Consider the following 89,796-nt stretch of genomic DNA (forward strand, 5'->3'; position numbering starts at 1 on the left):
GTGGGGTGCCGGTTGTTCGGCGGGGCCGTGGGGGTGGCCGGGGCGCTGCCCGCCCCCGGTGTGCAGGGGTGTACTCCCTGGTGGGACCGGGGTGGCCTGCGGGTGCGTCCGGAGCCGGGGCCGGTCCGTATCGGCTCCGGGCGGCCCTGTCGGGAGTGGGTTCGGTCCGGGGTGCGCGGCAGGCGGAGGAGGACATCCCGGGGACGGGTCCGGGGCTGCCTCTCCCGGGGGCGGGTTCGGCCCGGGGCTGTGGGGGGTGTGGTCGGAGGAGCACCCCGGGAGTGGGCCTGGTCTGGAGCGCAGGCACGGCGGTGGTGCACCCGGCGACGGCGGGGAGGGGACGGGGAGGGGCGGCCGTTCCGGACACTCAAGCGTTATTTGCGGCCAATGAGTGGGTGACAGAACGTGACACGATCACGGCCGTAAATAATGCCGTCCGGAATGGTCGCCCCGGACCGGCCCCGACCCCCGCACCCACCCAACCCGCACCCGCACCCGCACCCGCACCCCGGGCACGGGCACGAGCACGGGCACAGCCCGTAGTACCTGAGGTGGACGTGCCGGGATGCGACCGGGGGCGGACGCCCCGGAGCGCCGGACTGCCTAGGCTCGGGGCCGTGACCGAGACGACGACGAAGGCATCCACCCCCGCCGACGGGCGGTGCACCGAGCTGCGGATGGCCCGCGACACCCTGCGCGGACTGCGCGAGAACCTGCTGACCGGTGCCTTCGCGTTCCGTCCGCTGCCGCCGCTGCCCACCGACCACCGGCTGCTGCGCCGGCTGCCGGACCGGGTGCGCGAGCCCGCCCGCCGGCTGCCGCACCTGGCCGTCCTGGGGCTGGCACTGTTCCTGATGTCGGTCGAGCTGGACAGCAGGTTCTACAGCGACGGGGCCGCCCTCCGGGCACTGCTCCTCGGCGTACCGCTGATCATGGTGCTCTTCCGGCCCATCGGTGCCTTCTGGCTGTCGATCGGCGGGGTGTTCGTCTCCGCGATCGTCGCCGGGCGGGACTGGGGCAACTGGCCCTGGACGGAAGCGGCCATTTTCTCGCACCTGACGATCATGCTGATCGTCGCCTACCGGTCCCGGCCCCGTACGGCGTTCGACATGTGGCTGGTGACCGCCCTGCCCGGCGGGTTCTTCCTGCTGGTCGCCCCCGGTTACGCCACCACCAACGTTCCTCTCATGCTGATCCTCTCCGGGCTCGCCCTCACCCTCCTGCTGGGAGTGCGCAGTTGGCAGGATTCACGCCGCCAGGTCGTCGAGCAGGGCGCGGTGGTGGCCGAGGAGCGCTCCCGGCGGACCCTGCTGGAGGAGCGCACCACGATCGCCCGCGAGCTGCACGACGTGGTCGCCCACCACATGTCGGTGGTCGCCATCCAGGCCGAGGCCGCCCCCTACCGGGTGGCGGACCCGCCCGAGGAGCTGGTGGCGGCGCTGGCCACCATCCGGGAGAACGCGGTGACGGCGCTGACCGAGCTGCGCCGGGTCCTGGGTGTCGTACGCGCCGACCTGCCCGACGGGCTGCGTCTGGATCCGGAGGCCCCGCAGCCCACCCTCGCCGATCTGGAGGAGCTGCTGGAGAACGTGCGGCGCGCCGGGCTGGCGGTGGAGTCGGTGCGGACCGGGAGCGTACGGCCGCTGCCGCAGGGCGTGGAGCTGTCGGCGTACCGCATCGTGCAGGAGGCGCTGAGCAACGTCCTGCGGCACGCGCCCGGCGCGCACACCCGGGTGGAGCTGGCCTATGTGCCCGTCGGGCTGGGGCTGCGGGTCGTCAACGGTCCGCCGGGGGAGCCGGTGAAGGAGTCGCCGGGCAGCGGGCACGGCCTGGTGGGGATGCGGGAGCGGGCGGCGGTGCTCGGCGGGGAGCTGGACGCCGAGCCGACCGGGGACGGCGGCTTCGCGGTGGAGGTCTTCCTGCCGGTGGAGCCGGGCCCGGTGCCGGACGGTGGTCCCGCGTGATCCGGGTGGTGATCACCGACGACCAGGTGATGGTCCGGGAGGGCTTCTCCGTCCTGCTGAACGCCCAGCCGGACATGGAGGTCGTCGGGGAGGCGGTCGACGGCCGCGAGGCCGTGGAGCAGGTCGCCGCGCTCGCCCCGGACGTGGTGCTCATGGACATCCGGATGCCCCGGCTCAACGGTCTGGAGGCCACCCGGGAGATCTGCGCCTCGGGGGCCGCGGCGAAGGTGCTGATCCTGACCACCTACGACCTGGACGAGTACGTCTACCAGGCGCTGCGCGCCGGGGCGAGCGGCTTCCTGCTCAAGGACGCCTCCGCCCGTCAGCTCGCCGACGGGGTGCGGACGGTGGCGGGCGGCGAGGCGCTGCTCGCGCCCGCGGTCACCCGGCGGCTGATCGCGGAGTTCTCCCGGCTCGCCGGCCGGACCGGGCCGCGTGCTCCGCTCCGGGAGCGGATCGGGGACCTGACCGAGCGCGAGACCCAGGTGCTCGCGCTCGTCGCGCAGGGCCTGTCCAACGGCGAGATAGCCGCCGAGCTCGTCGTCGCCGAGTCCACGGTGAAGACCCATGTCAGCCGGGTGCTGGTCAAACTGGGGCTGCGCGACCGTACCCAGGCGGCGGTCTTCGCGTACGAGTCGGGACTGGTCACACCGGGCGGCTGAGGCTGCCCCGGCGGTCCGGGTGGGAGGGCCCGGGCGGTCACGGATCGGTTGCGCCGTCGGCGGCACGCGGCGCGCACTCTATCCTCGACCCACAGGTGAGTTGGGGAGGAGCGGCGCGCGATGGAGCCATTGGGGGAGGGGGACCCGCGCTGGGTGGGCGGCTACCGGCTGCTGGGCGGACTGGGTGCCGGCGGGATGGGCCGGGTCTACCTGGCCCGTTCCGAGCGCGGCCGTACGGTCGCGGTGAAGGTCGTCCGTGCGGAGCTGGCCCGTGAGCGGTCCTTCCGGGAGCGCTTCGCCAAGGAGGTCACCGCCGCGCGGCGGGTCGGCGGCCAGTGGACGGCTCCGGTGCTGGACGCCGACACCGAGGCCGACACGCCCTGGGTGGCCACCGGCTACATAGCCGGGCCGTCCCTGCAGTCGGTGGTGGAGGAGGACCACGGCCCGCTGCCGGAGCACTCGGTGTACGCGCTGGCCGCCGGGCTGGTCGGGGCGCTGCGCGCGATCCACGGCGCCGGGCTCGTGCACCGGGATCTGAAGCCGTCCAACGTGCTGGTCACGATCGACGGGCCGAAGGTGATCGACTTCGGTATCGCCCGCGCCCTGGACTCCGTCACCGAGAGCGGGCTGACCCAGACCGGCGCGGTCATCGGCTCGCCGGGCTTCATGTCGCCCGAGCAGGTGCGCGGTGAGCGCGTCACTCCGGCCAGCGACATCTTCTGCCTGGGCTCGGTGCTCGCCTTCGCCGCCACCGGCCGGATGCCGTTCGGCGGCGACGACAGCGGTCTCCACGCCCTGCTGTTCCGGATCGCCTCGGAGCCGCCGGACCTGACGGGGCTGTCCGGTTCGCTGCGCGAACTGGTGGCGGCCTGTCTGGCGAAGGAGCCCGCCGACCGGCCCTCGCTGGACGACCTGGCCGCCCGGGTCGGGCCGCACGCGCCGGCGGGCGGCACCTGGCTGCCGGGCGAGGTGCTGGCCCAGCTCGGCCGCCATGCCGTCCGGCTCCTGGACAGCGAGGACCCGGACGCCGCCGCGGGCGCCCCCTTCGCCGGAACGGCCGGTGCCGCAGTACCGCCGAGGCCCGGTACTCCGCCGCCGCCCGTGTCCCCGGTGGCGGTCGCCCCGGGCTTCCCGGCACCCGGCGCGGTGACCGCCGTACCGGGTCCCTCCCCGTACCCCCCGGCGCCGCCGCCCACCGGCCCGATCGGGCCGTACGTGCCCCAGCAGCCGTGGCACTCCACGCCGCCGCAGGGCGCCGGGCCCTACCCGGGGCCTCCCGGCGTCCTGCAGCCGCTGCGCGGGCTGTCCCTGGCGCTGTGCGCGACCCTGAGCGCGGTGCTGCTGTACACGCTGGTGGAGTTCGTGCTGAACATCCGCCTCTACAACGCGCTGGACGCGCCCGAGGAGACACCGCTGGGCGACCTCCGCATCGACCAGGAGTCGCTGCGGACGACCACCGACGCGATGGCGGGGCTGGGCCTGCTGTTCGGCCTGCCCGTGGTCGTGCTGTGGGTGCTGTGGTTCTGGCGGGCCCGGGCGAACGCCGAGGTGTTCGCGCCCGGGCGGATCCGGCACAGCCAGGGGTGGGCGATCGGCTCCTGGTTCACCCCGGCGATCTGCCTCTTCATGCCCAAGCAGATCGTCAACGACGTCTGGGACCACAGTGATCCGGCCGCGGACCGGGGCAACTGGTACGGCCCCCGCCGCCGCGGCACCCGCGGGCTGCTCAACAGCTGGTGGACGCTGTGGCTGTGCATGCTGCTCGGCGGGATCCTGGAGTGGGAGTCCTGGTACGAGTCCGGGACCGTCGGCGACGCGCAGGGCGCCGCCGCCTACTCGATCGTGCTGGACCTGGTGGAGCTTCCGGCGACGCTGCTGGCGATCCTGGTGGTGCTGCGCCTGACCGGGATGCAGGAGAGCCGGGGCATCGGCCGGCGGTGACGCCGCCGGACCGGCGGGAGTGCGGGCGGCGGGAGTGCGAGCGGCCGGTGCGGCCGGCCGGTGGTGCGGCGGCGCAGCACCACCAGCAGGCCGGCCACCCCCGCGAGCGCGGCACCGCCGAAGGCCGCCGCCCGGGGGGAGAGCGGCTCGGACCCGGTGGTGCCGGTGTGGACGACGCCGGTGTGGACGAAGGAGCCGGACAGCAGCTCCCCGGTGCCGCACAGCACGATCACGGGATAGCTGCCGCCGACGGCCAGCCCCGGCCGTACGGCGGCGGTGGCGTGTCTCTCCCGGGCCGGGCCGCGGACGGGGCGCTCCAGGGCGACGGTCCGCTCGAAGGCGGGTGAGGAGACGGTGCCGCCCGGGCCGCCCGCCTCGCACACGGCGCGTACGCCGACGGCGGTGCCCGCACCGCCGTGGTGCGGGCTGAGGACGAGTTCCCGGCCGGTGCCGGGAGCGCCGTCGCCGGTGTCCGCGGCGGCCGGTGCCGCGGCGGCGGTCAGGGCGGCGGTCAGGGCGGCGAGCAGGGCGGTTTTCAGGGTGGTGGCGAGGCAGTGGGCGGCGGTGAGCCGCCGGGGGGACGGGGACTGCATGGCGACCTCCTGCGACGTTCCGACACGGTGCCGCCGGTGCCCGGGCCGGACCTCCGGTCGGCGCCGGCCGGCACCGGTGGGCGCCGGTCCGTGTCGGTCCGTGTCGGTCCGTGTCGTCTGTGGCATCGCCCCCATGCGAGCAGCGTCCCCGGCCCCCCGCATCCCCGGCGGGCGACGGGGGTGACACGGCTGCGCCGTACGGCGGAGCGTGACCACTCGGTCGCGTTCCGCCGTACGGCGCGTTGCTGATGCCGGTCTGCCGCCGGTCCGCCGTCAGCCGATGTCGCGGCGCCGGAAGGCGGCGATCCCGGCCACCAGCGGCACGGCCGCGAGCAGCAGCAGCCACAGGTACGGTGCCGCGGTCACCTCCGCGCCCGGCAGCTTGGGCAGATGGGTGAACGGGCTGATGTTCATGACCGACTGCGGCAGATCCAGCGACGGGCCGATCCAGCCGACCACCAGCACCACGACGACCAGGCCCCAGGCCGCCATGCTCAGCGCGGGCAGGGCGCCGAAGAGCAGGACCGCCGCCCCGGCGAGCAGCCACACCGCGGGCGTCTGCGCCAGGGAGGCACCGGTCACCCGCCACACCTGGCCCGTGTCGCCGGCGGCCAGCCCGTAGCCCAGGCCGGTGGTCAGGCCGCTGACCAGCAGCAGGACGACCGACCCGGCGTAGGCGATGACCAGATGGCTGCTCACCCAGCGCAGCCGGGGCAGCACCGAGGCGAGGAGCGGCTCGGCGCGCTCGGAGGTCTCCTCGCCGCGCATCCGCAGCACCGCGCTCACCGCGTAGACCGCCGCGAGCATGCCGAACAGGCCGATCATGGCGGCGAGGAAGGCATCGGTGATGCCCTGGGCGCCGCCCATCCGCTCGATGATCTCGCGGCTCTGCTCGTTGTCGCCGATCAGCTCGTCCGCGCCGTCCGCCATGGCTCCGAAGGCGAAGCCGCCCAGCGCGAAGCCGGTGCCCCAGCCCAGCAGCGAGCCGCGCTGGAGCCGCCAGGCCAGTCCGTACACCCCGCCGATCCGGCCCTCGGCGGGGCCGGGCCGGGTGGCCAGGAAGCTGGCGCCGACGTCGCGCCGCCCGGCCAGCTCGTACGCCGCGGCGGACACCACCGCGATCAGGGCCACCATCAGCAGCAGCACCCAGAACCGCTCGTCGGCGTACGGCCGCACGTTCCGCGTCCAGCCCAGCGGGGAGAGCCAGGCCAGCGGGGAGGAGCCGTCCGCCGTACCGGAGTCGCCGGCGGCGCGCAGCATGAACGCGGCGCCGAGCACGGCACCGGTCAGTCCCTTGGCGAGCCGGGCGCTCTCGGTGAGCTGGGCGGCCAGGGCGGCGAAGGCGGCGAAGACCATGCCGGTGCCGCCGACGGTGAGTCCCGTCGCCACCGAGCCGGCGGTGGGCAGGCCGATGCTCATCAGACCGAGGGCGATGAGGACGGCGGCCGCGGCGTTGGCGACGGCGGCGGCCAGCAGCGCGGCGGTCAGCGGGGCGCGGTGGCCGACCACGGCGGCGGAGATCAGCTCCTGGCGGCCGGTCTCCTCCTCCTCGCGGGTGTGCCGCACCACGATCACCATGCTCACGATGGCGATGAGCACGGTTCCGGTGGTGAGCAGCTCCCACACCGAGACCGCGCCGAGGGTGGGTTCGAAGACCGGGCCGTAGATCGCGCGCATCGAGGCGTTGGCGTTCGTCGAACGGGCCATGTCGGCCCGGTCGGCCGCGGTCGGGTAGAACTGCTCGACGGCCGCGGCGCTCTGCACGGCCAGCACGGCCAGCAGGATCACCCACACCGGGATCAGCAGCCGGTCGCGGCGCAGGGCGAGCCGCAGCAGCGTCCCGGTGCCGGCCAGGTCGTGACGGGAGCCGCCGCGGCGGTGTTCGGGGGCCGGCGCCGGGCGGGTGGGGGGAGAGGTCACGGCGGTCACGGTGCCACTGCCTTCCCGGCCTGCTCGGCCCGCTCGGCCTGTTCGGTTCCGCCGGTGCCGTCCGCCGGGAGCTCCTCCTGGTAGTGCCGCAGGAACAGCTCCTCCAGGGTGGGCGGGGTGCTGGTCAGACTGCGGACGCCGGCCTCGCTGAGCCGCCGCAGCACGGCGTCCAGCTTGTCGGTGTCCACCTGGAGCCGCACCCGCCTGTCCTGTACGGCCAGGTCGTGGACCCCGGGCAGTTCGGAGAGCCCGTTCGGTGCGCTCGCCAGCTCGGCGCTCACGGAGGTGCGGGTCAGGTGCCGCAGTTCGGTGAGGGAGCCGCTCTCCACGGTGACGCCCTTGCGGATGATGCTCACCCGGTCGCAGAGCGCCTCGACCTCGCTGAGGATGTGGCTGGAGAGCAGCACCGTCCGGCCGCGGTCGCGCTCCTCGGCGACGCAGTCCCGGAAGACGCCCTCCATCAGCGGGTCGAGGCCGGAGGTGGGCTCGTCCAGGATCAGCAGTTCGGCGTCGGAGGCGAGGGCGGCGACCAGGGCGACCTTCTGCCGGTTGCCCTTGGAGTACGTCCGGCCCTTCTTGGTCGGATCCAGTTCGAAGCGTTCCAGCAACTCGGCCCGGCGTTTGCGGTCGAGGCCGCCGCGCAACCGCCCGTAGAGGTCGATGACCTCTCCACCGGAGAGATTGCGCCACAGGTTGACGTCACCGGGCACGTACGCCAGCCGCCGGTGCAGCTCGACGGCGTCGTCCCAGGGATCGCCGTCCAGCAGGCGGGCGGTGCCGCTGTCGGGGCGCAGCAGCCCCAGCAGCACACGGATGGTGGTGGACTTCCCGGAGCCGTTGGGGCCGAGGAAACCGTGCACCTCCCCGGTCTCCACCTGCAGGTCGAGCCCGTCGAGCGCGCGGGTCCGGCCGAAGGTCTTGACGAGGCCGGACACCGAGATTGCCGTGGTTGCCGTGGTCATGGTTCTGAAACTACGCTGAATTCACAATCTTGTGAAGTTGCAAAACGGCCATGATGGTTCCACCTGCCGTGAACTGGAAGGATGGCCGCGTGGTGAACGAACATTCGGGTGAGCCGGGCGGGGCGGACGCGCCCGGGGGCCCGGCGGAAGAGGCCCGGGCCGCCGAGGTCGCCGACTTCGTCGAGCGCTTCGCCGCGGAGCTGACCCAGGCCGGTCTGCAGCGCATGGCCTCGCGGGTCTTCGCCTGCCTGCTGGCCGACCAGGCGGGCGCGCTCAGCTCCGCCGAGCTCTCCGAGCGGCTGAGGATCAGCCCGGCCGCCGTCTCGGGCGCCGTCCGCTACCTCTCCCAGGTGCATCTGGTCACCCGTGAGCGGGAGCCCGGGTCGCGCCGCGAGCGCTACCGGGTGCACGTGGACATCTGGTACCAGGCGATGGCCGACCGCGGCCCGCTGCTGGACCGCTGGACGGCCACCCTGGAGCGGGGCGTCAAGGCGCTCGGGCCCGACACCCCGGCGGGGCGCCGGATCGCCGAGTCGGCGGAGTTCTTCGCGTTCATGCGGCGCGAGCTGCCCCTGATGATGGAGCGCTGGTACGCCCACCGCGACGCGGACCGGGCCGGTTAGGGCCCGGTGCGGACCGCCTCAGGACGGGGACGGGGCGGCCCGCGGGACCGGGACCGTCAGCCGCAGCGCCGAGGGGTGCGCCGTCCAGGTGCGGGTGTGGACCGGGCCGGAGACCACCGTGTCGGCGCGGTAGCGGAAGTGCGGCCCGGACACCGTGACCGTCCGCGCCCGCACCCGCACCGGGCCGGGCACCGAGCGCTGCCGTACCACCACGTTCGCGAGACCGCCGTCCGGCGCCAGCCGGACGTCCTCCACCGGGCGGTCCAGATCGGTCAGCAGCACCCCGTCCGCCTCCACGCGCAGCCGTGGTGTCTCCGGCCCGGGCGCGGGCCGGGCCAGGGTGCGGACCAGGGTGCGGCAGCGGCCCAGCATCCCGCCGTCCCCGTCCCCGCTCCCGTCCGCCGGCCGCTGCCGCACCGGCGGGATGCGCAGCCCGCCCAGCACCACCCCGCCGCTGTCGTCTATCAGCAGGTCGAACCGCTGCTCGGCGCCCTCCAGGACGGCCCGCGCCGCCCGCACCGCGTCCAGCGGCACCCCCAGCGAACCGGCCAGCGAGACCGACCCCGGCCGCCCGACCGGCACCACCGCCAGCGCGCAGTCCGGCAGTCCGCGCTCCAGGTGCAGCAGCCGCACCGTGCGCAGCAGGGCCCGGTCGTCGCCGACCACCACCGGGCGCCGCCGTCCCCGGTGGGCCAGCGCCCGGGCGATCTCCTCGGGTCCGTCCGGCAGGCACACCTTCACCCGGGAGGCACCCGCGCACAGTACGTCCCGGGCGATCCGTACGGACTCCCCGTCCGTACGTCTGGCGAGCGGGTCGACGAGCACGAGCAGTGGATGCGGAACCGGCACCTCGGTCCTTTCGGGTCGTACGCGGCGTGGTCGGCGGCGGCGTGGTCGGCGGTGTGTCGGAAGCGGGGACGGTACTGGACGGTGCCGGGGCGGGGGAGCGGTGTGGACCGCGACCGGAACGCCGCGTTCGCCTCCCGTCGGAGGAGTCCGGTAATCTCTCGGTGCAAGAGCCCCTGCCGCTGTTGTGCCAGGGGCTTCGTCGATTCGGGGCACCGGTCCGACGGCTCTTGGCCGGCGGGTGGCCGGCACGCACGTTGGACATGCCCCGACGGGAAGGGGTGTACGCCTGTGCCCGCACTTGTGCTGCTCGGGGCTCAGTGGGGTGACGAGGGCAAGGGGAAGGCCACTGACCTGCTCGGTGGCTCGGTGGACTACGTGGTGCGCTACCAGGGCGGCAACAACGCCGGCCACACGGTCGTCGTCGGCGACCAGAAGTACGCGCTGCACCTGCTGCCCTCCGGCATCCTCTCCCCCGACTGCGTCCCGGTGATCGGAAACGGCGTCGTGGTGGACCCGGCGGTCCTGCTGTCGGAGCTGCGCGGTCTGGAGGAGCGCGGCGTCGACACCTCGAAGCTGCTGCTCAGCGGTAACGCGCACCTGATCACGCCGTACCACACCACGATGGACAAGGTCTCCGAGCGCTTCCTGGGCAAGCGGAAGATCGGTACCACCGGCCGCGGCATCGGCCCGACGTACGCCGACAAGATCAACCGGGTGGGCATCCGCGTCCAGGACCTGTTCGACGAGTCGATCCTGGCGCAGAAGGTCGAGGCGGCCCTCGACCAGAAGAACCAGGTCCTCGCCAAGCTCTACAACCGCCGCGCCATCGCCGCCGAGCAGGTCGTCGAGGAACTGCTGGGCTACGCGGACAGGCTGCGCGGCTACGTCTGCGACACCACGCTGGTGCTCAACGACGCCCTGGACGAGGGCAAGGTCGTCCTCTTCGAGGGCGGCCAGGGCACCCTGCTCGACGTGGACCACGGCACCTATCCGTTCGTGACCTCCTCCAACCCGACCGCGGGCGGCGCCTGCACCGGTTCGGGCGTGGGGCCGACGCGGATCGGCCGGGTCATCGGCATCCTCAAGGCGTACACCACCCGGGTCGGGGCCGGTCCCTTCCCGACGGAGCTGTTCGACGAGGACGGGGAGAAGCTGCGCGCCATCGGCGGCGAGCGGGGCGTCACCACCGGCCGCGACCGGCGCTGCGGCTGGTTCGACGCGGTGATCGCCCGGTACGCCACCCGGGTCAACGGGCTCACCGACTTCTTCCTCACCAAGCTGGACGTGCTCACCGGCTGGGAGCGGATCCCGGTCTGCGTCGCGTACGAGATCGACGGCCGGCGGGTGGACGAGCTGCCCTACAGCCAGACCGACTTCCACCACGCCAAGCCGGTCTACGAGATGCTGCCGGGCTGGTCGGAGGACCTCTCCATGGCCAAGACCTTCGAGGACCTGCCGAAGAACGCGCGGGACTACGTGAAGGCGCTGGAGGAGATGTCGGGGGCGCCGGTCTCCGCCATCGGCGTCGGGCCGGGGCGGGACGAGACGATCCAGCTCAACTCGTTCCTCTGAGCGGTCCCGGGGACAGCCGGTCCTGCCGGTGACCCGTGCCGCCGGGCCGTGCCGCCGGACATCCGGCGGCACGGCTCACGGCTCCGGGAGGTCCAGGGCGTCCAGTGCCTTCGACAGCCGCTCCAGTGTCCCGCGCACCTCGGCGAGATCCGCCTCGCCGCCCAGCGCCCCCGCCAGCCGGGCCGCGAACTCGGCATGGCCGGGGGTGATCCGCGCGATCGCCGCGCGGCCCTCCCCGGTGGGGGCGAGCAGCTTGGCGCGGCGGTGCGCGGGATTGGGCTCGTACACCGCCAGGCCGCGCTCGACCAGCAGGTCGGCGACGCGCTGCACACTCTGCCGGGTGATGCCCATGGTCCGGGCTATCCCGGCCACCGGCAGCGGTTCGCGCAGCACCGCGCCGAGCACCTGCCACCAGGCGGCGGTCAGCCCGGCGGGCCGGGCCAGCCGCTCGGCGGCGGCCAGGAACTGGCCGTTCAGCCGGAAGACGGCCAGCGCCGTGTCCGACAGCAGCTCGGAGGCGCTCACGCCGCCCCGCCCCCCGGGTGCGCGCCGTGTGCTCCGCGCACCGCTGCCGCGCCGCCGTCCTCCCCGGAGCCGCCGGTCCCTCCGGCGCCTCCGTCACCTCCGGCACCGCCGTTCTCGTAAGCCGTCAGCGTCTCGTACGCCGCCGCGTCCGAGTGCCGGAACAGCCGGAACCAGGCGTCGGTCACCTCGGCCGGGTGGGCGGCCAGCCGGGTGAGGATCTCGCGGGCGAACGCGACCGGCTCGGTGGGCCCGGCGGTGATCAGGTCGCCGTCGGTGCACGCGTCGGCCTCCCGGTAGCGTCCGCCGCCCCGGTAGCCGGTGGCGGCCAGCACCTCGGCCGCCGCGCCCGTGTGGTCCCGGTCGTCGAGCAGGCCCTCCTTCGCCAGCCCGGTCACGGCCCCGCAGATCGCCGCGACCGGTACCCCCGCGTCGAGGAAGCGGCGGGCCGCGCCGGCGAAGGGCGGCAGTACCTGCTCCCAGGCGTCCGCGCCCGGCAGGATCAGCAGCGCGCTGTCGCCGGGGCGCAGATCGGCGATCGACAGGTGGGGCGTCACCCGCATCCCGCCCATGCTGATCACCGGCTCGCCGCTCTCGCCCACGTACACCACGTGGTGTCCGGCGCCCGCCAGCGCGGTGGTCGCGTAGGCGGGCTCCCAGTCGGCGAACGTGTCGTAGACGGCGACGTGTACGGTCCTGCGCTCCACGGCGCTCCTCCTCACCGGGCCGGACCATCCGGCCGATCAGGACAGCATCCTGTCATTTCGACAATATGCTGTCAATGCTTGGGCGTTAGGCTGCTCCCCGGAGAAACCCGAGGTGCGCGAGGGGTGCGGATGTGTGTGACGTGCGGGTGAGCGAAGGCCGTACCGTCGGCGGCACCGGTGGCGACGGCGGCACGGCCACCCGGCGGTCCCCGGCCGCGGGGAGGCGGTCGTGATCCAGCGCAGCACACTGCGCGCGCAGATCGCGGACGCGCTGCGCGACGAGGTGCTCGCCGGGCGGCTCCCGGCGGGCGAGGGCTTCACCGTCAAGGAGATCGCCGAGCAGTACGGGGTCTCCGCCACGCCTGTGCGCGAGGCGCTCGTCGACCTGGCCGCGCAGGGCCTGCTGGACGTGGAGCAGCACCGCGGCTTCCGCGTCCACGTCTTCACCCCCGACGACTACCGGGCCATGGTGGAGGCGCGCGGCCTGGTCATCGAGGGCGTCTTCCGCCGTTCCGCCGCCCTCGCCGGGCCCGCTCCCGGCGGCGAGCGGCTGACCTCGGTGCGCCGCCGCGCCGAGGCCGCCGAACGGGCCGCGCTCGCCGGCGACCTGGACGTACTGATCGGCTACGACCTGCGCTTCTGGCGGGAGCTGGGCGATCTGGTCGGCAACTCCTACATCTCCGACTTCCTCGACCGGCTGCGGGTGCAGTGCTGGGTCTTCGCGGTCCCGCACCTGCGCGAACAGCCCGGACTGCGCGGCTCGCTGTGGGCGGACTACCGCGAGCTGGTCGACGCGGTGGAGCGGCGGGACGGCGCGGCGGCCGAGTGCATGGTCACCGCGTCCAACGAGCACTCCCTCGCGCTCGTCGAAAAGCTCGGCTGACGCACTACGCTGTTCCGGGCTGTTCCGGCCGCCGTCCTGCGTCCGCCGTGTCCCCGTGTCCCCGCATTGGAGCCCCGTTGGCCTGTGACCTCTGGCTGGTGCCGCTCGTCGACGTGCTGTGCCACAGCCCCGAAAACCCCTTCGCCGAGGAGCTCGCGGCGTACGACAAGGCGCTGTCCGCCGCCGGTCTGCCCCCGGTCCCCGTCTACGGCTACATGCCCGGGCTCTCCGGTGACGTGGCCCCCGTCGCGGGCTTCGACTACGACGCGCTGCACTTCCTGCGCCGCGCCCACCTGCTCCAGCTCTGCGGTCTGGAGGTCACCCCGGTCGACGAGCTCGGCGGCGACTACGAGCAGCTGCTGGAGATGTTCGCGCCGACGGCCCAGCAGTCGCACCTGGTCTGGCACTACGACCACACCGGCGCGTACGTCCCGGTCGACTTCGACCACCCGCTGGCCGACGAGGAGCTCCTGGCGGGCGGCGGCCCGCTGGGCTCCAGCCACGGACTGCTGCGCGAACTGACGGCGGTGGCGCCGTACCTGGGCATCGACCCGGCCAACCCGCCGCCGCCCCCGCCCCCGCCGGCCCGCCCGACGGAGCTGGAGGAGGCCGCGGCTCCGGTCGCGCACGACGGCGGGCCCTTCGCCCGCGAGCGGCACGTCTGGCTGGGTCTGCACGCCGCGGCCACCCGGAGCCTCGCCCAGGGCGCCATGATCCTCTTCGGCTAGCGCCCCCGCGCCGTCCCGGCCGCCGCCCCCGCCCCGGCCGCCGCCCCCGCGCCCGCCGCACACGCGGCGGACGGGGCCGGGCGGCTGGGCAGGCCCTCCCGGTAGGCCCGGGCCACGGCGACCAGTTCGTCGAGCTTGTCGCGGGTGCGCAGCAGCTCGTCGATGTGCCCGGAGAGCCGGTCGCGCTCCCGCGCCATCCGCTCCAGCGCGGCGTCGGAGTTCTCCGCGCTGGGCGCGTAGGCGCAGGGCAGCAGTTCGGCGATGGTGCGGCTGGACAGCCCCGCGGCGTACAGCCGCTGGACGAACGCGACCCGCTCGACGTCGCCGTCCGTGTAGTGCCGCTGCCCGCCGGCGCTGCGGACGCTGGTGAGCAGTCCCTGCTCCTCGTAGTAGCGCAGGGACCGGACGCTGACCCCGGTCCGTGCCGCGAGTTCCCCGATGCGCATGCCGTCCTCCTGGCTGTGATCCGCGTCACGGCGGCTTGCCTCTGACATCAGTGTGAGGTTCTAGCGTAGCCGTCGTGCCCGAGATCCGGGCGCCGCGGAGTATCGAGGAGTCCTGACATGCCGTCACTTTTCAGCAGCTACCGGCTCGGTGAACTGACGCTTCCCAACCGGGTGGTGATGGCCCCGATGACCCGGGCCCGGGCCGCCGCCCGCGGGCTGGCGACCCCGTCGATGGCGGCCTACTACGCCCAGCGGGCCACGGCGGGGCTGATCGTGACCGAGGGCGTGCAGCCGAGCGCGATCGGGCAGTCCAACCCCGGTACACCGGGGCTGCACACCGACGAGCAGGTCGCCGCCTGGCGTCCGGTGACCGCCGCCGTGCACGCCAGCGGCGGCCGGATCTTCGCCCAGCTCATGCACGGCGGCCGGGTCTCGCACCCGGACACCATCGGCACGCTGCCGGTCGGCCCCTCGGCCGTCCCCGCCGCCGGCGAGGTGTTCACCCCCACCGGGCGGCAGCCCGCGCCGGTGCCCCGCGCCCTGGAGACCGCCGAGGTGCCCGGGCACGCCCTCTCCTACGCCCGGGCCGCCCGCCGCGCCGTCGACGCCGGCTTCGACGGCGTGGAACTGCACGGCGCCAACGGCTATCTGATCTCGCAGTTCCTCTCCTCGAACGCCAACCTGCGCACGGACCGCTACGGGGGTTCGGTGGCCAACCGGATCCGGTTCGCCGTCGAGGCGACCGCCGCGACCGTCGAGGCCGTCGGCGGGGACCGGACCGGCATCCGGCTCTCCCCGGGCGGAACGTTCTGGGGTGTGGAGGAGACCGGCGTCACCGAGCTCTACACCGCGCTGCTGACCGAACTGGCCCCGTTCCGGTTGGCCTACGTCCACCTGGAGGCCACCGTCGGCGACGAGGTGCTGACCGCCCTGCGCCGGGTCTGGCCGGGCACCCTCGTCATGAACCCGGTGCTCCCGCTGGGACCGAAGCAGACCGGGCGGGACGACGCCGACCGCTGGCTGGGGCTGGGCGCCGACCTCATCAGCTTCGGCCGCGCCTTCATCGCCAACCCCGACCTGGTCGAGCGGCTGCGCACCGGGCTCCCGATCGCGCCCGCCGACGAGGCCACGTACTACCAGGGCGGCGACGCGGGCTACCTGACCTACCCGGCGTACCAGTACGCGGCGGCCTGACGCCGGCCCGCCCCCGCGGCTCAGCGCGGCCCCTCCGGGGGCCGCTGCCGCGGCATGTTGGGGCGCGCGCCCGGTGGCAGGGGAAAGCGGGAGGACTGCGCCGCGACCGCCAGATCGGCCCGGGCGCGCCAGGCGGCCGGGGTCAGCGACTGGGTGTGCAGCGGCGCCGGGCCGGAGCGGAACTCCACCATCCAGGAGGCGGTCTCGCCCCGCACCAGTTCGGTGATGTCCTCCGTGAACCGCCGCAGCACCCCCAGACAGCGCTCCGCCGCCTCGCTCGCGGTGCCCTCGGTGGGGCCCAGCACCTCCCGCACGCACTCCGAGGCCCAGTCGTACTGCAGCATCTCCAGTCGCCGCTGCACGGCCTGCGCGGTGGCCATGTCCCGCATCCAGCCCGACGTCAGGCCGGACCAGCGGTCGCAGCCCGCGCACACCGCGGCGGCCAGCAGCGCCAGGAACGACCACAGCGCCGCGCCGTCCGGCGCGCCGGCCAGGTCCAGCAGCGGCAGGGCGCCGGCCACCGCCGCCGAGAGCGCGGTGCCCGCCCGCAGCAGCCGGGCGCCCCGGCGCTTGCGCGCCCGGTCGGCCAGATACCACTCGGCGACCTGCAGGGCGCCCTCCTCCGCCCATCGGTACAGCTCGTCCAGGCGCTCGGCCGGCTCGGCCCAGTCCCCCAGGGGGAAAGGCCGCCCGAGCAGGTCCCGGCGCAGATCCCTGCGCCCGCCCCGCCCCGTGCCGTCGGCCGCCTCGGGCCACATGTCCTCCGGCTGACTCACCTGCCACTCCCAACAAAGTCCTCGTTCGGACCACTCGCGTAACCGCCAGGGCCCCCCTTCCTACCGCCAAAAGTGGGAGGCACCGACTCCTTCGCGGTATTTCCGCCCATATGTGGCCCGCGAGTGGGTATAAAGGGCCCTCGTCTGTCCTCCAAAAGAGTGATGGGCCTTGACTTGTCGATTTCTTGGCGTTTTGGCGTCTTGGTGCCTTGTCGACTTCCGTGGGCTTCCTGCGGGCTTCTCACGGGCTTCTCACGGGCTCCCCACGGGCTTCTCGCGGGCTCCGGCGGCGGCGTGCCGGGCCGCGCGGCGGACCTCCGGCAGGTGACGCGGGCGGGGGCGGACGAGGCGGGTGGATAGGCTGCAGGCGTGAAGGTCCTCGTCATCGGCGGCGGCGCCCGCGAACACGCCCTGTGCCGCTCCCTGTCCCTCGATCCCGACGTCACCTCGCTGCACTGCGCGCCCGGCAACGCCGGAATCGCCGAGGTGGCCACCCTCCACGCCGTCGACGCCCTCGACGGCGCGGCCGTGGCCGAACTGGCGGCCGGGCTGCGGGCCGACCTCGTCGTGGTGGGGCCGGAGGCCCCGCTGGTGGCCGGGGTCGCCGACGCCGTGCGCGAGCGCGGCATCGCGGTCTTCGGCCCCTCGGCCGAGGCCGCCCGGCTGGAGGGCTCCAAGGCGTTCGCCAAGGAGGTCATGGCCGCCGCCGGAGTGCCCACGGCACGGTCGTACGTGTGCACCACCGGTGAGGAGGCCGACGCGGCCCTCGACGCCTTCGGCCCGCCGTACGTCGTCAAGGACGACGGCCTGGCCGCCGGCAAGGGCGTCGTCGTCACCGCCGACCTGGAGGCGGCCCGCGCCCATGCCCGGGGCTGCGACCGCGTGGTGATCGAGGAGTTCCTGGACGGCCCGGAGGTCTCCCTGTTCGCCGTCACCGACGGCGAGTGCGTCGTACCGCTGCGGCCCGCCCAGGACTTCAAGCGCGCCCATGACGGCGACGCGGGCCCCAACACCGGCGGCATGGGCGCCTACTCGCCGCTGCCCTGGGCCGACCCCAAGCTGGTGGACGAGGTGCTGGCCACCGTCCTGCAGCCCACCGTGGACGAGCTGCGCCGCCGCGGCACTCCGTTCTCCGGGCTGCTCTACGCCGGGCTCGCGCTCACCTCGCGCGGGGTGCGGGTGGTGGAGTTCAACGCCCGCTTCGGCGACCCGGAGACCCAGGTCGTCCTGGCCCGGCTGAAGACCCCGCTGTCCGGGCTGCTGTACGCGGCGGCCACCGGGCGGCTGGCCGAGTTCCCGCCGCTGCGCTGGCGCGACGCGGCGGCCGTCACCGTCGTCGTCGCCGCCGAGGGCTACCCCGCGGCGCCCCGCGCGGGCGATGTGATCGAGGGGCTGGACGAGGTCGCCGGGCGGGACGCGCCCCGGGCGTACGTCCTGCACGCCGGCACCCGGCGGGACGAGTCGGGCCGGGTGGTCAGCGCGGGCGGCCGGGTGCTCTCCGTCACCGCCACCGGCGCCGGCCTGGCCGAGGCCCGGGAGAACGCCTACCGCGCCCTCTCCCGCATCCGGCTGGCCGGCTCGCACCACCGCACGGACATCGCCGCCGAAGCCGCCGAAGCCGCCGAAGCGGCTGAATCCGCCGAACCCGCCGGACCGGTGGGAGGGGGCGCGTAACCGGGCACCCCCGGCGCGGCCAGTCGCGCACCCAGCTTTGCCCAAAGCCATTCCATCGAGTGACCACCTCCTCGTCCGGCTGAGTCCGCCGCGGGTCCCGGCTAGGGTTCCCGCGGGTGACTCCGGCAAGTGGCCCACCGCACATTGCGATGTCGCCCGCCGGTGCCACAGTGGGGGAGTGACAGGCGCGGGGAAACGGCAAGGGGGTGAGCGGATTCGTGGCACTACCTGAGACGGGCGCACGCTCGGCGCGCGACCACGCGCTGGCGGTTCTGCGGGTGCGCGGCGCCGCGTTGGGCGCCGCGCTGCTGCCCACCGCCGTGGCCGCCGTGCTGCTGGCCGGCGGGGCGACCGGCCGGCTCGGCGGGGCGGGCTGGGACGCGGCCCGCTGGGCGGCCGTCGCCGTCGCCCTGCCGGTCCTCGCCGCGGCGGCCGGAGTGGCCGCGGTGGTCGCGCGGGCGCGCCCGGCGGTCAGCCCCACGGTGCAGATCGAGGAGGCGGCCGCCCCCGACCTGTACCGGCTGATACGCGAGCTCGCCGACCGGCTGGACGTGCCCGCGCCCTCGGCCATAGCCCTGACGCCGGACTGCGACAGCTGGCTGGAGGACCGGGCGCACATCACCCGGGGCCGCGGCCTCGAACGGTTCCGGGCCGGGCCGTTCCGCCCCGGCGGCGCCCGTGCCGCGGCGCCGGTGCTCGTCATCGGCTCCCCCTTCCTGTGGTGGATGCGGGTCGCCGAGCTGCGGGCACTGCTCGCCCCGGTGGTCGCCGGGACGGGGCCGTCCGCGCATCCGGACATCGCCGCCGCGCGGCGCTTCGTCCGCGGGCTGGACGCCGCCGCCGCGGTCGCCGCGGCGGTCCGCGGCCCGCTCCCGAAGCGGCTCGGGTACGGCTTCGCCGGCCGGATCGCCCGGCTGCTGCTGCGGGCCGGGGCCGTCCACGCCGCGGAGATGGAGCGCATGGTCGCGGCGGCGGCCGCCGTACGCGCCCAGACCGTGGACTACGGCCTGCGGGTCGTCGCCCAGGAGCAGGTGGGGCTGGCGTACGCGGGCTGGGACCGGCTGCTGACCCGGGTCGCGCTGCCCGCCTGGCGCACCGGACGCTGGCCGGTGCGGCTGGACGCCGGGGTGGTCGCCGCGCTCACCGAGCTGTCCCGGCGCGACCGGCTGGCCGAGGGCTTCACCAGCCGGCTGGGCGAGCGCCCCGCCTGCGACCTGCTGGAGGAGCCCGGCGCCGTGGACCGGGCGGTCTCGCTGCTGGCCGCCCGGCTGTTCCACGACGGGCCGACCGAGCCCGGCCCCGACTGGGTGCCGGTGGACTGGCAGCAGTATCCGGAGGAGGTCGTGGACCGCATCTGGCGCACCGGGGCGGCCCGGCTCTTCACGGTGCTGCGGGCCACCGGGAACCCGACACTGGACGAGCTGCTCGACCGGCTGGCCGCCACCGCCGCGGACGGTGGCGGTGCCGAGGAGTTCGTGTCCCGGATAGGGGCGGTGCTCGCCCGGGAGGAGGCCGCCGGTGCCGGTGCCGCCGGGGCCGCAGGTGCCGCCGCCCGTACGGCCGGCGGAGTGGCCGTGCTGCCCGCGCCGTCCGCGCCTGCCCCGTCACCCGCGCCGTCCGCGCCGTTCCCGCCGCTGCCCGGCGGGGGCTTCCCGCCGCAGCCGCCGCGCGCCGGCCGCGAACTGCTGGCCGAGCACATCGCGGCCGCCGTCTGCTGCGCGGCCGTGGACACGGCCGGCGCGGTTCCCGGCCTGGACTGGCTGGACGGCCCCGCCCTGTTCGTGGCCGGCGAACGCCGTTCCGACCTGACCCGGCCCGTCCGCGCGCTGGCCGAGGACGGGGATCCGGAGCCGCTGCGGAACTGGCTGGCGGCCGTGGGCGTGCGGCACGACAAACCCATACGGCTGGTCTAGCGGCTCGGCTCCGCTTTCCGGCCCGGTGGCTGCTCCTTGCCGCGCCCCCGTCACACGGCCGGGTCCGCCGGGGTGCCGGTGATCCGGGTGACGAGGAAGTCGATTCGTTCCTCCTGGCCGTCCGGGGGGATGCGGCCGCTGCCGGACAGGACGGCCATGCCGTGCAGTGCGCTCCAGGTGACCTCGGCGAACAGTTCGCGTCGCTCGTCGTCCGGGCGGAAGCAGTCGACGAACTCGCCGAAAGCGGCCCGTAGCGGGGGCGGTGTCTCGGCGCTCGCGAACTTCACGTCGGTGGGCAGGACGAACATGGCCTGGTACAGGGCGGGCCGCTCGGTCGCGAACTCCAGATAGGCGCGGCAGACGGCGCGCAGGGACTGTCCCGGCCCGGGGGCGGCCTGTCGCGCGCGGCGCAGGTGGGCGGCGAGTTCACCGAAGCCGTCGAGGGCGACGGCGCTCACGATGGCGTCCTTGCCGCTGAAGTGGCTGTACAGCACCGGCTGGCTGTACTCGACGCGTTCGGCCAGCCGTCGCGTCGTCACCGCCTCCCATCCTTCGGCCTCCGCGAGTTCGCGCGCGGCTGTGACGATCAGCTGATGACGGTGGGCGCGTTCGCGTTCGCGGCGCCCGTCGATGGCGGACATGACGACATCCTAGCAACGCTAGACATCCTGCCGGGACTAGGTCTATCGTCGCTATCACTGCTAGCGCCGCTAGAAAACGCCGCGGGCGCTGCCACCGAGAGGGGAAGCAACCCATGCTCACCAACATCGCCACCGTGCTCGCCGGACTGATCGGCGCGGGCATCGTCTTCATCGGCGCGCGCGCCTTCTGGGCACCGCAGGCCGCGGCCGGCTTCGGCATCCCCGGCACGCCGACCGAGGACCGGAACTTCCGGGCCTGGCTGTCCGTCAAGGCCGTGCGCGACATCGCCTCCGGGGTCTTCGTCTTCGTCCTGCTGGTCGGGGCGACACCCCACCTGCTGGGCTGGTTCATGCTGGCCGCCACCGCCATACCCGTCGGTGACGCGCTGATCGTGCTGCGCAGCAACGGGCCCAGGGCGGCCGCCTACGGCATCCACGGGGCCACCGCCGCGGTGATGCTGGTGACCAGCGCGCTCCTGCTCCTCGCGTGACCGCCCCGCGCGCCGCCCGGGTCGCGGTCGGCGGATCTGCCGGCTGGGCGCCGGACCCCGCCCTCGCGCGGCGGGCGACCGAGAGGGCCGAACTCGTCGGCACCTGTCACCCGGTCGGCGGTGTGAGGTGGCCGCCGTTGACGGGATTTCCCCCGCCGCCCTCCGGGCCCGCCGTGTCGCACCCCTTCGTTTCGTGTCGCCCGCTCCGCCCGCCGCTTTCTCTTCTGTCTGACTCCGTCCATTCTGTGGCCGTTCCGTGCTCTTTCTCCTCCGGAGAATGCCGGTCTTGTTCTGTATGTGAGTCTTCGGCCGCCGCTGGGCGGGGACGACACTCCCGAACGCCCTCCCGGATGGGCGGGGCGCGATTCCGGCCGTCCGACGACGAGGGGTGACCGACTGTTCGCGTTATGTGATGTGCTGGTGCCTGACATCGCGGAAGCGAGGCCGGAAAACAGTCGGGACGACAGGGAGGGGCGAACAGGTGAGCACGGAGCAGACCCGCCGGCGCTGGGAGTCGGGGGCTCTCGCCCACGCGGTCACCGATCCGTTCGGCCAGGGGCCGCTGCCCTGGCTCCGGTGCGGCGAGCACTACTTCGACGACACCGGGAACGTCGTCCCCTGGTACCTCGACCACAGCACCCTGGACGGCGGCACCGGCACCGGCACCGGCACCGGGAACGGCACCGGGAACGGCACCGGGAACGGTGGCGGCAACGGCGGCGCGGCGGTCCCTTCCCGGAGCTCCCGGAGTTCCCGGAGCGGCCCGCGTACCGCCGACGACGTGCACTGCCAGATCAAGGGCTTCACCTCCGAGAGCGCCGTCTCCCCGGGCGGGTCCATCGACTTCCGCATCACGGTCAACCCGCCCCAGCCGTTCGGCGTGGACGTCTACCGCATCGGCCACTACGGCGGCGAGGGCGCCACCAAGATCACCACCAGCCCCCGGCTGTCCGGCATCGTCCAGCCCGAGCCGCTGACCGCCGACCGCACCGTCTCCTGCCACCACTGGTGGCTCTCCTGGCGGCTCCAGGTCCCCGAGTACTGGAGCACCGGCGCCTACGTGGCCGTGCTGACCACCGCCGACGGCCACCGCTCGCACATCCCGTTCACCGTCCGCGACGAGCGGCCCGGCGATCTGCTGCTGGTCGTCCCGGACGTCACCTGGCAGGCGTACAACCTCTTCCCGGAGGACGGCCGCACCGGCGCCAGCCTGTACCACGCCTGGGACGAGGACGGCCGCCTGCTGGGCGAGGCGGACGCGGCCGTCACCGTCTCCTTCGACCGGCCGTACGCGGGCGCGGGCCTGCCCCTGCACGTGGGGCACGCCTACGACTTCATCCGCTGGGCGGAGCGCCACGGCTACGACCTCGCCTACGCCGACACCCGGGACCTGCACGCCGGGCGCGTCGACCCCGCCCGCTACCGGGGGCTGGTCTTCGCGGGCCACGACGAGTACTGGTCGGTGCCGATGCGCCGCGCGGTGGAGAAGGCCCGCGACAGCGGCACCTCGCTGGTCTTCCTCTCCGCCAACACCATGTACTGGCAGGTGGAGCTGCGGACCTCCGCCTCCGGCGTCCCCGACCGGCTGCTGACCTGCCGCAAGGAGCGCGGCCCCGGCCGCTCCCGGCGCTGGCGCGAGCAGGGCGAGGCCGAGCAGCAGGTGCTGGGCATCCAGTACGCCGGCCAGGTGCCCCGGCCGTATCCGCTGGTCGTGCGGAACGCCCACCACTGGCTGTGGGAGGCCACCGGGGCGGCCGAGGGCGACGAGCTGCCCGGACTGGTGGCGGGCGAGGCCGACCGCTACTTCCCGCGCACCGCCCTGCCCCTGCACACCGACCGGGTCCTGCTGGCCCACTCGCCCTACCAGGACGCCGCGGGCGCCCGGCGCCACCAGGAGACCTCCCTGTACAGGGCGCCCAGCGGCGCCCTGGTCTTCGCCTCCGGCACCTTCGCCTGGTCACCGGCCCTGGACCGTCCCGGCCACGTCGACACCCGCGTCCAGCGCGCGACGGCCAACCTCCTGGACCGCATCTGCGGACACGGCTGACGGCCGGCGGAGCGGCCCCGGAGGCCCTCCGGGGCCGCTCCGCCGGCCGTCAGCCGGTCATCTCCCCGGTGGGACGGGGCCGTTCGGGTAGGCCCGTCCCACCCGTCCGTCCGACCCCGACCGGTGCCGTGCCCTCGCATACGGGACAATCGGCATCACGTACCAAGCCACAGGAGGAGCCGTGACCGGATTCGTCGACAAGCCCGAGCCCGTACAGGTGCCGGGCCTGACGCACGTGCACACGGGCAAGGTGCGGGACCTGTACCGGAACGGGGACGGCGACCTGGTGATGGTCGCCAGCGACCGGGTGTCCGCGTACGACTGGGTGCTGCCCACCGGGATCCCCGACAAGGGACGTGTCCTCACCCGGCTGTCCCTGTGGTGGTTCGACCAGCTCGCCGACCTGGTGCCGAACCACGTGGTCTCCACCGAGCTGCCGCCCGGCGCCCCGGCCGACTGGGCGGGCCGCACGGTGGTCTGCCGCTCCCTGCGGATGGTCCCGGTCGAGTGCGTGGCCCGCGGCTACCTCACCGGCTCGGGCCTGGCCGAGTACGAGGAGACCCGCACGGTCTGCGGGCTGGCCCTGCCCGAGGGGCTGGTGGACGGCTCCGAGCTGCCCGCCCCGATCTTCACCCCGGCCACCAAGGCGGAGGTCGGTGAGCACGACGAGAACGTCCCCTACGAGGAGGTCGCCCGCCGGGTGGGTGCCGAGACGGCCGCCGCGCTGCGCCAGCTGACCCTGGCGGTCTACTCCCGCGGCCGGGACATCGCCCGGGAGCGCGGGATCATCCTGGCCGACACCAAGTTCGAGTTCGGGTACGGGTCCGCCGTGGACGGGGCGGCGGGGGAGGAACTGCTGGTGCTCGCCGACGAGGTGCTCACCCCCGACTCCTCCCGCTTCTGGCCCGCCGACCAGTGGGAGCCGGGCCGCTCCCAGCCCTCGTTCGACAAGCAGATCGTCCGCGACTGGCTGACCTCCCCGGCCGCCGGCTGGGACCGGCACGGCGAGCAGCCGCCGCCGGAACTGCCCGCCGAGGTGGTGGAGCGCACCCGCGCCCGGTACGTCGAGGCGTACGAGCTGCTGACCGGTACCCGCTGGGACTGACGTCCCGCGCCCGCGCGGCACGAAGGCCCCGGTCCGGTGGACCGGGGCCTTCCAGTGAGCGGACGACGAGGCTCGAACTCGCGACCTCAACCTTGGCAAGGTTGCGCTCTACCAACTGAGCTACGTCCGCACGCGCCGTGCGCGTCCCGCCCGACCGGGCGTTCTCCGTACGGCGCGCCTCCACTATAGCCAACCCGCTCGCGGGCCCGCGCCCACCGGTTCACCGCCGGCGGCCGGGTGACGGCCCGGGACCGTCACGTCACGTCACGTCACACCCACCCGGACGCGGACGCGGAAGCGGACACGGACGCGGCCGCTCCGCCCGCGCCGTCGGGCCGTCCGGTGAATCCGGCGGAGAATTCGTCGGATTCACGCGGCGTCCGGACGGAAATCCCGGAAGGAGATATTCCGATAACGCCGGGTGTGATGTGCCTCACGGACGGTGGCGGGTTGTCCGCGGATATCCGCCTTCCCATACTGATCGCGGTGAGGAAACCGGTGGCGGGAACGGCCCTCCGCCGGTTCCGGGCAGAACGGGGGAACCGGTGCCGGCGTGTCCGCCGGTGGCCGGACGTCCCCCTCTTCCGTTCCCGGGGTGCCCGGCGCTCTGTGCGCGCCGGCCGCCCCGGCCGTCCGTGAAGGAGGAATCCGTGCTGCTGGAGAAGGTCAACCGCGATCCCCGGATGAACGGCCACGACGCCGGAGGCGCACCGGAGCGTCCGGCGGTCCCGGTCATGACCGCCGCCACCGTCACCACCGCCCAGTCGGGGATCATCAATGTGCCGCTCGCGAACGGAGCGGTGGTGCAGATATCCCACATCTCGGCCGTCGTGAAATAGGCCGTGGAGCGGGCCGGGCGGGGTCAGAGCCAGCCGCGCTCGCGGGCGACGCGCACGGCCGCGTGGCGGTTCTCGGCCGCCAGTTTCGCGGCGGCCGAGGAGAGGTAGTTGCGGACCGTCCCCGGCGCCAGCGCGGCCCGTTCGGCGATCTCCGCGATCGGCGCCCCGTCCGCCGCCAGTTCCAGCAGTTCGGCCTCGCGGGCGGTCAGCGGGGAGTCCCCGGAGCTGATCGCGTCGGCCGCCAGCTCCGGGTCGACGTAGCGGTTCCCGGCGTGCACCGTGCGGATGATCTCGGCCAGCCGTCGCGCCGAGACCGTCTTGGGCACGAAACCGCGCACCCCCGCCGCCAGGGCCCGTTTCAGATGCCCCGGACGGCCGTGCCCGGTCACGATCATGGTGCGGCAGCCGGGGAGTTCCGTGCCCAGCGCCGCGGCCACCGCCACACCGTCCCTGCCCGGCATCTGGAGGTCCAGCACCGCCACATCGGGACGGTGCGCCCGGGCCATCGCCAGCGCCTCGGGTCCGGACGCGGCCTCGGCGACCACCAGCAGGTCGTCCTCCAGCGCCAGCAGCGCGGCCAGCGCGCCCCGGATCAGGTGCTCGTCGTCGGCCAGCAGCACCCGTACCGGGTGTCCGCCGCCGGTGTCACCGGTGCCGGTGTACCGGCCGTGCTCCGTCACCGTGTGCCGTCCTCTCCCCGGTCCTCTGCCGTGTCCTCTCCCGCGTTCTCTCCCGCTTCCTCGCCGTCCGTCCCGCCGGCCGCCGTCCGTCCGGCCGGCGGCCGGACCGGTACCCGGGCCGTCAGCAGGAAGGTGCCGCCGCCGTGCCGCTCGCCGGTCAGTGTGCCGCCGAGCGCGGCCAGCCGCTCGCGCAGCCCGGCCAGCCCCGAGCCGCCCTCCGAGCCGCCCTCCGCGGCGGCCGGGGACGGTCCGGCCCCGTCGTTCTCCACGGCCAGCTCGACCGGACCGTCCCCGGGGCCGGTCCGCAGCCGGATCACACACCACCGGGCGTCGGCGTGCCGCAGCACGTTGGTGGTGCCCTCGCGGACCACCCAGCCCAGCGCCGACTGCAACGCCTCCGGCAGCTCCCCGCTGCCGCTGTCCTCGATCCGGCAGTCGATCCCGGCGGCCCGCAGCACTCCCCGCGCGCCCACCAGCTCAGTGTGCAGATCGGCCTCCCGGTAGCCGCGCACCACCTCCCGCATCTCCCGCTGGGACTCCCGGGCGATGCGCTGCACCTCGGTCATCTGGTCCACGGCGGAGGCCGCGCCGCGCCGCGCGAGCTGGACGGCCAGCTCGCTCTTGAGCGCGATCACCGACAGGTTGCGGCCCAGCACGTCGTGCAGGTCCCGGCCGAACCGCAGCCGCTCCTCGGCCACCGCCAGCCGGGCCTGGGTCTCCCGGGCGGCCTCCAGTTCGCTGACGACCCGCATCGTCCAGGCCGAGCAGCGGTAGGAGACGCCGAAGAGCACCGATCCGAGGACTCCGCCGACGACCGTCGCCACCAGCCCTCGCGTGGGCGCCCCCAGCGCCCACGCGGCCGTCACCGAGGCAGCCAGCAGCACCGCCACCAGCCCGGCGCTCCGCCCGGGTGACAGCACCAGCGGCAGCGGTCCGGCCAGGAACATCAGCAGCCAGACGACGGCCGGCAACGCGTCGGGCGTCGACAGCTCGCCCGCACCGGTCAGGGCGAACACGGCGGCGATCCCGGCGGCGGTGAGGGCGACGTACGCCACCGTCGGCCGCACCGGCCGCTCCGCCGTGCCCAGGTAGTACCGGAGCCCGGTCCGGGACAACAGCAGCTGGCAGCCGATGTGCGCGGCGAACAGCACTCCGAGCACGGCCATGGCCCAGGCGGCGGGCCCCGCCGTCCGGGCCACGGTCCAGCCGAGCAGTGTCACGCCCTCGAAGAAGGCGAAGCTGTAGAGCGTGTACCGGGTGTACTGCTGGAAGCGCACCGGGCCGCTGGACCGACGTACCCGTCGCACCCAGCCCAGCGCGCCGCTCCCGGCCTCGACCGTCACCGTCGTCCCCGCTTCCCGCCTGCTCCCGCCCGCTTCCCCGCTCAGCGCCGCGGCTCCCAGCGGAACCACCGCCGCACGGCGTACCCGGACGCCACCGACCAGGCCGTGGCGACCGCCACCGCACGCAGTATCCCGTCCGCCTCCCCGCCGCCGAACCAGCCGTACCGCACCAGTTCGACCACCGGTGTCATGGGCAGCAGCCGCAGCACGTCGGCCACCCCGTCCGGAGTGAGCTCCAGCGGGATGAACATCCCGGAGCCGAGGAACGCGAGCAGCAACAGCGGCAGCGCGGTGATCTGCGCGCTCTCCGCGGTCCGGGTGACGACGGCCGTCACGGCGGCCAGCAGCACCAGCAGGACGACGCCCAGCAGCACGCCCAGCACCAGCAGGTCCGGGCGTTCGGGCGGGGTCATCTCCAGCAGGGCCGCCCCAGCCGCGACCAGCAGCGCGCACTGCGCCAGCGCCACGGCGGCCGCCGGCATCGCGGTCCCGGCCAGGATCTCCCAGTCCCGCGGCTCACCGGTCCGCAGCCGCTTGAGCACCAGTTCCTCACGGCGGGAGGCATAGGTGGAGACCAGGTTGGAGTAGACGACGAGGACCAGCACCATGAGGACGCCGCCCGTCATCACCACGCCGGTCGCGTCCAGTCCGGTGCCCTCCAGTGAGATCTGCTCGACCGAGGAGCGCATGAACAGCACCATGGCGGGCGGCATCAGCAGGGCGGTGAACAGCGCGGTGCGGTTGCGGACGAGCAGGGTCAGCTCGGCGCGGGCGAGCGAGCGCATCCGCCGTGCCGCGGCCGCGGCCCCGGTGCCCGCGGCGCGCCCCGTGCTCCCGGTGTCCGTGGCGGGTGTGGTGTCCGTCGTGCTCATCGTGTCCCCGTTCCCGTTCCCGTTCCTGTCTCCGCCAGCCGCGCGGTGGCGGCACCCGCGCCGTCCCCGTCGTCCCCGCCGTTCGCGTCGTTCGCGTCGTTCCCCGTGTCCCGGAAGTCCCCGGCACCGCCGTGGGCGATCTCCAGGAAGGCCTCCTCCAGGGAGGCCGAGCGGGCGTCCAGCCCCGCCAGCTCCACCCCTTCCTGCCGGGCCCACAGCAGCAGTTCGGTCAGCGACTCCTGAAGCCGCTCGGTGCGTACCTCCACCCGGCCGTCCTCCCCGGCGGCGGCCCGCAGCGACAGCGGCAGCCGTGCCACCGGCACCCCCGCGGGCAGTGTGAAGCGGATCCGGGAGGGGCGGGTGGCGGTGACCTCGTCCGGGGTGCCGGAGACGACGATCCGCCCGGCCCGCATGATCGCCAGCCGGTCGGCGAGCTCCTCGGCCTCCTCCAGGTAGTGCGTGGTCAGCAGCACCGTGGTGCCCGCCGCGCGCAGTTCCCGCACCAGCCGCCAGGTCTCCCGGCGCCCCTCGGCGTCCAGCCCGGTCGTCGGCTCGTCCAGGAAGAGCACCTCGGGCCGGCCGAGCAGCGCCATCGCCAGGTCCAGCCGCCGCCGCTCGCCGCCGGAGAGCTGCTTGACGCGTACCTCGCGGCGCTCCCCGAGCCCCACCGCGGCCAGGACCTCCCCGATGGGGCGCGCCCGGGTGGTGCAGCCGGCCCACATCCGGGCGGTCTCGGCGACGGTCAGGTCGGACGGGAAGCCGCCCTCCTGGAGCATCACACCGATCCGGGGCCGCACCCGGGCGCGCTCGCGGTACGGGTCGTGGCCGAGGACGCGCACCTGTCCGCCGCTGGGCGCGGCCAGCCCCTCCAGCAGCTCGACGGTGGAGGTCTTGCCCGCCCCGTTCGTCCCCAGCAGCGCGAACAGCTCGCCGCGCGCCACGGAGAACGAGATGCCCCGTACGGCCTCGAAGTCGTCCCCCTTCGGCGAGCTGTAGCGCCGCCGCAGCCCGCTCACCTCGATGACCTGTTCCCTGGTGTTCATGCCCTCAGCATCCTGCGGGAACGGGTGCCCGGGCAGTGCGGGCTGTCATGAGCGCGGGTGACAAATGTCATCGGCGCCGGCCGGCCGGTGTCACCGGCCACGACGAGAGCCTGCGAACACGGCGAACACGGCGAACACGGCGAACGCTGTGAACACGGCGAAAGGCCCCGGTCCGAAGACCGGGGCCTTTTCACTGAGCGGACGACGAGGCTCGAACTCGCGACCTCAACCTTGGCAAGGTTGCGCTCTACCAACTGAGCTACGTCCGCATGCCACCACCCGGCTCTCACCGGGAGGCGCGCCATCACTCTACCCGATCCCGGGGGACCGGTGGAGAGAATGGAGCGGGTGACAGGAATTGCACACTGCGTCTCCCTCTTGGAAAGAGGGCGCTCTACTACTGAGCTACACCCGCGTGACCATCCGGGCTTCCGGCCGTTTCCGGCCGCCCCGGCGGTGTGTCCCTGACTCTAGCCGATCACCCGGGGTGTCTGGCAAGTCGGTCCGCCGAGCCGCTCGGGGGCCGCTCAGTGGGCCTCGTCGAAGGCGTCGTAGACCTTCTTGGGGATGCGGCCGCGCGGCGGCACCTCGAAGCCGTTGGACCGGGCCCAGGCCCGTACCGCGGCCGGATCCGGGGCGACGGAGGTGTGGTGGTACGTCCCGCCCGACCTCGACCGCTTGCGGCCGGCCCGCACGTAGGGCGCGAGGCTCATGCGCAGTTTCTTCGCGTTCTCGCGGTTGAGATCGATCTCGTAGGACTTGCCGTCGAGGCCGAAGGTGACCGTTTCCGACGCCTCCCCGCCCTCGATGTCGTCGGAGAGTGTGACCACTACGCGCTGCGCCACGGATATCGGTCCTTTCGAGTGGATCACTGCCGAGAACGCTGTGAAACCACCGGTTGACATGCGGTGATGTCGGCGTTCCGGCCGGTCGGGATCAATGCCTTTTCCCTTTGTACAGCGGCAGGCATTGATTCGCGGAGGGATGAATTCCCGTCCGCGTGTCAGGTCGTCGGGAGGACTTTACTTTTTCGGCGCCCATTCGTGTACCACTTCCCGGTGTTTTCTCGGGGGCCGATACCTGACCGTGACCCGGGGTACGGTTATCTACGCGAGTAGAGTTTTCCGCCGGGTACGCTGAAGCGGCAGCCTCCAGCACCAACACCCACCCAGGAGTACCTGTGGCTCGCGTCGTAGTCGACGTCATGCTCAAGCCGGAGATCCTCGACCCCCAGGGCCAGGCGGTTCAGCGTGCGCTGCCGCGACTGGGCTACGAGGGCATCGCGGACGTCCGCCAGGGCAAGCGCTTCGAGCTCGAACTGGAAGGGCCCGTCGACGACGCCGCCCTCGCCCGGATCCACCAGCTCGCCGAGAAGTTTCTCGCCAACACCGTGATCGAGGACTTCACGGTCCGCGTCGAGGAGACCGAAGAGGTGACCCCCGTATGACGACCCGGGTAGGAGTCGTCACCTTCCCCGGCTCCCTCGACGACGTCGACGCCCGGCGCGCCGTCCGCCTCGCCGGCGCCGAGCCGGTCGCCCTGTGGCACCGCGACAAGAACCTGCACCAGGTGGACGCCGTGGTCCTCCCCGGCGGCTTCTCCTACGGCGACTACCTGCGCTGCGGCGCCATCGCCCGGTTCTCGCCCGTCATGGAGACGATCGTCGACCAGGCCCGCGCGGGCCTGCCGGTGCTGGGCATCTGCAACGGCTTCCAGGTGCTGTGCGAGTCGCACCTGCTGCCCGGCGCGCTGACCCGCAACGACCACCTCCACTTCGTCTGCCGCGACCAGAAGCTCCGCGTGGAGAACGCGGACACCGCCTGGACGTCCGACTACACCGCCGGCCAGGAGATCACCGTCCCCCTCAAGAACGGCGAGGGCGGCTACGTCGCCGACGAGCGCACCCTCGACGAGCTGGAGGCGACCGGCCGGGTCGTCTTCCGCTACGTGGACGTCAACCCCAACGGATCCCGCCGCGACATCGCGGGCATCACCAACGAGGCCGGCAACGTCGTCGGCCTCATGCCGCACCCCGAGCACGCCGTCGAGACCCTGACCGGGCCGACCACCGACGGCCTGGGGTTCTTCACGTCGGTACTGAAGAAGCTGGTCACCACCTGAGATGACTCTCGACACCGTCAAGCACGCGAGCTCCACCCCCGACGTCGAGCAGCCCTGGGCCGAACTCGGCCTCAAGCGCGAGGAGTACGACCGGGTCCGCGAGATCCTCGGCCGCCGCCCGACCGGCGCCGAGCTGGCCATGTACTCCGTGATGTGGTCCGAGCACTGCTCCTACAAGTCCAGCAAGGTGCACCTGAAGCAGTTCAGCGAGAAGGCGCCGGAGTCCGACGCGCTGCTGGTGGGCATCGGCGAGCAGGCGGGCGTCGTGGACGTCGGCGAGGGCTACGCCGTCACCTTCAAGGTCGAGTCCCACAACCACCCGTCCTACGTCGAGCCCTACCAGGGCGCGGCCACCGGCATCGGCGGCATCGTCCGCGACATCATCGCCATGGGCGCCCGCCCGGTCGCCGTGATGGACCCGCTGCGCTTCGGCGCCCCGGACCACCCCGACACCCGGCGCGTCCTGCCCGGCGTCGTCGCCGGCATCGGCGGCTACGGCAACTGCCTGGGCCTGCCCAACATCGGCGGCGAGGTCGTCTTCGACTCCTGCTACCAGGGCAACCCGCTGGTCAACGCGCTGTGCGTGGGCGTGATGCGGCACGAGGACATCCACCTGGCCAAGGCGTCCGGCGCGGGCAACAAGGTCGTCCTGTACGGCGCCCGCACCGGCGGCGACGGCATCGGCGGCGCCTCCATCCTGGCCTCGGAGTCCTTCGACTCCGACAAGCCCAGCAAGCGCCCGGCCGTCCAGGTCGGCGACCCCTTCCAGGAGAAGCTGCTCATCGAGTGCACCCTGGAGGTCTTCCGGGAGAACCTGGTCGTCGGCATCCAGGACCTCGGCGCCGCGGGCCTGTCCTGCGCCACCTCCGAGCTGGCCTCCAACGGCTCCGGCGGCATGCGCGTCGAACTGGACACCGTGCCGCTGCGCGACTCCACGCTCTCGCCCGAGGAGATCCTCATGAGCGAGTCGCAGGAGCGCATGTGCGCGGTGGTCGAGCCCGGCAAGGTGGACCGCTTCCTGGCCATCTGCGAGAAGTGGGACGTCATCGCCACCGTCATCGGCGAGGTCACCGACGGCGAGCGGCTGGAGATCTTCTGGCACGGCGAGCAGATCGTGGACGTGCCGCCGCGCACCGTCGCCCACGAGGGCCCGGTCTACGAGCGGCCCTACGCCCGCCCGCAGTGGCAGGACGCCCTCCAGGCCGACGACGCGAACGCCCTGCCCCGGCCGAAGGACGACGCGGAGCTGCGCGAGCAGGTCGTCAGGCTGGTCGGCTCCCCGAACCAGGCGTCCAAGAAGTGGATCACCGAGCAGTACGACCGCTACGTGCTCGGCAACACCGTCCTGGCCCAGCCCGAGGACAGCGGCATGATCCGCATCAGCGAGGAGACCGGCCTGGGCGTGGCCATCGCCACCGACGGCAACGGCCGCTACGCCAAGCTCGACCCGTACGCGGGCGCGCAGCTCGCGCTGGCCGAGTCGTACCGCAACGTCGCCGCCACCGGCGCGAAGCCGCTGGCGGTCACCGACTGCCTGAACTTCGGCTCCCCGGAGGACCCGGCCGCGATGTGGCAGTTCGCCGAGGCCTGCCGCGGTCTGGCCGACGGCTGCCGCACCCTGGGCACCCCGGTGACCGGCGGCAACGTCTCCCTCTACAACCAGACCGGCGACGTGGCCATCCACCCCACCCCGGTGGTGGGCGTGCTCGGCGTGATCGACGACGTCGCGCGCCGCACCCCGATGGCGTTCGCGGAGGAGGGCCAGCTTCTCTACCTCCTCGGGGAGACCCGCGAGGAGCTGGGCGGCTCGGCCTGGTCCCAGGTCGTCCACGACCACCTGGGCGGACTGCCGCCGCAGGTGGACCTGGAACGGGAGCGGCTGCTGGCCGAGATCCTGATCGCCGCCTCCCGGGACGGCATGATCGACGCCGCGCACGACCTGAGCGACGGCGGGCTCGTCCAGGCGGTGACCGAGTCCTGCCTCAAGGGCGGGAAGGGCGCCCGGTTGATCGTCCCCGACGGGCTGGAGCCGTTCGTGTTCCTGTTCTCGGAGTCGGCCGGCCGCGCGGTGGTGGCGGTGCCGCGCAGCGAGGAGCTGCGCTTCACCGACATGTGCGGCGCCCGCGGGCTGCCCGCCACCCGCATCGGTGTGGTGGACGGTGACGCCGTCGAGGTGCAGGGCCGGTTCACGATCCCGCTGGCCGAGCTGCGCGAGGTCCACGAGGCCACCATCCCGGCCCTGCTCGCCTGACGGCCCGCGCGTAGTACCCGGCCCGGGTGCCCGGGACGCGCCCCGCCCCCCGCACCGGGGGCGGGGCGCGTCGCACGTTCACGCGCCGGTGTGGCCGATGTGCTCGATATGCAGGGACTGTGTGCGCGTGTCGATGCGGTAGAGAACGCGCCAGGGCCCGTGGCGCAGCCGACGGTGATCGGTTCCCCAGGGGCGGGACTCCTCGGGCCGGGGGTTCTCGGTGAGCCGATCGGTGGCCTGGAGGAGGGTGTCGACACCGCGGGCGTCGTTCTTGAGATGACCCGCGGCCGCGTTGAGGGCGGCAGGCTCCCACAGAACCCGCCAGGTCACTCCCCTCTCCCGGCGGCATCGAGAAGGGCACGGCGTGCCTCGTCGTGCGGGATGGGTGTTTCGGCGCGGCCGAGCGCGCGATCCCGCTCAAGGCGGGCCAGCGCGAGGGCGTCCTCCAGATCCTCGAGTTCGGCGGGGGAGATGAGGACCGCTGTGGGGACACCGCGGTCGGTCAGGGTGATGTGCTCGTGCTGGGCGGCCCGGCGGGCGAGATCGCCGAGTTTGCCCCGTGCCTCCGCGATGGGATACGTAGCAGACATGCATCTAGTGTACAGATGCACCACACTTCTGCGGTGCTCCCGGCGCCCCGTCGGCGGAGCGGAATCTGTCCAGGTCGCCGGGTGCGCGAAGCGCACCGGCCGCACCGACTGAGTCCGCCGCGTGGTGGCGGGTGGCCGGCCTCTGGTCCAATATCCATCCTCTGACTAGAGTCAGAGGATGGACTCGGAGCAGATCGAGCAGGTGCGGCGCTTCAACCGCACCGTCACCGAACGCGTGGGCGTCCTCCACGACCGCTATCTCGGCCGCGACCGGCCCGTCGGCGAGGCCCGGCTGCTGTGGGAGATCGGCGAGCGCGGCGGCGCGCAGGACGTACGGCGGCTGCGCGAGCGCCTCGGCCTGGACTCCGGCTACGTCAGCCGCCTGCTGCGCGCACTGCAGGCCGACGGCCTGGTGACGGTGGAGCCGCACCCCGGCGACCGGCGGGTGCGCACCATCCGCCTCACCGGCGCGGGCCGCGCCGAGCGCGCCGAACTCGACGCCCGCAGCGCCGAACTGGCCGGTTCCCTGCTGGCGCCGCTCAACGACGGCCAGCGCGCCCGGCTGACCGCCGCCATGGCCGAGGCCGAACGGCTGCTGACCGCCGCCACGGTCACCCTGGAGGTCACCGACCCGGACCACCCCGACGCCCGGCACTGCCTGCGCTCCTTCTTCGCCGAACTCCAGGAGCGCCTGGACACCGGCTTCGACCCCGCCCGGAGCCTGCTGCCCGACGCGGGCGAACTCCGCCCGCCGCGCGGGGTGTTCCTCGTCGCCCGGCTGCACGGCGAGCCCGTCGGCTGCGCCGGCCTGAAGCTGCCGTCCGGCGCCCCGGCCGAGGTCAAGCGCATGTGGGTGGCCCCTCGTGCCCGGGGCCTGGGCCTGGCCCGCCGCTTCCTGTCCGAACTGGAGGCGCGGGCCGCGCACCACGGCCACGAGGTACTGCGGCTGGACACCAACAAGGTGCTCACCGCCGCGATCGGCCTGTACCGCTCCCACGGCTTCGAGGAGGTCCCCGCCTTCAACGACGAGCCGTACGCCCACCACTGGTTCGAGAAGCGGATCGCCGCGGGACCGTCGTCCGGTCCGCGGGAGTGAACGGGCGCGGTGTCACGGGGCGCTGGTAGGTTCACCGCCGGACGGGTGCCGAGGCCGTACGGCACAGCAGCACAGCAGTACAACGGGACGGGGGAGACGGGGAGATGGACCGCGGGCGGTGGCGGACGGCGTACGTCCGGCTGATGTGCGGCACGGCCGTTCTCGCGATCGGGCTGAGCGGCTGGACGCTGTGGGAGGTGTGGGACCGCCGGCACACCGTGGACGAGGCGTGCGCGGGACTGGTCCCGGCGGGCGAGGTGCTGGCCCTGTCCGGGAGCGGCGGCGAGATCACCGCCGCCGAGGAGATCGAGCCGGACAAGCCCTTCGCCCAGGCCTGCGTGCTGCGCAGTGCGGAGGCCGCCGAGGCGCTGGGTGGTTCGGGCACCCGGCAGTTCTTCATCGCGCGGCTCGCCACCGAGCCCACCGGGTGGACCTCCGAACCGGTGGACGACAGCTTCCAGGACCCGCTCGACCCCTCCAACCCGTGGATCCGCGTCCCGCTCGTGCACCAGCCGGTCGGTGGCGGCATCACGGGCGAGGTCACCGAGAACGGGGTCGCCGTCCGGCTGCCCTGCCCCGGGGTCGAGCACCAAGGCGAGGAGATCACCGCGATACGGGCCGCCGCCACCCTGGACCTGGTGGCGTACCGGGAGTTCGGGCAGGACGGCCAGCTCCGTCAGGCCGACCGCGACCGGCTGGCGGACATCGCGGTCGCCGCCGCCGACAACCTCGCCGCCGAGCTCGGCTGCCCCGACCGCCTCCCCGAGCCGCCGGACGGCATACCGGCGCTGAACACCGAACCGGTCGACCCGGACGAGGCGGCGGGCACCTGCGCCTGGTACGGCGCGGCAGGCCTGCACACCGGTCCGGCCAACTCCTCGGGCTGGCTGCCGGACCAGGTGCTGGAGAGCCGCGCCGGCGAGCTGGTGTGGCAGGAGCGCTGCCTGCTGACCGTCAGCGGCGAGGCCCGGGGCGCGACGCACCTGCGGCACCGGGACGACCCCGCCTACCGGCGGTACCGCGAGGCCGACGAGGGGCGAGGGCTCTGGTGGCTCAGCGCCGAGAGCTTCTTCGGTGACGCCGCCGAGCAGGTCGCCACCGACCCCGTCCACGAGGAGCGGACGGTCGAGCACGGCACGGGCGGCTACGACAGGCAGGGGAACGCCTGGTGGGCCACCTCCGTCTGCGACGGGGAGCCCGCCGTCCACGTCCTCACCGCCGGTTACCCGTACGTCCACGGCGCGGGCCGCCATCTGGAACCGGTCCTCCGCGCCTACGTCGAGGACGTCGCGGAGCGGCGCGGCTGCACGGACGCCGTCCTGCCCACGGCGGACGACTTCGCGCGGGCGGACTGACCCGGGCGGCCGGGCCGGTCCGGACGCCCGCCGGGGCCGGGGTGCGGGGACGGCCGCGACCGGCGGGCCCCGCTCAGCGCAGTTGGTCCGCCACCGCGTTCCAGACCTCCCCGGCGCCGCCGATGAACCCTCCCCAGTAGGGGTCCTCCGCCTTGATGGGCGGAATGTGGGTGACCTTCTCGTTCCTCTTGTCGGACAGGAAGGGGAACAGGCTGCGCAGCGGGTTGCTCCCTCTCCGTTCTTTCCCGGAACCGTAGGAGACCAGGTACTTCAGCTCGGCCGCCGTGGCGTAGTCCCTCGCCCAGGCGATGCCGTCGTCGCGGCCCTCCTCGCGCAGCTCACGGTCGCTCCTGAGCCGCTCGCGGTCCCTGTCGCCGATCGTGCCGCGCAGGCGTTCGACCACGGCGGTGAGGTCGCTCATGACGTTCTGCCTCGCCCGGTCCCGCTCCACCGCGTTGCGCAGCGCCTCCTGGCAGATCGCCGAGATGGGCAGCTCGCGGGCGCGGACCTGTTCGGCGAGGGCGTCGGGAACGGAGATGTTCATACGCATGCCGTACTCCTCCGGTGTCGGGCCACGCTCACACACGCCACATTACACACCCGTTGTGTAAGCGAGCAACGGGCCCGGCCGCGAAGGCACTTGCCGGCCCCGGTCGGAAGCCGCCTCTCCGGCTCGCGGCGCCCGCCCTCCCCCTCCGTGTGCCCTCACCGTTCCGCGTCCCGCCGGCGAAGGCCGTCGAGGACGACGCTCATCAGCGGCCGTGCCGTCGACTTCCATTCGTCCCGGTCCAGTCGGCCGAGGTAGGCGACGAGCTGGAGGACCCCGCGGGCGTCCACGTCCGTGCGGAGGGCGCCGGCCGCCTTCCCGGCGTCCAGCAGGCGGCCGAGGGCGTCCTCGACGGGGTTGCGGCTGTGGGCGACGAGGTCCTGCCATGCCGCCGGCTCGAGTGCCGCCAGGACGCCGTGCTTGATCTCGGCGTAGTCGACCAGCCGGTCGAGCCAGCGGCGCAGGGCCTCCACCGGCTCGTGTGCCGTCAGCAGGGCGGGGGCGGCGGTCACGAGTTCCTCGACGTCGCGCCGGTAGACCTCGGCGAGGAGCGCCTCGCGGCTGGGGAAGTGCCGGTAGAGCGTTCCCTGGCCCACGCCGGCGCGCCTGGCGATCTCGTTGAGGTGGACGTGGTCGGACTCGGCGAGGGCCGCGCGGGCGGCCTCCACGATGCGGGTCCGGTTCCGTGCCGCGTCCGGGCGGCGTGGCGGCGTGCTCATGGACATCTCCCGGTGTTCCGCCTCTGACAAGTGGACACGTGTCCGGTAGGGTGGGTCAGGCACCGGACACGTGTCCACTTTACTTGGAGGCAGCAGTGCTCTCTCTTCAGGGCAAGGTCGTCGCCGTCACCGGGGCGAGCGGCGGCATCGGCGAGGCCACGGCCCGGCTGCTCGCCCGGCGCGGCGCCGCGGTCGTCCTCGCGGCCCGCCGCGGCGCGCGTGTCGAGGCCATAGCGCGGGACATCCGGGCGGAGGGCGGCCGGGCCGCCGCCCGCGTCACCGACGTCACCAGGGCCGAGGACCTCGAGCGCCTGGTCGCCACCGCCACCGACCGGTACGGCCGTATCGACGTGCTGGTGAACAACGCCGGCATCGCCCCGATCAGCCCGCTGGCCGACCTCGACACCGAAGGGTGGTCGGCCATGATCGACGTCAACCTCCGCGGCATGCTCAACGGCGTCGCCGCCGTGCTGCCCGTCTTCCGCGAGCAGGGCTCGGGCCACCTGGTCAGCATCGTCTCCGTGGCCGGCCTGTCCGCGGTGTCCCCCACCATGGCCGTCTACGCCGCGACCAAGAACGCGGTGCGCACCGTCCACGAGGGACTGCGCGCGGAGTCCACCGACGGGGTGGTGCGCACGACGGCCGTCTCACCGGGATACATCCGCACCGACCTCGCGGACTCCATGGCGGACCCGCACCTCCGCGAGCGGACGCGCGGGTTCATGGACGCGGTGGGCATCCCCCCGGCGGCGGTCGCCCGAGCGGTGGCCTTCGCCGTCGAGCAGCCCGGCGACGTCGAGATCGGCGAGATCAACGTCCGCCCCACCGCCCAGGCGTGACGCCCGCCGGCCGGGCACCCCCTCACCGCCGCCAGAACAGGTGGTGCGTCACACCGCTCGGGCTGGGCACGGCCTCGTGGTGGAACCGGTCGAGCAGTTGGTCGGGAGACTCCCAGAGCCGCACCCCGGACCCGAGCCGCACCGGCGAGACCACCACGTGCAGGGTGTCGACGAGGCCGGCGTCCAGGAACTGCCGGATGGTGGTGACCCCGCCGCCGAGCCGGACGTCCCTGCCCCGCGCCGCCTCCCGCGCCTGCTCCAGGACCGCGGCCGGATCGCCGCCGGTGAAGTGGAACGTGGTGTCGGAGAGCGTGAACGAGGGGCGCTCGTGGTGGGTCATGACGAACACCGGGGTGTGGAACGGGGGCTCCTCCCCCCACCAGCCGCGCCAGTCGTGGTCCTGCCAGGGCCCGCGCTGGGGCCCGAACTTGTTGCGGCCCATGATCTCGGCGCCGATGTTGTGGGCGAAGTCCCGCGTGAAGTAGTCGTCGAGACCGCGGCTGCCCCCGGGATCGGTGCGGTTGGGCCAGCTCGCCGTGGCACCGGCCCAGGCGAACATCTCCCCGGGGTCGGCGTGGCCGAACGGCCGCTCAAGGCTCTGGCCCTCACCGGCACCGAAACCGTCCTGCGAGACGACGAAGTTCTGCACTCGCAGCAGCTGACTCATGGATTCCCTCCTGGTGGTCGACAACAGTGGGACCGCCCGGGGCGGAAGAACTCATCGCCGCGGCCGTGACCGGCCCGTCCCGCCCGGCCGCGGGGCATCGCGTACTTCTTCCGCGCGGTCGCGGGCTGCGAGGATGGGGAACCCGCGTATGGGACGGAGGCGCGGATGAGCGTGCGGATCAGGCCCGCGCGGGCAGCGGAGGCGGCGGCCCTCACCGGCCTGGCGCTGCGGTCCAAGGCGCACTGGGGCTATGACGCGGACTTCCTGGCGGCGTGCCGGGACGAGCTCACCGTCGCCGCGGACGAGGTCGTACGACGGCGGGCCACGGTGGCCGACCGGGACGGCCGAGTCCTGGGCTTCACCACCCTCGAGGGCGAACCGCCGGTCGGCGTGCTGGGCATGATGTTCGTCGAGCCCCAGGTCATCGGTCAGGGGATCGGCCGCCTGCTGTTCCGGCACACCGTCACCGCCGCACGGGAACTGGGTTTCGCCCGGCTCACGATCGACGCGGACCCGCACGCCGAGCCCTTCTACCGCGCGATGGGCGCGGTGCGCGCGGGAGACGTCCCCTCGGGCTCCGTCGCCGGCCGGCTGCTGCCGCGACTGGTCCTCACCGTCCGGCGCTGACCCCGGCGCGGCCCGACGGCGTCATCGCCGGGAAGCCCCGGCGCGGCGGGCGACGGCACCGCGTGGCTGCACGACGGCGCCTCCTCCCGGGCCGTCCTCGCCACCGGCGACGACCTCTCGGGGCCCGAACGCCCGTCCGCGCCCCGAGGTCATGGCGGAACAGACGTGTGCCGGTAGCGGCCCGTATCGCGCCACGGCGGGCCGCTTTCCGGTCACCGCACAGGGTTCTCGCACCGGACGGGAGGCGGGACAGCACGATGGCACCGTCGGTCCGTCGACAGTGAGGAGACGCTCATGGGGGAGCACCGCAAGCCGGAACCGGACCCCGGCGAGGGCACACCGCCGCCCGGGAACGCCGACGGGCAGGTGCCCGTGCCGCCGCCGGGCGACGGCAAGCACAAGAAGGACTGAGCCCGGTGAGCGAGCCGGACGGGCCGGACGAGCCGGACGGACTCGACCGGCTGCGGGAGCGGTTGGCCGCCGAGCTGGCGGCGCGCGGGGAGTGGCCGGAGCGCTCGCCGTGGATCCGCCGGGCGGTGGAGGCCCTGCCCCGGCACCTGTTCGCCCCGGACCGGTTGTGGCGCTGGGACGGTTCCGCCTACGTACCGCTGGACCGCTCCGCCGACCCCGGCGGGTGGGCGGCCGAGGTGTACGCCGGGCCGTACGACCCGGCCGTCACCCAGGTCACCGGCGGCCGGGCGACTTCCAGCCTGTCCTGCCAGGCCGTGGTGGTGGACATGCTCGACTCGCTGAAGGTGGAGCCGGGCCACCGGGTGCTGGAGCTGGGCACCGGCACCGGCTGGAACGCCGCGCTGCTGGCCCACCGCACCGGACCGGGCGGCCGGGTGACGAGCGTCGAGGTGGACGCGGAGCCGGCCGCGCAGGCGTGTGCCCGGTTGAAGGAGACCGGCACGACCGGCGCCGAGGTGGCGGTGCACGTCGGCGACGGCGCGGCGGGATGGCCCGGGGGAGCGCCGTGGGACCGGGTGATCGCCACCTACGCCGTGGACGAGATCCCCTGGACGTGGGTCGCCCAGACCCGCCCGGGCGGCCGGATCGTCGCGCCTTGGGGACGGCTCGGGCACGTGGCCCTCACCGTGGCGGCCGACGGGCGCTCGGCGTCCGGTTGGCTGCAGGGCCTGGCGGCGTTCATGCCCGCCCGCGGCACCGACGACGGCCGCACCTGGCGGCAGATCCGCGCCGACGGCGCCCCCGGGCGGACCGGCCCGTTCCCCCGCGACGTGCGCGAACTGCGCAACGGCCATCTGCTGTTCGCGGCCCGGGTGCTCCTGCCGGACGTACGGGTCCTCCCCGGCGCGGCGGGCGACGGCACCGCGTGGCTGCACGACGGCGCCTCCTCCTGGGCCGTCCTCGCCACCGGCGACGACGGCACGGCGACCGCCCACCAGGGCGGCCCGCGCCGCCTGGCCGACGAGCTGGCGGGCGCCTGGCGGTGGTGGCTGGCCGCGGACCGCCCCGAGGTCTACGACTTCGGCATGACCGTGGAGCCGCACCACCAGCACGTCTGGTGCCGGGACCCGCACACCGGCCGCGTCCCGGTGGAGGGAGGCCGACCCGGTTACGCGGTCAGGCGCGGTAGAAGTCGGCCAGTGCGGTGAACGCGGCCTTGGGCTCCCAGCGCATGCCGGAACAGGTCCCGCCGCGGCGGCCGTCGCGGACCCGGACGATGCCGGGGCTGGCGAGGTCGAGGTCGTCGCGGGGGTCGCCGTCGGGGCGGTGGGGGAAGTTGTCGAGTGCGAAGAGGAACACGAAGGCGCCGTCGACGCCGCAGGCGTCGAAGATCTCCAGCAGCTCGCGGAGGTAGGCGGCCTGGCCGGCCTCGTCGCGGACGAACTCGCCGTTCAGCCGGATCGGTGCACCGGTCCCCCTGTCGTACTCGGCGATCTCCATGAAGCGCGCGCCCAGCTCGCCGGCGCCGCGGTAGGCGGCTGTGCCGAACTCGGTGACGGCGACCGGCTTCCCCTGCGCGACGAGCTCGCGCACCCCGTCGGCGAACCGGTCGGCCACCCCGGCCGACCGGTACAGGTCCACGCCGACGAGGTCGAAGGGTGTCCAGTCGACGCGTTCGAGCGGTATGGCGGCGTAGGTGATCCTTCCGCCGAAGCGCTCGCGGACGAGGCGGACGGCCTCGGTGAGGAAGCCGTTGACGCGCGCGCTGAGCTCACCCACCCGCGCGGGCAGGTCGTCCCGCCGGTCCAGCAGCAGCCGGAGCCGGTCCTCCTGGGTGCCACCGGGCAGGAACCCCTCGTTCATCAGGCTCACCTCGGCGCCGGTGACGAACACGACCTCGGCTCCCCGCCGCCGCAGCCGCTCCGCGCGTACGGCGCAGTCGGCGAACAGGTCGAGCATCTCCCCGCCGGTCAGTTCCAGGGGATAGGGCGAGAACCAGACCTCCAGGCCGAGGTCGGCGGCGTGGGCCGCGGCCGCCTCCAGCCGCTCCGGATCGCCGCCGATGACGCGGACGGCGGTGCAGTGCAGATCGTCGCGGATGACGCCCAGCTCGCGTCTGACCACGTCCGGGTCGAAGCGCTCCCGGGAGACCACTCCTCCGCGGACGAAACCGGTGTCGTAGCTGATGCCCTTGGCCCGCATGTCCCTGGTCCTTCCTGGCGGCTGCTGTGTGGACCTGACACTAAGCGCAAAAAATGCGTGTACGCAAGTTTGCGTATACGCATTTTTGTTGGGATGCTGGGGACGTGACGACACGAGGAAGCGGGCTGCGCGAGCGGAAGAAGCAGGCCACCCGGGAGGCACTGCGCGCGGCGGCACTGCGGTTGGCCCTGGAGCGCGGGCCGGACAACGTACGTGTCGACGACATCGCGCAGGCCGCCGGGGTCTCGCCCCGCACCTACAACAACTACTTCTCCAGCCGCGAGGAGGCGATCGTCGCCGCCGTCACCGCCGAACGGGAGTCCCGGGTGGCGGCGGTGGTTGCCGCCCGTACCGGTGCCCGTCTCGCCGACGACGTCATCGACGCGGTCGTGGAGCAGTACACCGACCCGGGCGGCCCCGGCCGCGACGCACTGCTGCTGATCACCACCGCCCCCGCGCTGCGTGCCGCCTTCCTGGACGCCGCCACCGCGATCGAACGCCCCCTCGCGGACGTGATCGACGACCGCCTCGGTGGGACCGACCCGTACACCGCCCGCGTGCTCGCGGCGAGCGTCGCCGCCGCCGTCCGGGTGGCGCTTGAGCGGTGGCTGCGGTCGGCCGCAGCCACCCCGGCGGCCGGCGGACTCGTCGTCCCGGCCGGCTCACTGCCCGACCTGCTCCGCTCCGCACTCGCACCGCTCGCACCCGCACTCGACGCGGCCGAGGAGCGGCTGCGGCGCGGCGAGCGCCGCTGACGAGGGTGCGTTCACCGCTGCCCCTGCCGCTTTCCGCACGACGGGGTGGTGCCGCCCCCGTGAACGGTCGGCGGCGCCTGCGGCCGGCCGGTCGGTCCACGACCGGGACCGGACGGCCGGGATCGCCCGGCCAGGGGGGTGGTGTCCGTCCGAGGTGGTCCTGGCGTATCGGACGGGGTTGGCGGGGCGCCGGGACCGGGTCCGAGTCCGACGGCCCGGTGGTTCAGCCGGTGGGAGCCCGTCGAGGTCGTTGTCCTCGAAAGCGTTGTCCCCCGAGCGAGCTACCTGGGGTGTCCCCTCATGGGTGAAGTGCGGCACCGGCGGTCTCTTGTTGACTTCGTGCTGTCAGCGCAGCGGTCGGACCGGCGGTCCGACCGTGCCGAACAGCAGGAGGGCAACACCATGAGAAAGACGCGCAGTTCCGGAAAGCCCGGTTTCCCCGGGAACCGCCGTTTCGCCACGGCCCTGGTGGTCTCGACGCTGGCCGGAACCGGGCTGGCCGCCTGCGGCGGGCAGGACGACCTGGGTCTCCGGAGCGCCGAGAACGCCGAGGGCACGCCGCGGGCCCAGGCAGCCGAGCGGACCGCGGACCACGCCAAGATCACCTGGGGCACGTGCCCGGAGCCGGCCGGGGAAGCGAGCCGGAATCCCCGCCTGACCTGCGGGACGATGAAGGTCCCGCTGAACTACCGCGATCCGGACGGCACGAAGATCGATGTGGCGGTCTCGCGGCTGGCCACGGCCAAACCCGGGAAGAGGCGCGGCGTCCTGCTGCTGAACCCCGGCGGACCGGCCGTGGGCGGTCTCGGCATGCCCGCGACCATGGCGCCCACGCTGCCGAAGTCCGTGCTGAACAGCTACGACCTGATCGGCTTCGACCCGCGCGGCGTCGCGCACAGCACTCCGCAGAGCTGCGGTCTCCAGGACCCCAGCGTGCCCGGGCTCTTCCCCTATCCCGCCGCGGACGGCTCGATCACCCAGAACGTGGCCGCCGCCAAGGCCGACGCCGAGAAGTGCGCCGACACGGCGGGCGACGACCTGCGGCACTTCACCACCGCCAACACCGCCCGCGACATGGACCGCATCCGCCAGGCGCTCGGCGAGCGGAAGATCTCCTACTGGGGCCAGTCCTACGGCACCTACCTCGGCGCCGTCTACAGGTCCCTCTTCCAGGACCGGACCGACCGGATGATCCTGGAAGGCAACATCGACCCCACCAAGGCGTGGGCCGACCAACTGGCCACCTGGGGCAAGGGCATGGCCGACCGGTTCCCCGACGCGGCCGCCGTCGCCGCGGCCCAGGACGGCACCCTCGGGCTGGGCGACAGCGTCGAGCAGGTGACCCGGAGCTACCTCACCCTCGCCGATCGGCTCGACCGCGAGCCCGTCCCCGTGCCGGGCGCGTCCCTGTCACTGGACGGACCGCTGCTCCGGAGCATCACCTACGGCATGCTTCAGCGCAACGAGACGCTCCCACCGCTGGTCGGTTTCTGGAAAGCCGCCGCCGCCCTGGCCGACGGCAGTGCCACCGACGCCGACAAGGAAGTTCTCCAGCAGATCCTCGCCGGCACCCCGCGGGCCCCGGGCGTCCCCGCGGACAACCAGGCCACCATGTTCCTGGCTCTCCTCTGCGGCGACGCCGAATGGTCCCAGGACACCGACGGCTACGCCGCCCGCACCGCCGCCGACCGCAAGGCGTGGCCCCTCACCGCGGGAATGCCGGCCAACATCTGGGCGTGCGCCTACTGGAAGAAGCCGGTCGAGCAGCCCGTCACCGTGACCGGCGAAGGCCCGCGCAACACCCTGATCCTCCAGAACCGCCGGGACAACGCCACTCCGTGGGAGGGCGGCACAGGGCTGCACAAGGCCCTCGGCGACGGTTCCGCCTTCGTCGGCGTGGACAACGGCGGGCACTACGTCTACAACGCGGGCTCCGCCTGCGCCGACAAGGCGACCGTCGGCTTCCTGACCACCGGCCACCTGCCGCGCAAGGACGTCTACTGCACCGACGTCAAGCGGAAGTGAGCTTCCCCGTTGTGCGGGAGGTGACCGGGCGTGGCCGGCCGAACGGCACCTTCCCGCCCTCCTGGCACCCGCTACTGAGGGGCCCGAGGCTCACCTCAGTGTCCAGTCCTGGTGGAATCCGGTGGCCGGTCCTGCCAACAACAGCTTGTCGCAGCTCGATCCGGACGCGGCCAGTCTGCGTCATCGACGGACTCCAGTGGAGCCGCACCGCCGGTCGGCCTGGTGCCGGGACCCGCACACCGGCCGCGTCCCGGCGAAGGGAGGCTGATCCGTCCACGCGGCGCGGCTGTTCCCGGGCGGGCATCACCCGGGAGTGCGAGCACGGACCAGGAGGGTGCCGACATCCCCGGGGTCGGGGGCCGGGAGGACCTGGGCGTCGATGTCGGTGAAACCGTTGCGCTTGAGCAGATCGGCCCACCACCCGGGGCCGTACGACCAGCGCACGACGGTCAGCTTGCGGCCGGCGAATCCGTTGCCGTACATCGGCTGGGGGCCGTGGTGGCCCTCGATGGGTTCGGCCTGGGAGAAGGCGAGGACTCCGCCCGGGATGAGGCGCCGGGCGATCAGCGGAACCAGTTCCTCGGGGTCGGTGAACCAGAGGGCACCCCAGACGGAGAAGATCGCGTCGTAGGCCGCCTCCGTGCTGCGGAGGTGGTCGCATGCCTCGGCGTGGACGAAGGTCAGCCCGGGTGTGCCGCCCCACCAGCGGCGGGCACGGGCGATCTGGACGGTGGAGAAGTCCAGGGCCGTCACCGCCACACCGGTACGGGCGAGGTGGACGGCCTCCCTGCCCTCGGCGCAGCCGAGCTCCAGCGCGGTACGCGGGCTGCCCAGGAACTCGGCCCCCGGCCCATGGCCGTCGTACTGGGTCCAGGCGAACCCGTCGACCTCAGGAGTCGGCTGTTCGCCCTCACCCCGGTACGGCTTGTAGGTGTCCCAGTACTCGGAAAGGCTGGTCGACGCGCGGGGCACGGGCTTCCTCCGGGGTGTCCGAGGGGCTGGACACCGTATCCGCGCGCCCGGGCGCCCACGGCTTGACCGTGCGTTTTCATCCGTGCGAGTGACGACAGCGCGCTTCGGTCAGGCGGGTATGTCGAACTCGTTGCCCTTGGCGCCGTCGATGGAGCACTCCCAGATGTGGCGGATGACGACAAGGGCGGGGCGCTCGGGCTCTTGCTGCCTCGACCAGGGTGCGTCCTGACGCATCGACGAGTAGGAGGCGGCGGAGAACTCCCGCACGCGTACATGCGGGCCGGTGATCACGTCTTCACCGATGATCGCGGTGTGCGGATGCGGTTCGGGAGCCAGCCAGGCCGGTCCTCACCGGCACGGTCGGCCTTCGGGGAGTGGGCCCTGTCGGCGGCCACGGCAGCCGGTCGGGTAGCCGGGCCACGTCGCCGTACTCGGCTACCCGACACCGCCACCGCGCTGTGGTCACGAGATACGACAAGCTCGCCGTCCGCTACGAGGCCACTGTACCGGCCGCAATGATCAACGGATGGATACGAGTGGCTCCGGCGTACCTGTGATCGCTAGCCTCACCAGCTGTGAAGCAGCGGCAGCAGAAGAAGCTCTCCCACCGCCTTTTCGAGGCAGTCCTGTCAGGTGACGCCAGGTGCGTGAAGGCCCTGCTGCGCGGTGGAGCAAGCCCGGAGAGGAGGAGCACAGACGGCACCACTCCTCTGTACCTGGCATCAGTACAGGGCGAGGCCGAAGTGGCCCGCTTGCTCATGGAGGCCGGGGCTTCCCCCGACACTGAAAGCAGCGGCCCGGGCTCGGAGGGCACACCGCTGTGCGCGGCTGCTTGCTGGGGACACACCGCAACGGTCCGGGAACTGTTGGCGCACGGCGCCGATCCCAACCTCCGCGAAGACCAGGGCGCAGGCCGGTCGCCGCTGGACTGGGCGGACAACGGCCCCCACCCCGGCATCACCGAAATTCTCAGGGCGGCAGGAGCGCACTCGACAACAGAAGCTCCCCCGGCTCCGTAGTCGGCATGGTCTCGCACTCACTCAGGACGAATCCTGCCCGCCACCGGGGTGCTTGGTGCAGAGGACGACGCCCAGCACCTCACTGGTACTGCTGTGGATCATGTCCTGACAGGCGTGTCGAGTTCGGCCCACCAGCCGGTGTCCACAGGTGGGAGGCCCGTCGGCGCCTCGGCGAGCATCACGGGGGCGGTCTCGGGCTGACCGGGGAGCCGGCCCCCGTGGTGCTCCGTGGTCAGGCGGGTATGTCGAACTCGTTGCCCTTGGCGCCGTCGATGAAGCACTCCCAGACGTGTCGGGTGACGACGAAGGGCGGGTTGTCCGGGTCCTCGTTGTCGCGGAGCGCGACCCGGTCACCGGGCAGGAAGGCCACCTCCAGGCAGCCGTTGGTGCTCTCGCTCACGCTGGCCTTCCGCCACTGAACGTTGCCGAGATCCGGTGTGTCGGTCATGGGTTACAACTCCTCCAGTAGGGTCTCCAGGAACTGCGCCGACTCTTCCTCGTCGAGCGCCATGCCGCGCAGGCGGCCGAAGTCGGCGTCGAAGCGCCGGATGTCGTGCGGCTTCTGCATGTAGAGGTTCCCACCCGGGGTGTCCAGGTAGACCACCACGGGCTCCGCCGGGTCCGGGAAGTCCAGGATGGTGAAGGAACCGTGCAGGGCGGCATGCGCGCCCTTGCTGAACGGGAGGACCTGCAGCGTGACGTTCGGCACCTCCCGGGCGTAGTGGGCCAGGTACTGGAGCTGCGCTCGCATCACCTCGCGGCCACCGACGAACCGGCGCAGGCACGCCTCGTCGAGGACGGCGTTGAGCTCCAGCGGGTGCGGCTTACGGGTCAGGGCTTCCTGCCGGTGGGAGTGGAACGCGACAAGGGTGTCGATCTCGCTGTTCTGCGCGGTGGGGCGCCCCGCACGATGGATGGCACGCGAGTAGTCCTCGGTCCGCAGCAGGCTGTGGACCATGGCCAGTGTGTACACCCGCAGTGTGGCCGCGTCGGCTTCCAGCCCGATGTAAGTGGCGAGGTTGGGCGGCAGAGCGTCCTCGTAGACGGTCCACCATCCCTGTTCGGGACCGTCCTGGAACAGGTTCAGCAGCAGCTCGCGCTGTTCCTTCGACGCCTCGTAGGCGTCGAGGAGTCCCCGCAACTCGATGAGCTGGAGCTTGCGGCCGCCGTTCTCGATCCGGCTGATGGTGGAGTCGGACCGGTCGATGGCCTTGCCCGCTTGTTCGATCGTCATTCGTGAATCTTCACGAAGGCGGCGTAGCTCTCTGCCAAGACGCCTCATGCGTACCACGGGACCGTGGGATCGCTTCATTTGGCGGCCTCCTCCCCTGCTTCTACTGAGGGTCATCCTGCCTCACTCTGAGGCATGGAGGTAATCGACGTTTTCATCCGCTCCATCCCGGTTCTTCACCTGGCGAAGGTTGCTGAATCTTCTGACAGAAGTTGCAGACAGAAGATTCAGGCGTCATTCTAGAGGCATCCGCTACGCCGGGTAGCCATCTGGTCGCTCATCGCTTACTGGTTCGATTCGCCTGATGGTCGGGAGCACGTCATGCAGCACTCAGCACGTCACACCGCCCAGCGCCCGGGGGCGGCCCCGGACCGGGTGCTGCTGTCGCCGCGCGGTGCCGCGCGGCGGGAGCGGGTCGAGCAGGCGCGCCGCTGGGCGCACCGGTACGCCGGGCTCGGGTGGGCGGTGACGCCCGCCTGCACGGGGCGCCACGCGTGGTGCTTCGCCCCGGACCGGCACCCGGCCACGCCCCGGTGGGCGCGGGAGGCGACGGCGGACCCGGCGGCGCTGGACCGGCTGTGGGACGCCCGCCCCTCGTACGGCGTGATCGCCGCCACCGGGCCCGGGCGGGGCATGGCCGCCCTGTGCGCCGACGGCCTCCGGTGGCCGTACGTGCTCGCAGTCCTCGCCGCCGCCGGGATCGCGGCACCGGTCATGCGGCTGGCCGCCCCGCACGGCGAGGGACCCGAGCGGCTGTACGTGCTCACGGACGAGGAGCCGCCGCCCGTCCCCGCCGGGGAACGGGCGGGCCGGGTCACCGCGCACCCGCCGCACCGCCCGCTGCCGCTGCCCGCCGCCGACGGCGCCGGGCACGCCCGGTGGGTCGCGCCGCCGACCGGGCACCCCCTGCCGGCGGCACGCCAGGTGCTCGACGTACTCGGCGCGCTCGGCGCGCTCACCACCCTCCACCCCTGAACGGAAGGACCCCAGGCCCATGACCCCACACTCACCCCTCGTCCCCGGGCTGCGGCCCGTGCCGCCCGCCCGTCCCCGCCGCGGTGAGCGCGGCCGGTGGACGACCACCGCCGTCGACGGGCGCTCGGAACTGAGTCCCCGGCGGGCCCGCGAGTACGTGCGCCGGGTCTGCGGGCGGTGGCGGGTGCCCGCCGCGCAGGCCGAGAACGCCGTGCTGATCGTCTCGGAGCTGGTCACCAACGCCGTGGTGCACGGCGTTGGTGACCGCGTCACGGTCGTGGTGACGCTGACCGGCCGGGACCGGCTGACGGTCAGCGTCACCGACCGGGGCCCGGAGGCCGGGGGAGAGGCGGGGGAGGACGGGTCCGGCGGTACGCCACCCCCGCCGCCGGACGAGCCCTGCCCGGCCGCCGAGGGGGGCCGGGGGCTGTGGCTGGTGTCGGTGCTGGCCACCGAGGTGGGGTGTGAACCGGTCACCGGCGTCGGCAGGGGCACCGGCACCCGGATCTGGGCCCGTATCGACCCGCCGGAGGCGGCGTGCGGGGCGTGACGGGCGTGCGGGGAGTGGTGCGGCGGTACCGGCGGGTGCACCTGTGCACGGTCACCGCGACGCGGGAGGCCGGGACCGTGCCGCTGGCCCGGGCGTACGCCCCCGGCGGGCGGTCCGCCCTGCGGTGGCTGTGGGCCGAGGCCGACGGACTCGCCGCCCGCCTCGGCCCCGGAACGGAACACGGCCCCGGAACGGCCGCCCGGCTGCTGCGGATGTGGAGCCGGAGCCTCGCCGCGGGCGAGGTCGCCCTGCACACCCTCGCCCTGGGACGGCCGTACGGGCTGACCGTGGGCGAGCGCGGCACGGCGTACGCGCTGGAGGTCCGGCGGATCCTGCTGCCGTCGGAGCCGACCGCCGGGGAAGGGATGCGGTGAGGGCGCGGTGAGGGCGCGATGAGGGCGCGATGAGGGCGGAGGTACGGACGGCGGGATCACCCGGCGTCGGTCGCGGCCCGGCGCCGCCTCCCGCCGAGTGCCAGGCTCAGCAGGGCGATGCCGGCGGAGACGAGGACGAGCCGCACGCCCCAGTCGACGGCGGTCCCGTACTCGGCGTCGGCGAACACGGGGAGCCGGAGCAGGAGCGTGCCGAGCGGATAGGTGGCCAGGCAGACGAGCAGCATCGCCCAGAAGGGGGGCTCGTTGCGGAAGGCCAGCACGTTCAGGGCGAGGAACACGGTGCCGAGCACGGCGAGGACGGCGACGGAGGCCATGGAGGTCATGGGAACCAGCCTTCCGGCCGACGGGCGGGGGAGCGTCGGCCCCGCGGGGGAACGGCGCCTCTGCCGGAGGACATAGGGAGGACACGGACACACGGCACAGGCACGTGACACGGCCCGCCCCGGAGTGCCGCGGTACGACTGATCGCCGCGACCGGCGGGTAACCGCCTGCTCCGGTCACCCGGCGTTCTACGCTGACGCCATGCCTCCCGCGAAGCGCAAGCCCAGGACGTACGAGCCGGCCCTGGTGCGGGCCGGGCTCATCGGGCAGGTGGAGTCCGTGCGCACCGCCGTGCACCGGCTCACCCCCGAGCAGCTGGCCCTGCCCTCCGGGCTGCCCGGCTGGGACGTGCACCACCTCGTCGTCCACATCGCCGGGCAGATCGAGGCGGTGCCCCGGCTGCTGGCCGAGCCCCCGCCCCGGGTGCCCGGACCGCAGACGGACCTGAACACCTGGGCGATGTCCACCGCCGCCGTCGCCGACCGGCTCGACGCCGAGACCCGCAAGCACGCCCAGGAGTACGAGAGCGCGGCGCGGGCCGTCGACGACGCCGTCGAGCAACTGGAGCCGGTGCTGGAGCAGGCGGTACGGCCCGACGTGCTGCTGCCGCACGGCTTCGGCGCCATGCGCGCCCTGGACTTCACGGTGACCCGGCTGGTGGAGCTGGTGGTGCACAGCGACGACCTGGCCCGCGCCACCGGCGTCCGCGTCCCGCCGGCCCGCCAGGCGCTGGCCTCCGCCGTACGGCTGCTGGCCGACGCGCTGGCCGCCAAGGCACCCGGCTCCTCGGTGGAGGTGCGCGTCCCGCCCTTCGCGGTCGTCCAGTGCGTCGAGGGTCCCCGGCACACCCGGGGCACCCCGCCGAACGTCGTGGAGACCGACCCGCTCACCTGGATCCGGCTGGCCACCGGCCGTACCGACTGGGCGGCGGAGCTCGATGCGGCGCATCTCACAGCCAGTGGCGAACGCGCCGATCTGCGTGCGCACCTTCCTGTGCTGGGCTGATGCCCCAGCGTGAGCGGTCCGCCCGGCGGCCGCCCGGATTCGGAGCACCGCGTGACCTGTCCTAGACTCGAACGCGTGCCACGTGGCGACGGACGACTCAACCACGACCTGCTCCCGGGTGAGAAGGGCCCCCAGGACGCCTGCGGCGTCTTCGGTGTCTGGGCCCCGGGAGAAGAGGTCGCCAAGCTCACCTATTTCGGGCTGTACGCGTTGCAGCACCGGGGACAGGAGTCCGCGGGAATCGCTGTGAGCAACGGCTCGCAGATCCTCGTCTTCAAGGACATGGGCCTGGTCTCCCAGGTCTTCGACGAAACCTCGCTGGGTTCCCTGCGGGGCCACATCGCGGTGGGCCACGCCCGCTACTCGACGACCGGCGCCTCGGTGTGGGAGAACGCCCAGCCCACCTTCCGGGCCACCGCGCAGGGCTCGATCGCGCTGGGCCACAACGGCAACCTGGTCAACACCGCCGAACTGGCCGAGCTGGTCGCGAAGCTCCCCAGCAGCGGCGGCCGGGCCAACCGGGTCGCCGCCACCAACGACACCGACCTGGTCACCGCGCTGCTGGCGGGCCAGGTGGACGAGGACGGCAAGCCGCTGACCGTGGAGCAGGCGGCGCCCGGCGTCCTGCCGAAGGTCAAGGGCGCCTTCAGCCTCGTCTTCATGGACGAGCACACCCTCTACGCCGCCCGCGACCCGCAGGGCATCCGCCCGCTGGTCCTCGGCCGGCTGGAGCGCGGCTGGGTGGTGGCCTCCGAGACGGCCGCCCTGGACATCGTCGGCGCCTCCTTCATCCGGGAGGTCGAGCCCGGCGAGCTGATCGCCGTCGACGAGGACGGGCTGCGTTCCCAGCGGTTCGCGGAAGTGAAGCCGAAGGGCTGCGTCTTCGAGTACGTGTACCTGGCGCGGCCCGACACCGACATCGCCGGCCGCAACGTCTACCTCTCCCGGGTGGAGATGGGCCGCCGGCTGGCCGCCGAGGCCCCGGCGGAGGCGGACCTGGTCATAGCGACCCCGGAGTCCGGCACCCCCGCCGCGGTCGGCTACGCCGAGGCCAGCGGCATCCCCTACGGCAGCGGTCTGGTCAAGAACTCCTACGTCGGCCGGACCTTCATCCAGCCCTCGCAGACCATCCGCCAACTCGGCATCCGCCTCAAGCTCAACCCGCTCAAGGAGGTCATCCGCGGCAAGCGCCTGGTGGTCGTCGACGACTCGATCGTCCGCGGCAACACCCAGCGCGCCCTGGTGCGGATGCTGCGCGAGGCGGGTGCGGCCGAGGTGCACGTGCGGATCAGCTCCCCGCCCATCAAGTGGCCCTGCTTCTTCGGCATCGACTTCGCCACCCGCGCCGAGCTGATCGCCAACGGCCTGTCGGTCGAGGAGATCGGCACCTCGCTGGGCGCGGACTCGCTGGCGTACATCTCCCTGGACGGCATGGTCGAGGCGACCACCATCGCCAAGCCGAACCTGTGCCGGGCCTGCTTCGACGGGGAGTACCCGATGGAGCTGCCGGACCCGGGACTGCTGGGCAAGCACCTGCTGGAGACCGAGACGGCCGAACCCGCCGGCGCCGACCCGGACGGCGTGCGGAGCCTGCTCGGGGGTCCGGGTGCGGCCGACGCGCTGCGCAGGCCCTGAGCAGCCGCCCCCGGCCGTTCCCGGCCCCGTCAGCCTCCCCGCCGTCAGCTCTCCGCCGGTCCCCGCCGGCCCCGCACAGAGGAAGACCATGACCTCCACCGACTCACCCGACCCCGCCGCCGGCCCGGCCGAGGCCGGTCCGGGTGCGAGCTACGCCGCCGCCGGAGTGGACATCGAGGCGGGCGACCGCGCCGTCGAACTGATGAAGGAGTGGGTGCGGAAGGCCCGCCGCCCCGAGAGCGTCGGCGCGCTCGGCGGCTTCGCCGGCCTCTTCGACGCCTCCGCCCTCAAGCGCTACGAGCGTCCGCTGCTGGCCTCGGCCACCGACGGGGTGGGCACCAAGGTCGCCGTCGCCCAGAGGATGGACGTCCACGACACCATCGGCCACGACCTGGTGGCCATGGTCATGGACGACCTGGTGGTCTGCGGCGCCGAGCCGCTGTTCATGACCGACTACATCTGCGTGGGCAAGGTCCGACCCGAGAAGGTCGCGGCGATCGTCAAGGGGATCGCCGAGGGCTGCGTACTGGCCGGCTGCGCGCTGGTCGGCGGCGAGACGGCCGAGCACCCGGGACTGCTGGGCCCCGACGAGTACGACGTGGCGGGCGCGGGCACCGGGGTCGTCGAGGCCGACGGGGTGCTGGGCGCCGAGCGCATCCGCACGGGTGACGTGGTCGTCGCGATGGCGTCCAGCGGGCTTCACTCCAACGGGTACTCGCTGGCGCGGCACGTGTTCTTCGACCGGGCCGGCTGGGCGCTGGACCGCCATGTCGAGGAGTTCGGCCGGACGCTGGGCGAGGAACTGCTGGAGCCCACCCGGATCTACTCGCTGGACTGCCTGGCGCTGCTCCGCGCCACCGAGGTGCACGCCTTCTCGCACATCACCGGCGGCGGGTTCGCCGCCAACCTCGCCCGGGTGATCCCGGAAGGGCTGCGCGCCACCGTGGACCGCGCCACCTGGAGCCCGGCGCCGGTCTTCCGCACCGTGGGCGAACTCGGCCGGGTGGCGCGGGCGGAGCTGGAGCGGACCCTCAACATGGGCGTCGGCATGGTCGCCGTCGTACCGCCGGAGTCGGTCGGGGCCACGCTGGAGCTGCTGGGCGAGCGCGGGGTGGACTCCTGGGTCGCCGGCGAGATCACCGGACGGGGCGAGGGCGCCGCGGCGGTGGAGCTCACCGGGGACTACGCCGGCTGAGCGGGCGGCCGGACCGGCCGGTCCGGCCGCCCGCTCAGCCGGGACGCCGGAGAAGGACCAAAACCCGGTCCGGCGGAAGCCGGACCGGGTGATGATCGATGTGAGACCGGTGTACTCGGTGACGGACGACGGCGTCAGGCGCGACGTCGGTGGTGCGACGGAGAGGGAGACCGGGAGTCGACCGAATGGTCGGCGCCCTCGGAATCCTCGTCGTCGTTGTACAGCTCCGCGTACTTGGCGTACGGGTCGTCCAGCTCATCGTCCTCGAACCGCTCGCCGTTCGGCGGTTGGTTCGCTGTCGATGCGCCCAGCTCCTCAGCCAGGCGTGCAAGATCAGTCCCGCCGCTGTTGTACTTCAGCTGGCGGGCGACCTTTGTCTGCTTGGCCTTGGCCCGGCCGCGCCCCATGGCTCGACCCCCTCAACGACGGGGCTCAACGGCCCCAGAGTCTTGACACGCGTTCATGATGCGGAGCGGACCCTCGATGCGATCGAGAGACCGTCCGTGGTGCTTCAACGGTACCTGCTTCCGTCGCCCTACGGTACGCCGCCCGCACGACACGGCCGGTGCGGGCACCGTCCGGCGACCCTTTCCTCGCTGGTCAGTGCCGATTTTATCTTCTGTCCCGCCGGTCACCCGCCAAGGGGTGGTGAGGGATGTCTCCCGCACGGTCCACTACTGTACGTGATGAACCGTGAGACTCAGCGTCAACAGGCCGTGCGGAACCGGCCGCCGGGCCCGGTGCGGGGAACGGGTGTACGGATCCGGCCGCGGTACGGGTGCCGGCGGCCGGGCGCACCGGGCGCCGGGGTCGGGTGCCGGGAGCCGGAGCCGGGCCGCCGGGGTCAGGCGCCGGGCCGCCGGGTCCGCCGGGCCTCGGCCATCCGCTGCTCGGCGATGCGGTCCGCCGCCACCGCCGGCGGCACCCCGTCGGCCGCGGCGCGCTCGAAGATCGAGAGCGTGGTGTCGTGGATCTTCTCGGCCTTTGCCTTCGCACGAGCGAAGTCGAAGCCGTGGAGCTCGTCCGCCACCTGGATCACGCCGCCGGAGTTCACCACGTAGTCGGGCGCGTAGAGGATGCCCCGGCCGGCGAGGTCCTTCTCGACCCCCGGGTGGGCGAGCTGGTTGTTGGCCGCGCCGCAGACCACCCTCGCCGTCAGCACCGGGACGGTCTCGTCGTTCAGCGCGCCGCCCAGCGCGCAGGGCGCGTACACGTCGAGCCCCTCGGTGCGGATCAGCGCGTCGGTGTCGGCCACCGCCGTCACCTCCGGGTGCGCGGCGCGGATCCGCTCCACGGCCTCGGCCCGCACGTCCGTGACCACGACCTCGGCGCCGTCCTCCAGCAGGTGCTCCACCAGGTGCCGGCCGACCTTCCCGACGCCGGCGACGCCGACCCGGCGGCCGCGCAGCGTGGACTCGCCCCACAGGTGCCGCGCGCTGGCGCGCATGCCCTGGAAGACGCCGAAGGCGGTGAGCACCGAGGAGTCGCCCGCGCCGCCGTTCTCGGGGGAGCGGCCGGTGGTCCAGCGGCAGGTGCGCGAGACCACGTCCATGTCCCGCACGTAGGTGCCCACGTCGCAGGCGGTGACGTAGCGGCCGCCCAGGGAGGCGACGAAGCGCCCGTAGGCCTCCAGCAGCGCCTCGCTCTTGAGCTGCTCCGGGTCGCCGATGATCACGGCCTTGCCGCCGCCGTGGTCCAGCCCGGCGAGGGCGTTCTTGTACGACATGCCGCGGGCCAGGTTGAGTGCGTCCCGCAGGGCGGCCTCCTCCGGGTCCGCCTCGGTGGCGTACGCGTGGAACCGGGTGCCGCCCAGGGCCGGTCCCAGGGCGGTGGAGTGGACGGCGATGACGGCCTTCAGGCCCGTCTCGCGGTCCTGGCAGAGCACCACCTGCTCGTGGCCGCCCTGCTCGGAGTGGAACAGGGTGTGCAGGGCGGTGGCCGAGGGACTCGCGGTGCTCGCGGTGTTGGTGGTGCGCTCGGCGCTCGATGCCTGTCCGTGTCCGTGTTCGCGGACGTGGTCGCCGGCGGCGGGACGTACGTCAGTCACGGTGGTGACTCCTGTATGTCGCGGAGGGGATGCCCTTCCAGCATCCCCCGCTTGTGGCGGGAGGATACGGGCGGGCCGGATGGCATGAGAGTACGGCCTGGGCGCCCCCGGGAGTACCGGGGTGCGGCCGCGGTGCAGTTGCGGTGCCAGGATCAGGGTATTGAACTGCCCTTGTCCCGCTCCTGCCCGTCTCCTGCCCGCCCCCGACGGTCCCAGTCCGCCCCGGTCCGTTCCGATCCGCACCGATCCGCACCGATCCGCGCCAATCTGCACCAATCCATCCGAGTAAGCCCCGGTCCGCCGTCTCCGGCCGACCGCTCCAGGAGGAAGAACCCGTGGTCACTACTCCGGTGGTCGTCCCGTACGCGTCCTATCTGCGGGTCTACGAACCACTGGCCGCCTTCCCCGAGCCGGAGCGCTCGCACTGGGCCCGCTACGCCCGGCGCGAGCACCTGCCCGGCGCCCAGGACGAGCTGCGCCGCTCGCTGGCCGGCCTGGTGCCGGTGCCGCCGGTGGTGGTGCCGGTGCGCGAGAGCGCGGACGCCTTCGTCGCCGAGGCGGACGGGGTGCTGTGCGTGTGCCCCTGGCGGACCCGGCTGCGCGGCTGGCTGGCGCTGGGACGGCTCGGCGGCGAGCTGCCGCCGCCGGTGCTGGACACCGCGGTGCCGCCGGTGGTGCGCCGGGAGGCCGCCGCGGACTACGAGCGCTGGCGGGAGCGCAACCCGGACGCCCGGCCGTGGATCCGCTCGGCGGCCTGGCACGTCCCCATCCGCTGGTTCGTGCTCTTCGCCGACGAGGAGCGCGAGTACGGCAAGGGGGAGGGCGGTGGTCTCGGCAGTGCTCCGGAGGGCGGCGGCCTCGTGCTGCGCTACCGCACCCCGATGGTGCAGGCCCGGCGGCGGCTGGCCCGCGGGCTGAGGGTGCTGCGCGAGGAGCTGGAGGACAGTCCGCTGGTCGACGGCCTGGTGGACGTGGGGCGGTGGCTGGAGGAGTTCCACCCCCGCTCGCTGGTGGAGCTGGACTACGGGGGACTGGTGTATACCCTCTCCGAGGAGGAGCTCGCCGCGGACCACTCCGCCGCCGACACCGCGGAGGGCCTGGCGGCACTGCGCGAGGGGGACGCCGCCCGGGCCGGCGCCGTGTACGAGCGGCTGTCCGACCGCTGGCGCGCCGTACGGCAACGGGGACTGGCCAGTTGAGGACCGGTCGGAAGCCGGTGGAGGATCCGTTCCGGCCGGAGTCCGGCCGAAGCTTTGGCCCGTGCGTGACGGAAAGCACTGGCAAGGGTCTTGCTCCGAAGACCACCTCTCGTGTCAAAATAGGACAAGGAGTCCGGAGAGGGCTTCATCCGTCCAACTAAGGTCGGATCCATCGGTATTGCGCTTTGCTCGGGGAGCCTGGGGAGCTCTGCTCACGTTGTAACCGATCGTCACGATGGTGTGACTGTCCGTTATGGCATGGTCCATCGGCTTCCGTCGAGGTTGGCCACCTGAGAGGGCAATTCCGTCGGTTTGGCCGACGTGGCTGGACAGATGGTGTAGTTGTAGTGCCGAGGACAAGCCGTTCGTCCTATAACCGACTCGGCCCGCGCCTGCCATTTCGGGCAACGCGGGTCAAGGTGCAGAATTTAGAGGAAAGAACCGTGATGGTTCGGTTCTCCCGAGGAGGCCGCTCATGACCGCTCGCACCCCTGATGCCGAGCCGCTGCTGACCCCGGCTGAGGTTGCCACCATGTTCCGTGTGGACCCGAAGACGGTCACACGCTGGGCCAAGGCCGGCAAGCTCACGTCCATCCGCACGCTCGGAGGACACCGCCGTTACCGCGAGGCGGAGGTGCGCGCCCTGCTGGCGGGTATCCCGCAGCAGCGCAGCGAGGCCTGACCAACCCCGCACAACCCCGCACAACGGGCGAACCGGGACCCCCATCCCGCCAACTCGTCCCGCACAGCACCATCAGCACCATCTGTCGGGCCGGTGTCCCCCACGCGGCCTGAACTTCGATCGCGCTGGGCTCCGCCGGGCCCGGCGCGATCTCCTGTGTCCGGAGGGCCTTTCCGGCGGGGCGGCCGACCCCGTCCCGCAGCCCGTTCCGGCGCCGGCCCAGACCCCGTTCCCGGACCTGTCCGGGGCCGGGGTTCGGTGTTTCCCGGGGCTGTTCGGTCGTCAACAGGCCGGTCTCCGGGCGGTGTTGGGCAGTGGCCGAGACCTTTCCCGGGGCCGGGAAAGCCGGGTGGGACATGTGAGGAAGACGCCGGGGAAGTGCCGTGGGACAGCAGTGCAATGGCACATATTAAATTTGGCATGGGCTGGAAGGTGGCGGATTCCCTTCTTCGGCCATCCGATTCGGTGACACCCGTCACATCGCAGGCGTCTTGCCCGTGGTGGCTAACGTACGGTAGTGGGAAATAAGTGCATGACGTACCCCTCACCGCCCGGTGGACCCGGACCGGGACACGGAAGGGGGTGCGGACCGGACGGGGCCGCCACCCGGTTCGGGTTTCGGCCGGGTCCGGCCCGCACTCGTTTCCGTCGCTCGACGTCCGGCCGTGAACGGTCCGGTGGCTTCCGGGACCGGTTCGCGTCCACCGGACGGTCAGGCCGGGGCGCCGTCCACGGCACCGGGCCGGCCGCCCGGTTCCGTCCCCGGGTGCGGCGTCCCCGGGCGCGGCCCGGGGAACTCGTCCGCCGGCTCCGTCGCCAGCCGCTGCAGCCGGTGGCAGACGGGGCACTGGCGGGTCAGATGGCCGTAGCGGGCCGCCGCCGACAGATGCGCTCTCAGCAGTGCCCGTGTCTCGTGCCGTGGACGTCCCGAAGTCGTCGGCATGGCGCCCACCTCCTTGCAGGAGAGGTACCCGCGGTCTGTCGGGCCGTCAAGACGGCCCGCAGCGGCGGGCGGTGGGAACGGGCCGGAACGGACGGGCCGTGAGACGGCGGGAGACACCCGGGCGCCCGGAGAAGGCGCGGAGAAGACACGGAAGGGTGCGGAAGGCGCGCGGAACGGCCGAAGGCCCGGATCCACGAGGGAACCGGGCCTTCGTACTGCGGTCCTGACGGGATTTGAACCCGCGGCCTCCACCTTGACAGGGTGGCGAGCACTCCAAACTGCTCCACAGGACCTTGAGTCGCAGCCGGATGTCCTGAGCTGCGAGAAGGACTCTACAGCAGCCCGGGGCCGCGGCGCGAACTCACTTACCGTGGCGGCCTTGCCACAGCTCATGCCACGCGCCGGGCCGCGGCCCGCGGCCCGTGCCGTGGCGGACGGCCGCCGTCACGGGGCCGCCGCGTCCACCGCCTTCATGATGCGCTTGTCCGAGACCGGATAGGCCGTGCCCAGCGCGTGCGCGAAGTAGCTGACCCGCAGCTCCTCCAGCATCCAGCGGATATCCCGCGCCTCACGCGGCACCGGCCGGCCCGGCGGGAACTGCTCCAGCAGCCACTCGTACTCGTCCCGCATCTCCTTCACCTTCGCCATCCGGGCCCGGTCCCGCTCGACGTTGGCGGGAAGCTGCTGCAGCCGGCGGTCCACCGCCGTCAGATAGCGCAGCAGGTCCGGCAGCCGGCCCGTGCCGTGCGCGGTGACGAAGCCCGGGCCGACCAACTCCGCGAGCTGCTCCCGCACGTCCGCCAGGTTCGGCGCGAGCGTGGGACTCTTCGCCAGCGGAGGCGACTTCAGCCGGCGCTCGCACGCCTGCCGGGCGGCGAGCACCTCGCGCACCTGCCGGACGGTCACCAGCACCGCGTCGGTGAGGTCGGCGCGCACCGCGTCGAACAGCTTGCGGAAGCCCTCCTCGTCCCAGGCCGGGCCGCCGCGCGCCGCGATCAGCCGGTCGGCGGCGGCCGTCACGCAGTCCTCGAACAGCGCCTGGACGCTGCCGTGCGGGGCGGCTGCCAGGGCCAGCTTCGCCTGGTTGGAGAGCTTGTCCTGGGCGAACTTGGCCGGATTGGAGGGCAGGTTCAGCAGGATGAGGCGGCGGGTGCCGCGCCACATCTCCTGCCGCTGCTCGTCCTCGGTGTCGAAGAGCTTCACCGAGACCGAGTCCCCGTCGTCCACCAGCGCCGGGTACGCCTTGACCGGCTGGCCCGCCCGCCGGGTCTCGAAGGTGCGCGGGAGCGTGCCGACGGTCCAGGAGGTCAGCCCGGTGCGCTGCTCGACACCGGGGCCGCCCCCGGCCCCGCTGCCGCCGTCGTTCCCGGCACCTCTCCCGCCCCCGGCCCCGCCGCCGGTGCTCCGGGCGGCGTCGAACGCCTTGGCCAGCGCCGCCCGGGTGCGGGACCGCAGTGCCAGCCGCAGCTCCTCCAGGTCCTTGCTCTCGGCGTTCCCCGGGATCCTGCGGCGCCGCTCGTCCACCACCCGGAAGGTGATCTTCAGGTGGTCGGGGACCTTCGCCGGGTCGAAGTCCTCCGGACTCACCCGCACCCCCGTCATCCGGGTCAGCTCCCGCGCCAGGGCGGCCGTCAGCGGCTCGTCCGGCGGGGCGGTCGGCGGGGCCTCGCCGTCCCCGGCGACCGCCGCCAGGAAACGCCGGGCGTAGTCGGGGGCGGGCACGCAGTTGCGGCGGACCGGCTTGGGCAGCGAACGGATCAGCTCGGTGACCAGGTCGGCGCGCAGCCCCGGGATCTGCCAGTCAAAGCCGCGCGACTCGACCTGGTTGAGCACCTGGAGCGGGACGTGGACGGTCACGCCGTCGGCGTCGGTGCCCGGCTCGAACTGGTAGGTGACCCGCAGCTTGAGCTGCCCCTGACGCCACACGTCGGGGTAGTCGGCCTTGGTGATCCGCTCGGCCCGCTCGTTGATGAGCATGGACTTCTCGAAGTTGAGCAGATCCGGCTCCTCCTGGCGCTTCCGCTTCCACCAGGAGTCGAAGTGCGCCCCGGAGACGATGTGCTCGGGGAGGCGCTGGTCGTAGAAGTCGAACAGGGTCTCGTCGTCGACGAGGATGTCGCGGCGCCGGGCCCGGTGCTCCAGCTCCTCCACCTCGCCCAGCAGTCTGCGGTTGTCGTGGAAGAACTGGTGGTGGGTGCGCCAGTCGCCCTCCACCAGCGCGTTGCGGATGAAAAGGTCCCGGCAGGTCTCCGGGTCGATCCGCCCGTAGTTCACCTTGCGCTGCGCGACGACGGGGACGCCGTAGAGCGTCACCTTCTCGTACGCCATCACCGCCGCCTGCTTCTGCTCCCAGTGCGGCTCGCTGTGGACGCGCTTGACCAGGTGCCCGGCGAGCGGCTCGATCCAGTCCGGATCGATCTTCGCGTTGACCCGCGCCCACAACCGGGAGGTCTCCACCAGCTCGGCCGACATGATCCAGCGCGGCGGCTTCTTGAACAGCGCGGAGCCGGGGAAGACGGCGAACTTGGCGCTGCGCGCGCCCAGGTACTCGTTCTTCTCGGTCTCCTTCAAGCCGATGTGCGACAGCAGCCCCGCCAGCAGCGACTGGTGGACGCGGTCGGCGTCGGCGTCCCGGTCGTCGAGGTGGACGCCCATGGACTTGGCCACCTGGCGCAACTGGGCGTAGATGTCCTGCCATTCGCGTATGCGCAGGTAGTTGAGGAACTCCGTCCGGCACATGCGCCGGAAGGCCGAGGAGGACAGCTCCTTCTGCCGCTCCCGCACGTACTTCCACAGGTTGAGCAGGGCGAGGAAGTCGCTGTTCTCGTCCCTGAACCGGGCGTGCTGCTGGTCGGCCTGCTGCTGCTTGTCGGCGGGGCGCTCGCGCGGGTCCTGGATGGACAGCGCCGCGGCGATCACCATCACCTCGCGGACGCAGCCGTTGCGGTCCGCCTCCAGCACCATCCGCGCCAGCCGCGGGTCGACGGGGAACTGCGCCAGCTTCCGGCCGGTCTCCGTCAACCGCCTGCGCGGGTCCTTCTGCTTCGGGTCGAGCGCGTTCAGCTCCTCCAGGAGCTGCACACCGGCCTTGATGCTGCGGTGGTCCGGCGGGTCGATGAAGGGGAAGTGCTCGATCTCGCCCAGCCCGGCCGCGGTCATCTGGAGGATGACGGACGCCAGGTTCGTCCGCAGGATCTCCGGATCGGTGAACTCCGGGCGGGAGAGGAAGTCCTCCTCGGAGTACAGCCGGACGCAGATGCCGTCCGAGGTGCGGCCGCAGCGGCCCTTGCGCTGGTTGGCGCTGGCCTGGGAGACCGGTTCGATCGGCAGCCGCTGGACCTTGGTGCGGTGGCTGTAGCGGGAGATGCGGGCGGTGCCGGTGTCGACGACGTACTTGATGCCGGGCACCGTCAGTGAGGTCTCGGCGACGTTGGTGGCCAGCACGACCCGCCGCCCGCCGTGCTTCTGGAAGACGCGGTGCTGCTCGGCGTGCGACAGGCGCGCGTACAGCGGAAGGACCTCCGTCGAGCGGAGGTTCCGTTTGTTCAGTGCGTCGGCGGTGTCCCGGATCTCGCGCTCGCCGGAGAGGAACACCAGGACGTCACCCGGCCCCTCGGCCTGGAGCTCCTCCACCGCCTCGCAGACGGCCGTGACCTGGTCCCGGTCGGAGTTCTCGCTGTCCTCCTCCAGCAGCGGCCGGTAGCGGACCTCCACCGGATACGTGCGGCCCGACACCTCGACGATCGGCGCGTCCCCGAAGTGCCGGGAGAAGCGCTCCGGGTCGATGGTCGCGGAGGTGATCACGACCTTCAGGTCCGGGCGGCGGGGGAGGAGCTGGGCGAGATAGCCCAGCAGGAAGTCGATGTTGAGGCTGCGCTCGTGCGCCTCGTCGATGATGATCGTGTCGTACCGGCGCAGCTCGCGATCGGTCTGGATCTCCGCCAGCAGGATGCCGTCCGTCATCAGCTTGACCAGGGTGTCCTCACCCACCTGGTCGGTGAAGCGGACCTTCCAGCCCACCGCGCCGCCCAGCGGGGTGCGCAGCTCCTCGGCGACCCGCTCGGCCACCGTGCGGGCCGCGATCCGGCGCGGCTGGGTGTGCCCGATCAGCCCGCGCACCCCGCGGCCCAGCTCCAGGCAGATCTTGGGGATCTGCGTCGTCTTCCCGGAGCCCGTCTCACCGGCGACGATCACCACCTGGTGGTCCCGTATCGCCGCCAGGATGTCGTCCTTCTTCTGGCTGACGGGCAACTGCTCGGGGTAGTCGATCGCGGGCACGGCGGCGCGCCGGGCGGCGACACGCAGCTCGGCCTGCTCGATCTCGGCGGCGATCTCGGACAGCACGGCCCGCCGCGCCTCCGGCTTGCGGATGCGGCGGGTGCCCTCGAGGCGCCGGCCCAGCCGCTGCCGGTCGCGCGGCATCAGCTCGGGCAGCCGCTCCAGGAGGGCGGGGAGGGTGGGATCAGACACAGTGGACATACGGCCTCCAGGATCGCACCCGTCCCGCGTGCCGGGCGAATCAATTCGCCGGAGCCCGGGAGAGGCGTGTCACCTATGTCGTGGGCACCCGCGCGCGCCCGGCGGCCCGCCACTGTCAGCGGCCCCTCGTAGCCTGCGCGCATGGGAATGATCGGAGAGTACGCGCGCCTCACCCCGGAGCAGTTCCAGCGGGCGCTCGGCGACCCGGAGTGGGCGCACGAGTTGGTCCTGGAGACGGGCACGGCGGAGTGGGAGACGAAGCCGGAGCCCGGACGGGCCCGCCGCCTGGATGTGGACAAGGCGTGGGACGGCATCCGTTTCCTGCTGGAGCGGTCCGGCTTCCTCGTGGACGTCGTCCTCGGCGGCGAGCTGATACCCGGCGCCGCCGACTGGGGCTGCACCCCGCCCCGTCACCTCACCCCGGCCCAGGTGGCCGAGGTCGCCGGGGAACTGGCGAGGACACCGTTCGAGGCCCTCGTCGCCGACCTCGACCCCGCCGAGCTGACCCGCGCCGACACCTACCCGTCGGGCCTGTGGGACGAGGGCGGGGCGGACGGCCTGGAGTACGTCCGCCACCACTACGAGGCGCTGCGCGTCTTCCTCGCCGCCGCCGCCCGGGACGGTGACACCGTGCTGCTGTGGATCTCCTGAGCCCGCAGCTCAGGGGGCGCGCGAGGCGGCGCGCCGCCGCCGGCCTCGGACGGCAGCGCTCACCCGGGCGTCACCGTTCGGTGCGGCGTGCGTACCGCGCATACGCTGCGTCCATGCGGACCGTGTTCATGTTCCCCGTCGCCGAACGTGCCGACACGGCGGCCTGCCTTGACCGGCACCTTGCGGGGGGCGGCGGGTCGTGGACGTTCGCCGAAGGCCTCTACGTCGTGATCGACGACGAGGAGACCGGCTGCCTGTTCCGGGACTGGGCGCCGGAGGAGGTGGCCCTTCTCGAAGCGGCTCTCGGGTACCACCCCACCTGGGCGGTACAGGTCGACGTGTCCGGGCGGATCGACGGAACCGCTGAGGTGCGCCGTCTTGCCGCCCTGCTGCTGAGGCAGGGCGGCGTCGCGTTCGACGACTACTCCGAGCACGCCTGGACGCTGCGGGAGATCGAGTCGGACGCCCTGTTCGAGGGCCTGCGCTTCTTCGACTTCCGCACGTATCACGAACGCCACCGCCGCCCTACGGCGTGAGACCGGCGGAGCCGGACCCGGTGATCGTCCGGGTGGCTTTCCGCCGTCATCCGGCCCCCGCCCGGTGACGATCGCGGGCGTGCGCCGTCGCTGATGTCAGTCCGGCCGAGGGAAGATGTTCACCGCTCGGTAGGCGTACCCGTCCTGCCCGGGGGCTTCCCACTGGAGGTCCACTCGCTGTCCCGGCGACAGCGTGCGGAACCCTTCCACCTGGATGTGGGAGAAGTGGCCCCAACATCCACCAGGGGTCTCGGGGGAGTCGAGCACGCCCCACCCTTCCTCGTCGCTCCACTCGCGGACAGTCGCAATCACCATGAGAGGGACCTTATGAGTTTTTCCCGAATGGGGCAGAGGCCTTTGTGACGCGCTAGCTGGGTGGGGCGGCGTAGCAGAGGGCGCCGGTCTGCCGGCCGTCGCCGTAGTGGTGCGTGGTCTCGCCGATCCTGCGCCATCCGAGGCGTTCGTAGAGGCGTATGGCGGCGGTGTCCTTCGTCATGACGTCGAGAACCAGGCGGAGCCCGCGGGCCTGTGCGTAGGCCGTCGCCGTCCGCGTCAGTTCCTCGCCCAGGGCGCGCCTCCGGGCGTTCTTGATGACGAAGAGGCGGCCGAGTACGGCCACGTCCTCGGGGGCCTCGCCGCTCTGCCTGGCCCAGAGGGCTACGGCGTCCTCGCCGTTGGGACTCATCACTGCCACGTGTCCGACGACCTGGTCGTCGGCCTCTGCCACCCAGGAGGCCGACACGCTCTCCGACCGCAGCCAGGCTTCCGGGTCGGCGACCCCTTCGACGGGACACCCGTCCGTCGCGTGCACCTCCACCAGTGCCGCCGCCGCGCCGGGCAGGTCGGCTTCCGCGAACGGCCGGATTCTCGGGTTCCCCATGCGGGCTCCTGGCTACTCGACGGGCAGTTCCTACGGCAGACCGGTCTGGTCCGAGCGGTGAGCGTGGGTGAGCTGCTTCGGTGTCCCGAAGTCAGTCCAGCGCGTACTCGGCCGAGAGTTCACGTCCGGTTCCCAGGAAGTCCACGGCGTACTCGACGACCCCGCCGTTCTGGTCCCAGTAGCGGTTGGTCATGGTCAGGGCCGGCGTGCCTGGCTCCAGGCCGAGGAGGGGAGCGTCCTCCCTGGTCACGGGCCGGTGCGGAGACCGGGCGCCCACGTCCACCGCGTGGTGCCTGCCGACGTGGGCGCCCAGGGCTGTCCCTGTACCGACGTCAGGCCACGTGCGCTCCCAGCCCGGTCAGGCCCGGTGCCACGTCCGGTCGCAACACGAGGTTGTGATCGTAGTCTCCGCCGTTCTGCGTCCGGTAGGCGATCGGCTCGGTCGTCGGGATCGTGAGCAGGCGCTCGCGCAGCTCCTCGGCCGCTGCCTCGCCCTGCTCGGGCGTGAACCGGTCGGCACCCGGGATCAGCACCGGGGGCAGCACCTCCGCGCCCGCGTAGAACAGGGTGCCGTGCTGCAGCGGGAACAGCAGTTCGCCGATGGCTCCGTGGATGCCCCGCTCACCGTAGAACCACGCCGGCCCGCCCATGGTCACAACCGCCATCGCACGCTTACCCGCGAGGAACCCGTCTCCGTAGCCGATCCACTCGCCGTTCGGGCCGCGCAACCCGTACGCGAAGCCCTGGTGCCAGACCCGGTCGAACCAGCCCTTGAGGATGGCGGGCATTCCGAACCACCACATCGGGAACTGGACGACGATGGTGTCCGCCCGGTTGATCTTCTCCTGCTCGGCTCGGATATCGGCGCTCAGCGCGCCGCTCTCGTACGCCTGCTTCGCGGCAGCAGCGACCTGGAACCGCTCCGCCGGGTGGTGGGCGTAGCCGGCGGCGTCGACGACGGGATTCCAGCCCATCGCGTACAGGTCCGACACCTCGACCCGGTGGCCTTCGGCGCAGAGCGCGCGCTGCCCCTCCGCGGCGAGGTAACCGTTGAGCGAGCGGGGTTCGGGGTGGGCAAGGATCCAGAGAACGTTCATGACGCCGATGGTGACCGTACGGCACCGTCACGACGACTGGCCCGATGGACAACATGTGCGAGGATCGGGCCATGACCGTCTTCGCCGGTGACGGGCGCCACCGTGTGGCGGTCCTGGTCCGCGACAGGGTTCTGTCATTCGAGCTCAGCATCGTTCACCGGATCTTCGGCCAGGCCCGCACGGCCGCCGGCGCCTCGCTCTACGAGGTCGTGACCTGCGCACTCGTGCCCGGGGAAAAGCGCACGGACGCCGACTTCCCCATCACCGTCGTTCACGGCTCCGAGGCGCTGGCCGAGGCCGACACCGTCGTCGTCCCAGGGTCCGCAGACGACTTCGACCCCCACAGTGGACCGCTCGACCCCGCGCTCACCGCCGCGCTGGCGCGGATCCGACCCGGCGGCACACGGATCGCCTCGATCTGCACGGGATCGTTCGTGCTGGCCGCGGCGGGCCTGCTCACCGGGCGGCGAGCGACCACGCACTGGCGCTCGTCCGCCCGGTTCCGGGAGCGATTCCCGGATGTCGCGTTCGACGTCGACGTCCTCTACACCGACGACGACGGGGTCCTCACCTCTGCCGGAGCGGCGGCCGGCATCGACCTGTGCCTGCACATGATCCGCACCGACCACGGCGCGGCAGTCGCCAACGAAGTGGCGCGCGGCTCCGTCGTCCCGCCGCACCGCGAGGGCGGCCAGGCGCAATACGTGCAGCGACCGATGCCGGAACCGGGAATCTCATCGACCGGCAAGGCACGCCAATGGGCGCTCGCGAATCTGCACCGGCCCATCACGCTCCGGGAACTGGCAGCCCAGGAATCGACAAGCACGCGAACATTCACCCGGCGTTTCCGTGACGAAGTCGGTACCTCACCGGGACGGTGGCTCACCCAACAGCGCATCGAGCGAGCCTGCGCCCTCCTGGAATGCACCGACCTGTCGGTTGACCAGGTCGCCGCCGCTGCGGGCTTCGGCACCGCCGGCTCGATGCGACTGCATCTGAAAGCCGAACTCGGGGTCTCACCCAGCGCCTACCGTGCCACGTTCCGCGGCCCCTGACCTGCGGGAGGCGGGAGGAGGGATGCCCCTGGAAACGGGGAAGTCCCCGGGCGAGCGGGCTCGCGCGGGGACTTCGTCTGCGGTGGCTGGGGCCGGGGTCGAACCGGCGACCTTCCGCTTTTCAGGCGGACGCTCGTACCAACTGAGCTACCCAGCCGCGCGGTCCTGACGGGATTTGAACCCGCGGCCTCCACCTTGACAGGGTGGCGAGCACTCCAAACTGCTCCACAGGACCAAGCGTGTGCGAGCACCAGTCTCGCACAGATTGTGCGTGCCCCCAACGGGATTCGAACCCGTGCTACCGCCTTGAAAGGGCGGCGTCCTGGGCCACTAGACGATGAGGGCTGATGGCCCACCTGGGCGCTTCTCAGCGCGTCGGGGACGTGAGAAGCATATGGGATGCGGGGACGGTTCGCCAAAACAGTTCCCCGGGGGTGTCCGGGTGGGTCCGGGGCGGGCCGCTATCCCGTGGGCGAGGGTGCCGCGGGAGCGGTGGGTGCCGGGGGAGAGGGGGAGGGCGGCGGTGAGGCGCCGGGGGAGGGCGTGGACGTGGGCGTGGAGGTGAGGGAGGACGTGGGGGAGGGGGACGGGCCGCCCCGTTCCTCGTCGTCCGGCAGATGGCGGCTGACCTCGGCCGTCGTCAGGCCCAGCCCGCCGAGGGTGATCTCGTCCCAGGCCTGGAGCCGCTTGCTCTCCTGGTCCAGGTAGAGCACCGAGGCCATCACCTTCTCCGGCTCGTCGCCCTCCACGGCCCGCAGTCCGCCGCCGCCCGTGGAGCCCTGGAGCATCAGCCGGGTGCCGTCCTCCAGGATCCGGGTCTTGCGGACGTGCAGGTGCCCGGCCAGGACCAGGGGCACCTCGCCGTCCACTTCCTCGGCCGCGTCCGGGTTGTGCGCGGCCGCGATGTGCACCGGCTCGCCCCGCTTCTCGCTCGCCCGGATGGCCGCGGCCAGCTTGCGGCCGGCCCTGATCTCGGCCGGTTTGCCGCCGGGCTTCGTCGAGCGGTCCGGGGTGAACTGCGGGTCGCCGATGCCCGCGATCCGCAGGCCGTCGAACGTCACCGGGGCGCCGCCGTCCAGGACGTACGCGTTGTCCAGGTCCTCCAGGTAGGCCTGGGTGGAGCGCGAGTCGTGGTTGCCGCGCACCCACACGAACGGGGCGCCCAGGTCCTCGATCGGATCGAGGAAGCCGTTCTCGGCGGCGGTGCCGTGGTCCATGGTGTCGCCGGTGTCGATGATCACGTCGATCTCGTACTGCTCGACCAGGGAGGCGATGATGCTCCAGGCGGCCGGGTTGAGGTGGATGTCGGAGACGTGCAGCACCCGGATCGTGTTCGGGTCGGACTGGTACGACGGCAGGGTGGAGACGGCGTCGTACAGCTTGGTGACATTGGTCACCAGCCGGGCCAGCTCCTGCTCGTAGACGTTGAACTCGGTGACGATGCTGCGCGCGTTGCCCACCACGTTGGGGGCGCTGGCCAGCAGCCCGGAGAACCTCGGTTCCAGCACCGACTTCGGGTTCCAGGTCGAGTACGCCACCGCCCCGGAGGCCGCCAGCAGCGCCAGGGAGAGCCCGCCCGCCGCGAGGGCGCGCCGCGGGCGGCGGTAGACGGCCAGGCCCAGTGCGGTGGCGCCGGTGAGCACCGCGGCACAGGACTTCACCGCCAGTTCGCGGGTGCCGGACTGGACGTCCTGGGCTATCCGCTCCTCCAGCCCGCTGATCCGCTCCGGGTGGTCCACCAGCGCCTGGGCCCGCACGGGGTCGAGCTGGTCGACGTCGACGTCGAGGCTGAGCGGGGCGTGGTGGGTGTCCAGGTCGAGCGAGCCGAGCGGCGGTACGTCGATCCGGGTGCCGCCGGTGGCCGAGGGCTCCAGCGACATCCGGGTGTTCACCGGCCCCACGGGCGCCTGCACGCTGCCCACCACCAGCAGCCCGAGCCAGGCGCCCAGCAGGGTGACGACGACCAGTGTGAACGCCCGGGCCCAGGGACGGGAGGTGTGGGACGGGCGGCCGAGGGAGAGCGGCCTTTCTCCCCGGCGGTGTGTACGGCGGCGCCGGAGAAGAGCGCGCGGAACGGCTGCGGCCCTGCGGGCGGTGGCTCTCAGCGGCCGAAGTGGTTCACGGCTCATGCCGAAGCCTATGCCCGTCCGGAGATCGACTATGCGGCGGCGCGGTGACGGTACGGCGGCGGTACGGCGGCGGCGCGGGGCGGCCGGGGACGCACCGGACGGACCCGGGCCCCGCGGCGCCCGGCGGCGGTGGCGGACAATGGGCGCGTGCTGGAGATGACGCGCGAGGAGTTCGAGGAACTGGTCGCCGAGGCGCTCGACCGGATCCCCCCGGAGCTGACGCGGCTCATGGACAACGTGGCGGTGTTCGTGGAGGACGAACCGCCCGCCGAGGATCCCGAGCTGCTCGGGCTGTACGAGGGCACGCCCCTGACCGAGCGCGGCGAGTGGTACGCCGGGGTCCTGCCGGACCGCATCACGGTCTACCGCGGCCCCACCCTGCGGATGTGCGAGCGCGACGGCGGCGACCGCGAGCTGGTCGTCGAGGAGGTGGAGATCACGGTCGTGCACGAGATCGCCCACCACTTCGGCATCGACGACGAGCGGCTGCACGCCCTGGGGTACGGGTGAGCGGTCCGCCGTCGGGCGGGCGGGACGAGCCGGACGGGCCCGTGGACCCGGACGTCGATCTGCGCGTCCCCGCCCACCGGGCCGAGACCGCCGGCGGCCTCCGCTTCCGGCGGACCCTGGCCGTCCTCGCCGCCGTCGCGGCGGGCGGGGCGCTCGGCGCCACCGCCCGGTACGCCCTGATATCGGCCTGGCCCGCCCCGCCCGGCGGCCTGCCCTGGGCGACCCTCGCCGTCAACACGGCCGGCAGCGCGCTGCTCGGCGTGCTGATGGTGCTGGTGGCCGAGTACGGGCGGGGCCACCCGCTGGCGCGGCCCTTCCTGGGCACGGGGGTGCTGGGCGGCTTCACCACCTGCTCGGCGTACGCGCTGGACACCGTCACGCTGCTGGAGCGGGGCGCGGCGGGCACCGCGTCGGCGTATCTGGGCGGCACGCTCGCCGCCGCGCTCGGCGCGGTCTGGGCGGGCGCCGCGGCGGCCCGGGCGGTGCTGGGAGGCAGGGCGGTGGCGGGGTGACGGCGGGCGGGGGCGACTGGACCGGCGGCCGGCTCGTCTGGACGGCGGTGGCGCTGGGCGGGGCGGCCGGGGCGTGTCTGCGGTACGTCGTGGACCGTGCGGTGCAGGCGCGGCACGAGTCGGTCTTCCCGTGGGGCACCCTCACCGTCAACGCCGCGGGCAGCGCGCTGCTCGGCGCGGTGACCGGCGCGGCCTGGGCGGGAGCGGCCGGGCCGGGCGCGGTGGCGCTGCTCGGCACCGGGCTGTGCGGCGCGCTGACGACGTACTCCACCTTCTCCTACGAGACGCTGCGGCTGGCCGAACGCGGCCGGGCGCGGGCGGCGCTGGCGAACGCCGTGCTCACCCCGGCGGTCGCGCTGGGTTCTCTCTGGGCGGGTCTGGCCCTGGTGCGTTACCTGGCGGGCTGACGGGAGTTGGGCAGGGCGCCCGTCCTCATCCCGCCCCGCCCCGGAGGTGCCGCCCGTGCGCCGGATCCCGTCCGCCACCCGTACGTCCCCGTGTGTCCCGGCCCGTACGGGTGCCCGCACGGCTGTCCGTGCGGGTGTCGGTGCCCTGCTGCTCGCCGCGCTCGGCGGCTGCATGACGATCGGCTCCCCGGACGAGGAGGACGGCGGCGGGCGGCGGCCCGCCGGGCACCAGGTGTCCCGCGACGCCGCCGACCCGCGCCCGGAGGGCGTGGCGGTGCCGCGCGCCGGGGACGGCCACGGCGGCGGGCGGCGCGGGCCGGCGCGGAAGGACGGCGGGGACGGAGCGGGGGACGGGAGGGACCGGAGCGGCGGCAAGGCCGGCAAGGCCGGCAAGGCCGGCAAGAACGGTGCGGACGGCGGCGCGGACCGGGACGCCGGGGATGCCCGGGGCCGCGACGCCACCCGGCGGCCGTCCGGCCGGTCCTCCCGCCCCGCCGACCCCTCGCGTCCCGGGCGCACGCCCACGGCGGGCGGCGACCGCCCCTCGCCGCCCCCGTCCGTCCCGTCCTCCCCGTCGCTCACCACCCCGCCCGCCGTCCCCTCCTCGGCGCCCCCGTCCTCGCCGACCTCCGGGGACGGTCCGGGCGAGGGGCCGGACGGTTCCCTCGCGGGGGCGGGAATGAACGACGGCGCGCCCCGTGTTCACTCCGTGTACGCTTACGAATCCGCTGACTCCGACCGCCTCGGACACCATCTCGACCACCGCTCCGCCCTCCGCCCCACCCACCGCCCCGAGGAGCCCCGGACCGACTCCGGCGAACAGCTCTGAAACAGGGGACGGTAGACTGACCGCAGCGGTCTCCACCGCCGACCCTCGGCCCCCGGAAAGGGATTTGCGCTCCGGGACACGGGGTCGTATGGTGGCAGATCGTTTGATCCCATTTGCCCGGCGCCGTTTCCAGCGCGCCGTGTGGCGCGTCCCTTACCCGAACCGTGGCTGACCGCACCGAGGCGGTCGTATGCGAGAACACGGAGTTGTGGGCGCGTGCCATGACTCCGGAAGGTTTTGTCTTCGCATGTCTTTGACCACCCATGAGATCGTCCTGCCCGAGGACGAGCCGACGACCACGTTCGCCGACCTCGGCCTGCCCGGGGAGATCGTGCGCAAGCTCGCGCACAACGGCGTCACCGTCCCGTTCCCGATCCAGGTCGCGACCATCCCGGACGCGCTGAACGGCAAGGACATCCTCGGCCGCGGGCGCACCGGCTCCGGCAAGACGCTGAGCTTCGGCCTGCCCCTGCTGGCCCGGCTGGCCGGCGGCCGCACCGAGCGCAAGCGCCCCCGCGGCATCATCCTCACCCCCACGCGTGAACTGGCCATGCAGGTCAGCGACGCGCTCCAGCCCTACGGCGACGTCCTCGGCCTGAAGTTCAAGGTCGTCTGCGGCGGCACCTCGATGATGAACCAGATCACCGCGCTGGAGCGCGGTGTGGACGTCCTCGTCGCCACCCCCGGCCGGCTGCGCGACCTGATCAGCCGCCGCTCCTGCTCGCTGGAGGACGTGAAGATCGCCGTCCTGGACGAGGCCGACCAGATGGCCGACCTGGGCTTCCTGCCCGAGGTCACCGAGCTGCTCGACCAGCTGCCCAAGGGCGGCCAGCGGATGCTGTTCTCCGCGACGCTGGAGAACGAGATCGACAGCCTGGTCCGCCGCTACCTGGTCGAGCCGGTCCACCACGAGGTGGACGCCGCCCAGGGCGCGGTGACCACCATGAGCCACCACGTGCTGATCGTGAAGCCGCGCGACAAGGCGCCGGTCACCGCCGCGATCGCCGCACGCAAGGGCCGCACGATCGTCTTCGTCCGCACCCAGATGGGCGCCGACCGGGTCGCCGAGCAGCTCCGCGACGCGGGCGTGCGCGCCGACGCGCTGCACGGCGGCATGACCCAGGGCCTGCGCACCCGCACGCTGGCCGACTTCAAGGACGGCCGCGTCAACGTGCTGGTCGCCACCGACGTCGCCGCGCGCGGCATCCACGTCGACGACATCGACCTGGTGCTGAACGTGGACCCGGCCGGTGACCACAAGGACTACCTGCACCGCTCCGGCCGCACCGCCCGCGCGGGCCGCTCCGGCACGGTCGTCTCGCTGGCGCTGCCGCACCAGCGCCGCCAGATCTTCCGGCTGATGGAGGACGCGGGCGTGGACGCCTCGCGCCATGTCATCGGCCGCGGCGACGCCTTCGACGACGATGTGGTGGAGATCACCGGTGCCCGGTCGCTGACCGAGGTCCAGGCCGAGTCGGCGCTGAACGCCGCCAAGCAGGCCGAGCGCGAGGTGGCCGAGGTCACCCGGCAGCTGGAGAACGTGCGGCGCCGGGCCGCCGAACTCCGCGAGGAGGCCGACAAGCTCTCGGCGCGCGCCGCGCGCGAGCGGGGCGAGGACCCCGAGGCGGCGGTGGCGGCGGTCGCCGAGGCGACCGAGGCCGCGGCCGCGGAGGCCACCGCCGAGGTGATCGCCGCCGAGGCGGCGGCCGAGGCCGCCGCGCGGCGGGCGCGCGAGGAGCGCTCGTACGACCGCCGGGACGACCGCGGCGGCGACCGGCGCCCCTTCAACCGGGACCGCAACGACCGCGGCGGCGACCGCCGCCCGTACGGCCGGGACCGTGACGACCGGGGTGGCGAGCGCCGGGACGACCGCGGCGGCGACCGGCGTTCCTTCGGCCGGGACCGCAACGACCGGGGCGGCGAGCGCCGTGAGTTCGGTCACCGGGGCGGTGACCGTCCCTTCAACCGCGACCGCAACGACCGCGGCGGCGAGCGCCGGGACGACCGCGGTGACCGGGGCGGCTTCCGCGGCGGCGAACACCGTGGCGAGCGCCGTGAGTTCGGTCACCGGGGCGGCGACCGTCCCTTCAACCGGGACCGCAACGACCGCGGCGGCGAGCGCCGTCCGTACAGCCGTCCCGAGGACCACCGCCGTGACGACCACCGGGGCGGGGACCGCCCGTTCGACCGGGACCGCCGCCCGTCGTTCGACCGCCGTGCCGACAAGCCGCGCTGGAAGCGCAACGACTGACCACGGCACCCGTCCCACGGCGACACCTTGAGGGCCCGGCCCGGAGCACCGCTCCGGGCCGGGCCCTCCGCCGTTCCCGGCCGCGGCCCGCCCGGGTCCCGGACAGGGTTCAACGAGGCTCCCGCCGAAGAGGTTCATCACCTGTCGCGGCACGCGCAATGCCTTCGGAGCACGACGGGTGCGCGGGCTATGCTTCGGGGGCGGGCCGTTAGCTCAATTGGCAGAGCAGTGGACTTTTAATCCATTGGTTGTGGGTTCGAGTCCCACACGGCCTACGGACGCGGGGGAGGGGAAGACCCTCCGGCCCGTGAAGGGGAGCGCCCCGGGTTGGCTTCGGCCGACTCGGGGCGCTTCGAGGTTCCGAGGCTGGTGCGTGAGCGCCTGTGCGAAGGGTGGCTGCGCGCCGAGCCCGTGGACGAGCCGTTGGACCTCGTGGCTGTCAGGCCCCCACCGGCTCTCCGGCTTTGGTGATGGCCGTGGTCGGAACGCGTGGCGCTCAGCCTCGGCGGGCGGCGCCGTCCGGCCACACCACGTCCACGGGGATGCCCGCCGCCTGGGCTTCGAGAACGGTGTCGGCGGTGCCGCCGCCCTTGCCCGTGGGGGGCTCGCCGTTCCATACGGCGACGAGTCGGTCGGCGCGTTCGATGAGGACGGCGTTGGCGGCCTCGTACGCCTGTCGGTTGGCGGTCTCGTGGGGAAGGACCAGGACTTCGGCGGCGGCATCGACGAGCCGGTCGAAGAGAGGCGCGTGATCGGGCTTGACCTTGTTCTGGCAGTAGTCCCGGGAGGGAATGACGGCGATCAGGCGTCCGCCGGCGGCGAGGACGGCTTCGGCGAACAGGGAGTCGGCACCCTTGGCGATGCAGGAGACGCCGACGAGTTCACCGTCATCGGCGTACTGCCTGAGCAGGTCGTCCAGGGCGGTGCGGACCAGGGGGATGCTGTCCCCGGTCAAGTCCATGTGCCCGGTTACCGAGATGGTCGTCACGGTCGTCGCTCCCCTTCTCAGGTCGACAGCAGGTCGCGGATCCTGTCGCGGACCTCGCGTACGGGACGGGCCGCGCTGTTGCCCACGGTGTACGGGTACAGCTCGCCGAGCTGGGTGCGGACCCGGCTGGAGCGCGTGGCACAGGCAGCGTCTACGGCGTGGTGGGTTTCCGCCACGGCGCCAGTGAGGTCGCCGAGCAGGAAGTGGCACTGGGCCAGGCCGATACGGTCCAGGGCGTGGCTGCGGCTCGCCTCGGGGCCGCGCCGGGCCAGGGCCTGGCGGATTTCGATGGCCGCGTTCTCGGCATGCTGTTTGGGGTTCTGCCGGGCGAGGTCGAGGAGCCGACCGCCGGTAGTGCCGGCGAGCTCGGCCTCGTCGAAGTACACGATCCAGTACGGCTCCTCGCCCTTCTTGGTGTTGGCGAGGGACTCGGTGGCCTGGGCGGTGGCGCGCTGGAAGGCAGCGGTGCGGCCCATCGCCGCGTACGACCATGCCTCCCGGGTGTGGAGCATGGCGCGCACCCTGGGGCCGGCGACGTGCCGGGCGCCTTCCTGGGCGAGGCGGATGAGTTCGAGGGCGTCTTGGGGCCGGTCGCGGTAGAGCATCTGCCGAGCCATGCCGGCCAGGACGTTGGCGCCGAAGACCATGTCGCCGCCGGCGTGGGAGGCGCGCAGGGCGAGCAGGTAGTAGTCCTGGGTTCGGCGCTGGAGTCCGGAGTCCCAGGCCATGGTGGCCGCGGTTCCGGCGAGCTGGGCCATGACTTGGTACAGGCGATGCTCGACCTGGGGGGCCTGGTGTTCGCCAAGGTGAGCGGCGACCTCACTGAGCTGGCCCAGGATGGCCTTGCGCCGAAGGCCACCGCCGTACTTGTGGTCCCAGGCGCGGAAGACGCGCGCCGTGGACTCCAGCTCCTCGACCTCCCTTACGCCGAGCCGTCCGCGACGACGTGGCCGGGCGGCGGAGGGCGCAGGCTGGAGCCACCCCTCCAGTGGGTCGAGCAAGGTGGCGCCGGTGACGGCGGTTCCGGCCAGAGCGCGAGTCGCCGCGCGTCGGTCCATCACGAGATCGCTCCTCGTCAGGTGGGCAGCCAGGTCCACTGTGGCATCCGGCCGCCAGGGGACCTCCTCGGTGCTGAGCCGCTCACCCTCCGGCTCCACCGACGGCTTGTCCCGGACCGGGCGGCTCTCCCAGGGACGTGATGCGAGGCCGAGGAGATGGCCGGGGATACGGAGTCCGTCGGAGACACGGCAGATGACATCGAAGCTGGTGACCTGCTGCTGACCGCTGATGATCGTGGAGACCTTGCCCGGGGTGAGGCGGCAGGCGGAGGCGATGCGGTTCTGCGACAGGCCGCTGTACTTCTTGATCAGGGCGAAAGCGGCTGCGAAGTCGTGCTCCGCCAGGGCTCGGCGGACATCCTCGCGTTCGAGGAGGTCAGGAGCGAGCGGGCCGGGGGTGGTGGCGTCCATGGGGCCAACTTCCGGTGCGATCGTAGGCGCGATCAAGCTTCTTACGAAGCCGGGAACGAGGGTATTCCCGCCTCGGCAATACCCGCTGGTCATATCGCACCTGTCCACGTCAGGCGACGCTTGGTAAGCAACCGAACCCCATCGGTGACCGACTCCGAGGGCTCGGCTGACCTGCACTCCAGCGGACGGAGGAGAGCCATGCCCACGTACTCGCAGCAGCCCCGCCTGCCCCGGGCAACCTGGGCGCGACATCTGAGCCAGCCGGAGCTCTTCGCCGCCGGCCGGGACTGGGACGCCATTCGCGTCGAGGCCGGCACCGGTGTACGGGCGGTGCGCTTCCTCGAAGCCTCCGGCGTCCCCGTGGGGCCGGTGCTGCACGGCCGGGGCAATGGTCAGGCGTACTTCCTCACCCCGCCCGGTACCGCACGGGGATGGCGGCAGAAACGGAGCCGTGCGCCCGGCCAGGGATCGTGGGTCGCCCTGGCTCCGCCGGGATGGGTGGGCGGCATGCTCAGATGGGTAAGCGCCCCGACCGACGGCCCGCCATACACAGCAGTCCGCGACCTCACCCTCGCACTGACCTTCGCCGCGCTTGAGGAGACCGGCCAGTGACCTCGTGGCCCCGGCCCACCCGGAGGCGATCGTGATGACGCGAGCGGTGAGGTGGCTGGCCTGCTTCACAGGGCCGCTCCTGACCGTGCTGATCTCCGCGTCCTGCGGCTTCGTGATCGGCTTCGCGGTCTCTGCTGTCCCACCAACCCCTGAACCCCATCTCTCTGCCGGAGACCGCACATCCCTTCAACGGCTTCCCAGCCACATGGTCCCGGCAGGGAGCGGGCCACCGGCCGGCCCATGAACGAGCGGCCCTGAACGACGGCCACGTACGGACCCGAACGCGGTACCCGCGCACCCGGCTGCCACGGGCCCGTGTGCAGCCGGATGCGGGGGTACCGCGCTCCCCCGTCCACATCTCCTGTGGGCGGCTCAACCATCCCCTTCGGAGGTACTGGAATGGCAACCGGGACGACCGAGACGGCGCCGATGACCGGCGACAACTGGCAGCTCACCATCGCGATCACGGACTCGCCGGTACCCGTGGCCGAAGCCTGCGACACCAGCGACGGGTGCGAGTCCACCTGCGCCTCCTCCTGCACGAGCTGACCCACACACCGGAACCGGTGCGGGCCGGGCAACCGCCCGGCCCGCACCGGCCCAGCCGAACGGGATCCCACATGACGCAGACCAGACAGCTCCAACGCGGTGATGTGCTCTTGCTGAGGGCCGCTGTGCTCCCGCTCACCGCCCAGCGCACCCAGTGGCCTGACCCGGACGATCCGGCCGACTGCCGCCGGTGGCTCGTCGATGTAGCGGCCTGTTCTTCCTTCACCGATGCGGTGAGAGCCGCATCCCCACAACTCGCCCGAGCCGTCGACCACATCATCGAAGACGAGGACTCCCCTCCGAAAAAGGTGCGCAAGGTGGTGGGCGCGACGGCCCGGTACCTCTTGCGGGCCGCCGGACGCCCCACGCCGTTCGGCCTGTTCGCCGGCGTGGCCACCGCGAAGTGTGGACCGGCAGAGGGAAGGATCGGTACCGGCCACGGTGTCTTCGCCCGTCCGGACACGCTCTGGCTCGACCATGTCCGCCGCAGTCTCCAGCGACGGCCTGACGTACTGTCCCAACTGGCCCTTCAGGTGAACGACCTGACCGCACGGCATGGCGATGTACTGGTACGGCCACTGCCCGGTGGCCGTACCGCGAGCGCTGCCATCACCCGGCCACTCTCGGTGATTCTCGCGCTGGCCGCCCACCCCGTTTCGTGCCGGGAGATCACTGATCGGCTGATCAAACTGGGTGGCACCGCCGAGCAGATCGCCCACCTCCTCACGGACATGTTGGAAGCGGGCTTCCTCATCAGTGACCTGTCGGCGCCTCTGACGGAGCCCGACCCCCTGGGGTACATGCTGCGTGTTCTGCGCCCCTTCGCGGAACGCCTGGATCCTGAAACGGCCGGCCTGCTCAATGACCTGGAGGACGTGCGCGGTCTGCTCGCCGGACACGATGCGACGGCCACTCCGGCCGCCGCGCAGGAATTGCGTCATACGGCTGAGAAACGCATGAGCGGCGTCAGCGACCGAGGCCGGACGCGCATCAGCGTGGACCTGCGACTCGATGCCACCGTCCGCGTCCCGGCGCCGGTGCTGAAGGAGGCCGAGCACGCCGCGGAGGCGCTGCTGCGGCTGACGCGAAACATGGGCGAGAAGCCCCTGTGGGCCGCGTACCACAGTCTGTTCTGGGAACGGTACGGCGCCGGCAGTCTGGTCCCGCTGCGGGATGCGGTCGACCTCGCGGCCGGGGTGGGGCTGCCGGCGGACTTCCCGATGTCGGTGTGGTCGGAGCCGCCCACCAGGACGCTGCCGCGTGATGAGTTGCTGATGGCCAAGGCGTGGCAGGCCGCGCTCACCGGTGCCCGTGAGCTCCGGCTCACGGACGCGGACCTCGACGAGCTGTGCGTCGGTACCAGCCGCCATGACGCGGCCATCGCTCCGCACGTGGAGATGGCGATGCGGGTGCATGCGCCGACGACGCAGGCTCTGGACCGGGGCGACTTCACCCTGTCCGTGCGTCCCGCCTGGAGCACCGGCACCCTCACGGGCCGGTTCGCCACCGCCCTCCCGGACAGTGGCCTTGACGAGGTGTACCGGCGACTTCCCACTCTGGTGGACGGCGCGCTGCCCGCCCAGCTCTCCTTCACCCCGGTCCACCCGCACGCCGAGAACGTGGCCCGGACCCCCGCCCTTCTCCCGTACGTGATCCCCGTCGGCGAGCACCGGGCCCCGGCCGGCTGTCTGATCCCGCTTGATGACCTGGCGGTGCTGTCCACCAGCAAACGACTGCACCTGGTCAGTCTCTCGCGGCGCCGCGTCGTCGAACCGGTCGTTCTGCACCCGCTCGCCCTGGAGAAGCAGGCGCCGCCGATCGCCCGGTTCATCGCCCTTCTCGGGCGCGGCTTCGCCACCGCCTGGACCCGGTTCGACTGGGGTCCCCTCGCCGCCGGGGTGCCGTACCTACCCCGGGTCCGCTACCGCAAGGCGATCCTCTCTCCGGCCCGCTGGCGTCTGTCCGCCGCCGACCTTCCACCCGACTCCTTCCAGCCTTCCTGGCAGGACGCTCTGAGCGGCTGGACCCGGACGTGGAGGTGCCCGAACCTCGTCGAGCTGCGCGACGACGACCGCACCCTGCGCCTGAACCTGGACGAGTCACTGCACGCACGGCTCTTGCACGGCCACCTACGGCGCCACGGCAACGCCGAGCTGCTCGAAGCTGCGGACGAGCGGGACTTCGGCTGGATCGGCCATGCCCACGAACTCACCCTGCCGCTCACCTCCACCCTGCCGCCCCTGCCCCACCCCGATCTGGCAGCGGCCCCGGTCGTGACCAACCGGATGCTGCCGATGCCCGGAGATGTCCAGCAGCGGTGGGTGCAGGCCAAACTGTTCACCCACCCGATGGCCATGGACCAGATCCTCACCTGCCGCCTGCCCAGTCTCCTCGAATCGCTGGGCGCCCCCGGCATCTGGTTCGTGCGCTACCGCACCGGGCAGGAGGAGGACCACCTCCGACTGCGCATCGCGGCGCGCGGCTCGGAGGAGCAGGCCACAGCGGTACGGACTGTCGCCCGCTGGGCCGCACACCTGCGGGACGAGGCGCTCGTCTCCCGGCTCGTCTTCGACGGCTACCGCCCCGAGTTCGGCCGCTACGGCATCGGACCGGCCCTGGAGGCCGCCGAGGCCGTGTTCGTCGCCGACAGCGACGCGATCCGGTACGCGCTCGCCGACCTGACCGGCCTGGGCCGGCATGTCCTGTGCGCACTCGGAATGATCGACATCGCCCGGGGTCTCCTCGGCGAGGAGGAAGGCATCCGCCGGCTGGCCACCACACCCGCTCGCGGCAAGGTCCTGCTCAGGATCACCCGCCAGACGCTGCACCACGTCCGCACCGAGTCCCTCACGCCACGCCCCAACGGCCCGGTCCGCCTGGCCGACGCGTACGAACGGCGCCGCACCACCCTCGCCACGTACCGGTCCCACCTCACCGACGAGCAGACCGGCTCGGTACTGGAGTCGTTGCTGCACATGCACCACAACCGGCTCATGGGCCCGGACCGGGAATCCGAGGCAGCCTGCCGCCACGCCGCCCGGCAAGCATGCCGCTCCCTCCTCGCACAGGAAGCAACACGGTGAACGACCTCACGCACGACCTGGGCCGCGGCCTCGCCGGAACCGCGCTCCACCAGGCGGTCGCCGCTCGGGACAGCGGGCAGTGGGACGCGATGCACACCACCGCAAGGACTCTGACCGGACAACCGGCCGTCAGCCATCCCGCCGGCGCGAGCCTCTATCGCGGGGCACCGGCCGTGGCCTACGTCCTCCAGGTGGCCGGCCACCCGGCCTACCGCTCCGCCCTCGGCAACCTCGACAGCGTGCTCGCCACGCTCGTACGCACACGGCTCGCGGACGCTCATCACCGCATGGAGGCAGGTCGTCCACCGCACATGCGGGAGTACGACCTGATCTCCGGCCTGACCGGACTGGGCGCACTCCTCCTGCGCCGAGGCACACACCCAGAACTCCTCGACGGTGTCCTGCGCTACCTGGTGCGGCTCCTCCGACAGCCGGTCATCCTCCACGGTGAGGAAGTCCCTGGCTGGTGGACCTCGGACAGCCCGAGCGGTCGGCCCGACGCCGCCTGGCCGACCGGGCACGGCAACTTCGGCATGGCGCACGGTGTCGCCGGGCCTATCGCGCTCCTTGCCCTGAGCGCGCGTGCCGGGCACACCGTGACCGGCCAGTACCAGGCCCTGACGCAGTGCTGCCGCCTCCTGCAGGAGCGAGCGCACCACCTCGCCAACGGCGGCCCCGCCTGGCCGGAGACCATCACCCTCGACGCGTGGCTCAACAGATCACCGGCGCCGAAGCGTCCTGGTAGACCATCGTGGTGCTATGGCACCCCCGGCATCGGGCGCGCCCTACAGCTCGCAGCGATCGCGTGCTCGTGCGCGACCACACAACGCCTGGCCGAGGACGCCCTCACGACCTGTGCTGCTGATCCCGAACAGCTCACCCGTGTCGATGACGCCACGGCCTGCCACGGCTGGGCCGGACTCTGCCTCTCCGTCCACCTGGCCGCCGCCGACACCGCTCCGGACAGCGCACTCCGACGCGTACTGCCGTTCCTGCGCTCCCGCTTCGCAGTCCACCTGGCGCAGCATGCGCTTCCCGATACCGCCGGGCTCCTGACCGGTGGCGAGGGAACCCTCCTCGCACTCCGCGCCCTCGACTCCACCCGCCCTGTCGCCACAGGGTGGGAGACCTGCCTCCTCCTCAACTGAAAGAGCCACGGTGAACGACACCTCCACCTTCGACGACCTGCGCAACCGCCTCGTGGACGAGATCATCACCAAACGCCCTCTGCCCGCTCCGATCGAGCGGGCCCTGCGCACCGTCCGCCGGGACCTCCACCTGCCCGGTCTCGACCCGGCCGACGCCTACACCAACCGGGCCGTCACCATCAAGGACAACCCCGACGGCCCGCTCGCCCTGTCCTGCGCCTCCGTGCCGTCCACCGTCGCGATGATGCTCGCTCAACTCGCCCCACAGCCCGGCGACCACATCCTGGAGGTCGGTGCCGGAACCGGCTACAACGCCGCTCTTCTCGCCGAACTCGTCGGCCACGAAGGCAAAGTCACCACTGTCGACATCGACCCCGGCGTCGTCCTCCACGCCCGCCAGGCCCTCAACCGCACCGGCTACGAACACGTCAGGGTCATGGAACACGACGGCCTGAAGGGCGCCCCCCAACACGCCCCCTACACCCGCATGATCGCCACCGTCGGCCTCTGGGACGTCCCTGCCTCCTGGTGGCAGCAACTCGCCGACGGCGGCCGACTCGTCCTCCCGCTCCGCTGGCGCGGCCAGGCCCGCTCCGTCGCCCTCACCCGCCAGGGCGACACCCTCGTCTCCGACGGCATGGAACTGTGCGGCTTCGTCCCCATCATCGGCCAGACCGGAGAGCGCACCACCGAGCTCGCCGACGGCACCGTCCGTCTCCACCACGACCAGGACCAACCCGTCGGCCCCGACCAGCTCGCCGAGGTGCTCTCCACACCGCCCATCGAGCTGTGGTCGCAAGCCCGTGTCGGCAGCGAGGAGACCTTCGACGGCATCTGGCTGCGTGCCACCGCCTCCGACGATGCCGTCTGCCGCATCGAAGTCACCAGCAAGGCACTGGATGAAGGAGTGCGGTGCCCCGCCATCCCCGGCCGCAGCCCCGCCCTCGTCTCCGGCAGTTCTCTTGCCTACCTGATCGCCGAACGCGACAACGCAGATCCCGAGCGGCCGTCGCGCCTCGGTGCGGCGGGGTACGGACCCGACGGCGCCGCTCTGGCGCGTACTTTGATCGCCCACATCGCCGCTTGGAGCGCCGATCGCGCCGCAGCACCACACATGACCATCCACCCCGCAGGAACCGCAGACGTGACCCTTCCGGAAGGACACGCCATCGACAAGGAGGACAGCCGCGTCGTGCTGTCCTTCGCCATGGCGAGGACGTGAAGGACAGGGGCGAGGTTTCGTCCTTGAGGCTGTCCACAGGCGAAACCCTGTGCCCGGCCCGGGGCGCTTCAGGGCTCCGGGACCGGTGCGTGCGCGCCTGGGCGGGGACGGCGGTGACTGGTGGGGGTTCCGGTCCGTGCACCACGGGTACGGTCTCCGCCCGGACACGAGGCGGAAGGCGGCTGCTTTCCGGTACCCATCGGGATGGAATCTCAGGGCGCCAGGACGCCGAGAGCGGTGAGCACGGTGAGCAGCAGGAAGGCAACCGCCCAGCGGATGCACTGGTTCTTCCGGAAGGCGATCCGGCTGGTGTCCCGCAGCACGCGGGTCAGCCGGGTCTCCGCCGCGCCGACGCTGTCGTGCAGTACAGCGGGCAGGCGGCCTTCCCGGGACGCCCGGACCACGTCCCCGAAGTACGCCAGGGTCGGCGGCCCGCCACTCACCATGCTGCCCAGCCGCGGTACCACGGCCAGGAGCAGGGCCAGCAGCGCCCCGGTCGCCGAGAGCACCGCGGTCCACCACAGCGGAGCCGTCCACGGGGCGGCCTCGGCACGCCGCACCAGCAGCATCCCCAGCAGTGACGCGGCGGCCGCCAGCAGGACGGCGGCCTTGCCGTCGGCACGGCCGATCTCGGCCTGGTTCTGCGCGACCAGTTCGCGCAGCAGCGCGGTGGTGTCCGGCGTGGGGGCCGGCGCCGTGCGTGGCCGGGACGGTCGGCTTCGGCGCAGACCGCGGAGCAGCGACGTCCCGGCCGTCATCACGGCCTCCCGTTCACGTGGTTGCCGTGCGGCCCGCGGATCTCCCGTACCCGGGCCAGCACCTCCCGTCCCTGGGGGATGCCCATCTCCGTGAGCACCTCGGCCACCTTGACGCCGAGGAAGCCCCGCTCTTCTCCGGTCAGACCGGCCAGGAGCGCCGCCAGGGATCCCTCCCAGGACTTCTGCTCGGTCAGCGAGTCGCGGTGGTCCTCCGTCCACTCCAGCACCTCGCGGGCCTGCTCCGGATGGTGCAGCAGCCACAGGGCCGTGAGGCTCCGCGGCCCTTCGGCGACCGCATCGCGGTAGAAGCGGTACGCCTCCCGGTCCGTCTCGGACCAGGCCGGGAGTAGCGCCGGTCCGGCGGGGTGGGGAGGCGTCGCGACCGCGCGCCGGAGCCGGTAGACGATGCCCCAGTCCTCCATCTCGTGGTCCTGGTGGTAGGGATCAGGTGCCTCCACCGTGCCCGCCGGCCGGGTGGTGCGGCGGGCCACGTCCTGGGCGATCCGCTCGGTCACCTCCTCCTCCAGGATCTCGGTCCGGATGATCCGGACCGGGTCGACGACCCGCCAGGTCACGGCGTGCCGTGACACCGGGCGGGGCCCCGCGCCCTCCGAACGGACGGGCACGTTCACCCAGCCCGGTCGTTCGGTGAGCGAGACCCAGACGATCCGGTCGTACTCCCGGCGCAGGACCCCGCCGACCCCCGGGCGGGGGTGGCCGGAGGCCTCCGGTCCCTGCGGGTGCTCGACCCTCGCAGTGCCGTCCCGGGCCAGCAGGACCAGCGCCCGGTCCACCCGGGATCCCCAGCGCAGCCCCAGCAGGGCGCGCAGCGGTGAGGATGTCAGCGGTTCCACCAGTGGCCCGGTCATGCCGGAGCTCCTTCCTCCGGGCCCTCGCCCGGTGCGGCGGCGCGGCTGTGCACGCGTGAGAGGACGAAACGAATGACGCCACGCTGCTTCGCGGCCGTCTCCGAGAGCGCGGCGTAGAAGGAGTCGAACCGAGTGAGCCGCTGAGGCTCGGCCGCCGCCTCCGCGTCGAGGAGACCCTTGGCCACCGTGTCATACAGCGCCGGATCGTCCAGCGAGGCCAGCACCAGGGGCAGCACCGCCCGGGGAGCCTCACAGACCAGCCCGGCCAGCGACAGTCTGCGGCCGCCCTGGGGGCTCCGCTCCGGGAAGGCGCCGGAGGCCAGCGACTCCAGCACCGAGACGGCGTACGTGTGGCGCGGGGTACCGCTCGGTGCGGTGAGCCAGCGGACCAGCCGGTCGAGAACCTTCTCGTCATTCGCCTGCTCGCTGAGCAGCACCCCGAGGGCGAAGGACACCGCGCTGCGCAGCCGCGGTTCGAAGTCGGTTCCGGACGGCTGGGCGCCCAGCACCGTGTCCAGCAGCCCCAGTGCCTGATCGGAGTGGGCCAGACCGAAGCTTCCCGCGCAGGTCTCGGCCGCGGTGCAGCGCAGGTTGGGGTTGGGCGACCGGCTCCACTGACGCAGTTGCTGGCGCACCGCACTCGACAGCTCGCTGTGCTGCGAGACCTCGCCGAGGGCGTACGCCACCAGGCGCCGCTGCCAGCGGGTGTCCGAGCTCGCGAAGCCGTAGAGCTGGCCCAGTGCGCCCGCCCCGGTGGCGTGGCACAGCACCTTTCCGAGGGCGGTGCCCGCGGTCAGGTCCATCCCCTGCTGGTACGCGGACTGGCGCAGTACGTCCAGGAGCGTGTCCGCCATTCCCTCGTGGTCCAGCCACAGCCGCCGCAGGATCTCGTCGGCCTGGTACCTGTGCCGGAACATGACGGGTTGCGTCCAGTAGCGGTACGCCCCGACCCTGTCGATACGGCGCGGCAGCGTGTGGGCCCCCACCTGGCCCAGCCGTTCCTCCAGGCTGCGTCCGAGCAGGTCCGTCTCCGGGCCGGGTACGGGTGCGGTCTGCCCGGTGCGGGCGGCGAGAGCCGGCCGCAGCCGGGCCGCGAAACGGGTGACCACGGTCCGATCCTGCCTCTCCAGCAGGGCGACCGCCGCGGTGAGCGCCAGCCCGTCGGCGTTGCCGCGCACCTCGTTCAGCACCTTCGCGGTGGTTTCGGCCGCGCTGCTCGGGAGACCGGCGACCGCGTCCGGCACGTTGCGCGTTCCGGACGCGACGTCGCGCAGCGCCTCGGCGACACCGGCGCCGACGGCCGGGGAGCTTCCGGGACCGAGGTGGTCCCTGAACTCGTCCCCGTTGAGGTGGGACAGCGCCGTGGAGAGCTGCTCGGCGGTGAGGCCGCCGGTCCGGACCATGGTGCGCAGATGCTTCTGCGCGACGTCGTACGCGCTCGGCGGGACGTGGGGGACCTGCCGGCTCTCCGTACCGTGCGGCAGCGGCGACTCCCTCCTCAGGGTGACCACCAGGTGGGCGCCGATTCCCCTCAGCCGGTCGTCCAGCGCGTTGAGGGCGACCTCGCTCAGGTTCTCCGCGACGTCCGGTTCGAGCCACTGGAGGAGGTAGCCGCGTGCGGCCGACGGGGACCAGCGGGTCAGGTCCTGCCCGGTGTCCAGCCCGGTGATGCCGTCGGCGCCGTGCCGTTCGCGCAGCAGCGCGAAGGCGGCGGTGCCGGTGCCGGTGCCGCCATCCCCGCGCAGTAGCAGGACGCGGCGGTCCAGTATCTTGCGGCACTGCGGGAACGAGGGGGGCTCCACGAAGGCCCGCAGCCGTTCCTCGACATCCCGGGCGGGGTAGGGGCCCTCCCGGAAGCGGGGCCTGAGCACCTCGGCCGTCGCGTCGTCGGCGGTGGGCAGGACGTTGTAGTAGATGCTGCCGTGGACGTTTCCCGTTACGCCGACTCCCCGCACGTCCTGCTGGTTGCCCTCGTAGACGCCGGCCGGGGCCGGGCGGGCCGCCGGGGCCGGCGCGTCGTCTCCGGTGCTCATCGCCGCTCCTCCGTACCGCCGACGTGCTTGGTGCCGGAGACGTTGTCTCCGCTTCCCCAGTGTTGGTTGTCCGCGCGGTAGGCGGTGGGGCCCTGGTAGGAGATGCCGCCTTCGACACTGCCCAGGACGCCGATGCCCTCGACCTGCTGGGAGTTGTCCCGGTACACGACCGACGGCCGCTCGGGACCGGTGCTCCCGCTCCTGGAGCTCTCGGGGTTCCGGGAGTCCTCGCCGGAGGACATGACCCCGGCGGCGAGGAGGTTCCCGGAGGGCGAGGGCACGTACAGCCACGCCCGCTGGGCGAAGGACTTGCCCTCGACGGTGGCGGGCACCTCGACGCAGTGGTCGGGGTGCAGGCCCGTGTAGCCGCCGAGGATCACGTCCTCGTGGACGCGGTCGGAGATGATCGCGGCCAGGTGGGTGGTGTGTTCACTGGCGGCGGCGAGGACGGCCTTGACCGGCCGGGAGTCCAGCAGCCGGTGGGTGTCGTTGCGCGGCTTCCCGTTGCCGTCGCCCGGCGCGCCGGAGTCGGGGAGCGGGCCGACGTGGACGCTGGCCCGCAGCCGGATGCGCGCGCCGCCCTGCTGGGAGTTGTGCCGGCTGAGCACCTCGTCGAGCACCCGCAGAAGCGGTGAGACGACGAAGGGCAGCTGCTCGGGGTCGAAACCGAAGACGATGCCGTCCCCGGTGCTCGCCGGGAACCGCTTGGCGTCCTTCAGGCCGGTCAGCCCGGCTTGGTCGAGCGCCGTGTCGACGAGTTCGGGGATCAGCCGGCTCACCGGGGCGTGCAGTATGGCGGGGAGGCCGGTGAAGTCCTTGGCGTCGACGGCCAGGAGGGCGCGGTAGCCCGGCAGCGGGCGGCTCTCCGACCATGGTCTGGGCATGGGCACAGCCGTGGGCATGGTTGACCTTTCAGTGTGCGAGTCAGTGTGCGAATGCGTACAGGTATCGGCCTGAGGGCTTTCCTTCGGCCGCCAACGAGCATCTGCGGGAATCGCGGAGGCGAATGCACAGCGCAGTGCGCTCGGCCGGTGAGGCCGGTCACACTGCCGCGGTCCTGCGGCCGGGGGTCAGTCCGCCGCGGCCAGCAGGCGTAGCGCTTCCATGTCCCGGATCACGACGGCTCTGCGGGCGGTCTCCACCGCCCCCTCCCCGCGCAGCCGCCGCAGCCCGGCGCCCAGCGCGTTGCGGGTGACGCCGACGGACTGGGCGAGTTCCTCCTGGGTCAGGCCGGAGAGCCTGAGCGGTGTCCGCGTCGCGCCCTCCGCGGGCGAGGCCAGGGCCGCCAGCCGGATGAGGGTCCGGGCCAGCCGGGCGATCAGGGGGAGGGTCAGCAGTTCGGCGCGGTACAGGTCCGACTCGCGCAGCCGGTCCAGCGCCTGCCGCACCAGTTCCATGGCCACCCCGTGTTCCTCGACGAAGAGACGGAACCGGCGGGCGTCGAGGACGACTGCCGTGCAGGAGCTGAGGGAGACGACATCGGCGATCCTGGTGCCTCCGTCGAACACCGATGTCTCCCCGAGAAGATCCCCCGGTCCGCGGAAGGCGAGCAGTGTCACGCCGCCGCAGCGCTCGTGCCGTACGACCTTGACGAGTCCTTCGGTGAGCGCCAGGAGATGGGTTCCCGGCGCTCCCTGCCGCAGCAGCACACTCCGGGCCGGAAACCGCCGTGCTGTCCCTTGGGCCACCATTTCGCGCCACAGTTCCTCGGACAGCACTCGTGGTCTCCTCATGGCCGCTCACGACTGTGCACCGCTTCACGGTTGTACCGCCGTGTCGGTGCCGACAAGCGCCGGTTCACCGGTAATGGCCGGATCTGTTGCTCAAGAGGGCGTTACGGCTGGAGGATCCTGGAACGGCTGAGCGGACGACAAACACCTGTGCGGGATGCGCCGGGCGGGCTCAGAACAGGTCCGGTGACGGCGTTCCGGGGGCCGCGTGCAGGGGTTGTTCGGTCCAGATGGTCTTGCCGGAGGCGGTGTAGCGGCTGCCCCAGCGGTGGGCGAGCTGGGCGACGAGGAACAGGCCGCGGCCGCCCTCGTCGGTGAGGCGGGCGCGGCGCAGGTGGGGCTGGGTCTGGCTGGGGTCGGAGACCTCGCAGATCAGTGTCTTGTCGCGGATCAGGCGCAGTTCGACGGGCGAGCCGGCGTAGCGGACGGCGTTGGTGACCAGTTCGCTGACGATGAGCTCGGTGGTGAAGGTCAGTTCCTCCAGTCCCCAGCCGGTGAGCCGGTCGGTGGCCAGTTGGCGGGCGCGGGCGACGACGGTGGGGTCGGCGGTGAACCGCCAGGCGGCGGTGGCCCCCTCGGGCAGGGCCCGCACCCGGGCCACCAGCAGGGCCACGTCGTCGGCCGG

At 73.0% G+C, this 89,796-nt stretch carries 88 protein-coding genes and 8 tRNA genes; 47 read left to right on the forward strand and 49 right to left on the reverse strand.

Annotated elements, in window-relative coordinates:
* Positions 1-617 precede the first annotated feature (617 nt).
* The 3 genes from CUT44_RS15080 (at position 618) to CUT44_RS15090 (ending at position 4,567) form a co-directional block, all read left to right on the forward strand.
* Positions 618-1,964 (forward strand): sensor histidine kinase, encoded by a 1,347-nt coding sequence (locus CUT44_RS15080; protein ID WP_233221412.1) that lies wholly within the window; start codon positions 618-620, stop codon positions 1,962-1,964.
* Positions 1,961-2,626, forward strand: a complete 666-nt coding sequence (locus tag CUT44_RS15085; RefSeq protein WP_100202378.1) for a response regulator — start codon at positions 1,961-1,963, stop codon at positions 2,624-2,626. Before CUT44_RS15080 ends, CUT44_RS15085 begins: the two co-directional genes overlap by 4 nt.
* Positions 2,627-2,746: 120 nt before the next feature.
* Entirely contained in the window at positions 2,747-4,567 is a 1,821-nt protein-coding gene (locus CUT44_RS15090) for a protein kinase domain-containing protein (RefSeq protein WP_100202379.1), read from the forward strand.
* On the opposite strand, the gene CUT44_RS32765 is transcribed toward CUT44_RS15090, so the two are convergent.
* The 3 genes from CUT44_RS32765 to CUT44_RS15105 form a co-directional block, all read right to left on the reverse strand.
* On the reverse strand, positions 4,459-5,160 hold the full coding sequence (locus tag CUT44_RS32765; protein ID WP_146252233.1) for a hypothetical protein: 702 nt from the start codon (positions 5,158-5,160) through the stop codon (positions 4,459-4,461). The genes CUT44_RS15090 and CUT44_RS32765 overlap by 109 nt on opposite strands.
* A 273-nt stretch (positions 5,161-5,433) precedes the next feature.
* Entirely contained in the window at positions 5,434-7,080 is a 1,647-nt protein-coding gene (locus tag CUT44_RS15100) for an ABC transporter permease (protein ID WP_233221413.1), read from the reverse strand.
* Positions 7,081-7,085: 5 nt separating this feature from the next.
* Positions 7,086-8,051 (reverse strand): ABC transporter ATP-binding protein, encoded by a 966-nt coding sequence (locus tag CUT44_RS15105; RefSeq protein WP_100202381.1) that lies wholly within the window; start codon positions 8,049-8,051, stop codon positions 7,086-7,088.
* A gap of 92 nt (positions 8,052-8,143) precedes the next feature.
* On the opposite strand from CUT44_RS15105, the gene CUT44_RS15110 reads away from it, so the two are divergent.
* Positions 8,144-8,674 (forward strand): GbsR/MarR family transcriptional regulator, encoded by a 531-nt coding sequence (locus CUT44_RS15110; RefSeq protein WP_408646745.1) that lies wholly within the window; start codon positions 8,144-8,146, stop codon positions 8,672-8,674.
* 18 nt (positions 8,675-8,692) lie between these two features.
* Here the strand turns inward: CUT44_RS15110 and CUT44_RS15115 are convergent, their stop codons facing one another.
* Positions 8,693-9,523 carry a diacylglycerol kinase gene (locus CUT44_RS15115; protein WP_100202382.1) on the reverse strand — a complete coding sequence of 277 codons (831 nt, stop codon included), beginning with the start codon at positions 9,521-9,523 and terminating at the stop codon, positions 8,693-8,695.
* 288 nt (positions 9,524-9,811) lie between these two features.
* Between CUT44_RS15115 and CUT44_RS15120 the strand changes: the two genes are divergently transcribed.
* On the forward strand, positions 9,812-11,095 hold the full coding sequence (locus CUT44_RS15120; protein ID WP_100202383.1) for an adenylosuccinate synthase: 1,284 nt from the start codon (positions 9,812-9,814) through the stop codon (positions 11,093-11,095).
* Between the two features lie 75 nt (positions 11,096-11,170).
* Here the strand turns inward: CUT44_RS15120 and CUT44_RS15125 are convergent, their stop codons facing one another.
* Both CUT44_RS15125 and CUT44_RS15130 read right to left on the reverse strand, forming a co-directional pair.
* Complete coding sequence (locus CUT44_RS15125) at positions 11,171-11,620, reverse strand: MarR family winged helix-turn-helix transcriptional regulator (RefSeq protein WP_100202384.1); 450 nt, start codon at positions 11,618-11,620, stop codon at positions 11,171-11,173.
* Positions 11,617-12,324 carry a DJ-1/PfpI family protein gene (locus tag CUT44_RS15130; protein WP_100202385.1) on the reverse strand — a complete coding sequence of 236 codons (708 nt, stop codon included), beginning with the start codon at positions 12,322-12,324 and terminating at the stop codon, positions 11,617-11,619. Before CUT44_RS15130 ends, CUT44_RS15125 begins: the two co-directional genes overlap by 4 nt.
* Positions 12,325-12,553: 229 nt before the next feature.
* Between CUT44_RS15130 and CUT44_RS15135 the strand changes: the two genes are divergently transcribed.
* A complete protein-coding gene (locus tag CUT44_RS15135; RefSeq protein WP_100202386.1) occupies positions 12,554-13,207 on the forward strand; it encodes a GntR family transcriptional regulator in 654 nt (217 codons plus the stop codon).
* Between the two features lie 77 nt (positions 13,208-13,284).
* A complete protein-coding gene (locus CUT44_RS15140; protein WP_100202387.1) occupies positions 13,285-13,935 on the forward strand; it encodes a hypothetical protein in 651 nt (216 codons plus the stop codon).
* Here the strand turns inward: CUT44_RS15140 and CUT44_RS15145 are convergent.
* Positions 13,932-14,381: a MerR family transcriptional regulator gene (locus CUT44_RS15145; RefSeq protein WP_100202388.1), complete on the reverse strand. Its 450-nt coding sequence runs from the start codon at positions 14,379-14,381 to the stop codon at positions 13,932-13,934. The genes CUT44_RS15140 and CUT44_RS15145 overlap by 4 nt on opposite strands.
* 117 nt (positions 14,382-14,498) lie before the next feature.
* Here CUT44_RS15145 and CUT44_RS15150 point away from each other — a divergent pair, with 117 nt between their 5' ends.
* Positions 14,499-15,575 (forward strand): alkene reductase, encoded by a 1,077-nt coding sequence (locus CUT44_RS15150; protein ID WP_100202389.1) that lies wholly within the window; start codon positions 14,499-14,501, stop codon positions 15,573-15,575.
* A 20-nt stretch (positions 15,576-15,595) separates the two neighbouring features.
* On the opposite strand, the gene CUT44_RS15155 is transcribed toward CUT44_RS15150, so the two are convergent.
* Positions 15,596-16,351 carry an SLATT domain-containing protein gene (locus tag CUT44_RS15155; protein WP_408646743.1) on the reverse strand — a complete coding sequence of 252 codons (756 nt, stop codon included), beginning with the start codon at positions 16,349-16,351 and terminating at the stop codon, positions 15,596-15,598.
* A gap of 369 nt (positions 16,352-16,720) precedes the next feature.
* Between CUT44_RS15155 and purD the strand changes: the two genes are divergently transcribed.
* Both purD and CUT44_RS15165 read left to right on the forward strand, forming a co-directional pair.
* Positions 16,721-18,025 (forward strand): phosphoribosylamine--glycine ligase, encoded by a 1,305-nt coding sequence (gene purD / locus CUT44_RS15160; protein ID WP_100202391.1) that lies wholly within the window; start codon positions 16,721-16,723, stop codon positions 18,023-18,025.
* A 206-nt stretch (positions 18,026-18,231) separates the two neighbouring features.
* Complete coding sequence (locus CUT44_RS15165; RefSeq protein WP_100202392.1) at positions 18,232-19,938, forward strand: hypothetical protein; 1,707 nt, start codon at positions 18,232-18,234, stop codon at positions 19,936-19,938.
* Between the two features lie 50 nt (positions 19,939-19,988).
* On the opposite strand, the gene CUT44_RS15170 is transcribed toward CUT44_RS15165, so the two are convergent.
* Positions 19,989-20,579 (reverse strand): TetR/AcrR family transcriptional regulator, encoded by a 591-nt coding sequence (locus tag CUT44_RS15170; protein ID WP_100202393.1) that lies wholly within the window; start codon positions 20,577-20,579, stop codon positions 19,989-19,991.
* A 113-nt stretch (positions 20,580-20,692) separates the two neighbouring features.
* Between CUT44_RS15170 and CUT44_RS15175 the strand changes: the two genes are divergently transcribed.
* The 3 genes from CUT44_RS15175 (at position 20,693) to CUT44_RS15185 (ending at position 24,222) form a co-directional block, all read left to right on the forward strand.
* On the forward strand, positions 20,693-21,070 hold the full coding sequence (locus CUT44_RS15175) for a DUF4267 domain-containing protein (protein ID WP_100202394.1): 378 nt from the start codon (positions 20,693-20,695) through the stop codon (positions 21,068-21,070).
* Between the two features lie 481 nt (positions 21,071-21,551).
* On the forward strand, positions 21,552-23,117 hold the full coding sequence (locus tag CUT44_RS15180; protein WP_100202395.1) for a N,N-dimethylformamidase beta subunit family domain-containing protein: 1,566 nt from the start codon (positions 21,552-21,554) through the stop codon (positions 23,115-23,117).
* A 181-nt stretch (positions 23,118-23,298) separates the two neighbouring features.
* A complete protein-coding gene (locus CUT44_RS15185) occupies positions 23,299-24,222 on the forward strand; it encodes a phosphoribosylaminoimidazolesuccinocarboxamide synthase (protein WP_100202396.1) in 924 nt (307 codons plus the stop codon).
* Between the two features lie 57 nt (positions 24,223-24,279).
* On the opposite strand, the gene CUT44_RS15190 is transcribed toward CUT44_RS15185, so the two are convergent.
* A tRNA-Gly gene (locus tag CUT44_RS15190) sits at positions 24,280-24,352 on the reverse strand.
* Positions 24,353-24,872: 520 nt separating this feature from the next.
* On the opposite strand from CUT44_RS15190, the gene CUT44_RS15195 reads away from it, so the two are divergent.
* Positions 24,873-25,061 carry a hypothetical protein gene (locus CUT44_RS15195; RefSeq protein WP_100202397.1) on the forward strand — a complete coding sequence of 63 codons (189 nt, stop codon included), beginning with the start codon at positions 24,873-24,875 and terminating at the stop codon, positions 25,059-25,061.
* Between the two features lie 23 nt (positions 25,062-25,084).
* Here CUT44_RS15195 and CUT44_RS15200 read toward each other — a convergent pair whose 3' ends face one another.
* The 7 genes from CUT44_RS15200 to CUT44_RS15230 all read right to left on the reverse strand — a co-directional run bounded on the left by CUT44_RS15200 (position 25,085) and on the right by CUT44_RS15230 (position 29,844).
* On the reverse strand, positions 25,085-25,741 hold the full coding sequence (locus tag CUT44_RS15200; protein WP_100202398.1) for a response regulator transcription factor: 657 nt from the start codon (positions 25,739-25,741) through the stop codon (positions 25,085-25,087).
* The gene (locus CUT44_RS15205; protein ID WP_233221416.1) at positions 25,738-27,153 is read right to left on the reverse strand and encodes a sensor histidine kinase; all 1,416 of its coding nucleotides are present in this window, start codon (positions 27,151-27,153) and stop codon (positions 25,738-25,740) included. Before CUT44_RS15205 ends, CUT44_RS15200 begins: the two co-directional genes overlap by 4 nt.
* Positions 27,126-27,956 carry an ABC transporter permease gene (locus CUT44_RS15210; protein ID WP_100202399.1) on the reverse strand — a complete coding sequence of 277 codons (831 nt, stop codon included), beginning with the start codon at positions 27,954-27,956 and terminating at the stop codon, positions 27,126-27,128. The genes CUT44_RS15205 and CUT44_RS15210 overlap by 28 nt, the downstream gene beginning before the upstream one ends.
* Entirely contained in the window at positions 27,953-28,999 is a 1,047-nt protein-coding gene (locus CUT44_RS15215) for an ABC transporter ATP-binding protein (protein ID WP_100202400.1), read from the reverse strand. The genes CUT44_RS15210 and CUT44_RS15215 overlap by 4 nt, the downstream gene beginning before the upstream one ends.
* 196 nt (positions 29,000-29,195) lie before the next feature.
* Positions 29,196-29,268, reverse strand: a tRNA-Gly gene (locus tag CUT44_RS15220).
* 71 nt (positions 29,269-29,339) lie between these two features.
* A tRNA-Gly gene (locus CUT44_RS15225) sits at positions 29,340-29,414 on the reverse strand.
* A gap of 112 nt (positions 29,415-29,526) precedes the next feature.
* Positions 29,527-29,844: a histone-like nucleoid-structuring protein Lsr2 gene (locus CUT44_RS15230; RefSeq protein WP_100202401.1), complete on the reverse strand. Its 318-nt coding sequence runs from the start codon at positions 29,842-29,844 to the stop codon at positions 29,527-29,529.
* Between the two features lie 335 nt (positions 29,845-30,179).
* On the opposite strand from CUT44_RS15230, the gene purS reads away from it, so the two are divergent.
* Genes purS through purL form a run of 3 tightly spaced genes read left to right on the forward strand, consistent with a single transcriptional unit; the run spans position 30,180 to position 33,371 of the window.
* Entirely contained in the window at positions 30,180-30,446 is a 267-nt protein-coding gene (gene purS, locus CUT44_RS15235) for a phosphoribosylformylglycinamidine synthase subunit PurS (RefSeq protein WP_100202402.1), read from the forward strand.
* On the forward strand, positions 30,443-31,120 hold the full coding sequence (purQ, locus tag CUT44_RS15240) for a phosphoribosylformylglycinamidine synthase subunit PurQ (protein ID WP_100202403.1): 678 nt from the start codon (positions 30,443-30,445) through the stop codon (positions 31,118-31,120). The genes purS and purQ overlap by 4 nt, the downstream gene beginning before the upstream one ends.
* Before the next feature lies 1 nt (position 31,121).
* Positions 31,122-33,371 carry a phosphoribosylformylglycinamidine synthase subunit PurL gene (purL, locus tag CUT44_RS15245; RefSeq protein WP_100202404.1) on the forward strand — a complete coding sequence of 750 codons (2,250 nt, stop codon included), beginning with the start codon at positions 31,122-31,124 and terminating at the stop codon, positions 33,369-33,371.
* A 78-nt stretch (positions 33,372-33,449) separates the two neighbouring features.
* Here purL and CUT44_RS15250 read toward each other — a convergent pair whose 3' ends face one another.
* On the reverse strand, positions 33,450-33,701 hold the full coding sequence (locus CUT44_RS15250; protein WP_100202405.1) for a type II toxin-antitoxin system RelE family toxin: 252 nt from the start codon (positions 33,699-33,701) through the stop codon (positions 33,450-33,452).
* Positions 33,698-33,961 carry a type II toxin-antitoxin system prevent-host-death family antitoxin gene (locus CUT44_RS15255; protein ID WP_100202460.1) on the reverse strand — a complete coding sequence of 88 codons (264 nt, stop codon included), beginning with the start codon at positions 33,959-33,961 and terminating at the stop codon, positions 33,698-33,700. Before CUT44_RS15255 ends, CUT44_RS15250 begins: the two co-directional genes overlap by 4 nt.
* Positions 33,962-34,139: 178 nt before the next feature.
* Here CUT44_RS15255 and CUT44_RS15260 point away from each other — a divergent pair, with 178 nt between their 5' ends.
* On the forward strand, positions 34,140-35,057 hold the full coding sequence (locus CUT44_RS15260; protein WP_100202406.1) for a bifunctional helix-turn-helix transcriptional regulator/GNAT family N-acetyltransferase: 918 nt from the start codon (positions 34,140-34,142) through the stop codon (positions 35,055-35,057).
* Positions 35,058-35,161: 104 nt separating this feature from the next.
* Positions 35,162-36,412: a hypothetical protein gene (locus tag CUT44_RS15265; RefSeq protein WP_100202407.1), complete on the forward strand. Its 1,251-nt coding sequence runs from the start codon at positions 35,162-35,164 to the stop codon at positions 36,410-36,412.
* A gap of 73 nt (positions 36,413-36,485) precedes the next feature.
* Here CUT44_RS15265 and CUT44_RS15270 read toward each other — a convergent pair whose 3' ends face one another.
* On the reverse strand, positions 36,486-36,962 hold the full coding sequence (locus CUT44_RS15270; protein WP_100202408.1) for a type II toxin-antitoxin system CcdA family antitoxin: 477 nt from the start codon (positions 36,960-36,962) through the stop codon (positions 36,486-36,488).
* Positions 36,963-37,117: 155 nt separating this feature from the next.
* Positions 37,118-37,678, reverse strand: coding sequence for a TetR/AcrR family transcriptional regulator (locus CUT44_RS15275; protein WP_100202409.1), 561 nt, complete (start codon positions 37,676-37,678; stop codon positions 37,118-37,120).
* A gap of 95 nt (positions 37,679-37,773) precedes the next feature.
* Between CUT44_RS15275 and CUT44_RS15280 the strand changes: the two genes are divergently transcribed.
* The gene (locus CUT44_RS15280; RefSeq protein WP_100202410.1) at positions 37,774-38,517 is read left to right on the forward strand and encodes an SDR family oxidoreductase; all 744 of its coding nucleotides are present in this window, start codon (positions 37,774-37,776) and stop codon (positions 38,515-38,517) included.
* A gap of 22 nt (positions 38,518-38,539) precedes the next feature.
* Here the strand turns inward: CUT44_RS15280 and CUT44_RS15285 are convergent, their stop codons facing one another.
* Entirely contained in the window at positions 38,540-39,184 is a 645-nt protein-coding gene (locus CUT44_RS15285; protein WP_100202411.1) for a dihydrofolate reductase family protein, read from the reverse strand.
* A 165-nt stretch (positions 39,185-39,349) separates the two neighbouring features.
* On the opposite strand from CUT44_RS15285, the gene CUT44_RS15290 reads away from it, so the two are divergent.
* Both CUT44_RS15290 and CUT44_RS15295 read left to right on the forward strand, forming a co-directional pair.
* On the forward strand, positions 39,350-39,811 hold the full coding sequence (locus CUT44_RS15290; RefSeq protein WP_100202412.1) for a GNAT family N-acetyltransferase: 462 nt from the start codon (positions 39,350-39,352) through the stop codon (positions 39,809-39,811).
* Positions 39,812-40,227: 416 nt separating this feature from the next.
* On the forward strand, positions 40,228-41,430 hold the full coding sequence (locus tag CUT44_RS15295) for a methyltransferase domain-containing protein (protein ID WP_100202413.1): 1,203 nt from the start codon (positions 40,228-40,230) through the stop codon (positions 41,428-41,430).
* Here CUT44_RS15295 and CUT44_RS15300 read toward each other — a convergent pair.
* Positions 41,399-42,424 (reverse strand): hypothetical protein, encoded by a 1,026-nt coding sequence (locus tag CUT44_RS15300; protein WP_100202414.1) that lies wholly within the window; start codon positions 42,422-42,424, stop codon positions 41,399-41,401. The genes CUT44_RS15295 and CUT44_RS15300 overlap by 32 nt on opposite strands.
* Before the next feature lie 104 nt (positions 42,425-42,528).
* On the opposite strand from CUT44_RS15300, the gene CUT44_RS15305 reads away from it, so the two are divergent.
* A complete protein-coding gene (locus tag CUT44_RS15305) occupies positions 42,529-43,179 on the forward strand; it encodes a TetR/AcrR family transcriptional regulator (RefSeq protein ID WP_233221417.1) in 651 nt (216 codons plus the stop codon).
* 402 nt (positions 43,180-43,581) lie between these two features.
* Positions 43,582-45,204, forward strand: coding sequence for an alpha/beta hydrolase (locus tag CUT44_RS15310; protein ID WP_100202416.1), 1,623 nt, complete (start codon positions 43,582-43,584; stop codon positions 45,202-45,204).
* Positions 45,205-45,507: 303 nt separating this feature from the next.
* On the opposite strand, the gene CUT44_RS15315 is transcribed toward CUT44_RS15310, so the two are convergent.
* The gene (locus CUT44_RS15315) at positions 45,508-46,176 is read right to left on the reverse strand and encodes a class I SAM-dependent methyltransferase (protein ID WP_100202417.1); all 669 of its coding nucleotides are present in this window, start codon (positions 46,174-46,176) and stop codon (positions 45,508-45,510) included.
* Between the two features lie 108 nt (positions 46,177-46,284).
* Positions 46,285-46,443 (reverse strand): hypothetical protein, encoded by a 159-nt coding sequence (locus CUT44_RS32770; protein WP_233221418.1) that lies wholly within the window; start codon positions 46,441-46,443, stop codon positions 46,285-46,287.
* Positions 46,444-46,751: 308 nt separating this feature from the next.
* Between CUT44_RS32770 and CUT44_RS15320 the strand changes: the two genes are divergently transcribed.
* Positions 46,752-47,195, forward strand: a complete 444-nt coding sequence (locus tag CUT44_RS15320) for an ankyrin repeat domain-containing protein (protein ID WP_100202418.1) — start codon at positions 46,752-46,754, stop codon at positions 47,193-47,195.
* A gap of 232 nt (positions 47,196-47,427) precedes the next feature.
* Here the strand turns inward: CUT44_RS15320 and CUT44_RS15325 are convergent, their stop codons facing one another.
* Together CUT44_RS15325 and CUT44_RS15330 are read right to left on the reverse strand one after the other, a co-directional pair.
* On the reverse strand, positions 47,428-47,643 hold the full coding sequence (locus CUT44_RS15325) for a DUF397 domain-containing protein (protein ID WP_100202419.1): 216 nt from the start codon (positions 47,641-47,643) through the stop codon (positions 47,428-47,430).
* Positions 47,644-47,646: 3 nt separating this feature from the next.
* Entirely contained in the window at positions 47,647-48,543 is an 897-nt protein-coding gene (locus CUT44_RS15330) for a helix-turn-helix domain-containing protein (protein ID WP_100202420.1), read from the reverse strand.
* A 204-nt stretch (positions 48,544-48,747) separates the two neighbouring features.
* Between CUT44_RS15330 and CUT44_RS15335 the strand changes: the two genes are divergently transcribed.
* The 3 genes from CUT44_RS15335 to CUT44_RS15345 are packed head-to-tail and all read left to right on the forward strand — an operon-like array spanning position 48,748 to position 50,325.
* On the forward strand, positions 48,748-49,401 hold the full coding sequence (locus CUT44_RS15335; protein ID WP_100202421.1) for a bifunctional DNA primase/polymerase: 654 nt from the start codon (positions 48,748-48,750) through the stop codon (positions 49,399-49,401).
* Positions 49,402-49,420: 19 nt separating this feature from the next.
* Positions 49,421-49,951, forward strand: coding sequence for an ATP-binding protein (locus tag CUT44_RS15340; RefSeq protein ID WP_100202422.1), 531 nt, complete (start codon positions 49,421-49,423; stop codon positions 49,949-49,951).
* Complete coding sequence (locus tag CUT44_RS15345) at positions 49,939-50,325, forward strand: hypothetical protein (RefSeq protein WP_100202423.1); 387 nt, start codon at positions 49,939-49,941, stop codon at positions 50,323-50,325. The genes CUT44_RS15340 and CUT44_RS15345 overlap by 13 nt, the downstream gene beginning before the upstream one ends.
* 56 nt (positions 50,326-50,381) lie before the next feature.
* Here the strand turns inward: CUT44_RS15345 and CUT44_RS15350 are convergent, their stop codons facing one another.
* Positions 50,382-50,669, reverse strand: a complete 288-nt coding sequence (locus CUT44_RS15350; RefSeq protein ID WP_100202424.1) for a hypothetical protein — start codon at positions 50,667-50,669, stop codon at positions 50,382-50,384.
* Positions 50,670-50,869: 200 nt separating this feature from the next.
* Between CUT44_RS15350 and CUT44_RS15355 the strand changes: the two genes are divergently transcribed.
* The 3 genes from CUT44_RS15355 to purM all read left to right on the forward strand — a co-directional run bounded on the left by CUT44_RS15355 (position 50,870) and on the right by purM (position 54,503).
* On the forward strand, positions 50,870-51,673 hold the full coding sequence (locus tag CUT44_RS15355; RefSeq protein WP_100202425.1) for a maleylpyruvate isomerase family mycothiol-dependent enzyme: 804 nt from the start codon (positions 50,870-50,872) through the stop codon (positions 51,671-51,673).
* Positions 51,674-51,748: 75 nt separating this feature from the next.
* Positions 51,749-53,308, forward strand: coding sequence for an amidophosphoribosyltransferase (purF, locus tag CUT44_RS15360; RefSeq protein WP_100202426.1), 1,560 nt, complete (start codon positions 51,749-51,751; stop codon positions 53,306-53,308).
* A gap of 88 nt (positions 53,309-53,396) precedes the next feature.
* Positions 53,397-54,503, forward strand: coding sequence for a phosphoribosylformylglycinamidine cyclo-ligase (purM, locus tag CUT44_RS15365; protein ID WP_100202427.1), 1,107 nt, complete (start codon positions 53,397-53,399; stop codon positions 54,501-54,503).
* 134 nt (positions 54,504-54,637) lie between these two features.
* Here purM and CUT44_RS15370 read toward each other — a convergent pair whose 3' ends face one another.
* Together CUT44_RS15370 and CUT44_RS15375 are read right to left on the reverse strand one after the other, a co-directional pair.
* Positions 54,638-54,910: a DUF3073 domain-containing protein gene (locus CUT44_RS15370; protein ID WP_100202428.1), complete on the reverse strand. Its 273-nt coding sequence runs from the start codon at positions 54,908-54,910 to the stop codon at positions 54,638-54,640.
* Between the two features lie 437 nt (positions 54,911-55,347).
* On the reverse strand, positions 55,348-56,433 hold the full coding sequence (locus CUT44_RS15375; RefSeq protein WP_100202461.1) for a Leu/Phe/Val dehydrogenase: 1,086 nt from the start codon (positions 56,431-56,433) through the stop codon (positions 55,348-55,350).
* A 452-nt stretch (positions 56,434-56,885) separates the two neighbouring features.
* On the opposite strand from CUT44_RS15375, the gene CUT44_RS15380 reads away from it, so the two are divergent.
* Both CUT44_RS15380 and bldC read left to right on the forward strand, forming a co-directional pair.
* Complete coding sequence (locus CUT44_RS15380; protein ID WP_100202429.1) at positions 56,886-57,749, forward strand: hypothetical protein; 864 nt, start codon at positions 56,886-56,888, stop codon at positions 57,747-57,749.
* Between the two features lie 475 nt (positions 57,750-58,224).
* Positions 58,225-58,431: a developmental transcriptional regulator BldC gene (gene bldC, locus CUT44_RS15385; RefSeq protein WP_003949541.1), complete on the forward strand. Its 207-nt coding sequence runs from the start codon at positions 58,225-58,227 to the stop codon at positions 58,429-58,431.
* A gap of 712 nt (positions 58,432-59,143) precedes the next feature.
* Here the strand turns inward: bldC and CUT44_RS15390 are convergent.
* From CUT44_RS15390 to hrpA, 3 genes are all read right to left on the reverse strand, one after another.
* Positions 59,144-59,374: a DUF6274 family protein gene (locus tag CUT44_RS15390; protein ID WP_100202430.1), complete on the reverse strand. Its 231-nt coding sequence runs from the start codon at positions 59,372-59,374 to the stop codon at positions 59,144-59,146.
* 218 nt (positions 59,375-59,592) lie between these two features.
* Positions 59,593-59,667: transfer RNA gene (locus CUT44_RS15395), tRNA-Asp, on the reverse strand.
* A gap of 151 nt (positions 59,668-59,818) precedes the next feature.
* Positions 59,819-63,853, reverse strand: coding sequence for an ATP-dependent RNA helicase HrpA (gene hrpA, locus CUT44_RS15400; RefSeq protein ID WP_100202431.1), 4,035 nt, complete (start codon positions 63,851-63,853; stop codon positions 59,819-59,821).
* A gap of 141 nt (positions 63,854-63,994) precedes the next feature.
* On the opposite strand from hrpA, the gene CUT44_RS15405 reads away from it, so the two are divergent.
* Positions 63,995-64,504 (forward strand): YfbM family protein, encoded by a 510-nt coding sequence (locus tag CUT44_RS15405; protein WP_100202432.1) that lies wholly within the window; start codon positions 63,995-63,997, stop codon positions 64,502-64,504.
* Between the two features lie 113 nt (positions 64,505-64,617).
* Entirely contained in the window at positions 64,618-65,040 is a 423-nt protein-coding gene (locus tag CUT44_RS15410; RefSeq protein ID WP_100202433.1) for a hypothetical protein, read from the forward strand.
* 96 nt (positions 65,041-65,136) lie between these two features.
* Here CUT44_RS15410 and CUT44_RS15415 read toward each other — a convergent pair whose 3' ends face one another.
* The 4 genes from CUT44_RS15415 to CUT44_RS15430 form a co-directional block, all read right to left on the reverse strand.
* Positions 65,137-65,355, reverse strand: a complete 219-nt coding sequence (locus CUT44_RS15415; protein WP_100202434.1) for a cold-shock protein — start codon at positions 65,353-65,355, stop codon at positions 65,137-65,139.
* A gap of 52 nt (positions 65,356-65,407) precedes the next feature.
* Positions 65,408-65,920 carry a GNAT family N-acetyltransferase gene (locus CUT44_RS15420; protein WP_100202435.1) on the reverse strand — a complete coding sequence of 171 codons (513 nt, stop codon included), beginning with the start codon at positions 65,918-65,920 and terminating at the stop codon, positions 65,408-65,410.
* A gap of 91 nt (positions 65,921-66,011) precedes the next feature.
* Positions 66,012-66,170 carry a UTRA domain-containing protein gene (locus tag CUT44_RS15425; RefSeq protein ID WP_233221420.1) on the reverse strand — a complete coding sequence of 53 codons (159 nt, stop codon included), beginning with the start codon at positions 66,168-66,170 and terminating at the stop codon, positions 66,012-66,014.
* A gap of 82 nt (positions 66,171-66,252) precedes the next feature.
* Positions 66,253-67,017, reverse strand: a complete 765-nt coding sequence (locus CUT44_RS15430; protein WP_100202437.1) for an NAD(P)H-dependent oxidoreductase — start codon at positions 67,015-67,017, stop codon at positions 66,253-66,255.
* Positions 67,018-67,088: 71 nt separating this feature from the next.
* Here CUT44_RS15430 and CUT44_RS15435 point away from each other — a divergent pair, with 71 nt between their 5' ends.
* Positions 67,089-68,072: a GlxA family transcriptional regulator gene (locus CUT44_RS15435; protein WP_408646744.1), complete on the forward strand. Its 984-nt coding sequence runs from the start codon at positions 67,089-67,091 to the stop codon at positions 68,070-68,072.
* 83 nt (positions 68,073-68,155) lie between these two features.
* Here CUT44_RS15435 and CUT44_RS15440 read toward each other — a convergent pair.
* The 4 genes from CUT44_RS15440 to CUT44_RS15455 all read right to left on the reverse strand — a co-directional run bounded on the left by CUT44_RS15440 (position 68,156) and on the right by CUT44_RS15455 (position 70,201).
* A tRNA-Phe gene (locus tag CUT44_RS15440) sits at positions 68,156-68,229 on the reverse strand.
* 3 nt (positions 68,230-68,232) lie between these two features.
* Positions 68,233-68,307, reverse strand: a tRNA-Asp gene (locus CUT44_RS15445).
* A 37-nt stretch (positions 68,308-68,344) separates the two neighbouring features.
* Positions 68,345-68,417 (reverse strand) — tRNA-Glu (locus tag CUT44_RS15450).
* Between the two features lie 116 nt (positions 68,418-68,533).
* A complete protein-coding gene (locus CUT44_RS15455) occupies positions 68,534-70,201 on the reverse strand; it encodes a metallophosphoesterase family protein (protein WP_100202439.1) in 1,668 nt (555 codons plus the stop codon).
* A 147-nt stretch (positions 70,202-70,348) separates the two neighbouring features.
* Between CUT44_RS15455 and CUT44_RS15460 the strand changes: the two genes are divergently transcribed.
* The 6 genes from CUT44_RS15460 to CUT44_RS15485 all read left to right on the forward strand — a co-directional run bounded on the left by CUT44_RS15460 (position 70,349) and on the right by CUT44_RS15485 (position 74,985).
* Complete coding sequence (locus tag CUT44_RS15460) at positions 70,349-70,711, forward strand: metallopeptidase family protein (protein ID WP_199185711.1); 363 nt, start codon at positions 70,349-70,351, stop codon at positions 70,709-70,711.
* Positions 70,708-71,223 (forward strand): fluoride efflux transporter FluC, encoded by a 516-nt coding sequence (locus CUT44_RS15465; RefSeq protein WP_100202440.1) that lies wholly within the window; start codon positions 70,708-70,710, stop codon positions 71,221-71,223. Before CUT44_RS15460 ends, CUT44_RS15465 begins: the two co-directional genes overlap by 4 nt.
* Complete coding sequence (crcB, locus tag CUT44_RS15470; protein ID WP_100202441.1) at positions 71,220-71,630, forward strand: fluoride efflux transporter CrcB; 411 nt, start codon at positions 71,220-71,222, stop codon at positions 71,628-71,630. The genes CUT44_RS15465 and crcB overlap by 4 nt, the downstream gene beginning before the upstream one ends.
* Positions 71,631-71,685: 55 nt before the next feature.
* Complete coding sequence (locus CUT44_RS15475) at positions 71,686-72,459, forward strand: hypothetical protein (RefSeq protein ID WP_100202442.1); 774 nt, start codon at positions 71,686-71,688, stop codon at positions 72,457-72,459.
* Between the two features lie 247 nt (positions 72,460-72,706).
* Complete coding sequence (locus CUT44_RS15480; protein WP_100202443.1) at positions 72,707-74,710, forward strand: DEAD/DEAH box helicase; 2,004 nt, start codon at positions 72,707-72,709, stop codon at positions 74,708-74,710.
* A gap of 202 nt (positions 74,711-74,912) precedes the next feature.
* Positions 74,913-74,985, forward strand: a tRNA-Lys gene (locus CUT44_RS15485).
* A 221-nt stretch (positions 74,986-75,206) separates the two neighbouring features.
* Here CUT44_RS15485 and CUT44_RS15490 read toward each other — a convergent pair.
* Complete coding sequence (locus CUT44_RS15490; RefSeq protein WP_100202444.1) at positions 75,207-75,698, reverse strand: hypothetical protein; 492 nt, start codon at positions 75,696-75,698, stop codon at positions 75,207-75,209.
* Positions 75,699-75,715: 17 nt separating this feature from the next.
* A complete protein-coding gene (locus tag CUT44_RS15495) occupies positions 75,716-77,167 on the reverse strand; it encodes a hypothetical protein (RefSeq protein ID WP_100202445.1) in 1,452 nt (483 codons plus the stop codon).
* Between the two features lie 198 nt (positions 77,168-77,365).
* On the opposite strand from CUT44_RS15495, the gene CUT44_RS15500 reads away from it, so the two are divergent.
* The 5 genes from CUT44_RS15500 (at position 77,366) to fxlM (ending at position 83,781) form a co-directional block, all read left to right on the forward strand.
* A complete protein-coding gene (locus CUT44_RS15500; RefSeq protein WP_100202446.1) occupies positions 77,366-77,779 on the forward strand; it encodes a hypothetical protein in 414 nt (137 codons plus the stop codon).
* Between the two features lie 399 nt (positions 77,780-78,178).
* Positions 78,179-78,328, forward strand: coding sequence for an FxLD family lanthipeptide (gene fxlA, locus CUT44_RS15510; protein ID WP_100202448.1), 150 nt, complete (start codon positions 78,179-78,181; stop codon positions 78,326-78,328).
* Between the two features lie 71 nt (positions 78,329-78,399).
* Positions 78,400-81,411 (forward strand): lantibiotic dehydratase, encoded by a 3,012-nt coding sequence (locus tag CUT44_RS15515; protein WP_100202449.1) that lies wholly within the window; start codon positions 78,400-78,402, stop codon positions 81,409-81,411.
* Positions 81,408-82,559, forward strand: coding sequence for a lanthionine synthetase C family protein (locus tag CUT44_RS15520; protein WP_158239615.1), 1,152 nt, complete (start codon positions 81,408-81,410; stop codon positions 82,557-82,559). Before CUT44_RS15515 ends, CUT44_RS15520 begins: the two co-directional genes overlap by 4 nt.
* A 10-nt stretch (positions 82,560-82,569) precedes the next feature.
* Positions 82,570-83,781: a methyltransferase, FxLD system gene (gene fxlM / locus CUT44_RS15525; RefSeq protein WP_100202451.1), complete on the forward strand. Its 1,212-nt coding sequence runs from the start codon at positions 82,570-82,572 to the stop codon at positions 83,779-83,781.
* A 212-nt stretch (positions 83,782-83,993) separates the two neighbouring features.
* Here the strand turns inward: fxlM and CUT44_RS15530 are convergent, their stop codons facing one another.
* The 6 genes from CUT44_RS15530 to CUT44_RS15555 form a co-directional block, all read right to left on the reverse strand.
* Positions 83,994-84,539 (reverse strand): Pycsar system effector family protein, encoded by a 546-nt coding sequence (locus tag CUT44_RS15530; RefSeq protein ID WP_233221421.1) that lies wholly within the window; start codon positions 84,537-84,539, stop codon positions 83,994-83,996.
* Positions 84,539-85,408: a hypothetical protein gene (locus tag CUT44_RS15535; RefSeq protein ID WP_100202452.1), complete on the reverse strand. Its 870-nt coding sequence runs from the start codon at positions 85,406-85,408 to the stop codon at positions 84,539-84,541. Before CUT44_RS15535 ends, CUT44_RS15530 begins: the two co-directional genes overlap by 1 nt.
* Complete coding sequence (locus CUT44_RS15540) at positions 85,405-87,441, reverse strand: hypothetical protein (protein WP_100202453.1); 2,037 nt, start codon at positions 87,439-87,441, stop codon at positions 85,405-85,407. Before CUT44_RS15540 ends, CUT44_RS15535 begins: the two co-directional genes overlap by 4 nt.
* Positions 87,438-88,343 carry a hypothetical protein gene (locus CUT44_RS15545; RefSeq protein ID WP_199185712.1) on the reverse strand — a complete coding sequence of 302 codons (906 nt, stop codon included), beginning with the start codon at positions 88,341-88,343 and terminating at the stop codon, positions 87,438-87,440. The genes CUT44_RS15540 and CUT44_RS15545 overlap by 4 nt, the downstream gene beginning before the upstream one ends.
* A gap of 168 nt (positions 88,344-88,511) precedes the next feature.
* Positions 88,512-89,159, reverse strand: coding sequence for a Crp/Fnr family transcriptional regulator (locus CUT44_RS15550; RefSeq protein WP_233221422.1), 648 nt, complete (start codon positions 89,157-89,159; stop codon positions 88,512-88,514).
* Positions 89,160-89,343: 184 nt separating this feature from the next.
* Positions 89,344-89,796 (reverse strand): ATP-binding protein (locus tag CUT44_RS15555; RefSeq protein WP_146252236.1); only part of this gene is annotated, 453 nt, incomplete at its 5' end.

The sequence above is a fragment of the Streptomyces carminius genome (assembly GCF_002794255.1).
GTDB lineage: Bacteria > Actinomycetota > Actinomycetes > Streptomycetales > Streptomycetaceae > Streptomyces > Streptomyces carminius.

Bases quoted from the DNA above. Each gene is read 5' to 3' on its own strand.
- CUT44_RS15090 (WP_100202379.1), top strand. From the start codon at position 2,747: ATGGAGCCATTGGGGGAGGGGGACCCGCGCTGGGTGGGCGGCTACCGG.
- CUT44_RS32765 (WP_146252233.1), bottom strand. From the start codon at position 5,160: ATGCAGTCCCCGTCCCCCCGGCGGCTCACCGCCGCCCACTGCCTCGCC.
- CUT44_RS15105 (WP_100202381.1), bottom strand. From the start codon at position 8,051: ATGACCACGGCAACCACGGCAATCTCGGTGTCCGGCCTCGTCAAGACC.
- CUT44_RS15145 (WP_100202388.1), bottom strand. From the start codon at position 14,381: ATGCGCATCGGGGAACTCGCGGCACGGACCGGGGTCAGCGTCCGGTCC.
- CUT44_RS15150 (WP_100202389.1), top strand. From the start codon at position 14,499: ATGCCGTCACTTTTCAGCAGCTACCGGCTCGGTGAACTGACGCTTCCC.
- CUT44_RS15170 (WP_100202393.1), bottom strand. From the start codon at position 20,579: ATGTCCGCCATCGACGGGCGCCGCGAACGCGAACGCGCCCACCGTCAT.
- CUT44_RS15175 (WP_100202394.1), top strand. From the start codon at position 20,693: ATGCTCACCAACATCGCCACCGTGCTCGCCGGACTGATCGGCGCGGGC.
- CUT44_RS15210 (WP_100202399.1), bottom strand. From the start codon at position 27,956: ATGAGCACGACGGACACCACACCCGCCACGGACACCGGGAGCACGGGG.
- CUT44_RS15215 (WP_100202400.1), bottom strand. From the start codon at position 28,999: ATGAACACCAGGGAACAGGTCATCGAGGTGAGCGGGCTGCGGCGGCGC.
- purQ (WP_100202403.1), top strand. From the start codon at position 30,443: ATGACGACCCGGGTAGGAGTCGTCACCTTCCCCGGCTCCCTCGACGAC.
- purL (WP_100202404.1), top strand. From the start codon at position 31,122: ATGACTCTCGACACCGTCAAGCACGCGAGCTCCACCCCCGACGTCGAG.
- CUT44_RS15255 (WP_100202460.1), bottom strand. From the start codon at position 33,961: ATGTCTGCTACGTATCCCATCGCGGAGGCACGGGGCAAACTCGGCGAT.
- CUT44_RS15260 (WP_100202406.1), top strand. From the start codon at position 34,140: ATGGACTCGGAGCAGATCGAGCAGGTGCGGCGCTTCAACCGCACCGTC.
- CUT44_RS15265 (WP_100202407.1), top strand. From the start codon at position 35,162: ATGGACCGCGGGCGGTGGCGGACGGCGTACGTCCGGCTGATGTGCGGC.
- CUT44_RS15270 (WP_100202408.1), bottom strand. From the start codon at position 36,962: ATGCGTATGAACATCTCCGTTCCCGACGCCCTCGCCGAACAGGTCCGC.
- CUT44_RS15275 (WP_100202409.1), bottom strand. From the start codon at position 37,678: ATGAGCACGCCGCCACGCCGCCCGGACGCGGCACGGAACCGGACCCGC.
- CUT44_RS15285 (WP_100202411.1), bottom strand. From the start codon at position 39,184: ATGAGTCAGCTGCTGCGAGTGCAGAACTTCGTCGTCTCGCAGGACGGT.
- CUT44_RS15290 (WP_100202412.1), top strand. From the start codon at position 39,350: ATGAGCGTGCGGATCAGGCCCGCGCGGGCAGCGGAGGCGGCGGCCCTC.
- CUT44_RS15300 (WP_100202414.1), bottom strand. From the start codon at position 42,424: ATGCGGGCCAAGGGCATCAGCTACGACACCGGTTTCGTCCGCGGAGGA.
- CUT44_RS15310 (WP_100202416.1), top strand. From the start codon at position 43,582: ATGAGAAAGACGCGCAGTTCCGGAAAGCCCGGTTTCCCCGGGAACCGC.
- CUT44_RS15325 (WP_100202419.1), bottom strand. From the start codon at position 47,643: ATGACCGACACACCGGATCTCGGCAACGTTCAGTGGCGGAAGGCCAGC.
- CUT44_RS15330 (WP_100202420.1), bottom strand. From the start codon at position 48,543: ATGACCCTCAGTAGAAGCAGGGGAGGAGGCCGCCAAATGAAGCGATCC.
- CUT44_RS15335 (WP_100202421.1), top strand. From the start codon at position 48,748: ATGCAGCACTCAGCACGTCACACCGCCCAGCGCCCGGGGGCGGCCCCG.
- CUT44_RS15340 (WP_100202422.1), top strand. From the start codon at position 49,421: ATGACCCCACACTCACCCCTCGTCCCCGGGCTGCGGCCCGTGCCGCCC.
- CUT44_RS15350 (WP_100202424.1), bottom strand. From the start codon at position 50,669: ATGACCTCCATGGCCTCCGTCGCCGTCCTCGCCGTGCTCGGCACCGTG.
- CUT44_RS15355 (WP_100202425.1), top strand. From the start codon at position 50,870: ATGCCTCCCGCGAAGCGCAAGCCCAGGACGTACGAGCCGGCCCTGGTG.
- purM (WP_100202427.1), top strand. From the start codon at position 53,397: ATGACCTCCACCGACTCACCCGACCCCGCCGCCGGCCCGGCCGAGGCC.
- CUT44_RS15370 (WP_100202428.1), bottom strand. From the start codon at position 54,910: ATGGGGCGCGGCCGGGCCAAGGCCAAGCAGACAAAGGTCGCCCGCCAG.
- bldC (WP_003949541.1), top strand. From the start codon at position 58,225: ATGACCGCTCGCACCCCTGATGCCGAGCCGCTGCTGACCCCGGCTGAG.
- CUT44_RS15390 (WP_100202430.1), bottom strand. From the start codon at position 59,374: ATGCCGACGACTTCGGGACGTCCACGGCACGAGACACGGGCACTGCTG.
- hrpA (WP_100202431.1), bottom strand. From the start codon at position 63,853: ATGTCCACTGTGTCTGATCCCACCCTCCCCGCCCTCCTGGAGCGGCTG.
- CUT44_RS15405 (WP_100202432.1), top strand. From the start codon at position 63,995: ATGGGAATGATCGGAGAGTACGCGCGCCTCACCCCGGAGCAGTTCCAG.
- CUT44_RS15410 (WP_100202433.1), top strand. From the start codon at position 64,618: ATGCGGACCGTGTTCATGTTCCCCGTCGCCGAACGTGCCGACACGGCG.
- CUT44_RS15415 (WP_100202434.1), bottom strand. From the start codon at position 65,355: ATGGTGATTGCGACTGTCCGCGAGTGGAGCGACGAGGAAGGGTGGGGC.
- CUT44_RS15420 (WP_100202435.1), bottom strand. From the start codon at position 65,920: ATGGGGAACCCGAGAATCCGGCCGTTCGCGGAAGCCGACCTGCCCGGC.
- CUT44_RS15430 (WP_100202437.1), bottom strand. From the start codon at position 67,017: ATGAACGTTCTCTGGATCCTTGCCCACCCCGAACCCCGCTCGCTCAAC.
- CUT44_RS15435 (WP_408646744.1), top strand. From the start codon at position 67,089: ATGACCGTCTTCGCCGGTGACGGGCGCCACCGTGTGGCGGTCCTGGTC.
- CUT44_RS15455 (WP_100202439.1), bottom strand. From the start codon at position 70,201: ATGAGCCGTGAACCACTTCGGCCGCTGAGAGCCACCGCCCGCAGGGCC.
- CUT44_RS15480 (WP_100202443.1), top strand. From the start codon at position 72,707: ATGTCTTTGACCACCCATGAGATCGTCCTGCCCGAGGACGAGCCGACG.
- CUT44_RS15495 (WP_100202445.1), bottom strand. From the start codon at position 77,167: ATGGACGCCACCACCCCCGGCCCGCTCGCTCCTGACCTCCTCGAACGC.
- CUT44_RS15500 (WP_100202446.1), top strand. From the start codon at position 77,366: ATGCCCACGTACTCGCAGCAGCCCCGCCTGCCCCGGGCAACCTGGGCG.
- fxlA (WP_100202448.1), top strand. From the start codon at position 78,179: ATGGCAACCGGGACGACCGAGACGGCGCCGATGACCGGCGACAACTGG.
- CUT44_RS15515 (WP_100202449.1), top strand. From the start codon at position 78,400: ATGACGCAGACCAGACAGCTCCAACGCGGTGATGTGCTCTTGCTGAGG.
- CUT44_RS15530 (WP_233221421.1), bottom strand. From the start codon at position 84,539: ATGACGGCCGGGACGTCGCTGCTCCGCGGTCTGCGCCGAAGCCGACCG.
- CUT44_RS15535 (WP_100202452.1), bottom strand. From the start codon at position 85,408: ATGACCGGGCCACTGGTGGAACCGCTGACATCCTCACCGCTGCGCGCC.
- CUT44_RS15540 (WP_100202453.1), bottom strand. From the start codon at position 87,441: ATGAGCACCGGAGACGACGCGCCGGCCCCGGCGGCCCGCCCGGCCCCG.
- CUT44_RS15545 (WP_199185712.1), bottom strand. From the start codon at position 88,343: ATGCCCACGGCTGTGCCCATGCCCAGACCATGGTCGGAGAGCCGCCCG.